Annotated in this window: 86 protein-coding genes, 1 tRNA gene and 5 riboswitches; of the genes, 67 read left to right on the top strand and 20 right to left on the bottom strand. The window is 36.3% G+C overall.

What is annotated here, in order from left to right; genetic code table 11:
• A partial coding sequence (locus tag G4D61_RS08215) for an IS3 family transposase (protein WP_163173683.1) occupies positions 1 to 109 on the top strand: 109 nt, incomplete at its 5' end.
• 72 nt (positions 110 to 181) lie between these two features.
• Here the strand turns inward: G4D61_RS08215 and hxlB are convergent.
• The gene (gene hxlB, locus G4D61_RS08210) at positions 182 to 739 is read right to left on the bottom strand and encodes a 6-phospho-3-hexuloisomerase (protein ID WP_163173681.1); all 558 of its coding nucleotides are present in this window, start codon (positions 737 to 739) and stop codon (positions 182 to 184) included.
• Positions 740 to 745: 6 nt separating this feature from the next.
• A complete protein-coding gene (hxlA, locus tag G4D61_RS08205) occupies positions 746 to 1,378 on the bottom strand; it encodes a 3-hexulose-6-phosphate synthase (protein WP_163173679.1) in 633 nt (210 codons plus the stop codon).
• 226 nt (positions 1,379 to 1,604) lie between these two features.
• Here hxlA and hxlR point away from each other — a divergent pair, with 226 nt between their 5' ends.
• Together hxlR and G4D61_RS08195 are read left to right on the top strand one after the other, a co-directional pair.
• Entirely contained in the window at positions 1,605 to 1,958 is a 354-nt protein-coding gene (gene hxlR, locus G4D61_RS08200) for a transcriptional activator HxlR (protein ID WP_163173677.1), read from the top strand.
• 385 nt (positions 1,959 to 2,343) lie between these two features.
• Positions 2,344 to 3,576 (top strand): MFS transporter, encoded by a 1,233-nt coding sequence (locus tag G4D61_RS08195; protein WP_035354570.1) that lies wholly within the window; start codon positions 2,344 to 2,346, stop codon positions 3,574 to 3,576.
• Here the strand turns inward: G4D61_RS08195 and G4D61_RS08190 are convergent.
• Together G4D61_RS08190 and G4D61_RS08185 are read right to left on the bottom strand one after the other, a co-directional pair.
• The gene (locus G4D61_RS08190; protein WP_163173675.1) at positions 3,573 to 3,962 is read right to left on the bottom strand and encodes an SLAP domain-containing protein; all 390 of its coding nucleotides are present in this window, start codon (positions 3,960 to 3,962) and stop codon (positions 3,573 to 3,575) included. The two genes, G4D61_RS08195 and G4D61_RS08190, sit on opposite strands and share 4 nt — an antisense overlap.
• 245 nt (positions 3,963 to 4,207) lie before the next feature.
• A complete protein-coding gene (locus G4D61_RS08185; protein WP_035354574.1) occupies positions 4,208 to 5,101 on the bottom strand; it encodes a LysR family transcriptional regulator in 894 nt (297 codons plus the stop codon).
• 279 nt (positions 5,102 to 5,380) lie between these two features.
• On the opposite strand from G4D61_RS08185, the gene G4D61_RS08180 reads away from it, so the two are divergent.
• From G4D61_RS08180 to G4D61_RS08135, 10 genes are all read left to right on the top strand, one after another.
• Positions 5,381 to 5,950, top strand: coding sequence for a non-oxidative hydroxyarylic acid decarboxylases subunit B (locus tag G4D61_RS08180; protein WP_163173673.1), 570 nt, complete (start codon positions 5,381 to 5,383; stop codon positions 5,948 to 5,950).
• A gap of 16 nt (positions 5,951 to 5,966) precedes the next feature.
• A complete protein-coding gene (locus G4D61_RS08175) occupies positions 5,967 to 7,388 on the top strand; it encodes a non-oxidative hydroxyarylic acid decarboxylases subunit C (RefSeq protein WP_163173671.1) in 1,422 nt (473 codons plus the stop codon).
• A gap of 11 nt (positions 7,389 to 7,399) precedes the next feature.
• Positions 7,400 to 7,630, top strand: a complete 231-nt coding sequence (locus G4D61_RS08170; RefSeq protein ID WP_025731321.1) for a non-oxidative hydroxyarylic acid decarboxylases subunit D — start codon at positions 7,400 to 7,402, stop codon at positions 7,628 to 7,630.
• 140 nt (positions 7,631 to 7,770) lie between these two features.
• Positions 7,771 to 8,751, top strand: a complete 981-nt coding sequence (locus tag G4D61_RS08165) for an FUSC family protein (protein ID WP_163173669.1) — start codon at positions 7,771 to 7,773, stop codon at positions 8,749 to 8,751.
• Positions 8,752 to 8,846: 95 nt separating this feature from the next.
• Positions 8,847 to 9,884 carry an XdhC family protein gene (locus G4D61_RS08160; RefSeq protein WP_235929347.1) on the top strand — a complete coding sequence of 346 codons (1,038 nt, stop codon included), beginning with the start codon at positions 8,847 to 8,849 and terminating at the stop codon, positions 9,882 to 9,884.
• The gene (locus G4D61_RS08155; RefSeq protein WP_163173665.1) at positions 9,835 to 10,461 is read left to right on the top strand and encodes a nucleotidyltransferase family protein; all 627 of its coding nucleotides are present in this window, start codon (positions 9,835 to 9,837) and stop codon (positions 10,459 to 10,461) included. The genes G4D61_RS08160 and G4D61_RS08155 overlap by 50 nt, the downstream gene beginning before the upstream one ends.
• Before the next feature lie 12 nt (positions 10,462 to 10,473).
• Positions 10,474 to 12,804 carry a xanthine dehydrogenase family protein molybdopterin-binding subunit gene (locus G4D61_RS08150; protein ID WP_163173663.1) on the top strand — a complete coding sequence of 777 codons (2,331 nt, stop codon included), beginning with the start codon at positions 10,474 to 10,476 and terminating at the stop codon, positions 12,802 to 12,804.
• Positions 12,791 to 13,624 (top strand): FAD binding domain-containing protein, encoded by an 834-nt coding sequence (locus G4D61_RS08145; protein WP_025731316.1) that lies wholly within the window; start codon positions 12,791 to 12,793, stop codon positions 13,622 to 13,624. Before G4D61_RS08150 ends, G4D61_RS08145 begins: the two co-directional genes overlap by 14 nt.
• 6 nt (positions 13,625 to 13,630) lie before the next feature.
• On the top strand, positions 13,631 to 14,098 hold the full coding sequence (locus G4D61_RS08140; protein ID WP_205603241.1) for a (2Fe-2S)-binding protein: 468 nt from the start codon (positions 13,631 to 13,633) through the stop codon (positions 14,096 to 14,098).
• An 856-nt stretch (positions 14,099 to 14,954) separates the two neighbouring features.
• Positions 14,955 to 16,289 (top strand): ATP-binding protein, encoded by a 1,335-nt coding sequence (locus G4D61_RS08135; RefSeq protein WP_163173661.1) that lies wholly within the window; start codon positions 14,955 to 14,957, stop codon positions 16,287 to 16,289.
• A 380-nt stretch (positions 16,290 to 16,669) separates the two neighbouring features.
• Here the strand turns inward: G4D61_RS08135 and G4D61_RS08130 are convergent, their stop codons facing one another.
• Entirely contained in the window at positions 16,670 to 17,809 is a 1,140-nt protein-coding gene (locus tag G4D61_RS08130) for an MGDG synthase family glycosyltransferase (protein WP_025731313.1), read from the bottom strand.
• 375 nt (positions 17,810 to 18,184) lie between these two features.
• Here G4D61_RS08130 and G4D61_RS08125 point away from each other — a divergent pair, with 375 nt between their 5' ends.
• From G4D61_RS08125 to G4D61_RS08115, 3 genes are all read left to right on the top strand, one after another.
• Entirely contained in the window at positions 18,185 to 19,573 is a 1,389-nt protein-coding gene (locus tag G4D61_RS08125; RefSeq protein ID WP_025731312.1) for an MFS transporter, read from the top strand.
• Between the two features lie 99 nt (positions 19,574 to 19,672).
• A riboswitch (SAM riboswitch) is annotated at positions 19,673 to 19,775 on the top strand.
• 71 nt (positions 19,776 to 19,846) lie between these two features.
• Positions 19,847 to 20,221 (top strand): hypothetical protein, encoded by a 375-nt coding sequence (locus G4D61_RS08120; protein WP_025731311.1) that lies wholly within the window; start codon positions 19,847 to 19,849, stop codon positions 20,219 to 20,221.
• Between the two features lie 150 nt (positions 20,222 to 20,371).
• Positions 20,372 to 20,584, top strand: coding sequence for a hypothetical protein (locus G4D61_RS08115; RefSeq protein WP_025731310.1), 213 nt, complete (start codon positions 20,372 to 20,374; stop codon positions 20,582 to 20,584).
• Between the two features lie 170 nt (positions 20,585 to 20,754).
• Here the strand turns inward: G4D61_RS08115 and G4D61_RS08110 are convergent, their stop codons facing one another.
• A complete protein-coding gene (locus tag G4D61_RS08110; RefSeq protein WP_163173659.1) occupies positions 20,755 to 21,831 on the bottom strand; it encodes a nitric oxide synthase oxygenase in 1,077 nt (358 codons plus the stop codon).
• A gap of 204 nt (positions 21,832 to 22,035) precedes the next feature.
• Between G4D61_RS08110 and G4D61_RS08105 the strand changes: the two genes are divergently transcribed.
• The 6 genes from G4D61_RS08105 to G4D61_RS08080 all read left to right on the top strand — a co-directional run bounded on the left by G4D61_RS08105 (position 22,036) and on the right by G4D61_RS08080 (position 26,878).
• Entirely contained in the window at positions 22,036 to 23,118 is a 1,083-nt protein-coding gene (locus tag G4D61_RS08105; RefSeq protein WP_163173657.1) for an iron-containing alcohol dehydrogenase family protein, read from the top strand.
• Positions 23,119 to 23,241: 123 nt separating this feature from the next.
• Positions 23,242 to 23,472 carry an excisionase family DNA-binding protein gene (locus G4D61_RS08100; RefSeq protein ID WP_025731307.1) on the top strand — a complete coding sequence of 77 codons (231 nt, stop codon included), beginning with the start codon at positions 23,242 to 23,244 and terminating at the stop codon, positions 23,470 to 23,472.
• A gap of 243 nt (positions 23,473 to 23,715) precedes the next feature.
• Positions 23,716 to 24,618, top strand: a complete 903-nt coding sequence (locus tag G4D61_RS08095; RefSeq protein ID WP_163173687.1) for a metal ABC transporter substrate-binding protein — start codon at positions 23,716 to 23,718, stop codon at positions 24,616 to 24,618.
• 31 nt (positions 24,619 to 24,649) lie between these two features.
• Positions 24,650 to 25,354, top strand: a complete 705-nt coding sequence (locus G4D61_RS08090; protein WP_371316494.1) for a metal ABC transporter ATP-binding protein — start codon at positions 24,650 to 24,652, stop codon at positions 25,352 to 25,354.
• The gene (locus tag G4D61_RS08085) at positions 25,288 to 26,121 is read left to right on the top strand and encodes a metal ABC transporter permease (RefSeq protein WP_025731304.1); all 834 of its coding nucleotides are present in this window, start codon (positions 25,288 to 25,290) and stop codon (positions 26,119 to 26,121) included. Before G4D61_RS08090 ends, G4D61_RS08085 begins: the two co-directional genes overlap by 67 nt.
• Before the next feature lie 88 nt (positions 26,122 to 26,209).
• Positions 26,210 to 26,878, top strand: coding sequence for an N-acetylmannosamine-6-phosphate 2-epimerase (locus G4D61_RS08080; RefSeq protein ID WP_025731303.1), 669 nt, complete (start codon positions 26,210 to 26,212; stop codon positions 26,876 to 26,878).
• A 251-nt stretch (positions 26,879 to 27,129) separates the two neighbouring features.
• On the opposite strand, the gene G4D61_RS08075 is transcribed toward G4D61_RS08080, so the two are convergent.
• Together G4D61_RS08075 and ppc are read right to left on the bottom strand one after the other, a co-directional pair.
• Positions 27,130 to 27,705 carry a nitroreductase family protein gene (locus G4D61_RS08075; protein ID WP_025731302.1) on the bottom strand — a complete coding sequence of 192 codons (576 nt, stop codon included), beginning with the start codon at positions 27,703 to 27,705 and terminating at the stop codon, positions 27,130 to 27,132.
• Between the two features lie 200 nt (positions 27,706 to 27,905).
• The gene (ppc, locus tag G4D61_RS08070) at positions 27,906 to 30,611 is read right to left on the bottom strand and encodes a phosphoenolpyruvate carboxylase (protein ID WP_051476306.1); all 2,706 of its coding nucleotides are present in this window, start codon (positions 30,609 to 30,611) and stop codon (positions 27,906 to 27,908) included.
• A gap of 1,262 nt (positions 30,612 to 31,873) precedes the next feature.
• Between ppc and G4D61_RS08065 the strand changes: the two genes are divergently transcribed.
• The 4 genes from G4D61_RS08065 (at position 31,874) to G4D61_RS08050 (ending at position 37,587) form a co-directional block, all read left to right on the top strand.
• Positions 31,874 to 32,839, top strand: coding sequence for a phosphoglycerate dehydrogenase (locus G4D61_RS08065; protein ID WP_025730676.1), 966 nt, complete (start codon positions 31,874 to 31,876; stop codon positions 32,837 to 32,839).
• 189 nt (positions 32,840 to 33,028) lie between these two features.
• Positions 33,029 to 34,582, top strand: coding sequence for a cadherin-like beta sandwich domain-containing protein (locus tag G4D61_RS08060; protein WP_025730674.1), 1,554 nt, complete (start codon positions 33,029 to 33,031; stop codon positions 34,580 to 34,582).
• Between the two features lie 419 nt (positions 34,583 to 35,001).
• Positions 35,002 to 36,621 (top strand): lactate permease LctP family transporter, encoded by a 1,620-nt coding sequence (locus G4D61_RS08055; RefSeq protein WP_163173655.1) that lies wholly within the window; start codon positions 35,002 to 35,004, stop codon positions 36,619 to 36,621.
• Positions 36,622 to 36,648: 27 nt separating this feature from the next.
• Entirely contained in the window at positions 36,649 to 37,587 is a 939-nt protein-coding gene (locus G4D61_RS08050; RefSeq protein WP_025730670.1) for an L-lactate dehydrogenase, read from the top strand.
• A gap of 310 nt (positions 37,588 to 37,897) precedes the next feature.
• Here G4D61_RS08050 and G4D61_RS08045 read toward each other — a convergent pair whose 3' ends face one another.
• A complete protein-coding gene (locus tag G4D61_RS08045) occupies positions 37,898 to 39,133 on the bottom strand; it encodes a 3D domain-containing protein (protein ID WP_025730669.1) in 1,236 nt (411 codons plus the stop codon).
• 253 nt (positions 39,134 to 39,386) lie between these two features.
• Between G4D61_RS08045 and G4D61_RS08040 the strand changes: the two genes are divergently transcribed.
• Positions 39,387 to 39,692, top strand: coding sequence for an MTH1187 family thiamine-binding protein (locus tag G4D61_RS08040; protein WP_025730668.1), 306 nt, complete (start codon positions 39,387 to 39,389; stop codon positions 39,690 to 39,692).
• Positions 39,693 to 39,944: 252 nt separating this feature from the next.
• Here G4D61_RS08040 and lipP1 read toward each other — a convergent pair whose 3' ends face one another.
• Positions 39,945 to 40,871 (bottom strand): LipP1 family hormone-sensitive lipase, encoded by a 927-nt coding sequence (gene lipP1, locus G4D61_RS08035; RefSeq protein WP_025730665.1) that lies wholly within the window; start codon positions 40,869 to 40,871, stop codon positions 39,945 to 39,947.
• Between the two features lie 554 nt (positions 40,872 to 41,425).
• Between lipP1 and G4D61_RS08030 the strand changes: the two genes are divergently transcribed.
• The 3 genes from G4D61_RS08030 (at position 41,426) to G4D61_RS08020 (ending at position 46,128) form a co-directional block, all read left to right on the top strand.
• Positions 41,426 to 43,246, top strand: a complete 1,821-nt coding sequence (locus G4D61_RS08030; protein WP_163173653.1) for a sigma 54-interacting transcriptional regulator — start codon at positions 41,426 to 41,428, stop codon at positions 43,244 to 43,246.
• Positions 43,247 to 43,394: 148 nt separating this feature from the next.
• Positions 43,395 to 44,588, top strand: a complete 1,194-nt coding sequence (locus G4D61_RS08025) for an iron-containing alcohol dehydrogenase (RefSeq protein WP_035354470.1) — start codon at positions 43,395 to 43,397, stop codon at positions 44,586 to 44,588.
• Positions 44,589 to 44,670: 82 nt separating this feature from the next.
• Entirely contained in the window at positions 44,671 to 46,128 is a 1,458-nt protein-coding gene (locus G4D61_RS08020; RefSeq protein WP_163173651.1) for a CoA-acylating methylmalonate-semialdehyde dehydrogenase, read from the top strand.
• A 443-nt stretch (positions 46,129 to 46,571) separates the two neighbouring features.
• On the opposite strand, the gene G4D61_RS08015 is transcribed toward G4D61_RS08020, so the two are convergent.
• A complete protein-coding gene (locus G4D61_RS08015; protein WP_035348997.1) occupies positions 46,572 to 47,627 on the bottom strand; it encodes a lactonase family protein in 1,056 nt (351 codons plus the stop codon).
• Between the two features lie 403 nt (positions 47,628 to 48,030).
• Between G4D61_RS08015 and G4D61_RS08010 the strand changes: the two genes are divergently transcribed.
• The 14 genes from G4D61_RS08010 (at position 48,031) to G4D61_RS07945 (ending at position 66,157) form a co-directional block, all read left to right on the top strand.
• Positions 48,031 to 50,748: a GTP-binding protein gene (locus G4D61_RS08010; protein ID WP_163173649.1), complete on the top strand. Its 2,718-nt coding sequence runs from the start codon at positions 48,031 to 48,033 to the stop codon at positions 50,746 to 50,748.
• A 176-nt stretch (positions 50,749 to 50,924) separates the two neighbouring features.
• Positions 50,925 to 53,771, top strand: a complete 2,847-nt coding sequence (locus G4D61_RS08005) for a sigma-54-dependent transcriptional regulator (RefSeq protein WP_025730653.1) — start codon at positions 50,925 to 50,927, stop codon at positions 53,769 to 53,771.
• A 472-nt stretch (positions 53,772 to 54,243) separates the two neighbouring features.
• Positions 54,244 to 54,738 (top strand): mannose/fructose/sorbose PTS transporter subunit IIB, encoded by a 495-nt coding sequence (locus G4D61_RS08000; protein ID WP_025730651.1) that lies wholly within the window; start codon positions 54,244 to 54,246, stop codon positions 54,736 to 54,738.
• Positions 54,739 to 54,741: 3 nt separating this feature from the next.
• A complete protein-coding gene (locus tag G4D61_RS18480) occupies positions 54,742 to 54,960 on the top strand; it encodes a DUF986 family protein (protein ID WP_081750062.1) in 219 nt (72 codons plus the stop codon).
• Positions 54,961 to 55,070: 110 nt separating this feature from the next.
• Positions 55,071 to 56,192, top strand: coding sequence for a citrate synthase (mmgD, locus tag G4D61_RS07990; RefSeq protein ID WP_035354463.1), 1,122 nt, complete (start codon positions 55,071 to 55,073; stop codon positions 56,190 to 56,192).
• A 27-nt stretch (positions 56,193 to 56,219) separates the two neighbouring features.
• Complete coding sequence (prpD, locus tag G4D61_RS07985) at positions 56,220 to 57,656, top strand: 2-methylcitrate dehydratase (protein ID WP_025730647.1); 1,437 nt, start codon at positions 56,220 to 56,222, stop codon at positions 57,654 to 57,656.
• A gap of 13 nt (positions 57,657 to 57,669) precedes the next feature.
• Positions 57,670 to 58,575 (top strand): methylisocitrate lyase, encoded by a 906-nt coding sequence (gene prpB / locus G4D61_RS07980; protein ID WP_025730645.1) that lies wholly within the window; start codon positions 57,670 to 57,672, stop codon positions 58,573 to 58,575.
• Positions 58,576 to 58,888: 313 nt separating this feature from the next.
• Positions 58,889 to 60,265 (top strand): aspartate aminotransferase family protein, encoded by a 1,377-nt coding sequence (locus tag G4D61_RS07975; RefSeq protein WP_025730643.1) that lies wholly within the window; start codon positions 58,889 to 58,891, stop codon positions 60,263 to 60,265.
• Positions 60,266 to 60,444: 179 nt separating this feature from the next.
• The gene (locus G4D61_RS07970) at positions 60,445 to 61,290 is read left to right on the top strand and encodes a MurR/RpiR family transcriptional regulator (protein ID WP_025730642.1); all 846 of its coding nucleotides are present in this window, start codon (positions 60,445 to 60,447) and stop codon (positions 61,288 to 61,290) included.
• A gap of 130 nt (positions 61,291 to 61,420) precedes the next feature.
• Positions 61,421 to 62,917 (top strand): amidase, encoded by a 1,497-nt coding sequence (locus G4D61_RS07965; RefSeq protein ID WP_163173646.1) that lies wholly within the window; start codon positions 61,421 to 61,423, stop codon positions 62,915 to 62,917.
• A 55-nt stretch (positions 62,918 to 62,972) separates the two neighbouring features.
• Positions 62,973 to 63,073, top strand: a riboswitch (TPP riboswitch).
• A 268-nt stretch (positions 63,074 to 63,341) separates the two neighbouring features.
• A complete protein-coding gene (locus G4D61_RS07960) occupies positions 63,342 to 63,644 on the top strand; it encodes an MTH1187 family thiamine-binding protein (protein ID WP_035348994.1) in 303 nt (100 codons plus the stop codon).
• Complete coding sequence (locus tag G4D61_RS07955; RefSeq protein ID WP_035348992.1) at positions 63,616 to 64,416, top strand: ABC transporter permease; 801 nt, start codon at positions 63,616 to 63,618, stop codon at positions 64,414 to 64,416. Before G4D61_RS07960 ends, G4D61_RS07955 begins: the two co-directional genes overlap by 29 nt.
• Positions 64,413 to 65,411 carry an ABC transporter substrate-binding protein gene (locus G4D61_RS07950; protein WP_163173644.1) on the top strand — a complete coding sequence of 333 codons (999 nt, stop codon included), beginning with the start codon at positions 64,413 to 64,415 and terminating at the stop codon, positions 65,409 to 65,411. Before G4D61_RS07955 ends, G4D61_RS07950 begins: the two co-directional genes overlap by 4 nt.
• A complete protein-coding gene (locus tag G4D61_RS07945; RefSeq protein WP_025730638.1) occupies positions 65,408 to 66,157 on the top strand; it encodes an ABC transporter ATP-binding protein in 750 nt (249 codons plus the stop codon). The genes G4D61_RS07950 and G4D61_RS07945 overlap by 4 nt, the downstream gene beginning before the upstream one ends.
• Positions 66,158 to 66,205: 48 nt before the next feature.
• On the opposite strand, the gene thrB is transcribed toward G4D61_RS07945, so the two are convergent.
• The 5 genes from thrB to lepB form a co-directional block, all read right to left on the bottom strand.
• A complete protein-coding gene (gene thrB / locus G4D61_RS07940) occupies positions 66,206 to 67,126 on the bottom strand; it encodes a homoserine kinase (protein WP_025730636.1) in 921 nt (306 codons plus the stop codon).
• Entirely contained in the window at positions 67,123 to 68,184 is a 1,062-nt protein-coding gene (gene thrC, locus G4D61_RS07935) for a threonine synthase (RefSeq protein WP_025730634.1), read from the bottom strand. The genes thrB and thrC overlap by 4 nt, the downstream gene beginning before the upstream one ends.
• Positions 68,184 to 69,482, bottom strand: a complete 1,299-nt coding sequence (locus G4D61_RS07930) for a homoserine dehydrogenase (RefSeq protein ID WP_025730632.1) — start codon at positions 69,480 to 69,482, stop codon at positions 68,184 to 68,186. Before G4D61_RS07930 ends, thrC begins: the two co-directional genes overlap by 1 nt.
• 189 nt (positions 69,483 to 69,671) lie before the next feature.
• Positions 69,672 to 70,451: an arginase family protein gene (locus G4D61_RS07925; protein WP_025730629.1), complete on the bottom strand. Its 780-nt coding sequence runs from the start codon at positions 70,449 to 70,451 to the stop codon at positions 69,672 to 69,674.
• Between the two features lie 228 nt (positions 70,452 to 70,679).
• Positions 70,680 to 71,249: a signal peptidase I gene (lepB, locus tag G4D61_RS07920; protein WP_025730627.1), complete on the bottom strand. Its 570-nt coding sequence runs from the start codon at positions 71,247 to 71,249 to the stop codon at positions 70,680 to 70,682.
• Between the two features lie 340 nt (positions 71,250 to 71,589).
• On the opposite strand from lepB, the gene G4D61_RS07915 reads away from it, so the two are divergent.
• From G4D61_RS07915 to G4D61_RS07845, 16 genes are all read left to right on the top strand, one after another.
• Positions 71,590 to 73,050, top strand: a complete 1,461-nt coding sequence (locus G4D61_RS07915) for an NAD(P)H-hydrate dehydratase (RefSeq protein WP_163173642.1) — start codon at positions 71,590 to 71,592, stop codon at positions 73,048 to 73,050.
• A 207-nt stretch (positions 73,051 to 73,257) separates the two neighbouring features.
• Positions 73,258 to 74,142 (top strand): UTP--glucose-1-phosphate uridylyltransferase GalU, encoded by an 885-nt coding sequence (gene galU / locus G4D61_RS07910; protein ID WP_025730199.1) that lies wholly within the window; start codon positions 73,258 to 73,260, stop codon positions 74,140 to 74,142.
• A gap of 541 nt (positions 74,143 to 74,683) precedes the next feature.
• Entirely contained in the window at positions 74,684 to 75,772 is a 1,089-nt protein-coding gene (locus tag G4D61_RS07905) for an AbrB family protein (protein ID WP_025730203.1), read from the top strand.
• 29 nt (positions 75,773 to 75,801) lie between these two features.
• Positions 75,802 to 76,083 (top strand): YhdT family protein, encoded by a 282-nt coding sequence (locus G4D61_RS07900; protein ID WP_155918498.1) that lies wholly within the window; start codon positions 75,802 to 75,804, stop codon positions 76,081 to 76,083.
• A complete protein-coding gene (gene panF, locus G4D61_RS07895; protein WP_163173640.1) occupies positions 76,083 to 77,519 on the top strand; it encodes a sodium/pantothenate symporter in 1,437 nt (478 codons plus the stop codon). The genes G4D61_RS07900 and panF overlap by 1 nt, the downstream gene beginning before the upstream one ends.
• Positions 77,520 to 77,586: 67 nt before the next feature.
• Positions 77,587 to 77,688, top strand: coding sequence for a hypothetical protein (locus tag G4D61_RS18660; RefSeq protein WP_496196986.1), 102 nt, complete (start codon positions 77,587 to 77,589; stop codon positions 77,686 to 77,688).
• Between the two features lie 1,384 nt (positions 77,689 to 79,072).
• Positions 79,073 to 79,145 (top strand) — tRNA-Lys (locus G4D61_RS07890).
• 170 nt (positions 79,146 to 79,315) lie between these two features.
• Positions 79,316 to 79,414, top strand: a riboswitch (TPP riboswitch).
• Positions 79,415 to 79,493: 79 nt separating this feature from the next.
• The gene (locus G4D61_RS07885; protein WP_052137861.1) at positions 79,494 to 80,102 is read left to right on the top strand and encodes a DUF561 domain-containing protein; all 609 of its coding nucleotides are present in this window, start codon (positions 79,494 to 79,496) and stop codon (positions 80,100 to 80,102) included.
• Positions 80,095 to 81,213, top strand: coding sequence for a glycine oxidase ThiO (thiO, locus tag G4D61_RS07880; protein ID WP_163173638.1), 1,119 nt, complete (start codon positions 80,095 to 80,097; stop codon positions 81,211 to 81,213). The genes G4D61_RS07885 and thiO overlap by 8 nt, the downstream gene beginning before the upstream one ends.
• Entirely contained in the window at positions 81,210 to 81,413 is a 204-nt protein-coding gene (gene thiS / locus G4D61_RS07875; RefSeq protein WP_025730213.1) for a sulfur carrier protein ThiS, read from the top strand. The genes thiO and thiS overlap by 4 nt, the downstream gene beginning before the upstream one ends.
• A gap of 3 nt (positions 81,414 to 81,416) precedes the next feature.
• Positions 81,417 to 82,181 (top strand): thiazole synthase, encoded by a 765-nt coding sequence (locus tag G4D61_RS07870; protein WP_035354439.1) that lies wholly within the window; start codon positions 81,417 to 81,419, stop codon positions 82,179 to 82,181.
• Positions 82,178 to 83,206, top strand: a complete 1,029-nt coding sequence (locus G4D61_RS07865) for a ThiF family adenylyltransferase (protein WP_035354438.1) — start codon at positions 82,178 to 82,180, stop codon at positions 83,204 to 83,206. Before G4D61_RS07870 ends, G4D61_RS07865 begins: the two co-directional genes overlap by 4 nt.
• A 395-nt stretch (positions 83,207 to 83,601) precedes the next feature.
• Entirely contained in the window at positions 83,602 to 84,540 is a 939-nt protein-coding gene (locus G4D61_RS07860) for a magnesium transporter CorA family protein (RefSeq protein ID WP_025730220.1), read from the top strand.
• A 106-nt stretch (positions 84,541 to 84,646) separates the two neighbouring features.
• Positions 84,647 to 86,944, top strand: a complete 2,298-nt coding sequence (helD, locus tag G4D61_RS07855; protein ID WP_081979065.1) for an RNA polymerase recycling motor HelD — start codon at positions 84,647 to 84,649, stop codon at positions 86,942 to 86,944.
• 89 nt (positions 86,945 to 87,033) lie between these two features.
• Positions 87,034 to 88,182: a DEAD/DEAH box helicase gene (locus G4D61_RS07850; RefSeq protein ID WP_035354435.1), complete on the top strand. Its 1,149-nt coding sequence runs from the start codon at positions 87,034 to 87,036 to the stop codon at positions 88,180 to 88,182.
• Between the two features lie 108 nt (positions 88,183 to 88,290).
• A riboswitch (SAM riboswitch) is annotated at positions 88,291 to 88,398 on the top strand.
• An 85-nt stretch (positions 88,399 to 88,483) separates the two neighbouring features.
• Positions 88,484 to 89,575, top strand: coding sequence for an iron-containing alcohol dehydrogenase family protein (locus G4D61_RS07845; protein WP_371316497.1), 1,092 nt, complete (start codon positions 88,484 to 88,486; stop codon positions 89,573 to 89,575).
• A 122-nt stretch (positions 89,576 to 89,697) separates the two neighbouring features.
• Here the strand turns inward: G4D61_RS07845 and G4D61_RS07840 are convergent, their stop codons facing one another.
• A complete protein-coding gene (locus G4D61_RS07840; protein ID WP_025730226.1) occupies positions 89,698 to 90,150 on the bottom strand; it encodes a C40 family peptidase in 453 nt (150 codons plus the stop codon).
• 214 nt (positions 90,151 to 90,364) lie between these two features.
• On the opposite strand from G4D61_RS07840, the gene map reads away from it, so the two are divergent.
• The gene (gene map, locus G4D61_RS07835) at positions 90,365 to 91,108 is read left to right on the top strand and encodes a type I methionyl aminopeptidase (protein ID WP_035354283.1); all 744 of its coding nucleotides are present in this window, start codon (positions 90,365 to 90,367) and stop codon (positions 91,106 to 91,108) included.
• Here map and G4D61_RS07830 read toward each other — a convergent pair.
• Positions 91,089 to 91,667: a biotin transporter BioY gene (locus tag G4D61_RS07830; protein WP_025730230.1), complete on the bottom strand. Its 579-nt coding sequence runs from the start codon at positions 91,665 to 91,667 to the stop codon at positions 91,089 to 91,091. The genes map and G4D61_RS07830 overlap by 20 nt on opposite strands.
• Before the next feature lie 160 nt (positions 91,668 to 91,827).
• Here G4D61_RS07830 and G4D61_RS07825 point away from each other — a divergent pair, with 160 nt between their 5' ends.
• Both G4D61_RS07825 and G4D61_RS07820 read left to right on the top strand, forming a co-directional pair.
• Positions 91,828 to 92,298: a low molecular weight protein-tyrosine-phosphatase gene (locus tag G4D61_RS07825; RefSeq protein ID WP_025730232.1), complete on the top strand. Its 471-nt coding sequence runs from the start codon at positions 91,828 to 91,830 to the stop codon at positions 92,296 to 92,298.
• Positions 92,299 to 92,455: 157 nt separating this feature from the next.
• Positions 92,456 to 93,349, top strand: coding sequence for an SDR family oxidoreductase (locus G4D61_RS07820; protein ID WP_052137853.1), 894 nt, complete (start codon positions 92,456 to 92,458; stop codon positions 93,347 to 93,349).
• A gap of 358 nt (positions 93,350 to 93,707) precedes the next feature.
• On the opposite strand, the gene G4D61_RS07815 is transcribed toward G4D61_RS07820, so the two are convergent.
• Positions 93,708 to 94,418 carry an AAC(3) family N-acetyltransferase gene (locus tag G4D61_RS07815; protein ID WP_035354286.1) on the bottom strand — a complete coding sequence of 237 codons (711 nt, stop codon included), beginning with the start codon at positions 94,416 to 94,418 and terminating at the stop codon, positions 93,708 to 93,710.
• A 216-nt stretch (positions 94,419 to 94,634) separates the two neighbouring features.
• Here G4D61_RS07815 and G4D61_RS07810 point away from each other — a divergent pair, with 216 nt between their 5' ends.
• From G4D61_RS07810 to G4D61_RS07795, 4 genes are all read left to right on the top strand, one after another.
• A complete protein-coding gene (locus G4D61_RS07810) occupies positions 94,635 to 95,963 on the top strand; it encodes a polysaccharide biosynthesis protein (protein ID WP_025730236.1) in 1,329 nt (442 codons plus the stop codon).
• 280 nt (positions 95,964 to 96,243) lie between these two features.
• Positions 96,244 to 96,353, top strand: a riboswitch (SAM riboswitch).
• A gap of 146 nt (positions 96,354 to 96,499) precedes the next feature.
• The gene (locus tag G4D61_RS07805) at positions 96,500 to 97,315 is read left to right on the top strand and encodes a MetQ/NlpA family ABC transporter substrate-binding protein (RefSeq protein WP_025730238.1); all 816 of its coding nucleotides are present in this window, start codon (positions 96,500 to 96,502) and stop codon (positions 97,313 to 97,315) included.
• 15 nt (positions 97,316 to 97,330) lie between these two features.
• Positions 97,331 to 98,347, top strand: a complete 1,017-nt coding sequence (locus G4D61_RS07800) for a methionine ABC transporter ATP-binding protein (RefSeq protein ID WP_025730240.1) — start codon at positions 97,331 to 97,333, stop codon at positions 98,345 to 98,347.
• Positions 98,344 to 99,006, top strand: a complete 663-nt coding sequence (locus G4D61_RS07795) for a methionine ABC transporter permease (RefSeq protein WP_025730242.1) — start codon at positions 98,344 to 98,346, stop codon at positions 99,004 to 99,006. The genes G4D61_RS07800 and G4D61_RS07795 overlap by 4 nt, the downstream gene beginning before the upstream one ends.
• Before the next feature lie 630 nt (positions 99,007 to 99,636).
• Here the strand turns inward: G4D61_RS07795 and G4D61_RS07790 are convergent.
• Positions 99,637 to 99,870 carry a hypothetical protein gene (locus tag G4D61_RS07790; RefSeq protein WP_025730244.1) on the bottom strand — a complete coding sequence of 78 codons (234 nt, stop codon included), beginning with the start codon at positions 99,868 to 99,870 and terminating at the stop codon, positions 99,637 to 99,639.
• Positions 99,871 to 100,261: the final 391 nt, after the last annotated feature.

Here is a 100,261-nt window from a genome sequence, read left to right as displayed (position 1 = left end):
TAAAGTAGAATTACAAAAATATATTAATTACTATAATACGAAACGGATCAAGGCAAAATTAAAAATGAGTCCGGTACAATACCGAACTCATTTTACACACGCTGCCTAATGAAATAACTGTGTCTAACTTTTAGGGGTCACTTCATTCATACTTGTAATCTTTCGGTTTTTTGTTAAACATTTATTCGAGATTGGCGTGTTTTCCATACATTTTATTGGAATCCAATTCTTTTCTCTCCATAAATCTTAAGATAACAGCATCATAAAACAGTAAGAGAGTTTGTTCAAAAAGAGAGCCCATTGGTTGAATGGTTTGAAAATCACCTTTTGTTTGATCTTTTGGAGAACCAGGTAATTTAATCGTAATGTCCGCCAATTGGCCAATTGATGAATCAGGGAAAATCGTGACAGCAGCAATTGTACCGCCGATTTGTTTTGCCTTTTCAGCCATTGAGACTAGACTCTTTGTCTCTCCAGATCCAGACCCAATGATGAACAGATCATCTTCCTCAAAACTTGGTGTAACAGTTTCACCAACAACATAGGCGGAAATTCCCATATGCATCATGCGCATTGCAAATGATCTTGCCATAAATCCAGAGCGACCTGCGCCGGCAACAAATATTTTCCTTGAAGATAAAATCTTATTAACGAGTTCTTCGGCTTCTTTATCGGATATGAGACTTACCGAATGTTTTAGCTCAGTGATAATCTCTTCTAAATACTGAGTGATGTGCATGGAATTTTAACCTTGTTTAATCATTTGTTGCATTTTAGCTGCAACATCTTTCTTATCTTCTTGTCCAGTAATACCGCCGCCGACAATAATTAAATCTGGCTCTGCTTTTAGTGCCTCTGGAAGTGTTTCTAATTTAATGCCACCTGCGATTGCTGTTTTTGCATTTTTTACAACGCTTTTGATTGTTTGTAAGTCGGCAAAGGAATTTTTTCCAACTGCCTGGAGATCATAACCTGTATGAACACAGATATAATCAACACCCATCGCATCTACTTCTTTCGCACGTGTGGCAAGGTCTTTTACTGCAATCATATCAACAAGGATTTTTTTGCCTTGTTTTTTTGCTTCTTCAACAGCCCCTTTAATGGACATGTCTTCAGCTTGGGCTAAAATTGTAATAATATCAGCACCAGCTTCTGAGGCTTTCATCACTTCATAGCCAGCAGCATCCATAATTTTTAAGTCAGCTAATACTTTTAAATTTGGAAATGCTTCCTTTACTTCTTTAACAGCCCGAAGTCCTTCATTAATGACAACAGGTGTTCCAATTTCAACAATATCAATATAGTCCTCTACTTCTTTTACTAACTCAATTGCTTCCGGGATATTTACTAAATCCAATGCTAATTGTAATTCCATCTATACGTCACTCCTTAAGTCTTAATCAATTTCACAAAAGTAATATAACCAATGCGCACAGAATTATTTCTCAGCCAAAATTGGGGATTAACTGTACAGGCATTAGTATACTGCGTATATTCCATCATCGAAAGTACGCACTTTTTTCTTACATAGTGTTAAAAAGTATACTATGTGTTTTCAAAGTGTTATATTAGGAACAACAAAAGTAGTGGAGGGTAATCATATGTCACGTATGCAAAACAAGACATTTAATTGTGAAAAGGAATTGACTCTTTTTGTTATTGGTGGGAAATGGAAAATGCTTATTTTGTGGTATTTAGGCAAAGAGGGAACAAAACGATTCGGCGAGTTAAAAGCACTAATACCGGGTATTACGCAAAGAATGCTTGTGAATCAATTACGTGAACTTGAAGAGGATTTAATCGTTCATCGTGAAGTTTATCCGGTCGTTCCTCCAAAAGTCGAATATTCTTTAACAGAATATGGCGAGAGTTTAATGCCAATTCTTGATGCGATGTATGAATGGGGGAAACATTATATAGAAAGTGTTGTAGAACCTCAGGAAAATATAAAGTAATAATTGTAAACATTTATAGTGACAAACGTTTCACACTCATTGTAGAAAGAAACATCGTTTCCATTCAATCCCCGAAAGGATAAAACAAGTTCGCTTTGGGAGTTGAAGTAAGAATGGATTAGTGAGGCTGTATATGTATAGCGGCCTTTTCTATTGAAACTTACTTTTTAACATGTTAATATAATATTCAAATACATATCCTTTAATTTGGTCCAGAGAGACTAAAAAGGGCGGCTACGATAAGTGCTTTATAGTTTGTTTATTATGCATATTATGCCCTTTTGTCTTTATGGCAAAAGGGCATTTTTATTTTAGATGCCCGTAAAGGAAGGTATGAAAGCTCTTTTAAATAAAGTCCAGTGAGGCTTGGAAGGAGATTTAAAACATGAATTATCGAAATAAAACAGTTGTGGCATCAGTTGCGGGATTAACATTAGAAGGCATGGACATTATGTTTATTTCTTTTGCTATGTCTATGATCATCGCTGAGTTTCATATCAACTTGGCAACAGGAGGGCTGATTTCCTCTATTACGAATATCGGAATGCTCGCAGGGGGAATTATTTTTGGCGTTTTAGCCGATAAATTTGGCAGAGTAAAAGTGTTTACATATTCTATTCTTTTATTTGCAATCGGCACTGCTTTAACAGGTTTGGCAACTAATATCGATCAAGTATATGTCTATCGATTAATTGCGGGTCTAGGCGCTGGCGGAGAGTATGGAATCGGCATGGCTCTTGTTTCTGAAGCATGGCCAAAGGATAAACAAGGAAGAGCATCGTCTTATGTTAGTGTTGGTGCACAATTTGGCGTAATCATTGCAGCGGTACTTAGCTCATTAATCTTGCCAACGTTTGGATGGAGAGGATTGTTCTTCATTGGAATCATTCCAGTAATTTTTGCCGTCATTGTTCGCAAAGGCTTAAAGGAGTCACCTGAATGGCTGAGTGCGCAAAAACAGCATAAGCTTGTCCAACAACAAGGGAGTTTAATTCAATTATTTCAAAATCCTAAAACGGCGGCGACGACCATTGCATTAGCGATTATGGCAACGGTCCAAATTGCAGGATACAACGGATTGATGATTTGGTTGCCATCAATGTTGCAGCAATCGCAAGGCTTATCTGTTTCAAGCTCGGCGCTCTGGACAATTAGTACAGCTGTAGGAATGATTTTAGGAATGCTGACATTTGGGCAATTTATGGATCGTTTAGGAACAAAACGGGCATTTGGGATATTTCTATTCGCTTCAGCAGCTGCTGTATTTTTATATTCATATGCAACTGGAAGTATTGGTGTTCTGTTAGGCGGTGCTGTTGTCGGATTTTTCTCAAATGGAATGTTTGCCGGCTATGGCGCATTAATTAGTAGTTACTATCCTATCCATATTCGTACGACTGCAACAAATATGATCTTCAATTTTGGCAGAGCGCTTGGAGGTTTTTCACCAGTTCTCGTCGGGTATATTTTACAGCACTATAATATGACGATTACAATGGCTTACTTGGCTATTTTGTACTGTATTTCTTTTATTGCTATGCTCACCCTTAAGAATAGGCAGTCTAGAAAGCAGCAGCCAGATGTACTTCCATTCGTTAATCATGAAAATGTTATTTAAAGTTTTTCGTACATGAATTGTAAATGGCCGTTCATTAAAGATGTTTCACAGATGATACTTTCCTTTGGAAAAATAAATGTCCATGGCATACTTGTAGTTGGTTCAATTCTGAGAGATGGGATTGTGAATATATGTTCAGCTATTATTGTAGTTCCTTCAACATAGCGTATAGGAGTTTCACAAAAAGAGAGTAGCTGTTGGCGGAAATTATGAATTAATACAGTAATCAATAGCTCCCCTTTATAGTTTTTAGCTTGCCATAATGTGGAGAAGTGAACAGGGTGCTCACTTATTGATTTAGTTTCTGAAAAAATTTCCTCGATTCTTTTGCGATCTTTAGCAGATAACGTTCGATCCCATGCTTTTTCAAATTGAAGATTTTGCATTATATTTGCACCACCATATTTTTATTAAGCTTATATTAACATATTGCTTTTGATTAGTTTGTCGGTGAAGGGAGTTCAGATAGTTCCATCTGGATTCCTTTTTTAATTATGTTTCTTTTAACGTACATACTGCCTGCTTCATTTCGTTTCCGCTTCAGGATGCTCGCTTTCCGCGGGCAGATGCTGAGCATCCTCGGCGCTACACGGCTGTGGGGTCTCAGCGATTCCGCATTTAACGGTAGTTTTTAATGCGCTGATTGTTTGTCCCTTAATTTTTTTATTAGTTCTTTTGCAGCTTTAGATAAATATTTATCCTTCAGCCAAACTACTGCAGGTTGGGTGTCCAAAAATGGATCGGAAAATTGCAGCACCTTTAATTTCTCCTCATAAACTTGATGAATTTCTGAACGAGGAATGATAGTGATGCCCATTCCTGTCGCGACAAGTGTTAAAATCGTTGAGATTTCTGGACAGTCCAGAACGATATTTGGATGCACATTATGTTGATGAAAGGCATTTATAATATGATCATACATGCCCTTACCGGAAATTCTCCTTCCTAGCAATAAATCATATTTGGAGGCCTCTTCGATACTAATAGTTGTCCCTGAAAATTTAGATTCCCATTGCCGTGGTACGACAACGACAAAAGGATCATCCTTCAAATGAATTGTCTCATAATTGGTTTCTTCAACAGGCAGAAGTAGGAGAGCGATATCAATCTTATTTTGCTGCAATAATTCTTCGAGATAATGAGTATCACCATGCCACATTTTTATATACACATCTGGAAATTCTTTATGAAAGCTACTTAAATGTTCTGCTAAATGAGAAATACAAATAGAAGAGGTCCCAATTGAAATGGTTCCTCTAATTCCTTCTTTTACTTCGGCAATTTCTCTTTTTGTTTCTTCAAGCCCTTGTAATAGATGTTTCGCTCTTTTGTAAAGGATTTTCCCCTCTTCTGTAACCTCCCACTTTTTTCCTTCTCTATGAACTAAAGTAACATCAAGTTCTTCTTCAAGAAGTTTTAATTGATGACTTAAAGGAGGTTGGGCCATGTGGAGGATTTTCGCAGCTTTTGTAATCTGTTTTTCTTCGATAATTGTGCAATAATACCGCAATTGTCTTATATCCATCAAATTCCACCATATAACCTTTCTAATAAACAAGCGTACATAAAATGAATGTTTCAATAGGAATATATACATGATAGCATAGGATTAGGATTAATAAGAAAAGGAAAACTTAAAAACTCTTTAGCAGAACGGTTCGGCTAAAGGAAAACTTATTATAACCATATATAGAATGTATGCTCTTTATATTTATTAGATATTTTTAGTATAAATGTTATAGGAGTATACTGATATTTGTAGGAAAAAAATAATGATGCCGTCTTTAAAGGAAGGGGGAAACAGATGAAAATAATCGTAGGCATAACGGGTGCAACTGGCGCAATATTTGGAGTTCGAATTTTACAGCTCCTTAAAGAAGCTGGGGTAGAGACACATTTAGTCATGTCTCCATGGGCTACAGCTACCATCCCTTTGGAAACGTCTTATACAGTTAAGGATGTAGAATGGTTTGCTGATTTTACATATTCTTATAAAGATCAAGCGGCCCGAATATCAAGCGGTTCCTTTAGAGTTGATGGGATGATCGTAGCACCATGCAGTATGAAAACTCTTGCTTCTATTCGAATAGGATTGGCTGATAATTTAATCACACGTTCTGCAGATGTAATGTTAAAAGAGAGAAAAAAACTCTTGCTGTTAGCTAGAGAGACTCCTTTAAATAACATTCATTTAGAGAACATGCTAGAATTATCACGCATGGGTGCTATCATCTTTCCGCCAATGCCCGCCTTCTATAATCTTCCCCAAACAATTGATGACTTAATTGATCATATTGCCTTTCGAACATTAGATCAATTCGATATTCATTTACCGGATGCTAAACGGTGGAATGGAATCAAAAATATAGAATAAGAAGGAGAACAAATTCATGGCCTATAAAGATTTTCGAGATTTTTTGAATACGCTTGAAAAAGAAGGACAGCTTCTAAAAATTACTGATGAAGTAAAGCCAGAACCAGATATCTCAGCGGCAACTCGTGCTGCGAGCAACTTAGGTGATCAAACACCTGCACTTATGTTTACAAATATTTACGGATATAATGATGCAAAAATTGCGATGAATGTGATGGGGTCTTGGCCAAACCATGCCTTAATGATGGGTATGCCAAAAAATACACCATTAAAGGTGCAGTTCTTTGAATTTGCTCGTCGTTATAGTACATTTCCAATGCCTGTTCAACGTGAAGAAACAGCTCCTTTTCACGAAGTAGAAATTACGGAGGATATCAATTTATTTGAAATCTTACCGTTATTCCGATTAAATCAAGGTGATGGCGGATTTTACATTGATAAAGCATGTGTCATTTCTCGTGATCTTGAAGACCCAGAAAATTTTGGAAAACAAAATGTTGGAATCTATCGAATGCAAGTAAAAGGAAAAGACCGTTTAGGAATACAGCCAGTTCCTCAGCATGATATTGCGATTCATTTACGCCAAGCTGAAGAACGTGGAGAAAACCTTCCTGTTGCTATTGCTTTAGGTTGTGAACCTGCAATCACAACTGCGGCAGCTACACCTCTTTTATATGATCAATCTGAGTATGAGATGGCAGGAGCAATCCAAGGGGAACCGTATCGAATTGTGAAAGCAAAAGATGCCGACTTAGATATACCATGGGGAGCAGAAGTAGTTCTTGAAGGTGAGATTCTTGCTGGAGAGCGTGAATTTGAAGGACCTTTTGGAGAATTCACAGGTCATTATTCTGGCGGCCGCAGTATGCCTGTTATAAAAATTAACCGTGTATATCATCGGAAAAATCCAATTTTTGAACATTTATATATTGGAATGCCTTGGACTGAAACAGATTATATGATCGGCGTTAATACTAGTGTTCCGCTTTACCAACAATTAAAAGAAGCATATCCAAACGAAATTGTTGCGGTTAATGCAATGTATACACATGGTCTTGTAGCGATTATTTCAACGAAGCGCCGTTACGGTGGGTTCGCAAAAGCTGTTGGTATGCGTGCGATGACGACTCCGCATGGTTTAGGTTACTGTAAGATGATCATTGTTGTAGATGAGGATGTTGATCCATTTAACTTGCCACAGGTGATGTGGGCACTTTCAACAAAACTGCATCCAAAACATGATGTCATTGTTATCCCTGATCTTTCAATCATGCCACTAGATCCTGGAGCTAATCCAGCGGGAATTACTCATAAATTAATTTTAGATGCTACAACACCATTAGCGCCTGAGACAAGAGGACATTATGATCAACCGCTTGATTCACCACCAGGGGTTGAAAAATGGGAAAAAATTATTCAACAATTATTACAAAAATAAGGAGTGTTAATATGCATACTTGCCCTCGTTGTGAATCTAAAAGAGCAGAAGTTGTAAGCAAATCCCCAGTGGAAGGGGCATGGGAAGTATATCTTTGCCCTGATTGTATTTTTACGTGGCGTTCATCAGAGCCTGAGAATATTACGAGCCCAGAAAAATATAATAAAGCTTTTAAAGTAAAACTAGAGGATATTCCTTTAGCAGCACATGTTCCTCCGATTCCAGAGAGGATTGTAAAATAATATAGTTGGACTTTAACCCCTATAGTGTAGATGATAAGCTACCCTATAGGGGTTTTTTATGTTTAAGGAGAAACGGCTGCAGTTCGGTATAAAAGGGGGAAATATATGTAAACTATTCTTATTAGTATTTAAGGGGATTGATGAAAATAAACATGATAAAATATAAGCCAATTTTTGAAAATAATTCATTAATGATTTGGAAAATGGTCATTGCCTCTTCATTATCTTGGGAAGTCGCTAAACTGTTAGGTTCACACCACCCATATTTAGCGCCATTAACAGTTATTTTATGTGTGAAATCAATGGTGGATCAAACAATTACATTTGCAAAAAATCGTTTTATTGGAACGGTTCTAGGGAGCTTGCTCATTATCCCTGTATATAAATATATTGATGTAAATGCTTTAACGATAGGACTTTTAATTTTAGTCAGCTGTTTCATTTCAAAGTGGTTAAGATTAGACAGTATTGTGATTGAACAAGTTGCATTAACAATATTACTTGTAGCTGTCCTAGAACAGCAAGCAGGTTCATACGTATTTGACCGCATCAGAGACACGCTCGTTGGAGCAATCTTTGCGATCGTAATCAATATTTATTTATTTCCGTCCACATATGTTAAAAGAATGGAGAAAATTTATGACAAGTACCAAGGCGAATTATCAACATTATTTTTGCACTGTTCTGACTGGATAAAAGGTGGATGTAATCCTGAAAATGGAAAACAGATGCAGCAACAGTTACAGCGGGTTTCTCAGAAATTATTACATATAAACGAAGATTCAAAGAAGATTTCAGCGGTATTTCACTATTTCCCTTTATGTATTAAAAAGGCAAAGATGCTAACGGAGTATGCTCAAAAAATGGATGCCCTCCGCAATGGATGCACTTATTTGCTAACGGTAACAGAGACATTTAAAGAATGGGGACGATCAGGAAAGCTGAATGAGAATGATAAAATCGCATGGTCAAAGCAAATGGAGATATTCAGTAAACATGTAGAAGATTTTCACGATCATTCAGCCAATTCATTGTATACAAATGTGGTGGAAGGACAGCAGAATCAATCATATTCCTTTATTCTTATTCAAGCAACGAAACGCTTTATGAACAGCAACTAAAAGTTTCGTTGTTCTTCCTTCTATTTTGCCACACTTATTGAATATACATATCTATAAGTTTGATTTGAAAGTGGTGAAATGGGATGGAGGATATATTGGAAATATTAGACCAACTCCCTTTCTCAAAGAAAAAAACTGTGTTAGCAACGATCATACATGTTGAAGGGTCAGCTTATAAAAGGGAAGGGTCCTGTATGTTAATTGCAGAGGACGGAACACAAATTGGAATGTTGAGCGCTGGATGCCTTGAAGAGGACGTCAGTTGGAGAGCAAAAGAAGTTTTAGAAAAGGACGAAGCAACAGTCATCACGTATGATCTGCGGGATGAAACAGATTTAGCTTGGGGACAGGGAAGTGGTTGTAATGGAATACTATCTATTTTATTACAGCCAGTGAATGAGCGAATAAATGAACAGCTCATGCGCATCAAAACTCTTTTAGATGAAGGAGAATCTATTTTACATATAAAACGGTTTAGCAAAGATTTTAAACTTATTTCTGAATGGTATTGTCCAACAAATGGAGAACCCTTTGGTGATGAAGCATTTATTTGGAATCCCCCTGAAAAGTTTCCAGAAAAAGATGGACTATTTTACACAGATGAGTTGAACCATCTTTATATTCATATATACAGACCAAGGCCGCGTCTTATTGTATTTGGGGCAGGTGAGGATGCAAAGCCATTGGTGAATATTGCAGCTGAAGTAGGTTTCTCAGTTACGGTATGTGATTGGCGTCCTGCATTATGCAATCAAATGAACTTTCCAAATGCTAAATGCTTTGAAATCGGATTTCCACATGAATTAGGCAACAAACTATCCTTTACAAACAATGATTTTGTCATTTTAATGACGCATCATTTTCAAAGAGATAAGGAACTATTGTCATTTCTAAAACAAAAAGATCTTAACTATTTAGGTGTTTTAGGTCCTAGAAAAAGAACTGCACGATTATTAGAAGAAAAGGAAGTTCCGGATTGTATTTTTTCTCCAGTTGGTATGAACATTCATGCCAGGGGAGCAGAAGAGATTGCGATCAGTATTGTCGCTGAAATGATTCAAGTACTGCGGGAAGGGGAAAAAAATGAAAGAAAACAGGATTATTGGAATTTATCTTGCCGCAGGTCAGAGTAAGCGAATGGGAAGGCATAAACTATCTCTTCCATTAGGTGATGGTTTTCTTGGCAGTATGGCGCTCAAGACGATTCTGCAAACAGAAGTGAATTATACAGCTATCGTTACAAATCCATTAGATGATCTTATCTGGATGTCACCTGCTTTAAGAGAGAATGGGCAATGCGGTGTTTTTCCGTGCCATGACTATATGAACGGGCAATCATCGTCTTTAAAATTAGGAATAAAAATAGCCTCTAAGTTACAGGCTGATGCAGCAGTGATTTTTCTTGCAGATCAACCGTTCATTTCTATAAAAATGATCAGCAAGCTTATTTCTTTATATAAAGGAAATGAACATATAGATGTCGTTTCTTCCTGTTTTAATGGGATATGGCGACCGCCAACTTTATTTTCTCAGAAACTATTTTTACAATTATTAAACATACAGGGGGATAAAGGAGCACGGGAAATATTGAAAGAGAGGAAAGAAAAAAATCGGTTAGCTGTAGAATTTCAAAGCTCAATGTTATTTCTTGATGTAGATAATGAGGAGGATTATTTACTAGCTCGTAACTTAGTAGAGCAATTATACTAAGGGGGGAAAAATGTGAACGTAATTGGAAAAGGCATTATTCGTAAGGATGCGGTTGATAAAGTAACAGGAGAGGCTAAATACGCCAATGATTTTTCTACAAATGGTATGCTTCATGCTGCGATCTTGATGAGCCCTTTAGCACATGCAAGAATTAAAGAGATAGATACAACTGAAGCGAAAAAAATCCCGGGTGTAAGAGCAATTATTGCTGGTGAGAGATTTCCATTAACAGGAGAGGAGATGCGGGACCGGCCTCCGATTGCTGTTGATAAAGTACGCCACCATGGGGAAGCAGTAGCCATTGTTATCGCAGATCATTTAGGAATCGCAAAACAAGCAACTAATATGATTAGAGTAAAATACGAGCCGCTTCCAGTTGTAAATTCCCCAACAGAAGCCTTCAAAAAACATGCCCCACTTGTACATGAAAACTTAGGAAACTATGAAAAAATTGCTGAAGTCTATCCATCTCCAGGAACAAATATTGCAAGCATACAAAAAATTCGTAAAGGGAATATGGAAGTAGGATGGAAAGATAGTGCTGTCACAGTAGAGGCAAGCTTTTCCTTAAAACCATCCGATCACACTGCGATGGAGACTCGTTGCTCAACAGCAGAAATTGAACGTGATGGCACGATTATCATTACGACAACATCTCAAGCACCTTATATGGTGAAAAAATTGATTAGTATGTATTTTAATGAAGATATTGGAAAAATCGTCGTTAAAACCCCGCTTGTAGGTGGTGGATATGGCGGGAAGGCGTCGGTTCATACAGAAATTCTTGCCTATCTTGCCTCAAAAGCTGTTGGAGGCAGGCCTGTTAAACTCGCTTATACTAGAGAAGAGGATATGCTGACAGCCCCGTGTCATATTGGCTTGGATGCGAAAGTGAAACTTGGATGTACAGAGGATGGTGTATTAAAAGTTGCAGAAATTACTTATTTATTTGATGGCGGAGCTTACGCAGATAAAGCAATAGATTTAAGTAGAGCGGCAGCAGTTGATTGCACCGGCCCTTATCATATAGAGAACATTTGGTGTAATTCTTATTGCATGTATACGAACCACCCTTATGCAAGCCCATATCGCGGATTTAGCCATTCAGAACTTTTGTTTGCATTTGAAAGAACAATGGATTTGCTAGCACAGAAACTGGAGATGGATCCTTTTGAATTGCGGTATAAAAATGCAATTCTTCCTGGACATATGACCCCTAGTCAAGTAGTCCTTAATCATAGTACCATTGGCAATTTACGGAAATGTATTGACCGCGTCAAAGAATTGGCAAATTGGAATGAAGGTCAGCTTATTGAAATTGATGAACGTTATATACGTGTAAAAGGTGTAAGTTGTGGCTGGAAAACATCAACGATTGATACAAATGCTAGTTCAGGTGTTGTTCTCACTTTTAATTCCGATGGCAGCGTAAATATTATCTCTGGAATTATTGAGATTGGAACCGGGACGAAAACAATTCTTGCACAAATGCTTGCAGAACGTTTGCAAATGGATGTGAACAAAGTCCATGTCCGTATGGATGTAGAAACCGATACAACACCTGAACATTGGAAAACGGTAGCAAGCCGCGGTACATTTATGGCGGGTAGAGCATTATTAGAGGCGGCTGACGATGTAGAAAGACAATTAAAAGATATAGCCTCCCGGGTATTGCGGTGTTCGCCTACAGTGTTGGCAGTTGCCAATTCTAGAGTATTTTTTAAAGATGATCCTAACATCGGGCTTCCTTTTAGTGCAATTGTACATGGTTATCAATATCCAAATGGAAATTCTATTGGCGGTCAAATCATTGGTAGCGGCAGTTATATTTTACAAGGACTGACCCATATTGATCGTGAAACGGGGGCAGGTAAACCGGGACCTGAATGGACAGTATGTGCTTCGGTTGTGGAAGTAGAATTTGATCGAAGGGATTACACCTATCGTATTGTTAGAGCGAGTACTGTTGTCGATATTGGTATGGTTTTAAATGAAAAAACAGCAAGAGGTCAAGTAACTGGAGCAATGAGTATGGGATTAGCTTTTGGAGGAAGGGAAACTTTTATTTTTGATAAATTAGGAAGAGTAATGAATCCTCAACTAAGAACGTACCGCCCTATCCATTATGGAGAAAATCCTGAGTATTTAGTTGATTTTATTACGACTCCTCAAGTAGATGCGCCCTATGGTGCACGAGGGGTGGGTGAACATGGAATATTAGGAATGCCTGCTGCGCTTGGAAATAGTTTATCGCTAGCTGCTGAAGTCTCTTTACATCAGCTTCCGCTTACTCCAGAGCTAATATGGCGGACGAAGGAGGCGCTAAAAAATGCTTCCTTATGATTTCGAGTATTTCAAGCCTGCATCTGTCCAAGAAGCGATTTCACTTTACCAGACATTAAAATTCGCAGGGAAAACTCCCAAATATTTTTCTGGAGGAACGGAAATTATTACACTTGGAAGAATCAATCTTGTATATACAGATGCTGTCATAGATTTAAAAGGAATCCCAGAATATACCGAAGTAAATACGAGTACCGAACAAACATTATTGGGAGCAGGGCTTTCACTCGTTCAACTGGAAGAATCTAATCCATTCCCACTATTATCAAAAACTGTTAGGGAAATTGCTGATCACACAGCAAGAACGAAAATTACACTGGGCGGCAATATATGCGCAGAAATTTATTATAGAGAAGCGGTTTTACCATTTTTGCTAGCGGATAGTGTAATGGTTATTGCAAATATAGATGGGATAAAAGTATCGCCTATTCATCAAGTTTTTCAAGAGAATTTGTTATTGCATGAAGGGGGCTTTCTGCTGCAAACGATCACAAAACAATCATTCATTGAGGCACCGCATATTAGTATTAAAAGACGCAGACAATGGAATACAGGATATCCCCTTATAACTGTGGCCGCCTTGAAGGTGGATCGGTATATAAGGGTGGCGATTAGTGGATTGGCCCCCTATCCATTTCGGGCATTTGAAATGGAAAAAGTTCTTAATAATCAACAATTAACAATGGAAGAAAAAGTAAATGAAGCCATTGAATATGTGCCATCTACAATTTTAAATGATACAGAAGGTTCCTCGGCTTATCGTATATTTGTTTTAAGAAATACATTGTTCGATATATTAGAAGAGTTAGGAAAGGAATGAAATATAATGCCGCTTATTTCTGTTATCTTACAAGTCAATGGCGAACAAAGAGAGGTAACGATAAGACCTGCAGACACTCTTCTTTATGTTTTGAGAGAAAAACTTGGTTTAACAGGTGCAAAGCCTGGCTGTTTAAATGGCGATTGTGGAGCTTGTACTGTAAATATTGATGGCTGGCCGATGAAATCTTGTTTGATGTTAGGAATAGAGGCAGTAGGTAAAGACGTTTTAACAATAGAGGGATTAACGAATACACCGATTCAGCAAGCCTTTGTTGAGAATTTTGCATTTCAGTGTGGATATTGTACACCTGGCTTTATTATGAATTGCCATTCCTTACTTCAAAAGCACCCAGAGGCTTCAGATGAGGTCATGAAAGAGTGGTTAGAATCAAATATATGTAGATGCACAAGCTATGAGGAAATAAAAGTAGCTATGAAAGCAGCATTAGAGACGAGAGAGCAGGCGGAATAAATCTTTTCAGTAAATTCTTATCTAATAAAATAATGCAATGCAAGGGTAACCATTGCGATTGCCACTAAATGTTTCAATAATATAGTAAACTTACACTGAAAAAAAGAGCGTATTGTATTTTACAAAGACTGTTTTTGTAAACTTTGTTATTGTTTTTACCAAAAAGGAGTTGATTTCCGCTCCAATTAGTTTTTTAATGAATCATTACATTACATTCTTTAAAAACAATTTTTACAAAAAATATCTATAAAACGATTGCTAAAGGAATTTAAAATGAGAGAGACGAGATCCGGTAGGAGTACAGCATTTGTACTTGGCATGGAGGCAACATACGGGTTTTTAACACCGCCTGACTCTGTGAAATTTGCCTCGTCCATCGTAGCGTTAATTCTTCTATATAGCGGCGTTTACAAGTATTGCAAAATACCTGTAAACTGCCGTTTTTCCATTTTTCTTTATCATTATGCTCATGATTGTCTTTCTTTATCATTTTTTGGTTGAAGAGAAGAAACAATTAGGAGCCGTACATGCACAAATCAGCTCCAGAAACATATGTAGAGGGGTTGTTCTTTAGTTACTATACTTTTGTCCCAGCTTTTTTCTAAACTGCTTATTACTTTTTTCTTTTAATTCTATTTTAACTATTAAAATAAATTATTTTAATAAAAAGTATTATATTTATATAGTGGGACATAAGAAATATTGTTTTTTGAAAATAAATGTATTAATGTAAACAATAGAATTGACTTGTGCAGTTTAAGCAATTATTATCTTTAATCTACGAATTGCTACTAGAAAGGAGAGCGTAGCATTATAAAAATTGTTGGAATATTGGAATGAAAAGGAGGGAGATTATTTGTTTGAACCAACAAGCATATTTGGACAAGTAATATTTAATTTGCTCATCGTTTTAACACCTATCTTTTTTTATCAATTAATTTTTTCAAAATTTAATAATAATAGGCTTACTCAAATTATTTCTGGAATTATATTTGGATGTGCTTCCATATTAAGTATGGCCTTCCCAGTAGTTTCAAGCAATTTTGGAAATGGATTTTTATGGGATTTGCGTTGGATCCCTTTTGTAATTTGTGTTCTTTACATGGGATATGTCCCAGGAGCAGTAAGCGCAATTCTTTTAGTAGCGTTTCGCTTTTTTTTAGGGGGAATGACTGCTTCTATTAATACATTATTTGATGCTATTATTCTTTTTATTTTGTTTTCAATTCTTAGAAAAAAATATCATCAGTTTAAAATGATAAATAAGTATTTGATGAATATCGTATTCTCGGTAATTACTTTTTCCGTTATTTGTATATCTTTGTGGATTTATTTTAGTTACTTACATAAATTAGCGTCTTTTTATAGTTTAGGATTTGATTTATTTTTTCAAATGGGTTTATCTTATTTAGTTGGAATAATGGTGTTTACATATTTTACAGAGAATATGATTAACCGAATTAAAATTATGGAACAGATACATAGGGCTGAAAAATTAAATATCGTTAGTGAATTAGCTGCATCTATTGCTCACGAAGTTAGAAATCCATTGACTGTCGTCCGCGGTTTTATTCAGCTTGCAAAAAATGAAGTTGACAACACCATTCAAGGTTATATGAATACAGCAATTCGTGAATTAGATCGAGCGGAAAAAATTATTTCTGACTATTTAAATTTTGCAAAGCCTAAATTGGATGTTAAGAAAGAAGAAGTGAATATAAGCTGTTCAATTAATGAAATGATCTTACTTATGCAATCATATGCTAATTTAAAAGGAATTCAATTAAATAATCATATCGATCAAAATTTATTTATTGAAGCTGACGATTTAAAGTTTAAGCAAGCGCTTTTAAATTTGATTAAAAATGCAATCGAAGCTACAGAACAAGGGCATGTTGATGTAGACGCAAGTTATTCAGAAAAAAAGGGGCATATTATTGTTAATGTTACCGACACAGGTATGGGGATGACAAAAGAACAGTTACAAAAATTAGGAAAGCCTTATTATACAACAAAGAGTGAGGGAACAGGCCTCGGTCTTATGGTAACTTTTCGTTTAATTGAAGCAATTGGTGGTACCTTAACTTTTGACAGTAAGTTGAATCAAGGAACGAAAGCAACGATATGTATAAAAGGATATAAAAAAGAAGCAACTAACATTCATTACATAGATAATGATAGCATTGCTTAAAAAATATCATCATTTCTATTATTGAAACGAGATAGTTAGAAACATATTTTAAATTACTTTCACTGCATTTCAAATCTAAAATTTTTAGAAAGTATTAATTTATATTTAGAAAAACGTAAAGTATTTCATATGAATATTACGGGATAATTCTGTTTTTTCATTAAAAGGAGTAGTTGATTTTCGCTCCAGGATGCTCGCTTTCCACGGGTGGAAGTTGAGCCTCTTCGACGCTGCACGCCTGCGGGGTCTCATCGATCGCGCTAATCCCGCAGTAGGCTCCTATCTACAGTAAATAGGATTTATTTAAAACGAGTAAATTATATAAAGATGAACGTAAAAAAATAAGGATGCCTCATGTTTTTGCGGCATCCTCTTTTTCATTAGTTATAAGAAAAACTTGCGGCAGCTTCATAAGAATGATCTTCATAATTAGCAATAAAGTTTAGTATATCCTCTGCTGCATTTGGGTTTATAAATTCCCTTTGACAATTGATAATACGATTTAGTTCTTCCCCGTCATTATCAAGTAATTTAGCGATTATCTGCTTAATTTCTTTTACATTTTTACATACTACGCCCAAATTAGATTTTTCAGCAAAGTAAGGATTATCTTCTTCTTGTCCAGGCAGTGCACCTGTAATAATCATTGGTGTATTGGTGGCAATTGCTTCGAACATCACATTAGGGCTGCCTCTAGTGAACGCAATATCGGAGGACAACATTAAATCCTGAATATTTTTTGTGAATCCATAAATTTCAACTTTGTCTCTATATTTACTTAATGACTGTTCTAATTTTTCTTTTAATTTTATATTTCTTCCAGCAACAATTTTTACATTACAATTAAAGTTTTCAAGTAAAATCTCAGCAATTTTATTCATATTTCCTACGCCTTCACCGCCGCTCATAATTAAGCACTTTAAAGGTGTATCTTTTTTATAATGAACTTTCGTATTTGCATGGTTCCTAAAAAATCGCGCACGAACCGGAAATCCTATTAACTTAACATTTTCAGGTGGAACACCGTAATTTAAACATTTCTCACGGGCCTCTGCTGTTGGGCTTATAATAAAATTAGCTCTTTTATCTGCCCAAAGAGGACTAATATTAACTAGGTCGGCAATTAATGTTATAAAAGGAATTTTAATATATCGCTCTTCTAAAATGTTTAAGATGGAGCCGTTGAAATTTGGATGAACAGATAAAATAAGATCAGGTTTTACTTCATCCAGTAATTTTAAAAAATTATCTTTTATCAATCCTTCAATAAACCTGTTGATTAACTTTGGGTTATCTGAAGATATGTTGTATACCATCTTCCATATATTTTCTGCTTTTCTAGTAATGGGACCATACAATTTTCCGATGCCAAGTAATGCTTGTCCTCCAAGGGAAAAGCCATCAACAACATGTATATTGACATCATGATCATTTTTGTTTTTTTCACATATAGCTTCTGTAATGCTTTTATGACCATGACCTGTATGATCGGAAGAAATGATTAGGATTTTTTTGCTCATTTTACCAAGCCTTTCTAAAAGACGTATATTATAATCATAACAAATAAATGAATCTACAGTAGATAATTATACTGAGAAATTTTTTATATTTTGCCACATTCATTTTATTCACTTATTTAAATTGTATGTTAAGGATACAATAAAAATAAGAAATATATTTTATTTCATTATACTTTCTTTTTCATGTTCTGTATTAGATAATATCATATTGATGAATTGTCAAAAACTTTTTTTATATATACATTGAAAAGTATATATAATTGGGTATATTAGGGAATTTTTTAGTACGTAATTATCTTAAAAAAAGTATTTCTAGCCCATTACAAGAAGTACGATATCTTTTAAAAAAAGAAGATGAAGGAGCCTTAAATATTTTTGGTACACTCTAAAGCGAAAGTAATATATACAATAATTGTCTTTATAGCACTTGCAGCTTTCGATAATATAATTATCGGTTTATTCCCGCCACTATTTCGCTATATAGCAAAAGATTTAGATGTTGGAATCGCGAAATTGGGAACTGTATCTGCAATTAATATTTTAGTAACTGCCCTTTCTTCCTTATATTGGGGATATTTATCTGGTAAACATAGGCGAAAAAATTTAATCATTATTGGAACACTTATATGGGTAGTATCTGTATTTTTAACAGCTGCAAGTCAAAATTTTATTCAGCTTTTATTATTTCAAATTTTAACAGGAGTCGGTCTAGGATGTATTGCTTCGATTGGCTTTAGTATTTTGACAGACTATATACCTCATCACAAACGTGGTTTAGTGTTAAGTCTCTGGGGTATGGCGCAAGGTTTAGGCGGCATTTTAGGATCGCTAATGGCATCTTTAACAGCGACTGGAACAAGCTGGCGATGGCCTTTTGAAATTGTAGGTTTTATCGGTCTTTTCCTTATTATTCTCTATTTTTTTGTCGAAGAACCGCCAAGGGGTCAATCAGATCCTGAGTTGAAAAAATTATTAAAGACCGGAAAAATATACAGCCATATAATAGAAGCCAAACATATACCTGCAATCCTCTTAAAAGGCAGCAATGTATGGTTGTTTTTACAAGCCTTTTTTATGAATATTTCAACTGGCAGTTTAATTTGGATTCCGACATTATTCATTTATAAAATTCAACAACAAGGTTATAGTTTAGCAACAGCGACAATTGCTTCAGGTTATCTTTATGCGATTTTTCAGCTTGGAGGCATGACCTCTGCATACTTTGGACATCTTGGCGATAAATTACAGGCAAAAACTTATAAAGGCAGGGCGTATATTACTTCTATCTTTGTATTATTGACAATGCCACTGTACATACTTATGTTTATTATTCCGATGAATGACTTATACTTGCCAAATAATCATCATGTCCTATCCATTTTATTTAGTTTGATTAAACAAATATTTACAAATCCGTGGATTGCATCATTGTTCATCTTATCGTTCTTTGCATCAGCAGCCCAATCAGCAAACACACCGAATTGGCTTGCGCTCATTACAGATGTCAATTTACCGGAACATCGGGGTACTGCATTCAGTGTAGCAAATCTTTCTAATAGTCTAGGAAGAACAATTGGAAATGTCGGAGTAGGATTGCTGCTTGGCATCATTTCATCACATGTTCATGAACCATACAGTTATATTGTGACGCTTTCATTGCTGCAAATGTTTTTTCTGCCATCGGCCATTAGTTATATATTAATGGCTAAAAAAAATGTCTCAGATATTAAAGCAGTAAAAGCAACGCTTCAAAAAAGATCGTAATGAATGCTGCTATTTTTAGTCGGTTATAAAAATTGGTAGGGAATCGTTGACAAGTCAGATTATTTTAATTATAATGAATAAAAAATAAAGAACGGAAATCTCTTATCAAGAGAGGCGGAGGGACTGGCCCTGTGAAGCCTCAGCAACCATAATCGGTATGGTGCTAATTCCAGCAGAGTTTTTTAGCTCTGGAAGATGAGGGGAGGATCTTTCTATAATGGAGGCCTCTTCCCTTGGGAGAGGTTTTTCGTTATAGAGAGGGGCATAATTTGTATGAATATTAATGTGGCACAAATTAAAGAAACGTGGGTAAATGATTATTTAGATTTATATTTATTTGCGAAAAATATTGGAGACATTAAGTGGCAACAAGAAATTTTAGAAATTCTTAAGTCAGCTGATCAAGAGATTGAAAAAGAAAAAGAAGTAATCCTTCATAAAGAGCTTTGGGATGAGTATGATCAAATTAATGAACAGCTTCTTTCTATTTATGAACAATTAAAAACGAATCCATATCGAACAGAATTACAAGATCGATTGTGGGAGCTTAAACTAAAGCGAGTTGAATTAAACCGACAAATTCAAGAAAGGGAACACTCGAAACAAATTCTTACGAAAAATAATGATATAAAAGCCAATGAGTACTAATTTATAGTACCCATTGGCTTTTATTTTAAAATAGAAATAATTGAGTTATAGAAAGGTATGTTGTATACTTAAAATATTATTATTTTTCAAATATATAAACTATGTAAAAAAGAGGGAATTATCAATAAAAATGATATGGAGGTAAGGATAATGGAAAATATGATGATGAATATGAATATGATGATGTCTATGGAAAAAATGATGTGTGAAATGAAATGTATGAAAATGATGATGGATAAAATGATGGGTATGAATATGGAAATGGATATGAGCATGATGATGTCTAAAATGCAGGATTGCGATGAAATGATGACTTCAATGATGGCAATGATGCGTGAAATGAAAGAAAAAAGTGTAAAATAATCGCTTTATGTACATAAGGCTGTCGACAAAATATTTGTCGGCAGTCCTTTTTATTGTAAATTTATGGTGGTTTTCCGAAGCTTTCTGCTTTATAGATGTTTTTGTTTAATAGAAGAGGTTCTATTTCTTTAATAAAATTATAAGCTGAAATCAAATTCAAAGTTAGTATGTTATGTTCTTTCATAAGGTAATTGCTGATAAAAATAATTAGGCTTATTCACTTTGTTATTGTAAGGCTTGTGAAAGATATGCGTTGTAGCTGGTGATACTGGGGGGATCAACCATACCCAATTTCCAGTTACTTCCCTTCCCATCTCTCGTTCCTTCTCCTCAAATTGTTTAAACTGATGGGCGGCTGTATGATGGTCAACGATACTTACTCCGTCTTCTTTAAAAGAATGAAGAACGGCGGTGTTTAGTTCAACGAGTGCGCGATCCTTCCAGAGACTCGCATTTGTTTTTCTATCTAGCCCCATTAAATCGGCTATTTTCGGAAGCATATTATATCTATTTTCGTCTGCTAAATTTCTTGCAGCAATCTCAGTTCCCATATACCAACCGTTAAAGGGAGCTGCCGAGTATGTTATTCCGCCAATCTCAAGCTTCATACTAGAAATAATCGGAACAGCGTACCATTTGAGATTCAAGTCTGCAAACCATTCATAATTAGGATGACGAAGTGGAACCTCAAGGATCATTTCTTCCGGTATTTCAAACCATTTAGGAGGATGATCATTAACTTGTATAACTAAAGGCAGAATATCAAATGGTCCACCTTTTCCTCGCCAGCCAAGCTTTTGACATACTTCTGTAAAAACAATAGAGTCAGGATCACCTATTACCCCGTGCTCAGTTTGATAACCAGCGTAACGAATAAGCTGATGATTCCAAATTCTAATTGATTGATTTCCGACCGTTGGTAAAAAGATTGTAATGGTTGGACGGATGCGGCCTTTATTTGTAGCAGTATTGATATGTTCAAGGAGCGCTTCGAATATTTGTGTCTCTGTTTGTAACTCTCTCTTATCGATCACCTTTAAATTTTTCCAAAATAGTCGTCCAATACAACGATTACTATTTCTCCAAGCTAATTTTGCGCCATAATCTAGTTCGTCATATGTCAGTTCATATTGACCATACTTTTCAATCTGTTCATTGATTTCAATTAGTCTTTTCTCTAATGCTTCATCATCTTTTTTCGTTTCGTAATAATATAACCGGATAAATTCTTCTGCATCTTTAAACAATGATGAATCCTCCTATACTTGCTTATCATTAGTTTAATCATAGTGGAATATTTATTGCGAATACAAGTTAATGTTCGTGACAAAAATATGACAAATTCATACTTGAAAAGTTGTTACAGGTATGAATAAATGGACAATATCGTGAAAACTATACAAAATTCCGACTAATCTGATAGAATGGTAAGTTAAAGGGAGGTTTTAGCAATGCGTTTAAGCCAAGTAGTTAGAAGTGGTCCAAATCAATACATATGTGAAGAGAATGCATTGAAATTTCTAGAGGAAAAGTTAGAAGATTTTAAAAATCCAGTGGTCATTACAGGTAAGAAATCTTGGAATGCTTTTTTAGAATTCGGCTCTGTACCAAGCCAGTGGCCGGTATTAACATATGATCATACAGCTAGTGATAAAAATATTGCTGAACTTGCTAAGAAAGCTGCACACGCCGATATGATCGTCGGGATTGGCGGGGGAAAAGTACTTGATACAGCGAAAGGAGTTGCAGAATTATTAAATATTGAAGTAACACTGGTTCCAACCCTTGCAGGAACATGTGCTGGATTTACGCCATTATCCGCCATCTATGATGAAAATGGGCAATTTAGTCATGTCGCCTATTATAAACGTTCGGCATATCTTACGCTAATTGATTTACGTATTATTTTACATTCACCGGTTGAATATTTGCTCGGAGGTATTGGCGATTCACTTGCAAAATGGTACGAATCGGAGGGAATCACACGCAATCAGCATTCACTTCCAGTTATGGTTAAATTAGGGCTGAGTTCTGCAAAAATAATTTACGAAGGAATTCTCCGATATAGTGAACAAGCAGTCAAAGATCATGCTGAAAAAAAGCTAAGCGCTGCTTTTAAAAATATCGTTGAAATTATTATAGGAGTAGCAGGAACTGTTGGAGGATTTGCGGGAGAATATGGCCGGATGGCAGGTGCTCACGCAATTCATAATGGCCTTTCCTTCTTACCTGAAACACACGATATTTTACACGGTTCAAAAGTTGCTTACGGCATTCTTGTTCAATTAGCAGCTTTGCAACAATTTGCTGAAATTAAGCAGCTGCTCCCGCTCTATAAAAAATTAGGTTTCCCTTATAATTTAAATACGCTACACGTAACCGGTGGAAGGGAAGAAGCGATCGCAAAAGTATCCGCCTACGCAGCCCGAAAAGAGGAATCATTTATTTTACTAGGAAACTTTACAAAAGATAATATAGCTTCTGCGATGAGGGCGGTTGAAGAATTAGCTGTACAGGAGGTTTCCATTCAATAAGGATACAATCCAACATTTGCATGTGCAAAAATAAAGCTAAATTGATATAATAATATTATTAAGCAAGGTATGCAAACAATGGCAGCATCCCTTGCTTTTTTATGAGTATAAGGGAGGAGCCATATGTATTTAACAGTAAAGGAAACAGCGGAGTACCTATCACTGCCAAAATCAATCGTTGAAAAATTGATTCAAGAGAAGCGTATTAGGGCTGTCTATGACGGTGAACAGTTTTTAATTAATAAAGATCAATTTCGTACATATTTCTCTCAACTTGAAAAATATAGAGCACTTGTAGAGGAATGGCTAAATGAACCTATCCCTGAAGACTTAGATGTAAAGGATGAAGATTAACTTATTTAACTGCCGCGATTATTTGACTTCTTTTATATAATTAGATAAAATACAAAGCGTTACCCTATAGAGTTTTTTATGCCTGTTAAATCGTAATGGGTATGATTTAATTAGAAGATTTATATGTTAATAAGGTTTATATTGTCTATTTATGTAGAATAAATCGTAACCATTTCGACTTGAAAAGAAAATAGATGGAGTGATCAATGGGTGAAGTATAAAGGCAGCTTTCGATTACTTATTATGCTTACAGTTATTTTCGTTACTTTGGCAGGTTGTAGTACTTCAACAAAATCGAAACTTGCTGATTCTAAACATAAACTGCAAGTTGTAACAACTTTTTATCCGATGTATGAGTTTACGAAAAATATTGCTGGTGATAAAGCGGATGTAAAGCTATTAATACCTTCAAATGTGGAACCGCATGATTGGGACCCTGCACCGAAAGATGTAGGGAAAATTCAAGATGCAGATGTATTTATATATAATAGTAAATATATGGAAACTTGGGTGCCGAATATACAAAAAACGATGAATCACGATGCGCCAATATTTGTGGCTGCCAGTAAAGGAATTTCCTTTAAAAAAGGTGTTGCAGAGGATGGAACACCTAATGAAGTAGCTATAGATCCTCATGTATGGTTAAGCCCGGTTTTGGCTCAAAAAGAAGTTCAAAATATTACTAAGTCATTAGTTAAAGCTGATCCTAAAAATAAAAAATACTATGAAAAACATAGTGCTCAGTATATGGCAAAGTTGAAAGAGCTAGATCATGAATATAGGACACAATTAAAACATGTGAAAAAACGTGAAATCATTACGCAGCATGCAGCATTTGGTTATCTTGCTGCAACATATGGCTTAAAGCAAGTACCAATTGCAGGTTTATCACCTGATCAAGAACCAAGTGCAGCAAGATTAGCAGAATTGAAATCATTCGCACAGGCTCATCACGTGAAAGTTATTTATTTTGAAGAATTAGCCTCTCCGAAAGTAGCGAAAACGTTAGCAAATGAAATTGGAGCAAAAACGGATGTGCTAAACACGTTAGAAGGCTTGAGCACAGCGGATCAAAAAAAGGGACTTAATTACATTACGGAAATGAAACAGAATTTAAAAAAACTAGTACAATCATTAAATGAATAAGAATGGGGTGAAGACTTTGAAACTCGTACAAATGGAAAAAGTTGTTTTCGGTTATGCACATACACCAACATTAAATGGGATTTCTTTAACGATTGACGATGGTGAATTTGTAGGAATTGAAGGACCAAATGGCGCATCAAAATCTACACTTCTGAAATTAATGTTAGGATTGTTAAAACCATGGTCAGGGAAAGTAACGATTAGTAAGAAAAACCATAATGGAAAACCATTAAGAGTGGGATATGTCCCGCAACAAATTGCTTCTTTTAATGCAGGATTCCCAAGTACTGTTATTGAACTTGTTCGTTCAGGCAGATTTGAAAGTAAGAAATGGTATCAAAAGATGACAGAGACGGATCATCTTTTAGTAAAAAATGCCTTAATGATGGTTGGGATGTGGGAGCATCGCAATAAAAAAATCGGCGATTTATCTGGAGGACAAAAACAGAAAATTTGTATTGCCCGTGCATTAGCAGCAGAAGCCGACTTACTAATATTAGATGAACCGACGATCGGAATGGATGTATCTAGCCGAAAAGAGTTTTACCAATTTTTACAACATCAAGTTAAGCAGCATCATAAAACTATTTTAATGGTTACACATCAGCATGATGAAATGGAAGAATACTTTGATAAAGTGATCCACTTGGAGGAAGGGGAAAAAGGAAGATGGAAATGTTTCACTTTGAATTCATGCAGCGAGCATTCATTGCTGGTGGACTCATTGCAATCATAGCACCAATATTTGGGGTCTATCTTGTATTGAGAAGACAGTCACTGATGGCAGATACCCTTTCACATATTTCATTGGCTGGAGTAGCCATTGGCTTTTTTATTCATTCAAATATTAGTATTGCTAGTATTATTGTCGTTATCATTGGCGCCGTAGCGATCGAATATATGAGAAGGTTTTATGCATCATATTCGGAAGTCTCAATTGCGATTTTAATGGCTGCAGGCTTATCTTTAGCACTTTTTTTGATGAGTTTAACAGAAGGTGGAATTTCAGCTAATATTGAGCAATATTTATTTGGTTCGATTGTAACAATCAGCCAGGAGCAAGTTTCTGTATTATTGATTGTTACGGTGTTGTCACTTCTTTTCTTTTTAATTTTTAGAAGATCTATGTATTTAATGACTTTTGATGAGGATACTGCATTTACGAGCGGTGTACGGACTAAAGCATTATCATTGTTTTTTAGTATTTTAACAGGCTTGGCAATCTCTGTTATGATTCCAACTATTGGTGTGTTATTAATCTCTGCTTTGCTTGTGTTGCCTGCAGCATTTGCGATTAAGTTCGCCAAAGGATTTATATATGTGATCATTACAGCAGTTATTGTCGCGTTTGTAAGTGTAAATGTTGGACTTGTTTCCTCATATCAATTAGGAACTCCGCCAGGTGCAACGATTACTTTATTTATGGTTATCGTTTTTTTAATTGGTTTTATCGTTCAAAAAGTTGCCCTTTCTTTAAAAAGATCACGGACACGTGTGGATTGATTCATTCATACGTGTCTTTTTTTATGTTATGATTATAATAGTTTAATATGAATGCGTTAACATGTTTCGGGGAAGTGGGGATTAAGGGATGTTACAAGCAATTAAAGGGAATCTCGTAGTTTCTTGTCAGGCATTAGAAAATGAACCATTGCATAGTCCTTTTATTATGGCTCATATGGCTAAGGCAGCTAGGGAAGGTGGAGCAGCTGGAATCCGTGCGAATGGATATGATGACATTGTAGCTATTCGAGCTGAAGTCAACCTGCCGATTATAGGTATTGTAAAAAGAGATTATCCAGATTCAGATGTCTATATTACACCGACGAGAAAGGAGGTTGATGAGCTTTTATTAGCAAAAGTAGAAATGATTGCGCTTGATGCAACAAATCGTAAACGTCCAAATCATGAAGATCTTGCTGGGCTGATTCAATACATACACCATCATGGCACTTTAGTAATGGCGGACATATCAACAGTTGAAGAAGGTATCGACGCTTGGAAGCTAGGGGTGGATTGCTTATCTACGACATTATCTGGTTATACGCCATATTCTTCCAAACAAACGGGTCCAGACTTTGAACTGTTACAGAAGTTAGTAAAACAGGCTTCCATTCCTGTTATTGCAGAAGGACATTTAAATACTCCTGCTGATGCAAAGAAAGCATTGGAACTTGGAGCACATTCAGTTGTTGTAGGTTCAGCTATTACACGCCCGCAACTTATTACAAAGGCATTTGTTGATGGTATGAGAACGTAACATACTATATCTAATAGAAAATAAGAGGCTGGGACAAAAGTATATTAACGAAAGAACCCCCAAATATTGCACACTAACTCCGCTCCGAAAATATGCTTCGCTTTTCACGGGCGGCTGGTGAGCCTTCTCGTGCTCATGACTGCGAGGTCTCATCTCCCGCAGGAATCCACGTCTATTTCCGGAGCTGATTTATGCAATATTCGTCTTTAGCTAACCACTTTTGAGTTTTGTCTCAGCCTCTTTATGGAAAGTTATTTAAGTGATTCCCCAAAAGCACCTTCAAATACAGATTCAGCTACAGGACGGCGAGGAGATGGAACTTCTCTGCTGCGTAGACTTTCTGGTAATGCGTCTTTGTCACCTTGATACCCGATCGCAACAAGGGCATTAATCGCATAGTCTTCTGGAATATTAAGTACTTCACGAGCTTTTTCAAAATCAAAGCCTGTCATAGGATGAGTAATTAATCCTTTACGTGTAGCTTCTAATGAAAGATAGCCCCAAGCTGCTCCAGCGTCAAAAGCATGTGAGCGGAATTCACCAGAGTCACTCGTTAATTTTGAAATAATAAGTGCAAAGGCTGGAACATCTTTACACCATGTTTGGTTAAATTCACCAATGAAGCTCATGAATTTTTCACGGTCTTCTGGAGTACGGGCAATAATAAAACGCCATGGCTGAAAGTTAAAAGCAGATGGAGCCCAGCGAGCTGCCTCAAATAAGCTAAGCAAAGTATTCTCTTTCACTTCTTTGCTAGAGAATGATCGAGGTGACCAACGTTCTAAATATACTGAATCGATTTCATAATCCGATTTTCGTACTGACATGTTATTCCTCCTATTCGTCTTTTCATTCGTCACTATTTTATCCGAGTTCAGTCAGTGTTACAAATAATTAATCTTAAATATTTGTACTTTCTAAAAACGTTTCACTTTGCTTCGAATAAAGAATAAGAAAAACCCCATCGAATAATGTCAATGAGGTTTTTCTACATGCTGAAACACTAGTTAGCAGTGGTTTTGATTAATCAGCCAGTATTGCGCAATCCTGCAGCAATTCCATTGATAGTTAGCAAGACTTCCGTTAATAAACTATCTGGTTTTTCTTCATTTGTTTCTTGTGCACGTAATTGTGAAATGAGATACACTTGGAATAAGTTTAGCGGATCAACATATGGATTACGTAAGCGAACAGATTCTTTAATGTTTGGAATATAATCTAATAGTTCTTTTTGACCTGATATTTTTAGTACTAGTTCTTTTGTGAGATTATATTCTTCTTTTATATTGTTATAAATTCTTTCTGCAATTGTTTTATCTTGAATCATTTCGGTATATTCTTTTGCAGTAGCAAGTTCTGCTTTAATTAACGCCATTTGTAAGTTGTTAATAGTTGCTTGGAAGAATGGCCAAGTTTGGTACATCTTTTGTAAAAGCTCAAGATTGCCTGTTTCTTCAATATATTTTGCGAGACCTGTTCCAGCTGCGTACCAAGCAGGAAGCAATTGTCTGCTTTGTGTCCAAGCGAATACCCAAGGGATTGCACGTAAATCTTCAAAACGGGCACTATTCTTACGGCTCATTGGTCTTGAACCGATATTTAAATCTCCAAGTTCGTTTAATGGAGTCGCTTGCTTGAAATAAGTTAAAAAGTCTTTATCATTGAAAACAAGATCTTGGTATTTCGCTAATGAGTATTCTGATATTTGATCCATTGCTTGGACTGCAATGTTATTTGGAATAACATCACGATCAGCGCGTGCTTTATGACGAGTAATGGCTGTCATCATTGTAGATGTTGCTTGTTCCAAACTTCGGTAAGCAATATCTTTTAATAAATAACGAGATGAAAGAACTTCACCTTGTTCAGTTATTTTGACACCATCACCTAATGTAACTGCTGGTTGAGACATCAAACTTGAATATAATGGACCACCGCCGCGACCGAGTGAGCCACCGCGACCATGGAAGAATTTTAGTTTCACTCCATATTTTGCAGCAATTTCATGGATTTCTTTTTGGGCTTTGTACAGCTGCCAGTTTGCAGTTAATGTACCACCATCCTTACTGCCATCAGAATATCCAAGCATGATCTCTTGTAAATTATTACGCACTTCTAGATGATTCCGATAAATTGGAATATCAAATAATTGTTTCATCATTTTTGGACCATTTTTTAAATCCTCAATTGTTTCAAGCAATGGACCAATATGAATCTCACTAAGGATTTGACCATTCGGATACACGCGATATAAACCTGCTTCTTTTGCTAGAACAAGTACTTCAAGAACATCACTAACAGACTCTGCCATACTGATAAGGTAAACTTCAATCGAGCGTTCACCAAATGTTTGATGGGCACGTTTAATCATCCGGAAAGTATTGATGATTTCCTGAGTTTCCGGGGTAAAAGTGTCATAAATCGAAATCATTGGTCTTGGATCATTTAATATTTTTAATAATGTACTTACTTTTTCGTCCTCAGACAGATTTTTATAATCTGCAGCGATATTTACGTTGTAAAGTACCTCAGCAATGGCCGATTCATGTTCGCCGCTATGATTTCGAATATCTAGTGAGGCTAAATGGAAACCAAAAAGCTCAACTTGTCTAATCACTTTGCGTAATAATTTAATAGGAAGTGAATCCGGATGATGTTGATTAATGCTTTCTCTAATCAAATAAAGATCTGCCAATAATTCTTGTACGGACTGATAGCCTTCACCGTTTTTCTCAATGTTTTCAAGTTTATGAAGCATGATCGTTAATTTTCTACGGTAAATTTCATCCTCTGTTTGCCATTTTCTGCCGTCGATTGTCTTTTCTTCTTTTTCTACAGAAGCAATTAAAGCTGTGCTTACATTCACTTTTTTTACAGAATGACTAAGCAACTCACGCAGTTTTGTAAGAGATTTTTGATACTTTTTCAATACTAAATTGCGTTGCATTTCTAACGTCTTCCATGTTGTTTCAGCTGTAACATTTGGATTTCCATCGCGATCTCCGCCAATCCAAGAACCGAAACGTAAAAAAGAAGGAACTTTATATCTTCGACCAAAAGATTCATATAAATAATCTTCTAAGTCTTCATGTATTCTTGGTAAAACATCAAACAGAACATTATTAAAATAGTAAAGACCGTTTTGAACCTCATTCAAAACAGTTGGTTTCTTTTCACGGATTTCTGATGTTTGCCACAGAATCGTGATTTCATTTAAAATCGTTTCTTCAATGACTTTCTTTTCATATCTAGTATTGGCGTAATCTAATGCCTTTAAAAGATCAGCAATTCTTTTGTGTATTTGCAGGATCGTACGTCTTGTTGCTTCTGTCGGGTGTGCTGTAATAATCAGCTCCAATGAAAGCGTTTCTAAAAGTTCGGGAATCATGTCAGCTGTAACCTTTTGTTTTACTAATTGTTCAATACCATCTTCAAGTGAACGAGGCTGTACGCTTTCTGATCCGCCTGATTGATATTCGCGGCGGCGCCTAATGCGATAATTTTGTTCAGCAATATTAAATAAATGTAAATAAGTAGAAAATGCACGAATCACTTCTTGTCTCAAAGGAGGATGCAGGGAAGTTATTTTTTGCTTTAATTGGTGATATGCTTCTTTATCATGCGTTTCTCTTATTTTATGAGCAAGTGTACGAATATCTTTAATCGTATTAAGCAGTTCTTCGCCTCCTTCGAAGAGAATAACCCGATCAAGTAATTCGCTTAAAAAGTTCATATCTTCTTGTAATACAAGATTACTAACTTTTTTATCATCTAGTTGATTCAAGATGTATGCTCCTTTCTAAAAGGAATTCGACTATGTAAGAATCGTTAACTATAATTATACTTCTAAACACTAAAAAGTCTAATATTTTTCAATATTAAAAAACGATTGATTCAATCACTTTTTACGATTAAGAATTATTTTGAAAATAAAATAATATTTTATTAATATAATTTATGAATCGAGGTGCTGATGTTTATAACATGTGCCTTTTAACTGTTGGCTTAGATTGTTAAGGAGAATAGCGCTATCTTATGTGAATCTGTTCGCCATATAATACATTAGTCTTTAAGGAGGACTGTTCGTTTTGTGATAGGAGATAATAAAACTTATTATTATCATTTTTCGGCATGCACAGAATTTTAAAGTACATATAAAAAGTGAGGAATTAATTTTTTGAAAATAATTATTGAAAAGAAAAATAGAATGTCTCTCGCGGCTTATAATTATGTATAACCTTCACATTAAATGTGAATTCGCTTTCTATATTAGGAAAATATTTTTTCTTTTAATGCCATTTAATAACGATAAACATATATATGGGAAAATAATGGGCTAATGGGATCCATTCATATGTCTAACAAAAATATTGTGAGGATTACCTACAAGTTTAATGATAAATGTTTATGACAGTTAGATAATAGATATATCTTGGTGCATTTCAAGATAAAGGGGATGATATATTGGAAAATTAGTTAAGTAACATGAAATTGTTTTATAAGTATAACAAGCATGGAAGGAATCTATGTGCATATTCGAATAGCCTGCTTTAATTTAGAAAGTAAATTACTTTTAGAGCAAACAACCATTACACGCTAAAATCATGAATGCAATTTCTGCGGTTACTATTTTCCAAGCGAGAAACCCCCGATAATTATTTCATTTGGACTTTGAAAAAGCTCTTTAGTCGCAGAAACCGAGAAGACAAAGTCGATCCTCGTCCGGTTACCTATAGATGCTGTTGGGACCGCTCCTCTGAATACATGCGAAAAGGAATGTCTATAAGTGTTTTGTAATAAGAACTCGGAAGGCATTTCTGTTTATCAAAATGATATCGAAACTTACTTACTACATTTAAACAAAGGAAATTTTCAATGTGAATGATTTTAATCAGGGCCCATCATATAGGTATGGGCTAGTGAACATTGTCACATAACGTTGTATGTACATTTCTACACAAAGACGATGGACACAAAATAATAGGAGGGAAAAAAATGAAGGTGTTTATTTCTTTAGGTCGTCCATTTTACGAAGCTTATCCTCAAATTATTGATGATATTAAAAATTTAGGAGTGGAAGTTTCTTATTTATTTGAAGATTTTACTGCAAATAAACAAGATTTAATAAAGCATATAAAAGATGCAGATATTTTAATTAATGGGGTTGATCAAATTGATCGTGAAATCATGGACGCAGCACCACGTTTAAAATATATTTTAAAATATGGAACGGGTGTGGATAATATCGATCTAGAGTACGCTTCGGAAAAGGGAATTATCGTGACAAATGCCCCTGGTCAAAATGCTGCTTCGGTTGCAGAATTTGCTGTCGGGCTGATTTTAGCAATTTCAAGAAGAATCCCGGAAGCACATGATTTAGTAAGAAACTATCAATGGAGATTTACGATGGGGAACGAGCTTTACGGAAAAAGGCTTGGAATTATCGGGTTTGGCAATATTGGGCAACAAATTGCGCAAAAAGTTTCGGGTTTTGACATGGAGGTTGTCGCTTTCGGTTCATACAAAGATGCAGATGCTGCAAAAAAATGGAATGTTACTTATGTCGATTTGGATGAATTAATGGAAACATCGGATTATATCGTTGTCAGCACATCGTTAAAGAAGTCTACTTATCATCTTTTGAACAATGAAAAACTACAAATGATGAAAAAGTCCGCCTACTTAATTAATATTGCTAGAGGAGATATTATTGATGAGGAAGCATTATTAAGCGTGTTGAAACGAGGGAACATTAAAGGAGCTGCATTGGACGTCTTTGCAAGCGAGCCGACAAATTCAGAATTAACTCAGCTCTCTAATGTTATACCAACTCCTCATATTGGTGGCGCAACTGAAGAATGCTTACGGAGAGTGGGGGAAATTACAGTAGAAAACATTGCGAGGTTTAAAAAAGGAGAACCACTTTCAAATATCGTTACAGCAAAGGAACTTATTAAATAAAAACCATCTATAAAAGGCTGGGACAAAAGTTTAGTAGCTAAAGAACCCCGAATATTGCGCTCCACCCCTGCTCCGGAAATATACTTCGCTTTCCGTGGGCGAGCCTCTTTTTAGTTAAAATTAAGAAAAAATTAAGCCTTTATTTCTATAATGAATAAAATCAATATAGGGGTAAAGGATGCGGTTAATATGCAATTTAATAAAGGAGTGAAGGTAGCGCTTGTTGCTTCAATCATAGGGGTAGGGTCTACGTCATTATTGCCTGGCTTGGCATATGGTGAAACGAATTCTTCGATTCCCCAAGGAGAACAGAACGTATCTAGTTCTACACAAAAGAATGAAATAGCTACTTTGACACAGATTGCAATCAGTGGTGCCACTCTGAATCAATCTTTTTCTCCAAATTTAAAAACTTATACAGCAATGGTCGCCAACGATGTAAAAGAAGTTCAATTGCTTTTAAAATCAGACGATCAGAATGCTGTCATCACAGTCAATGGGAAAAAGATAACAAGTGGTGTAGCTACAACTTTAACATTAACAACAGGAAAGAATGATTTTCTTATAAAGGTTGCAGATGGTACTGAAATAAATACGTACCATCTTACGATTAATAGACAGCAAAGTAATCAAAATGAGCTTCAAGCACTGACATTATCGAATGGAAAGCTATCACCGTCATTTCAATCAGCTATTACTTCTTATAATGTAATAGTGGAAAATGAAATAAAAGCCTTAACGGTTAACGCAAAAGCGAAGGACGAAGTAGCAAAAATTAAGGTGAACGACAAACAACTTACTTCGAAAGGTGCTTCTGTCAATATTCCAGTCGGCAACTCTAATATTGTCATTAAAGTTACAGCGGAAAATGGAGAGGTTAAAACATATACAATTCATGTTACAAGAGAGGCTGCGAAAAAAGAGAAGTCTGCTTCACAAACTACTGCAAAGACGGAGACAAAAAAGCAAACTTCTAAAAAAGATATACAAAAGGAAAAAAAGACACCTGCAACAAAGGTAACGACAGAAAAGCATTCATTTATAGCAGACAAAACACGCGCTGGAAAGAACAAGATGGAAGTAAAAACGATGAAACTTGCTAGCAGGAAAACAGCAGCACAATCTCAAACTCAATCTCCATCTCAGTTTTCAGCTAAAAAGATGAAATCAACGACGACAGCTACCGTTTCTTTTAATCAGCAAACACAAAGTGAACAAAGGACTGCTTTTTCAAATAGCAAAACTCAGGAGAAGGCAAGTACAGCAATTTTATCGGCACTGGCCACATCACATGGAACTTGGAATAAAGCTTTCCAGTCCGATGAATTTACGTATCATGTAAAGTTATCAAGCAATGTAAGTTCCGTAAAAATAAGTGCAACGCCCACTTATGCAGATGCTAGTATTTCAATTGAGGATAGCACCAACAATGACATAACATTTGGAGATCAGCAGTCAAAGAAAATCATTTCAGTAGTTGTTAAAAATGGTGATGATCAAAAGACGTATGTGCTAGTGTTTAACAAAACAATTAAAAGTAAAGATACAGATGATCATACAGAAAAAAATACAGAAACAGCTTCAAGTATAAAAAGCACTTCAGCCAGTGCGGCGACTGACACATCAACAATCAATAAAGATAATCATACAACAATTATTAAACATCAGCAGCAGAACCATTCATCATGGTTTGCTAAAATCGTGGACACTATCGGGAATTTCTTTAAATCATTATTCAATTAAACATTGTCTATTCAGCAGTGAAGGTCATCGACCATCACTGCTTTTTTATTATTAAAAACAGTATTAGAGTTATGGAGGAAAAAGACTGGAGAAGGGGGATGCAATAAATTATATTTGTGAATCTATTCACGTATAAAAAATATTAATGTAAGCGCAATCAATTTAAAAATGTTGATATGACAAGTAATTAGTGAATAATTTTCACAGTTTCGCCATATATTTTGTGAAATATTTCACAAATAGATGCTATAATTACTTATGTAAACAGAAGATATTAACAAAATATTAACAGAAAGGGATGATCGAAGCACTCGCAATTAGGTTATCCACAAGTGAAAAAAGTAATTTAAACTGGATGAAAGTTACATGATTGGCAAATAATATTCATGAAATGTACTGTTCAATTGGGGGACGAAGAAATGGCTATTTGGCATCAGATTTATAACCCGCTCGGGAATATTTGGTTATCTGCTCTTATTGCAGCAATTCCGATTCTATTTTTTATCATTGCTTTAACAATATTAAAATGGAAAGGATATATTGCAGGTATATCGAGTGTAATCGTTGCAGGTCTTGCTGCCATCATTGTATATAAAATGCCAGTAAGTTTAGCTGTATCAGCAGCAGGATTCGGTGTGCTGGCAGGGCTGTGGCCCGTTGCTTCTATTGTTCTAGCTGCTATCTATTTATATAAATTAACAGTTAAAACAGGGAAATTTGAGGTAATAAAGTCTAGTATTTCTTCTGTTACAGAAGATCAACGTTTGCAAGTTTTACTTGTTGCCTTTTCATTTGGAGCTTTTTTAGAAGGGGCTGCCGGATTTGGTGCACCAGTTGCTATTACTGCAGCCATTTTAGTCGGACTTGGATATAAACCATTGCGTGCTGCGGGTCTTTGCTTAATTGCTAACATAGCGGGCGGCGCATACGGAGCAATGGGGATTCCAGTAACAACACCTGCACTGTTGACAGGTCTTAACCCATTATCGGTTTCAAGGTATACAGCGCTAGTACTACCAGCTCTTTGTTTGATCATCGCCGTTCTGTTAATCTTTATGATTGATGGTTTCAAGGGAATTAAGCAAACGTGGCCAGCAATCATAGTTAGTGGAGGATCATTCGGATTAACTCAGGCGGCTGTACTATATTTTTTAGGCAGTGAACTAGCAGACATTTTTGCAGCGATTATAAGTCTTATTGCATTAATTCTATTTTTAAAAGTATGGAAGCCGAAGGAAATATATCGGGTTAATGGAAAAAGTGTAAAGAAAGCTGTATTTCAAAATCTTTCAATTGGAAAAATCATTTATGTATGGTTGCCATTCGTTTTCTTAACAGTAATTGTAACAATTTTCAATTTGTCATTTTTTAAAAATCTTATTGCAGTCGGTGGTCCATTAGAAAAACTGATTTTATATTTGCCGATTTCAACTTTGAACAATCTTGTCATTCGTGGGGTTCCAGTTGTAGCAAAGGCAAGTCCATATCCGGCAATCTTTAAACTGGACTTATTAACTTCAACAACTACAGCTATCGTTATTGCTATTATTCTTACAGTAATTGTTTTTCGAATTAATGCGAAAGTATTAAAGGAAACAGCGATAGAAACAGGGAAAGAATTATTAGTACCGATATTAACAATATGCAGCGTTTTAGCTTTTGCTTATATTTGTACTTATTCTGGAATGTCTTCAACACTTGGTCTTGCCTTTGCATCAACTGGGCATATATTCCCGCTGTTCTCGCCAATTTTAGGATGGATTGGAGTGTTCTTAACAGGTTCTGTTGTGAATAGTGGATCCTTATTTGCACCACTTCAATCTGTAACAGCGACGCAAATTGGGCTTCCTCCTGAAACAATGGTAGCTGTGAATGTAATGGGAGGAACAATGGCGAAAATGATTTCTCCACAATCCATTGCAGTTGCAGCAGCAGCTGTTGGACTTTCAGGTAAAGACCATGATTTATTTAATTTTACAATTAAGTACAGTCTTGCATTATTAGTATTGATTGGCATTGTAAGTTGGATTATTTTCTAAATTCATATTCGAAAGGGAGTTTTTTAAATGAAAAAAGTAAATCGTGTTGTTGTTATTGGAACAGGTGCAGTTGGAACAAGCTATTGTTATTCAATGATTAACCAAGGAGTAGCAGAAGAACTTGTATTAATTGATATTAACGAACCAAGAGCAGAAGGAGAAGCAATGGATTTGAACCACGGTGTACCATTTGCACCAACTCCAACAAAAGTTTGGAAAGGTTCTTATGAAGACTGCGGTGATGCCGATTTAATCGTGATTACTGCAGGTGCACCACAAAAACCAGGCGAAACAAGACTTGATCTTGTAGAAAAGAACGCAAAAATCTTTAAAGGTATGATTAAAAGCATCATGGACAGTGGCTTTAACGGGATTTTCCTTGTAGCAAGTAACCCAGTTGATATTTTAACATATGTTACTTGGAAAGAATCCGGATTACCAAAAGAACAAGTAATTGGTTCTGGTACAGTACTTGATTCCGCACGCTTACGCTATCAACTTAGCAGCCATTTTAATGTTGATCCAAGAAATGTCCATGCATCTATTATTGGGGAACACGGCGATACAGAATTACCTGTTTGGAGCCATGCAAAAATTGGTTTGAATGATATGGAAACAGTGATGAAAAAGGAAAATATTAATCAAGAAGATTTAGATCAAATTTTTGTTGATGTTAGAGATGCCGCATATCAAATTATTGAACGTAAAGGAGCAACATATTACGGAATCGGCATGTCACTCTGCCGAATCACTAAAGCAATTTTGAATAATGAAAACAGTGTTCTTCCAGTGTCAGCTCTCCTTGAAGGTCAATACGGTCATGAAAATGTGTATGTTGGTGTTCCTGCTGTTGTTAACCGTCAAGGAATTCGGGAAATCATTGAAATTAAATTAAGCGATAGAGAAAAAGAACAATTTGACCACTCTGTAAAAGTATTAAAAGAAACAATGAAACCAGTTTTGTAAAATAGATTGATTAAAAAACGGGGCTGCCTTTTAGTAGTCCCGTTTCTTCAACTAAAGGAGAATTGGTATTTACATGAGAGAGGCAGGCTGAAATAGGGAATAAGACCGAAAAAGTAGAGGTAAAAACGAAAAAACGAGTTTAAACTGAAATCAAAGAGGAACAGCGTAAATAAAGAGAAATTGGACTACCATAAAGGAGAGAGAAATAATAGAGATTAAACTCAACTGAAAACCTTTGTGGAAATATAAAAAATCTCCTAGGAGTCCAATAAAAAAAGATCGTTGAGGATTGCTCAACGATCTTTTTTGACTAATTTAAAATAATTACTTTTACAGTACGTCTTCCCCAAGAAATACAAGATTTTTTGTCTGGCATTAGAAGGTCGATTTTATGTCCGCGGATGGCACCGCCAGTATCTCCAGCGATTGCAACTCCGTATCCTTCTACCCAAACTTTACTGCCTAGTGGAATAACAGAAGGATCGACAGCGATTAGCTTCATGTTACGATTCTTTTTAATGTTATATCCAGAAGCCGTAATATCTAATGATGTATCTTCATGGCTGTAAGCTGTAGCGGAAACGTAAAATTCTTTTCCTGAATGATTGTTATTGCTTGTATTCGAGTTTGAACTTGTGCTTGAGTTTGTGTTTGCACTTGCGTTTGAAGTAGAATTTGTTTGTTTTGCTGATGTTTCCTGCGAAGTTTTTGCTTCAGCAACAACTTGTTGTTCTTCTTTTTGTTGTTCTTCTTTAGCTTTTGCAGCTGCTTTTAATTTTTCCTCTCTAGCTTTCGCAGCAGCTTGTTCTTTTTTCAATTCTTCTTCCATTGTGCTAATCTTTGTTTCTATATTTGATTTATTTTCTTTTGCTTTTGAAATATCATTTTTAATATTATTATATTTTGTATTAAGTGATGCTAACGCTTTTTCCTTTTCTTGCAAATCTGATTGAAGCTTTGCTTGGCTCGCTTCTAAATTTTGCTGATCTGCTTCTAAGATATTTTCTTGACGAGTAATTTCCTTTTTATCATTTTCAATCTTAGCAAGATCAGATTTTTGCTGTTCTAAAAGATTACTGTCAGCTTTTAGAAGTGTCGTAACGGCACTAATTCGATCAATTAAGTCACCAAAACTTTCAGCATTAAGAATCGTTTCAATAGCAAAACTGTATTGATTGTTTTTTTGCATTGCAACGAGACGCTTTTTAATTAAATCTTCGCGGGCTGAAACTTGATCCTCGAGATTAACAATTTCATCCTTTTTCTTTTCAATAATTTGATTTGTTGCATCTATTTTATCTTCTAATGTTGCAATTTGTGATTTATTCTGTTCAATAGATGATTGTATTGAATCCCAATCTTTTTGTATTTTCTCCATTTCATCATTCACAGATTGTGCTTCTTTTTCCTTTTGGTGAATGACATTTTGATTATCTTCTAGTTGTTTTTGCAAGGATTCTTGGTTTGTTTCTGCATAGGCTGCGATTTGCGACATAAATAATGTAGCGATAAAAGCTATTACAACAATTCGCCTAACTAATTGCATAAGACAACTCCCTTCTTCGTCTACTATGTTATAACATAAAATAGTAGGGTGAAAAATTACAAACATATTAAATTCATATTACGAGAAATAAAAGTAGATATTAAATACGGGTGAGAAACCTATTAAAATAGCATGATATTTGCTATAGAAAATCTTCATTTTTTAGAAGAAATTGATAGATTTTTGAATGTATTTTTTAATGTTGTATGATAGAAAATGTAGTGAAACTAAATTTGATCGGAGGGAAAAGTGGATGGCTATAGTCGATATTACGATTTATCCAGTAGGGACTGAAACAACGAGTGTCAGTCAATATGTTGCGGAAATTGAAAAAGTGTTGGAACAGGAATCAGATCGTGTAAAGTTTCAATTAACACCAATGAGTACGTTGATTGAGGGAGAACTTAAAGATTTATTTGAAATTGTGCAAAAATTGCATGAGGTGCCATTCCAACATGGCATTAAAAGGGTGGAAACAAATATTCGCATTGACGACCGCCGAGATAAACCATTAACAATGGCGGGGAAAATTGATTCGGTCAAAGCGAAGATGAAATAAAAAAGGAAATGTTAGGAGGCTGGGATAACCTCAAAAGTGGTTAGCTAAAGACGAGCATTGCACGAATCAGCTCCGAAAATACGTATACTCCTGCGGGAGGATAGGATCACCAGTTGCCCACGGAAAGTGAAGTATATTTCCGGGACGGTAGGAGCGCAATATTCGGGTTGTCTTTAGTTAATATACTTTTGTCCAAGCCTCTTGACTTTTTACACAAGCCCTCACCATCGCAATAATGCAACAAGGGCTGTTCTAGGAATAAAAAGCTTGTTTTAGCTGCTCGCTACAATATATCAATGCTTCTCTCGCCTTAGGTACAAACGTATACATATTAGCAAAACCGTGAATAAGGGTGTCATAGTTGCGATATTGCACATCAACACCGAATGATCTTAAACGTTCTGCATAAGCTTTTCCAACATCCCGTAATGGATCGAATTGTGCGGTAACAACAAGTGCTTTTGGCAAGCCAGCAAGGCTTTTTGCTAAAATTGGTGAGGCGTAAGGATTATATTGGTCTTGTTCCGTTCTATAATAATGATCTCTAAACCAACGCATAAAATCCGTAGTCAATAAATAGCCTTGCCCATTTTCAATCATAGATTGCGGTATCTCTTCATAGCCTGTTGATGGGTAAATCAGTAGTTGGTAGCACAGAGACGGAGATTTCCTTTCTTTGGCCATGAGACAGGCGACAGCAGCTAAATTTCCGCCAGCACTATCTCCACCTACAGCAATCCGTTCAACATCAATATTCAGCTCTTTTGTATGGGAAGCAACCCAATGTAAGCTATCATACGCATCCCAAACAGCTGCAGGGAATTTATGCTCAGGTGCTAAACGATAGTCGACGGAAATGACCATACAAGAAGCATAGTTAGTAAAAAATCTGCAAATTGAATCGTGAGTATTCAGCGATCCAAATACCCAACCGCCTCCATGATAAAAAACGAGTGTAGGAAATGGACCTTGCCCATTAGGCGTGTATATCCTAATAGGGATATTCCTGTCTTCCAATGAGATCAGTCGGTTTTCAACTTGTGCAACCTCTTCTCCAGTTTCAGAGACTTGAAGTTCTTGACTTTTCCTCATTTGCTCGGGTGTTACTTGGTCGATTGGCGGTAAAGTAAGGGCATTTAATTGATCAAGATATTGTTGAATAACTGGCTCTACTGGCATACTTCTGAACCCCCTTCATTTTTAAAGTGTTTTTGTATACGTTATTGTTTCTCATTAAACCGTCATAAAGTTATTGAAGCGGAAGGTGCGAGACCTCTGCGAGAAAAGCGAGAATCCCGGGGAGGAAATCAAACCTCTAGTTTTATGAAAAAATAACAGTCCTAAAAAAAATATTTACTTACTAATAGAAGCTCCCCCATTGTTTATAAGCGCGAATAGTGCGGAAGGATTTAGTGGAACAGTAAGACCCTGCAGGCGTGAAGCGCCGAGGAGTCTCAGCATTCGCCTGCGGAAAGCAAGTATGCTGGAGCGGAAATTTACTCTTTAAGAGAGAGCCTGGTTTCACAATAGTATATATGGCAAAACCTTTTTTATGTAAAAACTATTCGCACAACCTCCATTAGATTCCCCCATTTTCGTAATTGAATACTTCAATAAAAGTAATTTTCAGAAATAAACATACACTTTATAAAAAGGCATTTATCCAATCGTAGCGAATGTTTTTAACAAGTATGGATTTTTCGCATTGTAACAATTCGAAAGGGGAAATGGTTATGTCTATAAAAGATATAATCCAACAGGAAAATCAGGAGTTTTATACAGCTGAATTTCTGCAAGTGAAAAATTGGATGACACCCAATCCATATTGCATCCGACTCGGTCAAACATTACGTGCAGCTGGTGAAATGATGGAGCAACTTAAAATTGATAGCTTGCCTGTTATAGATGACAATGATCAGCTGATTGGGCTATTAACTTTAAAAAAACTGTTTTCCTATTTTTTACATGGCAAAGAAAATGTCAAACTGATTCATTGCATAAAACGAAATGTTAAGGCTGTTCGTCCAACTGATTCAATCTTAAGTACCGCACCATTACCGTATGAACAGTTACTTGTTGTAGATGAATGTAAGAAAGTAGTTGGTATTTTATCGTTAAGAGATATGATGGATGCCTATTGTAAACTCGTTCATAGACTGCAGCAAAAGGAAAATACAGCAGATGTATTACGAGCCATTTTAGAAAGTGCGTATGAAGGCATTGCGGTAGTCGATCAATATGGTGTTTTGTTAGAGTTTAATGAAGCATACAGCCGTTTTACTGGTATACAGCGAGCAGATGCTATTGGACGTCATGTTGCCGAAGTGATCGATAATACCCACTTGCATATTACGGTAAAAACAGGAATTCCGGAGCGAGGAGTTATTCAGAATATTCAAGGGCAAGACATGGTTGTTCATCGAATTCCAATTTGGAATGAAGGGAAGGTCACGGGAGCAATTGGAATGCTTATTTTTGAAGGGGTGTCGGAAGTATATAAAATTTATGAAACGTTACATAAGGGGCATGTGAGGGGGAAAAAGAGGCAGTCATTTTCTCTAAAACAAGAAGATAGTCGAATGACACTGGACCAAATTATCGGAGTAAGCGAGGAAATTTCCAAAGTAAAGCGTATAGCGCGTAAGGCAGCAAGAACAACAGCGACAGTATTAATTACAGGGGAAAGTGGAACAGGAAAGGAAATGTTTGCTAAAAGCATTCATCACTTAAGTCCGCATTCTAGTGGCCCATTTATAAGTGTGAATTGTGGAGCAATTCCAGAGCCCTTATTTGAATCTGAACTGTTTGGCTATGAAGAAGGCGCTTTTACTGGTGCTAAAAGGGGCGGTAAGCAAGGAAAACTTGAGTTAGCTCATAACGGAACGATACTTTTAGATGAAATTGGAGAAATGCCGCTTGTCATGCAAACGAAATTGCTTCGAGTTCTGCAAGAAAAAGAAGCTGAAAGAGTAGGCGGTGTTCAAAAATATCGAGTGAACGTCAGGATTATTGCCGCAACGAATCGCGATTTAAGAGAGATGATGAATGAGGGACTGTTTAGGGAGGATCTTTACTACCGGTTAAATGTGATTCAACTGCATGTTCCTCCTTTGCGGAAGCGAAGAAAAGACATTCCTATTTTATTATCCTATTACTTGAAAAAATTATGCGAAAAATACCAACTTCAGGAAAAACACGTTACTTCAGCAGCTGTTTCTTCATTTATTCGCCACGACTGGAAAGGTAATATACGAGAAATGATTAATACAATTGAACAATTAGTTACGCTTGTTGAAGGGAATATCATTGATGTACATCATTTACCTGAGATGATGAAGGAAAAAAGTACGGCGTTAGTGACTAATAACGATTTAAAGGATACGCAAGCAATTTCAGTGATACAGGAAGCTAAAAATATTGGAAAGCAGAAGGAAAAAGAAATGATTATTAAGGTATTGAAAGAAGCCGGAGGAAGCAAAAAGAAAGCAGCGGAGATGTTAGGGATTCATCGAACAACACTTTACCAAAAATTAAAAAAATATAATATTCGATAGGAGAAATTGTGTTGTGATGTCACTACATAATTTCTACAAAATGTAGCGGCGGTACAACACAAATAAATAAGTTGTGGCGATAAAATGGATGTTTCCACGTGGCACGTATCTTGCATTCTTACATTGTAAAGAAAGGAGAAGATGCCAAATGGATACTAGTGCCATATTTAGAACACCACAAACGATTTTATACGGACATAACTCTTTTGAAAAAGTGGGAAACGAAGCTGCTTTAAGAGGAAAACATGCATTAATTATTAGCGACAAGATAATGGAACAGCTTGGAAATATTGATCGGTGCAAACAATTTCTTCAGGAAAACGGAGTAAAGAGCAGTATATATTTAGGGGTAACGTCAGAACCGACAGATCAATATGTAGAGGAAGCTTTAGATTGTTTTAAAAAAGAACAGTGTGATCTTATCATCGCGCTTGGCGGCGGAAGTTGTATTGATACTGGAAAGGCTACTGCGGTTTTAGCTGTAAATGGAGGTTATATTGGCGAATATATGGGTGGGGGAAAAATAGCTAAACATGCTCCGGTTCCTCATATTGCGATTCCAACAACGGCGGGAACTGGCTCAGAGGTTACAGATGTGACAGTCATTACAAATACAGGCAACGATGTCAAAATGATGATTAAGCAGCCGGCATTCATGCCTGCAGTTGCTATCGTTGACCCCGAGTTAACCATTTCTTCTCCACAACATGTTACGGCGGCAACAGGAGTAGATGCATTATGTCATGCAATTGAAGCATATATTTCAAAACGAGCCCATCCGATGACGGATACGATGGCATTATCTGCAATGAAATTAATTGTGAATCATCTAGAAAGCGCATATAGAAATGGAACGGATTTAGAAGCACGTAAAGCAATGTCTTTAGGGTCTATGCAAGCAGGAATGGCATTTACGAATGCTTCAGTTTGTTTAGTTCACGGAATGTCTAGACCGATTGGTGCATTATTCCATGTTCCCCATGGATATTCAAATGCGATGCTGCTGCCTGCAGTTTTGGAGTTTAGTAAGGTGGCATGTATCGAGCGGCTGGCAGATTTAGGCAGAATCTTTATTCAGGAAAGTCGGGATATTACGAATACTGAAGCTGCACATATTGCGGTAGAATCCGTTAAAAAGCTTTGCCAAACATTAAAGATTCCTAATCTAAAAAACTGGGGTATCGATGAGAAAGCTTTCAATCTATCAGTTAATAAAATGGTAAAGGATGCCATCAACAGCGGCAGCCCAGCAAATAATCCAAAGGTTCCAACTGAAAGAGAGCTAGAAGAACTTTATTATATTTGCTATGATTACCAATTTTCTTCTAGACAAGAAGTATAGCGGCCAATTTAGAGCCGATGTTTACTGCTATTCCGTTTTTTATAGGTGTTTTTATCAATGAAAATTGGAGAGGAGATTTAACATGGCAACAACAATAACAACTACTTTAAAAAATTATATTAATGGTGTGTGGGTAGAAGCAAAAACGGAAAAATATCAAGGTGTTCCAAATCCGGCAACAGGTGAGGAGCTAGCACAGGTTCCTATTTCTTCAAGGGAAGATGTAGATGCTGCTGTTCAAGCTGCCAAAGAAGCCTTTAAAATATGGAGTAAAACCCCTGTCCCAAAACGGGCACGAATTTTATTCAAATATCAGCAATTATTAGTAAATAATTGGAGTGAACTAGCTAAATTAGTGACGTTAGAGAACGGAAAAAGTTTTAAAGAAGCCTATGGAGAGGTTCAACGTGGGATAGAATGTGTTGAATTTGCTGCAGGTGCACCTTCCTTGATGATGGGAAAGCAACTTCCAGATATTGCGACAAATATGGAATCAGGTATGTATCGCTATCCAGTTGGGGTAGTTGGAGGAATCACACCATTCAATTTCCCAATGATGGTTCCTTGCTGGATGTTTCCTCTGGCAATTGCGTGTGGAAATACATTTGTATTAAAGCCGTCTGAACGAACTCCTTTATTAGCAAATAGGCTAGCAGAACTTTTTAAAGAAGCAGGATTGCCTGATGGTGTATTTAATATTGTTCATGGTGCCCATGATGTTGTGAACAGCCTTCTTGAACATAGAGATGTACCAGCAATCTCATTTGTCGGATCTCAGCCTGTTGCTGAATATGTTTATAAAACAGCAACGGCTAACGGTAAACGCGTGCAAGCATTAGCAGGTGCTAAAAACCATACAATCGTTATGCCAAGTGCAGACTTAGATGCTACTGTAAAAGAAATTATCGGAGCTGCTTATGGCTCAGCAGGGGAAAGATGTATGGCATGTTCTGTCGTTGTGGCGGTCGATGATGTGGCAGAACCACTCATAAAAAAATTAGTTGATGCGGCTGATCACATTAAAATCGGAAATGGTCTTGAAGAAGATGTATTTCTAGGACCCGTTATTCGCCAAGAACATAAAGAAAGAACAGCGAAGTATATTGAGAGCGGTGAACAAGAAGGGGCCATTTTAATCCGTGATGGTCGTGAAGATGAAGTATATCATGAAAATGGCTATTTTATCGGCCCTACAATTTTTGATAAAGTCACACCTTCTATGAAAATTTGGAAAGACGAAATTTTTGCACCCGTTTTATCTATTATAAGAGTGAAAAGTTTAGAAGAGGCAATTTCTTTGACAAATCAATCTGATTTTGGAAACGGAGCTTGTCTATTTACAAAAGATGGAAGCGATGTTCGTTATTTCAGAGAAAACATCGAAGCAGGCATGTTAGGTGTAAATATCGGCGTTCCAGCGCCAATGGCATTTTTTCCATTTTCAGGTTGGAAAAATTCCTTTTATGGAGATTTACACGCAAACGGAACAGATGGGGTAGAATTCTATACAAAACGGAAAATGGTCACAGCTAGATGGTAAAATGTTGCTTCATCATTTTTTTCAGTAAAGGCATTGGTTTCTCAATGCCTTTTTCTTTAGTGTAAGAATATGCTAAATAGAAGTAGTTCGCTTAACTTTCGTATAGAATTTGATTGGAGCGGAAGGTGCGAGACTCCTGCGGGATTATCGGAATTGAAGTGACCCCGGCCGAGAAGGCTCACCAGCCGCCCGCGGAAAGCGAGCAATCTGGAGTGGAAAACAACTTCCCCTTTTAACGAAAAAGCATTAAAGTTTTCTAAAAACAGTCTTTGCATAAAAAAAGCCGGCACAAGGCCGGTATGATAAAAAGGAGGTTTGACTAGACTTTGGGGGAATCTAGTCTATTTATGGTTTGCTGCAATTCCTTGCCGCTATATATAGCATAAAAAAAGAAAACTAAATTTGTATGAAAGAAACATTATAATGTCATGAGAATTAGGCGGTTAAATACCAATAAATTTTACACAAACTGGTTCTGGAACAGCTATATTTGATTGTAATAGCGTTAGCTTTCCACTTTTTGCATCACGAGCATATAAAACAAGATTATTGGAATTTTGATTTGAAGCGACAAGAAAATTTTCGGTTGGATCTAAAACAAAATCTCGTGGCCACGCACCTTCTGTTGATGTATGTTCGACAAAAGTGAGTTCGCCTGAATCTTGATTAATACTAAATAACGCAATGCTGTCATGACCACGGTTCGCTGCGTATAGAAAACGGCCATCTGATGAAAGATGAATAGCACTTCCTTGATTATTATCATTAAAGCTTTCAGGAATTGTTAATATGTATTGTAGATCTTTAAACGAACCTGTTGATTCATCAAATTGTAAAGCAATGACTTCATTACTTAGTTCTGTCATTAAATAAGCAAAATTGCGATTTGGATGGAAAGCAAGATGTCTAGGACCGCTGCCAGGTCTTACTTTTAGCTCGTTTACTCTATTCAATTGATCATCTTTCAGTTCATATGTTGTTAAAGTATCTGTCCCTAAATCAACAGCACAAATATATTTTTCGTCAGGAGTAAAGCCTGCAAAATGAACATGTGGCTTTTCCTGTCTTTCTTTAATTAGTCCAGATCCGGTATGCTCAATAATAGCTACTGCCGGTTGTACACTTCCGTCTTTTTTTGTAAGATAAGACTCAACTGTACCTTTATGGTAGTTAGCGGTTACAACAATTTGCTTGTTTTGGTCAACACTTACATGGCATGGGGAAGCTCCAGGAGTGACTTGTCTGTTTAGTTCATGTAGTGAACCTGTTCCAGCATCAAGTGAAAAAGCTGCTACACCGCCTTTATCACCTTCTTTTACAACAGCGTAAAGGTTTTGTTGATCACTGCTCACCGTAACATATGTTGGATTGTCCAATGTTGCTGCAAGCTTGACGTCACAAAGTCTTTTTTTCTCTGTATCCAATGTAAAGCTATAAATTCCTTTACTTTCAGCTTTTGTATACGTACCGACAAAACCGGTCAATTTAGAATGACTCATTTATATACACTCCTTCCAAAATTGTAATATGAATATTATATCATAGAAAAAATATAAATATTTATAGGAAAATCAGCATAAAAATGATAGTTAAATCCATCAATCTGACCATTTCTTAAAAAGTTAGATAGGTTACAATTAACATACAAGTCTATAGCAGCTAAAGGCATGTGGAACAAGGGTTTCACATGAATAGGTGAAAAGCAATTCTCTAACAACATTGCTTGTTTAACAGAGTCTATAATATAAAAAATGTCATACATATGTACAATTGAAAAATGTTTGTAAACATTTTTTGTTACAATATTAGATATTAAAAAATATACTCCTCATAACGAATCATATAATATGTATATAACCGTAAAATGATTTTGTCAGGGAATTTTATGGATGGAGGAAAAAAATGAGACAAGAGGAACGATTAGTAAAAAAGGAATTTTATGAATCAATTATAAGCGAGAATGAAACACGTCACCCTATTGAAGTGCTTGGAGAAATGTTCGCAGAAGAAAGTAAGCAAGATGTGCCCGAACTGACGTCCATTCGTTTCGCACAAGGTGAAGTCTATTATCATTACAAAGACTTTGAAGCTGCCATAATGAAGTGGGAAAATGTCCATAATGAAATGGAACCTTGGGCGCAAAAAAATATTGGTGATGCTTATTTAGAATTGGGATTCCACTCTATGGCCGAGGAAATTTATAAAGCAATTGCGACGGACTCTACTGTCTTAAATACGGAAGTCTCTTTACAATTAATTTCTTTATACATTGAAGAAAATAATCATGAAGCAACTGTTGATATGATAAAGAAAACGGTACAGATGAACCCGGACTATCCTAATGTAACAAAAATTGCCCGGGCTTATTTTGAAGAGCATCAAGATTGGATGAATGCTATTGAGCTTGCTGTCAATGAGGCAATCCGTACAGAGTCATTATATTGGTTCGAAATCTTGAAAGATTATGTTGAAAAGAATATTACAACATTTATTTCTCCATCATATTTTAATGAAGCATTGGCTACTTTGTATAAAGTAGATCAATTGTATTTTGAAAAATTAATTGTAGCATTATGGAAAAGCTATCAAACAGAGGCTAACTATTTGCAATGGGTTCGTGAATTTAATGAGTTATTTATAAATATTGAAGTACAATCTTTTGAAAAATGGAGAAATCTTTCTGAAGTCTATCAAGAAACCTATTTTTCTTTCATTAACGGAAACTACTTCATTAAAGACTTAACATCACTAGTCCCATTATTGTTAACAAATTGGCTAAAGATTGCACATGATGATCATATGTTATTTGCAGCATCAAGCATTCTTTCATGGAATGATCTTTTCCCAGCATCCATTCGAACTGAGACGATTCATGCTGCTGAGAGTTTACTAGCCAAAGCTGATAAAACAATGGATCAATTAGAGTATTTGCTAGCATTATTTGATTCCATTATGAAATGGGCAAAATCTCATCAATTAGAGGTTAGCTCTAAGTTGCAATGGTTCGTTCGTGAACTCATTGATTTTGATACACAACATATATTAGTAACTGGATTTGATGGAAGAGGGAAAACGACGTTTGTCCAATCATTTTTGTCTGATGTTCTTCCAAACAGACTTTCCAATCATATCGTCGTTGCCAAGGATGATGAAAAATCAGAGCTTAAAGTCATTTCAAATCATAAAATCAATACTTTTGCACCATCTGAGGATAAGGTGGTAACAGAGGAAGCGATTATTGAATGGAAGAGCCCAAGTCCTTTTCTAAAGGAACATTCCATTGCTCTTATTGATACTCCAGCATTAAATGGACCAAAAAGAAGTGCGGTTTTTGATGCTCTCTATTTAGCGGATACATTATTGTTTATGTTAGACGTGAATGAACCTTTTTCAGAAAATGAAATAAGTGCGCTTTTACAATTGAAAGAACAAGTACCAAATACACCGTTTCATTTTGTGTTAAGTAAAATGGATACGATTTATAGTCAGCAAAAGGCTGCTAGCTTAATAGAAGAGACGGAAAATAAGATGAGAGTCTATTTTCCAAATGCGAAGCTGTCTCTATTCTCCGCCAATTATTCAAGTAAAGAAAAATTCGATGAGTTTTCTAAGTTGACTGACCAGCCTAATGATGAATTTACATCATTACGTGCTGAAAGGCTTGTTTATTATGTTAGAGAAAGTATCACATATCTGTTGCAGCAAAGGCTTAAAATTGAAAATGATCTAGTTGATGCTATCCATCAAAATGAGGATTTACTCGCAAAATTAAATGGAGCCATTAATCAGCTTGGAGATGTGAAGAATGAACAGATTTATTTAATCAAAAATGCGTACCAAACCATTATTGAAAAAGTAAGACAAAAAATGCTGAAAAATATTCCATTTCAATTACAACAGAGCTCCGACTTTATTACTGAAAATAGTGATTTTCGCAAGATTCATCTAGAGTTGAATGAAGAAATGAACAAACGCGTGCGTCATTATATACAATCGACAATACTGCCTGATTTTTACGAAAAAATGTCTCAATGGATTGAAGAAGCTGAAGGTGAGTTCCACCAATCGCAAATTTATTTAAATGAATTGGCTGGAAGCTTTAATCAGATATATGGGGAAGAAATATTAAATCTTTCCTGCGATTTCCAAGTTATCGACGATTGGCGCCGGGATTCAGATCGGTTTACGAATAGTGTCCAACTAGAATCTGTTAATATTTTACTTCGCCATACACCATCGCAAGTAATTATGAAAAGTACGAATAAATTGTTAGGAGCTTTTTCACAAAATAAAGCGATGTTAAGTAACAGATACAAGAAATTTGTTGAAACAGAAGATTATCGCGAGGTAGCCGAATTGATTACAAATAAGCTGCTGCTTCCATTTGAACTATTTGAACAAAGTTTAGAAAGAGATATTAATCTCTTCTTTAAAAATCCTGAAACTGTATTAAACAAAGCAGTAACTGATACAGAAAATATCATTTCAGAAAACAGAGAAAATCTTGAACAAATGAAGGAAAATCCTGAACTGTATCAAGATCCATTAAAACTGTTTAAGCTAAAACTGCGCCAGTACGAATGGATGATGATGGCATCCGACATTCGTGAATATGCATAATTAACAATCTGACACGAGAGTAATAAAAGACAGTTTCATGGGAGCTGCCAATAAATTACTCTTGTGTCAGATTTTATTATGCCTTTCTCACATATTAATACATAAAAATGATGTAACATTTAATACTTTCGTGATACTATAAAGATACAGATAATCGATAAAAATGGGGGGGTTCCATGAAGCGTATCGATAAAATATATGCATATTTAGTGGAAAAAACAGAAAACAAAACGATTGATGACTTTATCCAGATGGAAGGAATTACTGCCTCGGAAATTGCAGAAGATTTAGGAATATTAAGGAATAATGTAAGTGCAGAATTAACGAAATTACTGCGTCAGCATAAAATTATTAAGATTAAAGGTCGTCCAGTCCATTTTCTCGTGAGAAATCGAATCGAAGAATTGCTTCAATGCGAATTACCAGAGGACAAGCAAGAGTATGAAAGTATTGATGAAGTATTAAGCTACGGAAAAAAGAAAACGGTTCCGCGAGAGGGAAATATTGAGGAGGAACCAAGCCCGTTCGATGACTTAATCGGATCTAAAACAAGTCTGCGTATTCAAGTTGAACAAGCAAAAGCAGCAATTTTATATCCCCCGCACGGTCTACATACATTGATTGTTGGACAAACAGGGGTAGGTAAATCATTGTTTGCCAATATGATGTTCAACTATGCAAAACAAGCTGCACCATTTATGAAATCTGCACCGTTTATTGTCTTTAACTGTGCGGACTACTCAAATAATCCACAGCTGTTGCTATCCCATGTTTTTGGTCATACAAAAGGTGCATTTACTGGGGCTGATAGCGATAAGAAAGGACTGGTTGAAAAAGCGGATGGCGGTATTTTATTTCTTGATGAAATTCATCGCTTGCCTCCAGAAGGCCAAGAAATGATTTTTTATTTTATGGATACAGGTACGTATAGCAGACTTGGGGAGACAGAGAGAAAACATACGGCGAACGTCCTGATTATTGGGGCAACTACAGAAGATCCAGAATCGTCATTATTGAAAACGTTTATCCGTCGTATACCGATTTTAATTCGTATGCCATCATTTGAAGAGCGTCCTTCTAAAGATAAAATTGAAATTATGAAGTTTTTATTGGCGACCGAAGCAAATCGTGTCCAAAAGCCAATTAAAATTGATGCAGAGGCAATGAAGGCATTAATCGGAAATACTTCATATGGAAATATAGGACAATTAAAATCTAATATTCAGCTTGTTTGTGCAAATGGTTTCCTTCATTGCTTAAATGAGGATTTGATTACAATTGATTTTAAGAATCTCCCTTCTGAGATTAAAAATGGATTTTTCTATTTGAGTAGGAAAAGCCAGGAAATGCAAGAATTGTCGAAACTGCTTGGTTCAGATTTAACCATTTATCCGGAAGGAGAAAATAAAGCGCTGTTTGAGGAAGATCCATATGAACCAGATTTCAACTTATATAATATTATTGGGGATAAAGTTTCGTTTATGATGGATCAGGATGTTTCTGATGAGGATATTAACCGTTTTCTAAAACTTGATATCGATATTCACTTAAATAAGTTTTACAGCAAATTTTCAAGTAACGCTTTAACCCGAGAGAAAATTTTAAAGATTGTTAGTGAAGATATTTTATTTTTCACTGAAGAGGTTCAAGATATTGTCGAAAAAAATTTACGGCAAAAAGTATCAGAACGCTTTTTATTGGCATTTAGCTTACATCTAACTTCATTTTTAAAAAGGGTAAAAAGTAAGCAAAAAGCGAGCTATACGAATATTGAAAATGTTATATATGATCGTCCTAAAGAGTATCAAGTTGCAATGGATATTTGTAAAATGATCGAAGAACGTTTTAATACACATGTGCCTATTAAAGAAGCGATGTATTTAACAATATTACTGACATCATTATTAGAAGAACCACAAGCGGAGCATGTTGCGGTACTTGTGGCAGCCCATGGAAGTAGTACTGCTAGCAGTATGGTTAGTGTTGTAAAAAGCTTACTTGGAGAAGGAAATGTAGATAGCATTGATATGCCGCTTGACCTTAGTCCGAAGTATATTTTAGATGAAATGAAAAAACGTGTGAAAGAAATTGATATGGGGAAAGGTGTATTATTACTTGTTGATATGGGATCGCTGACAGGATTTGGGGATGTGATCACTGAGGAAACGGGTATTCCAACAAAAACAATTGACATGGTGACAACTGCACTTGTCATTGAAGCGATACGCAAGGCAACAATCATGGAAATGGATTTAGAGGATATATACGAATCTTTAAAAGACTTTAGAGGATATGGGCATTATACAGCTGTTAAGACGGTGAATGATGCATCAAGTAAGCCACCTGCGATTTTAACCATTTGTTCAACGGGAGAAGGAACTGCAGAAAAGTTAAAACAAATGATTGAGCAAATTCTGCAAAATATTAGTAGGACAGATGTAAATGTGATTCCGTTACCAATTAATGAAATAGATGATCGAAAAGAGATGCTTATAGAGGAGTATGAGATTTTACTAGCTGTCGGGATTGCCAATCCAAAAATACAAGTACCATTCATACCGCTAGAATCATTATTTATGGCAGATGGAGAAGAAAGAATTGTTACTTTGATACAAAATCAACAATTGTTGCCAAGTAATCCAAGATCACCTGTCATGGTTAAAGAAATGAGTGAAGAAAGTTTAAATGAATTCCTTACTTATTTAAATCCAAAGAAAATCATTCGATCGATTATGAATTTTGTCGAACATTTGGAAAAGATTGAAGGGAAAACATTTAATAATACAACCAAAATAAATTTAAATGTTCATATCGGCTGTGCTCTAGAACGAGCTGTATTACATGATAGTCTAGTTTATGACACAGATGTGTGTGAAGAAAAAATCATTAAAAAAGAAGCGTATAAAGAAGCAGCCGCAATATTTCAAAAAAGCTTTAGAATAACATTGGCAGATGATGAACTGTACTATTTAGTTGATATGGTTGAAAATGCAATTGAAAAACAATCAACTTATACATCGTAAAAAACAGCAATATCAATTTTCGGCAAGAAAAGCTGTTCTTGCCGATTTTTTTGTAATTTAGTAAGAATCTCTTATTAAAATACAAGTAATTGATTCATAAAAAACAGATTCATATCTTATGAAACTATCACTTTATTATAAAATGATACAAAAAGTTGGCACATTTCTTGCATTAATATATAGCAAGAAAGTCAAAGGAGGTAAGAAAGTAATTATAGCAATTATCGTTCAGCAAGAAAATGTTAGCTAAATTAACTTTTTATATGGTGAAAATACCGATACATTAGTTGATTAGTTTTTCTAAAACAATTACCGAGGTCGACACAACAGACGGCGTCTTATTTAGGGTCGATCTTTTGGAGGTCCTTTTAGTGCGTTGAGTCGAAAGGTCGATATTATGACGGGGTAAATATTCCTATTGGAGACGTATTAGCTAGTTTAGTGACAAAGGAGTTAGAGGAGAAATTATAAGATGATTATTGCATTAGCACGTATTGATGACCGTTTAATTCATGGGCAAATAGCAACAGTATGGACAAGGGAAACGAGAGTAAGCCACATTATTGTCGTAAGTGATGAAGTGGCAAAAGATACCGTTCGTAAAACGTTACTCACACAAGTAGCACCTCCAGGGGTAAAGGCAAGTGTTGTTGATGTTGCAAAGGCAATTCAAGTATATAACAATCCTGAATACGCCAATGATCGTGTCATGCTTTTATTTACAAATTCAACCGATGTGCTACGATTAGTTGAAGGTGGAGTAAATATTAAATCTGTGAATATTGGCGGTATGGCATATAAAGATGGCAAAACAATGATTACAAATGCTGTATCTGTTGATGATAAAGATATTTCGGCTTTCCATGTTCTAAATAGCCGTGGTATTGAATTAGAAATCCGTAAAGTTGCGGCAGATAACAAAATAGCATTAATGCCTCTAATAGAAGAACTTGAAAGTGTTAAATAATCTATGTTACATAAGTATATTAATGATGATTTTATTGAAAGTATGAATTTGTTTGAAGATGGGTTGCTTGTTATTCAAACTGATAGACGCAGAAAGTTACTACAAGTGACAAGTTTGGATAATTTGGAGCACTTATCCAAGTTTATACTGCACATTCATTTTATCCATTCATTACAGACGGAGCCCACTTTATGCAGTGGGTTTTTCTTTTACTACAATTGAAATTTTTTTAATATTATGATATGTTTGTTGATGGAAGCAATGAAATGTTGAACCAATTTTCTACACAAAAATTAAAACGCTTACAAAAAGTGTCGAATGGGGGATGAAATATGGTGAATACGAATCAATTTATTCCAGGTCTCGAAGGCGTAATTGCAAGTGAAACGAAGATTTCCTTTTTAGACACCGTGAATAGTGAGATTGTAATTAAAGGTTACGACTTACTTGCACTATCGAAGACAAAAGGATATTTGGACATTGTCCATCTATTATTAGAAGGAACGATTCCGAATGAAGCGGAAAAACAACATTTAGAAGAGACTTTGAAACAAGAGTATGATGTGCCAGATGAAATTATTCAGGTATTATCGCTGCTTCCTAAAACAGCACATCCAATGGATGCATTGCGTACGGGAGTATCGTTCCTTGCCAGCTTCGATACAGAATTATTGAATCGCGAGCATTCGACAAACTTAAAAAGGGCCTATCAATTATTGGGAAAGATTCCAAACATCGTTGCTAACAGCTACCATATCCTACACAGCGAAGAGCCAGTACAACCTCTCCAAGACTTATCCTACAGTGCAAACTTTTTATACATGATTACCGGAAAAAAACCGACAGAATTAGAAGAGAAAATTTTTGATCGTTCATTAGTCTTATATAGCGAACATGAACTGCCGAATTCTACCTTTACAGCAAGAGTGATTGCTTCCACACTATCTGATTTATATGGTGCATTAACAGGAGCAGTTGCGTCATTAAAAGGTCATCTCCATGGCGGAGCAAATGAGGCTGTAATGGAAATGCTTCAAGATGCACAAACTGTCGAAGGCTTTAAGCATTTATTACACGATAAATTAAGTAAAAAAGAAAAAATCATGGGCTTTGGCCATAGGGTGTATATGAAAAAAATGGATCCTCGTGCAGCAATGATGAAGGAAGCATTAAAAGAATTAAGTGCGGTTAACGGGGATGATCTGCTCTTGCAAATGTGTGAAGCCGGAGAACAAATTATGAGAGAGGAAAAAGGCTTGTTCCCAAATTTAGACTATTATGCGGCGCCTGTTTATTGGAAACTTGGTATTCCGATCCCGCTATATACACCAATCTTCTTTAGCTCAAGAACGGTTGGTTTATGTGCGCATGTGATGGAGCAGCATGAAAATAATCGGATATTCCGACCACGTGTGCTTTATACTGGTGCCCGAAACTTACGTGTCGAAGATTGAATGAACGAGAGGAGAAAAAATATGGCAATGATAACGTCAACTGATGCAAAAAATCGAGATACATTGTTAGAAGAAATTGCTGATTATGTACTAGAAAAAGAGATTACAAGCTCTGAAGCATTTGAAACTGCATATTACGATTTATTAGACACACTTGGCTGCGGCATTCTAGCTTTACAATTTCCTGAATGCACAAAATTACTGGGCCCCGTTGTTCCAGGAACAGTTGTCCCAAATGGTACTCGCGTTCCGGGTACGTCCTATATTCTTGATCCAATACGAGGTGCCTTTAATATTGGCTGTATCATTCGCTGGCTTGATTATAACGATACTTGGCTGGCTGCAGAATGGGGACATCCGTCCGATAATCTTGGCGGCATATTAGCAGTAGCGGATTACGTCAGTCAAACACGTCTTCATCATGGGAAAGAACCGTTGAAAATTCGCGATATCCTTGAAGCGATGATTAAGGCGCATGAAATTCAAGGTATACTTGCATTAGAAAATAGTTTAAATCGCGTTGGATTAGATCATGTTTTATTTGTCAAAGTAGCAACAGCAGCTGTTGCAACGAAAATGCTTGGGGGTGGTAGAGAGGAAATTATGAATGCTGTTTCCCATGCATGGATTGACAATTCTAGTTTAAGAACATACCGCCATGCACCAAATACAGGTTCACGTAAATCTTGGGCAGCAGGTGATGCCACAAGCCGTGGTGTGCAGCTTGCCTTTATCGCTATGAAAGGAGAAATGGGATATAGAACACCCCTTTCTGCTCCTGGATGGGGATTTCAAGATGTCCTGTTTAATGGCAAAGAATTAAAGATTTCAAGATCCTTTGATTCATATGTAATGGAAAATGTGCTTTTCAAAGTTTCTTACCCAGCAGAGTTTCATGCACAGACAGCAGCTGAATGCGCTGTTGTTTTACATCCACAAGTCATCAACCGTATTGACGAAATTCAAGAGATTACCATTACAACTCATGAGTCTGCCATTCGGATTATTGATAAAACAGGACCTCTACATAATCCTGCTGACCGGGATCATTGTATTCAGTACGTAACAGCAATCGGTCTTTTAAAAGGAGATATTACTGCTGAGGATTATGAAGATGCCGTTGCTGCCGATCCGCGCATTGATATGCTCAGAGAAAAAATGAAAGTTGTTGAAAATAAACAGTATAGTGTTGATTATCTAGATCCAAACAAACGCTCAATTGCTAACGCTGTTCAAGTTCATTTTCAGGACGGTACGAGTACGGAGCAAATTGAGTGCGAATATCCTTTAGGTCATCGTTTTCGGAGAGAAGAAGCCATTCCAAAATTGCTTAATAAGTTTACAAGCAATCTTAAGACTCATTTCTCTCAATATCAATGTGACCATATATTAAAGGTCTGTTTACAAAAAGAGAAACTTACAAACATAAACGTGAATGAATTTGTAGAATTATTTGTAAAGTAAGGGAGGAAGGATAATGGTTTGGATTGTGGAGCAAACAGCATCACAAGAATCTCTGGCAAAGCATTTTCGCGCATTAATAGAAGCACCTGAGATTTTACAAATCCCTGGCGCACATGATTCGATGGCCGCATTAGTTGCGAAAAAGGCTGGTTTTCAGGCTCTTTACTTATCAGGTGCTGCCTATACTGCTAGTAAAGGATTACCAGATTTAGGGGTGATTACTTCAACGGAAATGGCAGAGCGTGCAAATGAACTTGTACGCGCGACAAATTTACCTGTATTGGTTGATATTGATACTGGCTTTGGGGGCGTATTAAATGTGGCCAGAACAGCGGTTGAAATGGTTGAGGCAAAAGTTTCCTCTGTCCAAATTGAGGATCAAAAATTACCAAAAAAATGCGGCCACTTAAATGGTAAGCAGCTCGTCACAACAGAAGAAATGGTTGAAAAAATTAAAGTTATAAAGGAAGTAGCCCCAACACTTGTAATTGTAGCCCGTACAGACGCGCGTGCTGTTGAAGGATTACCACAGGCATTAGAACGGGCGAAAGCGTATGTGAAGGCGGGTGCTGATGCTATTTTCCCTGAAGCTTTGCAATCAGAAGAAGAGTTCCGGATGTTTGCTGAAAGCATCGATGCTCCTTTACTTGCAAATATGACTGAGTTTGGAAAGACCCCCTACTATAAGGCAGAGGAATTTGCGAAAATGGGTTTCCAGATGGTCATTTATCCAGTCACTTCACTTCGCGTTGCAGCAAAAGCATATGAACGTGTATTTGAACTTATTAAACAAGAAGGTACACAAAAAGCTGCTTTACAAGATATGCAAACGAGAAAGGAATTATATGAAACCATTTCATATGATGATTTCGAAGAACTCGATCAGTCAATTGCGAAAACAATTTTGCCAACTGAATGATAAATTGGGAACCTGGATGTATGCATCCAGGTTTTTTGTAGTTAAAGTAAGTTCTTACAGAATTCCACTTTATTTTTAGAAAATTTTCATTTAAAATGAAATTAGAAATTCATTTTTTGTGTATTATGAAATTAATAATTCGTATAGTGGAGAATAGATGGAATATATCATTGTTGCTTGAAAGCATAGACGGTAAAAAGAAAGTTATAAAAATTAGAGCAAAAATCTCTTCTGTATGAAATATATATTTCATATTATAAATTAAAAAGAAATAATAATTTTGAATACATATTAGAAAATGGAGGCCCTTTTTATGACAGTTGAAAGAAATGTTTTATTATCTGGCAATATGCAAAAATCAGCGGAGTTATTTGCGAAAGCATGTAAAGTAATTCCTGGGGGTGTAACAGCGCATATTAAGTATTTTGATCCCCATCCAATTATGATGGAAAAAGGAAATGGCAGTAAGCTTTACGATGTAGATGGGAATGAATATATTGATTATTTATTATGCTATGGGGCCCTTATTTTAGGACATGGACACCGTCAAGTATTTGAAGCTGTGACGAAACAGATGGTCGAGTCTGGTACGACAATTTTTGGTACACCGCATAAACTGGAAACAACAATGGCTGAGAAATTAATAGAATTATATCCTGGCATTGAAATGGTTCGTTATACAAATTCTGGTTTAGAAGCAACACTGCTAGCCATTCGGACAGCTGTTGCATACACAGGCAAACAAAAAATTGCGAAATTCGAAGGACATTATCATGGCGGATATGATCAAGTATTAGTAAGTGTTAATCCTGATATAGATAAAGCAGGAGAATCGTCAGCTCCTAAAGCAGTAGGAGAATCAAGAGGGCTCCCAGACTACTATCTTGAAAATACGATTGTTCTTCCATTCAATGATTTAACTGCAACAGAGAAAATTTTACGAGATCATGCCCATGAATTAGCAGGTGTTATTTTAGAGCCCATTCAAGGAGGATTTATTCCGGCTGATCAAGACTTTATGACTGGTCTTCGTAAAGTGACAGAGGAGCTGAATATTGTATTAATTTTCGATGAGGTAAAGACTGGTTTTAGACTATCCATTGGTGGGGCACAAGAAGTTTATGGGGTTAAGCCAGATATTACCGCTTTAGGAAAAGTACTTGGTGGTGGATTCCCGGTAGGAGCTATTGGCGGTAAAAAAGAAATCCTCATGATTAGTTCCGCCAGAGGGGGAAGGGATATTTTAACAGTTGGAGCATCGAATAGTGGAAAACAAGCTCCTTTATATCATAGCGGCACATATAATGGTCATCCGACAATACTTGCAGCAGGTTTAGCTACAATTCATGTATTAGAGCAAATGGGAACGATGGATACACTATTTGCAAATACTCAGTTATTAAGAAAGCAATTAGAAGAAGTTTATAAATTTCATGGATTACCTATGCAAACGATTGGAATGGGGAGTATTTTTAATATTATTTTAAGTGAGGGAGAGGTTAAAAACTATCGTGATATGAGAAAGGTGAACACAAATTTACGAAAACAAATTGATTATGAATTACTGAGGTTAGGTATTTACACTAAGCCTCTCAACCGCTATTCTATGTCTGTTGTCCATACTAAAGAAGATATAGAACGGACAGCTGCGGCTCATGATGAAGCAATTAAAAGAGTTAAAAATAAGTGAGGTAGTAGAGCGATTTCAATATATTTAATACGAAATAATATAAATATATAAATTCTGTATTTTTTCACACCGTTCGATTTTTCGGACGGTATTTTTCGTTTATAATTGTAAATACATATTGAATCGAAGCTAGTTAGTGTTCCTAAAAGGCGGATTAAATAAGGAGATTGTTAAGGCAAATGGAAAATATTTATAAACATATTGCGGAACAGATGTCCAGTATGAGCAAATCAAATTTGAAAATAGCGAAATATATTTTAGAAAATCCTAATACGGTTCCTTTTTTAACTGCTGATAAGTTAGCTAAAATGACAGGAGTCAGCCATGCGACTGTTGTGCGCTTCGCAACCTTTTTAGGTTGTACTGGATACCCAGAGCTCCAACAGCATATGCAAAACTCTGCTCAACAACAGTTAACGACAACTGAGAGATTAAAAATATCTAAGGAAGTATACGACGATCAAGATCAAGGGGTATATGATATCTTTTTAGATGATATCGCAAATATTAAATCCACTTTAGAAAGATTAGACATGCAGGCTTTTAGGCGTGCAGTACAAAGTCTCTTACAGGCTAAAAAAGTGTATGTGGTTGCAAATAGAAGTGCTACCGCTTTAGGAGTGTTCCTACAATATTATTTGCAATTTCTATTAGAGAAAGTTGAACTTATCCATTCGATAGAGACTGTTTCAGAACGTCTATATAATATGAATGAAGATGATGTTGTAATTGGAATTAGCTTTGCAAGATACACGAAAAGCACGATACAAGTATTTTCATATGCAAAGGAAAGAAATGCAACGACCATTGCAATCACAGATAACTTATTATCGCCTCTTATTCCTTATGCAGACATCCCATTAACGGCATCCAGTCAAATGCCAACATTTATTGATTCATTCGTAGCCCCGCTTAGTCTTATTAATGCTTTGATTATATCGGTAGGCAAAGAAAAGGAAGAAACATTTCAGGATAAATTGGAGTCACTTGAGGAAGTATGGCGGAAATTTGATATATTTTATTAATCTCTTATCAAGAAGATTTCTGTTTTTAAATAGCTGTTGTTCACTTTAGCATTCATGAACTGATTGGGGTGAAAATAACCACTCCTTTTTGGTGAAGCGTTACAAAGTATATAAAGTGGGGGATACAGAAATGGATGAAATTTCATATTTATCCTATGATGCAGTTGGATTGGCTCAACTATTAAAGAAGAAGGAAATTTCAGCGCAGGAGGTCGTTGAAGTTGCATTTCAACGATTAGAAAAAGTAAATAAACAGTTGAATGCTGTCATACGCACCCGGAAAGAAAAGGTTCTAGACGAAATACAGTCATTAAATGTTATGGAACAACCGTTTGCAGGGGTGCCAATTCTATTAAAAGATATTTCACAAGCTATTAAAGGCGAACCGATGACGAATGGTTCAAAACTTTTTATGAAAAATCGTGCTGCCAAAGATTCCAACTTTGTGGCAACATTAAGAAAAACAGGATTCCTATTCCTTGGACATACGAATGTACCTGAATTTGGATTAAAAAATATTACCGAGCCTGAAATATATGGTGCTGCAAAAAATCCGTGGAATGAATGCTATTCTCCAGGTGGGTCAAGCGGTGGTGCTGCAGCGAGTGTTGCAGCAGGAATTGTTCCATTAGCAGGGGGCAATGATGGTGGCGGATCCATTCGTATACCAGCGTCTTTTACAAGTTTAGTAGGATTGAAGCCAACAAGAGGAAGAACACCTGTCGGACCTGGGGTGGGAAGACAGTGGCAAGGTGCGTCAATTGATTTTATCCTTTCAAGGACAGTTCGGGATAGCGCTGCATTACTGGACTATTTGCAGACGATTCAGCCTGAAGCAGCTTTTCAAACACCTTTATATAATGGGAGTTTCTTCAATGATGTTCAACATCATGATAAACAACGATTTCGTATTGCTTTTTCAACGAAATCTCCCGTCGGTACGCCAGTTAGTGAAGAGGCAAAAGCAGCTGTTTATCAAACTGTTAAATGGTTAGAAGCAGAAGGGCATATCGTTGAGGAAAAGGAAAACGGAGTAAACGGTGTACGTTTGATGGAAAATTATTACTTGATGAATGCTGGGGAAATGGCTGCAATGTTTTTATCTTTAGAAAAAATGCTAGGCAGATCACTTACATATGATGATATGGAAATTGTTTCGTGGGTATTATATAAAGCGGGAGAGAGAGTATCCGCTGCAGAATTTGCATTAAGCATTGAAGAATGGGATATAGCTGCGATGCAGATGGCAAGCTTCCACCAAACCTATGATTTATTTTTAACATCAACAACGGCTTTCCCGGCGCCAAAGATTGGTGAGCTGATGCAAACAGAGCAGGATATTGAAAAATTAATGAATATCGAGAAATTGTCATCATTGGAACAGCAACAATTAATATATGACATGTTTGAACCAAGTCTAACATTTACACCATTTACACAATTAGCGAATTTGACAGGACAACCGGCCATAAGTGTCCCTGTGCACAAAACGAAAAATGGATTGCCGTTAGGCGTCCAGTTCATTGCACCGAAAGGAAGAGAGAACTGGCTGCTCAATCTTGCACATGATATTGAGCAAAGCGATCTATGGATTGGAATGCAAGGAAATCCATACTTTGATAAGTAGTAATTTAAATATACAAAGATTGGTTTAGACTATTTTTAATGATACAATAGAAGTAGTTAAATAGCAGGGGAGCTTAAGGCTGAGAGGATGTATTCAATCATCGACCCTTAACCTGATCTGGGTAATGCCAGCGTAGGGAGTTCGTCAAAGTATCAATGTAATAAAACGATGATGAAGGGCTTCTCTGCGTTGCAGGGAAGTCTTTTTTATCCCCTTGTTTGTATATTGTTCATTAGGCTGTTTTCATAAATTTGTTGCTTTTCATCAAAGCATTTATCAAACTGATTGGAGTGGAAGGGGTGTGATCCATGAGGAAAGCGAGCCCCTGGAGCACATATCAACTGTTCCTTTCTAAGTAAACAAATTTATGTAAAAGCAACAATCTTTTAGAAAAGAGGCCTTTTATTAAAAGGGAGGGAACTATATGACAAAGTCTCAACAAGTAACTGTATCTTTTTCAGTCGTACCTCATGTGACATCAGATGATTTATACGGAGTGGTTGATAAGGCGATTGAAGTTGTACAAAAGTCTGGAGTCCGATATGAAGTAGGAGCAATGGAAACGACAATGGAAGGTGATCTTGATGAACTTCTAAGCATTATTAAACAGGCTCAAGATGCGTGCACTGAAGCGGGGGCAATTGAAGTAATAACGACTGTGAAAATTCATTACCGTCCAACTACTGGAGTAACCATTGATGAAAAAATCGCAAAGTATCGTGAGTAATATGGAGAAGAAAAAGTCATTCCATTTTTTAATCACCATTAGTTGGCTCCTATTGTTACTGGTCATTTGGCAAGGGATTGTTGTCGGATTTCATGTAAGTGATTGGATATTGCCCAAGCCTACAAGTATCGCACAGCAATTATATGATATGAAAGATATATTATGGCCAAATATATGGCAAACTTTACAAGAAGTATTGTTAGGTTTATGTCTATCAATTTTGCTTGGAGCGGCAGTTGCGATCATTATGGACGTCGTTCCGATTTTCCATGTCCTAATCCGTCCATTACTTGTCATTTCTCAAACAGTACCGATTGTTGCAATTGCACCGCTGCTCATCGTTTGGTTTGGATTTGGTTTACTTCCAAAAATGCTTGTTGTCATCTTAATCTGTTTTTTTCCGATTACATTAAACATATTGGAAGGCTTTCAAACAGTTGATCCAAATCTATTGAAACTATTTAAAACAATGCATGCGAAAAAGTGGCAACTCTATCAAAAAGTAAAATTCCCTGCAGTGCTTCCTTATTTTTTTTCAGGACTTAAAATTGCTGTTACCTACAGTGTAATGGGGGCTATTATTGGTGAATGGCTAGGGGCAAGTGAAGGATTAGGAGTTATGTTAACGAGGGCAACAAAATCATTCTTAACATCGCAATTATTTGCGATTGCGGCAATTATTGTCGGCTTAACTTTTATTTTATATACAATTGTAGAATTATTACAAAGATTAGTGGCGCCATGGATATACAGAAAGGGAGAGAAGAAATGAAGAAATTGATGCTTGTTTTTGCTGCACTTATGCTTGTCGTTGTGTCAGGTTGTTCTGGCAATCAACAATCAAGTAATAAACAAAAGAAACTACAAAAAGTAACAGTCGTACTGGATTGGTATCCTAATACGAATCATACAGGTCTCTATGTTGCAAAAACGAAGAATTATTTTAAACAACAAGGGTTAGATGTGAAAATTATCCAACCGGGAAGCAATGTGACAGCTGAGCAAATGGTTGCTTCAGGTAAAGCTGACTTTGGTGTAAGTTACCAAGAAAATGTAACAACCGCTCGTGTTGAAGGTATGCCAATTGTTTCAATTGCAGCCGTTATTCAGCATAATACATCTGGCTTTGCCTCTTTAAAAAAAGATCATATTACATCACCTAAAGATTTTGAAGGAAAACGTTATGGAGGCTGGGGAGCGCCATCTGAAGCGGCCGTTATTAAATCTGTGATGGAAAAAGACCATGCTGATTATAGTAAAGTGAAAAACATTGTTCTTGGTGAAACGGACTTTTTTAAATCAATTGGTCGTGATGCTGATTTTGAATGGATTTACTATGGCTGGGATGGAGTAGAGGCTGAGCGTCAAGGTAAAAAATTAAATATCATTATGGTAAAAGATTTAGACCCTGCTCTTGATTATTACAGTCCAGTTCTCATTACAAGTGAAAAGCATGCAACAAAAGATCAAACATTAGTGAAAAAATTTATGAAGGCAACATCTGAGGGATATCAATTTGCAATTAAACATCCTGATCAAGCAGCAAATATCTTTATTAAAGATGTACCAGACAGCAACAAAGGGTTGGTACGTGCGAGTCAAAAATGGTTAAGCTCTAAGTATCAAGATGATGCAAAAGAGTGGGGGGTACAAAGGGAAGAAGTATGGAGCAGATATATGAACTTCCTATATGAACATAAAGTAATCAAGAAAAAAATCGATGTTCAATCTGCTTACACGAACAAGTTTCTTCCAAGTGAAAAATGAAGCAATTAGATATTCAAGGAATTTCAAAATCGTTTCATCAAAAAGTCGTATTAGCTAACATAAATGCATCCATCCGGCCAGGTGAATTTGTCTCTTTTGTCGGGCCAAGTGGCTGCGGGAAAAGCACTTTATTAAATATTATTGCTAATATTGAAAGTGCAAATGATGGAGAAGTACTTTTTGGAGGGAAGAATATTGCTGACCAAGATGTCATTAGCTTTATGCCCCAACAAGATTTGCTTCTCCCGTGGCGAACAGCACTTCAAAATATTGTCCTTCCGCTTGAACTGAATGGAGTAGGTAAAAAGGAACGTTATAAAACTGGAGCTGAAGTACTGCGACAATTTGGATTGGATGAATACATGCATCATTACCCTTCATCATTGTCAGGCGGAATGAGGCAGCGCATTAGTTTTTTAAGAACATATTTATGTAATAAACCGCTTATGCTGCTTGATGAACCGTTTGGAAAACTAGATGCTTTTACAAAAATGGAGGTTCATCGCTGGCTGTTGAACTCGTGGGAGAAAGGCAACCAAACAATTATCATGGTTACGCACGATTTAGATGAAGCCATTTTATTATCTGATCGCGTATTCGTCATGTCAAAGCAGCCGTCTACGATTGTCCATGAATTATCAGTCAATCTACCGCGGCCAAGAAAACTTAATATGCTAGCTTCATCCGAGATGAAAATGGATAAAGAAGAGCTACTGCGTATACTATCTTCTTATCTAACAAAATAAAGGGACGGAGATCCATCTTAAAAGAGATGTGATCTCTGTCCCTAATTGTTAACTTTTTAAAGCTTTATATGAAGCATCATATTCTACTACTACACCATTGCGGTTCATTTTAAGGATTTCTATTTGAAATTGTGGATAAATTGCTCTTAGATGTTTTGCAATTCGTTCTCCGTCTCCATATGGGACTAAAGAAATGATGGTTGGTCCTGCACCGCTAATAACTGTTCCAAAAGCTCCAAGCGTTTTTGCTGCTTCTCTTACTTCGTGAAAGTGTGGAATGAGCTCAGAACGATATGGTTCATGAAAAATATCCTGTTCCATCATTTTTCCGGCAAGTTCATACTGCCCGCAAAGCAGCGCTGCAATTAGTACATTGCTCGTTGCACTGCCCCGAACGGCATCTTGGCGTGAATACGATGAAGGAAGAACTTTCCGAGCATCGTCTGTTTTTAACTCAATATTTGGTATGAAGACGAGAAAATCAACCATTAAATCATAAAAGGGAACAACCTCAAAACCATTCTCCTTATTTTTTGTTGCTATAATAAGACCTCCAAATAATGATGCTGCAACATTATCTGGATGTCCCTCTATATTTGATGCAAAATATAATTTTTCTTGATCTGTTAACGATAACTGTCCGACTTGATTCGCAAGTTCAATTCCTGCAACAACTGCGGATGCACTGCTTCCAAGCCCGCGGGCCAACGGGATTTCACTGTCGACAACAACCCTGCAAGGGGGAAGGCTTTTATGATAATGATCTGCTACTTGCTTGGCAATTTGTAATATAAAATGGTCATCATTGTCTGGAAGCGGTGGAAGCAAAGTGGAAATTTGCTCAAATTTCCACTCGTGATGTTCGTATACTTTTAAAGTTAGAAAACGATTAAGGGAAATACCGACTGAATCAAAACCTGGTCCAAGATTTGCTGTGCTGGCAGGTACTTGAATAACCAATTTGTTCATACGAGAACCACGCTTGAAATATAATCTGCAACCACATCTTCCTTATTAGGAAGAACGACAGGTTGAGCACTTACTTGTGATATTGCAGTTTGAGGATCCTTTAAGCCATTTCCTGTTAAGACAGAAACGACCTTGCTGCCTTTTTTAATTTGACCATTTTTCACCTGTTTAAGCACGCCTGCGATTGAAGCACATGAACCTGGTTCAGCAAATATCCCTTCATTTCTTGCTAATAATTGAAAAGCTTCCAAAATTTCCTGATCTGTTACAGAGTCAATAGTACCGTTTGATTCGTCTCTAGCAGCAACAGCGAGCTTCCAACTTGCCGGATTACCGATGCGGATGGCCGTCGCAACTGTTTCAGGATTTTCAATGACCCGATCTTGAACAATTGCTGCAGCGCCTTCTGCTTCAAAGCCATGCATTTCTGGAAGACCTGTTTGAAATTTTTGATGAAATTCTTTAAACCCTTTCCAATAAGCACTAATATTTCCGGCATTTCCTACAGGAATAGCTAAAACATCAGGGGCTGCTCCAAGCTGATCACAAATTTCAAATGCGGCTGTTTTTTGACCTTCTAGACGATAAGGATTGACTGAATTTACAAGTGTCACAGGTGTTGTTTCGCTTACTTTACGTACAATTTTTAAAGCTTCGTCGAAGTTTCCTTCAATTTCAACGATTTCTGCTCCATACATCATTGCTTGTGCTAGTTTACCGAGAGCAATTTTTCCGCTTGGAATAACAATGATTGCTCTAATCCCAGCTTTTGCTGCATATGCTGCTGCGGAAGCGGAAGTATTTCCCGTTGACGCACAAATAATTGATTTGCTTCCTTCTTCAATTGCCTTGGCTACAGCCATAACCATGCCGCGGTCTTTAAATGACCCTGTTGGATTAGCGCCTTCTAATTTACCGTACAGTTCAATTCCTAATTTTTCGGATAATCGTTCAAATGGAACTAAAGGTGTATTCCCTTCATGTAATGTTAAGAAAGGGGTTTTCTCCGTAATTGGTAAGAATGCTTCATATTGTTTTATAAGTCCTGGCCAGTTCATTATTTATTCTCTCCTTCAACTCGATAATAGCTATTTACTTGTTTAACGACAGGCATTTCATTTAATTTCAATAACGCTTGTTGGAAACGGTCAAGAGATACTTGGTGTGTGACGATAATAATTTCCGCTAATTCATCTCGTTTATCAGGTGTTTGGATGATGCGTTTAAAGCTAATGTCTAATTCACTGAAAGCGGTTGTAAGCTGTGAAAACGCACCTACTTGATCTTTTAAATGGAGACGAATATAATACTGACCGAATCTTTGATCCAATGATTTTAGCTTTCTCTTAAATCGCGGCTTTGATAGATTACGTCCGTTTATACCAAGTTGCATATTTTTGATAGCAGCAATTACATCACTTACTACTGCTGTTGCGGTTGGCAAGCTGCCGGCTCCAGGACCATAAAACATTGTCTCACCAATTGCTTCGCCATTTACATATACTGCATTGAATTCGTCTTTAACAGCTGCAAGGGGGTGGCTTTTTGCAATGAAAGTAGGCTGTACACTCACTTCGATGCGCTCATCTTGGCATTGGGCCATACCGATTAATTTCATTGTATAACCTAGCGTTTTTCCGTAATTTAAATCTTCTGATGATAGATTTGTAATTCCTTCTACTTCAACGTCATTAAGACTGACATCGGTAAGAAATGCAAGTCTTGCAAGAATAGCCATTTTTCTTGCTGCGTCTAATCCTGCTACATCAGAAGTGGGATCAGCCTCAGCAAAACCAAGTTCCTGAGCTGTTTTTAACGCTTCTTCATAGGAAACGCCTTCGTCCATCATTTTCGTCAAAATATAATTTGTTGTTCCGTTAACAATTCCCATTAGTTTCTGAATTCGATCAGCTACTAAGCCATCCGTAAGGCCCCTTAAAATTGGAATTCCGCCGCCTACACTAGCTTCATATAATAGGTCACATTGATTCTTCCAAGCGATTTCTTGAAGTTCTGGGCCATATAGTGCTATTAAATCTTTATTGGCTGTGACAACATGCTTTCTATTCTGTAACGCTTCTAAAATATATTGACGGGCTTCGTCAATGCCTCCCATTACTTCAACAATTACATCAATATCTGGGTCATTTAGTACGTCTTCTGGATTAGTTGTAATAGAGGTGGGATCAATTTGAACATCACGATCTTTTTCAACATTGCGAATCAAAACTTTTTTTACTTTTATTTGGCATCCCAGTTGGTGCACAAGTTCCTCCTGATGCTGTTCGATCAGTTTCACGACACCTGTGCCAACTGTCCCTAATCCTAATAAGCCAATTGATAAATCTTGTTTCATTCGATCACACCTCATTTTTGTATTTTACAGAAAAACATTTGTATTTGTATGGTAGACATTATAACAATCTTTACGACTGTAAACAAGACTATTTTTTTAAAAAGTTCAAAATATTTATTGAAAACGATTTCCTTAAAGCCATTCATATGAACGTCAAGCCGCCAGTGATTAACAGCTTGACGTTTCATATCATGCTCCAATGATATGGTGCGGATAATCGTGTAAACATGTTTGAATAATTTCAGTATTTGTTGCTTCATTTTTATGAAGCATTTTTTGAGATTGAGGAAGAATATAATCAAGCGGAGAAATAGATGGTTCACCGCAAATATCAAGTCCATGCACGGTTTTCCCTCGGATTAATTCCTTTATATAGTTTAGTAATGTTGCTTTATCCATCATCCCTTGGTCCCAATTTGTTTCCGCATCATGATGGTTGAGAACGTCTTTATCAATACTAATATAAATATCGTCTGTATGAATCGTAGATAAGATTAGTTTAGTAGAATAATCTTGACAATGATTGAACGGGAATATACTGATCAGTTCAGATGATTGAATAGATTCTTTAATAGTAGTAGGACCGATAATAACCACTTTTTGCAGCATTGGAATATTGTGAAGTGCGTACGAAACCCATGTACCACAAGAAAGCATGACAGCATCATGATTTATATCGAGGTCAGGATGGTTATCAAATAAAACGAGAGAGAAGGGCTTTGTTAATTCTTGAAGTAGTAAGTAACTTACATAGTGATAGTTACCATTCCCGAGAAAGGTAATCCCTTTATATTTTCGCTGTTTTAAACGCGATTTTATTAGGGCTAATGATTTCTCCTCGCAATATAGATTGACGTGAAGCAATTTTTTGAGATTAATTGTTTCGTGAGGGAATTGATAAAGTTTTTGTTGCTGATCATAAATATCATCAAATTGTAAAATCGTTATACCCTTATTTAATAACCCCATCATCATTCATCTCCTATTTGGTATTCGAATTGGTTATCATAAGGTATGTTATAGGCAAAATATTCCTAATTCTCTACATGTTTGTATTTTAACATACTTGAAATGAAAGGGCATGTCTTTCGCATCGTTTCTATTAGCCATCTTAGTGTTGGAAACTGAATAACAATCCAATAAAAAAGGGCCAAGAACTAACGGTAACACCGTTTGTCATGACCCTTAAGTTATACTCTATTTAATGAATTTAAAATCTGAAAGAGGCCAGAATAATACATTCGCCTTCCCGATGATTTTATCCATCGGTACTACTCCGATCATTCGGCTGTCTCGACTGTTTCGTCTATTATCTCCGAGTACAAAAACCGTTCCTTTAGGTACTGTATCTCGGCCAATTACATCTTTTAGCTTGAAGTTTTCTGTGAGAAGTGTGTTATTACCGTATTGTTCTTTGTACATTTTTTTATAAGGCGCTAAATACGGTTCTTTATAAGCTTTTCCATTTATATATAATGTGTCGTTCTTATATTCAATACGGTCGCCAGGTAATCCTATCACCCTTTTTACGTAATTATCTGTTTTTGTCGCGTGGAACACAATAATATCAAATCTTTTAGGCTTGCTAATTTTGTTAAGAATTAACCTATCTTGGTTATGGAGGGTAGGCATCATAGATTGTCCATTCACAACAACAGGCTCAAATAAAAAGCTACGAATTACAACTGCTAAAACTACTGCAATAAGTAATGCCTTCGTCCATTCCCATATTTCATTTTTCTTTTTACTTTTCTTTTTATTTTCCATCGTAACATCCCTAATCGTATATTTTTTTTATCACATCATATCACAATTTTATAGAGAACATTTAAACGTTGCAACTCATTAAAATATTTTTCGATAATTATAAATTTTTTATAATTTATAATTACAGAAACCTAATGAGCTAATTCTAATGCTTGATTTTTGAAAAATAGCGTTAAAATAAAGATAAGCAGTATGGAAAGAAATAAACCAACCAATGTTCATATCTCTTGTTTGCCTCTTAAGTTTTTCCATGTTCTGTCTTTTTATTACATACGAACAAAGCAGGGCAAAAACGATGAAACAGCGCGAGTTGTTGTTTAAAAAGATTAGGAGGGATCGGATGCACATTTACACTAGCAGTCAAATTAAAAAAGCTGACCAATTGGCTGAAAGTCTTGGAATGGAAGGTTTCGCATTAATGGAGAATGCTGGAGGCGGCTTGTATCGTTCTATTTCTCCGTTACTATTAAAGCGAGATGTTATAGCGGTTTTAGCTGGCAGAGGGAATAATGGCGGTGACGGGGTTGTACTTGCCCGTTATTTACAAATGAACGGCTATCAAGTTCATCTTATGTTTCCAATGGGTGAACCAAAAACAAAGGAAGCTGTTCAGCATTTGCAATATTACAAGTCATGCGGATTTGAGGTTATCCCTTTTAATCAAGCTGCCAATTATAATTGGATTATTGATGGATTGCTCGGGGTTGGCGTTAGATTGCCATTGAAAAGGGAATTAAAACATGTAATTGAGTGGATAAACAGTCAAGAAGCAACAGTCATTTCTATTGATGTACCAACAGGTGTCGACAGTGATACAGGAGAGACAGATCTCCAAGTAGTTCAAGCTGACTATACTTTTTCATTGCATGGATTTAAACCCTCTTGCTTTTTGTATCCGGCTGTTTCTCATTTTGGAGTGACAAAAGTTATTGATATTGGGTTGCCACATACGGGACGATGGAAAGTTTGGAACAGGGACGATGTAGTACAAACATTGCCGAAGCGTAGAGCTAATGCACATAAAGGAACCTTTGGAACAGGATTGCTCATAGCAGGTAGTGATGACATGCCAGGCAGTGCTGTCCTTTCTGCAATTGGTGCACTGCGATTTGGAATTGGTAAACTATCTGTATTAACAACAAAAGAGGCGAAACAGATCATTGCGAGTATTGTACCTGAGGCAACTTTCCTTATAAGGGATTTAGCGAAGCAAGAATTGATTGCTGATATTGATCCGTTTTCATGTATTGCAATTGGACCGGGTTTGCCTCAGGATGACGTTTTGGAACAACTCATTCATGAGATTCTAACTAAAGAAATTCCGGTTATATTAGATGCAGGTGCTTTACGTAAAAGAGAGTATCCATACCGTAAAAATCCAATTATCTTGACGCCACATCCGGGGGAATTTGTAAGAATGACAGGTATAGCTACAAAACAGCTCGAATCAAAACGAATTGAACTGGCCTCCAAATACGCGGTAGAACATCATGTAATTGTTGTGTTAAAAGGTCAATATACGGTGATCGCATTTCCAGACGGCAGCGGTCTTATAAATGTAACAGGCAATGAAAGTTTAGCGAAAGGAGGGAGCGGGGACACTTTAACAGGCATGCTTTTAGCGAGTCTTAGTATCCATCAAGATGTAAAAGCAGCTGTAGCAAATGCAGTTTATATTCATGGTTTATGTGCTGATAAATGGATTGAGGATAACGGTTCTTCCACTTTGGTTGCACACGAGTATGCAAATTTATTGCCAATCGTTATGCATCAAATAGAAAAGGAGATGAATAATAATTGATATAATTGTGCATAAACATAATCTATACAAGTTCTTAATTTATTTTTAATGGAATAATATTAAAATTGACGACAGGGAAAAGACTCGAATTAGAAAGGGGTTATAGTGTAATAGGGAAGTGATGGAATTATTATTGGCTAGGATAGCGATATGTTTAGTTGCAGTATTGAGGACAAATAACAAATTAATTATATAGAGGTGTATTACGTGAGCAAAATAAAAAAAGCAATTATCCCAGCTGCTGGATTAGGTACGAGGTTTTTGCCAGCAACGAAAGCAATGCCGAAAGAAATGCTTCCAATAGTCGATAAGCCAACAATTCAATATATTGTAGAGGAAGCAGTAAATTCTGGTATTGAAGATATTATCATTGTTACTGGTAAAGGAAAAAGAGCGATTGAAGATCATTTTGATAATGCATTTGAACTGGAACATAATTTAATTTCAAAAGAAAAGTATGATTTACTTGAGAAGGTTCGTCAGCCAGCACAAGTTGATATTCATTATATTCGTCAAAAAGAACCAAAAGGTCTCGGTCATGCAATATGGTGTGCTCGTAATTTTATCGGGAATGAACCTTTTGCAGTATTGTTAGGTGACGATATTATTGAGGGAGAATCTCCGTGTCTAAAACAGATGATTGATGTTTTTAACGAGGTTCAGTCGAGTGTCATTGCCGTTATGGAAGTTCCCAAAGAAGAAACGGACCGTTATGGGATTATCGATCCATTAGAGCAGAATGGAAGACTATATGATGTTCGAGGCTTTGTAGAGAAACCGAAAATTGAATATGCCCCTTCAAATGTCGCGATTATCGGTCGATACATTTTAACACCTGAAATTTTTCAGTTTTTAGAATTGCAACAAGTAGGTGCAGGCGGAGAAATACAATTGACAGATGCAATTTCTAAATTAAATGAAATCCAAAAAGTATTTGCATATGCATATGAAGGTGTTCGCTATGATGTCGGTGAAAAATTAGGTTTTATTAAATCAACGATTGAGATGGCATTATCCCGCGAGGATTTAAGAAGTGAAATGATCAAATACCTCCAAGAAGTAAGTAGTAGAATGCGAAAATCTCTTATTTAAATAGGATATGAATGAAGAAATCCATTATTTTAATATAAATAGTGGATTTTGTTTGTTTAGAAGGGGGATTTATAAAAAATTCTTTAAGATGAGTATGCTGTACTGATCTTTTACAGCAATAGAAAGGAGTTGCTTCAGCGTATTAGCAGAAGACTCGTTTTAAAGTATAAACAAGGGTTGAAAATCATTTTAAAAAAGGCTAGGACAAACCTCAAAAGTAGTTAGCTGAAGAGGAATATTGCACAAATCAGCTTCAGAAATATACGTAGACTCCTGAGGGAGGCTCACCAGCCGCCCGCGGAAAGCAAAAGATAATTCCGGAGCGAGTTGGAGTGCGATATTCGGGTTTCTTTAGTTAATATATTCTTGTCCTAGACTCTTTTTTTGTTAAGCAAGTCCTAGTTATTATTTGCAATAATTACCGATAGCAAGCTGATGCAATAGATTATTGGATTGAAATTATTGATTACAAGATTTAACATTATAGTCGGACTTTATTGTAACTACTGCACTATGATTTTTTTATTGAAAGAGGGGTTAGATGGGAATAAACTTTGAACATACTGCAATTAGGTGGATTATTACACTTATTTATGCTCTTATAGGAGGATATTTGTTTTCGCTAGTGCATTTGCCTATTCCGTGGTTACTAGGCTCTTTAGCTGCAGTAATGATCGGCTCCAAAGTCGGGAAAGTGCAGCTATACTGGCCTGTCGAGCTGCGAAATACTGGCTTGGTTATTGTTGGATATACAATTGGGCTCTCTTTTACAAAAGAAGCTATTATTGAAATTTTTTACCAGCTGCCATTTATGTTGCTGATTACACTATTGTTGCTTGGCATGGGTGCAGTGTTTGCTTTAATTGTCTCTAAAGCAACAGGGGTTGACTATCCAACGATTTTAACGGGAAGTATTCCAGGCGGCTTATCACAAATGGTGACATTAGCAGAAGAAATCAAAGGAATTGATTTAACGGTTGTAACATTTATTCAAGTTACCCGCTTATTACTTATTGTATTTTGCATTCCTTTGCTCGTTTTAAGTCCATTACTGAATCAAGGGCAAGTTGGAGAAGCAGTGAAACAGACAGCGGCAAGCTGGGGTCCGCTATTTCCCAATATTTTTATCTTTACGATTGTGTGCATTATTTTTGCCTTTTTAGGTAAAAAAGTTAAGCTCCCGACACCATTTATGCTCGGACCAATCATTGCTACGACCATTTTATGTTTGTCTGGTCTTCATGGAAGCAGCCTGCCTCCGATTTTATTAGATATTTCACAAATTTTAGTTGGGACTTATATTGGTTTAATGATGAAACCGGAAAAATTACAAAATAAAGTAAAAATTACTTTCCTGGCTATTTTAACAGGACTCGGTTTAATTGCTACTTCATTTTTATTATGTTTTATTCTTGTGAAACTATTTGGAGCAAGCGTAGTTACAAGTTTTCTCAGTGTCGCGCCTGGGGGTATGGATCAAATGGGATTGCTTGCACATGAAGTTGATGCCGATATTTCTGTGGTTTCTTCTTATCAGATGTTTCGGATTTTCTTCATTTTAGTTGCCGTTCCACCTTTCTTAAAATGGTTGTTTAAAAGAAAGTTTATAAAAACAAAAGCGAATGAGTAAAAGTGCTACGAAAGAAGGAAGGAAAATATATGATTAAAAAGCCTGATGAGCTAGATGATCAAAGATTTAAAATTGCCCATCGCGAAGCACTTATCGGAGTCGTCCTTGTGATTATTAATTTTATCTGGTGGTATGGCTTTGCTTATGGGTTTGGTTCAAAACCTGTAAAGGATTATAAATACATATTAGGTATGCCTGCGTGGTTTTTTTATAGCTGTATTCTCGGTTACATTGTAATCGTGATCTGTACCATTATTTGTGTAAAATTCTTTTTTAAAGATATACCGTTTGATGACGAGGGGGATAAATAATGAATTGGTTTGTGATTACCCCGCTTATTGTATTTTTAATTATAATTTTTATTGTTGGCTTTTGGGCCAATAAGTTTGTGCTAAAGTCTAATTCCTTCGTACAAGAATATTTCCTTGGTGAGCGTCAACTCGGCGGTTTTATTTTAGCGATGACGATGGTAGCTACATACGGAAGCGCAAGTAGTTTTATTGGCGGACCTGGGATTGCTTATACAGAAGGCTTGGGCTGGGTACTGCTTGCTTCGGCACAGCTTGCTACAGGTTATTTCGTTTTAATGGTATTAGGGAAAAAATTTGCGATTATTTCTAGAAAATACAATGCAGTTACACTCATTGATTTTTTGAGGGAAAGATATCAGAGTAAAATTGTTGTTGTGTTATCAGCGCTTAGCATCATTATCTTTCTTTTTTCATCGATGACTGCGCAATGGATTGGCGGCGCGAGATTAATAGAATCCCTAACAGGGCTATCCTATACGACAGCATTAATCATTTTTGCGATATCGGTAACAGTTTTTGTTATTGTCGGTGGATTTCGGGCTGTTGCAGTTACAGATGCAGTGCAGGGAGTTGTCATGTTTGTCGGAACATTAATTCTTTTAATCGCCACTATTAAGGCTGGCGGTGGTATGAGCAAGATTATGGCAGATCTTGCTGCTGAAAATCCTAATTTGGTAAGTCCATTTGGTGCTCATCATGAATTAACTCCCGCCTATGTATCTTCTTTCTGGATTTTAGTCGGGGTCGGTGTTGTTGGACTGCCGCAAATTACTGTTCGGGCTATGTCCTACAAAAATTCCAAAGCCATGCATCGAGCGATTATTATCGGTACGATCGTCGTCGGCTTTATTATGATCGGAATGCACTTGATTGGAGTTATTGCAAGACCTGTATTGCCAGGTGTCAAAGTACCTGATACAGTTATGCCTTTACTATCGATGAAAGTATTACCGCCGTTTATGGCAGGTGTTGTGCTAGCGGCCCCAATGGCTGCGATTATGTCTACTGTAGATGCCCTATTAATTTTAGTAAGTTCTGCACTTGTGAAAGATATTTATTTGAATTATGTAAAACCAAATGCAAACACGAATCATATTAAAACAGTTAGCTATTCTGTTACAGCAATTATCGGCGTAATCGTAGTCATATTATTTTTAAGTCCGCCAAATTTAATTGTTTGGTTAAACTTATTTTCCTTTGGCGGGTTAGAGTCTGTGTTTATTTGGCCAATTATTTTTGGCTTGTATTGGAAAAAAGGCAATAAGTATGGTGCCATCACTTCTATGATTCTCGGCATGGCTTCCTATATTTTTATCGATCGCTTTTATCCAAATCCGTTTGGTATCCATACAGTTGTATTACCAATCGTCATTTCATGCCTTGCCTTTATAATCATAAGCTTTTGTACACAGCGTGTAGAAAAAAGGGGTCTTTAAATACAAAGGCTACCTATGAAAAATAATTTTATCAGTTCATTAATAATAAATTGACTAAAAGAAGAAAATACATCTGGACATTCCTAAAGCTTTGCGAAATTTGAATATTCAACTTGGCGATATCGTTTTAGCCAACGTTAAAAATCAAGGTAGCTGGAAAACGATATAAACTCGTTGACAAAGTGATAGAGAGAGCCCAAAAAACAGCCAATTGTTGATTAAGAAACAAAGATCCCCTGATAAAGCAAATTTAAGGTTCCTTGTTTCTCTATATGATGGATAATTAATGTCAGGATGCTTCAGTTGATAAAAAAGTGAAATATCTAAAAATTATATTAACAGGGCAAAAAGGCCCCCGTTCAGGGCCTTTTTGCTGCACTTCATTAAAATGAATCTTTAACACTTATAAGTGGACATTATTACTATTTTTTCTTCCGAATATCTATATTTAAGATATCCCTTTTTAAAATATCTCTCCCCTTTAATTTAGTATAATATTAATAAATTGAAAATTCATTCTAATAGAAAGGGGAAGATTTAAAATTAAAGCATTTTCGACATTTATAACATCTATATCATTAATAATATTAATACTAAGTGGATGCACTACCCATCAACAAAAGACCACCAATAAAACCAATCAAAAGCCGAGGAATTCATATTAAAAGTAAAGATCATCAATAATGCAACCGATCAAAATAGGTTTTGTTGGGTATAAACAGATATGGATCGGAAAACTCTAAAACTGCTGTTCTTCCGTCAGCATCCACTCGAATTGTGAACCAAAAGTTTAATATTCGTGTCACAGATGGAATCAAATATGAATTTAGAGTATGACCTACGAATATGACTCGTGCGGATTATAAAAAAATTTGCAGCAAAAAGATAAGCTAGTAAAAAAATTAAATGATGATACTTATAAAGATAAAAGCGTTACATTTGTTGCTTCAAAGAAAAAACCCGTGTTAACAATTACAATAAACAAAAACGATCTAAATTAAGTGTTTTATCATTTGTGTTCTCATTTTTAATCAAATACGGTTTAGGAAAAGTTCGAATTTATATGTAGGAACTTCAAAAAAATAAAAAGCAGCGTGATTCATTCATGCTGCTTTCCCTTACTGCAAAGTTCTTTCAAATCTTGAAGAACTTTATCACTAAAACAAGGTGAAACCCTGCATAGCTTTTGCATAGAAAACTTTTATATTTTTGATATCGCTCTAACATCAGGCTCTGCCTAATCTACCACCTTGGTGATAGCATGTTTGCCTTATGCTCTTTTGCAGTTAGGAGTACAATCAATATCTCTCTATTATTAAGGATGCTATTGTAAATAGAAGATTGCGCAATTGACGATATAGAGTTAAGGTATATGCCAGCAGAGTACTGTCCGAAAAACTTATGTTTTGAAGCTTCCATTTAAAGTGACTATTATCTTTGCGATATGCCTAGTTATACTAGGTAATAGCTTAATACCGCAATGATACTAATTTTTAAAATAAGAATATTTGATTTTTATTTAAGATAGTAGTAATATATGTATTGTAGTTAACGGGGTATTAGCTCAGTTGGTAGAGCAGCTGACTCTTAATCAGCGGGTCGGGGGTTCGAATCCCTCATGCCCCATTATATAAATAATGAAGCAGCAAGGATTTGTTTCCCGTGCTGCTTTTTTTATTGACATATGTAAAGTCTAGAAATCTTAAAAAATGGGAACTTTCTTTTGAATGCTGAATTTGTAGTTGTTGACCAACTGTTTCTAACTGTGATAACATTGAAAATAATTAAATAGTCTGTTTTTCCACTAGGGGAGCAATTTGCTGAGAAAGGTGTATACCTGACCCTTATGACCTGATATGGCTAATACCAGCGTAGGGAAGTGGATCGGTTTTTTTGGTGCATTTATAAAGCCGTCCTTTTTCGCGTAATGCTGGAAAGGACGGCTTTTTATTTTATTCTCAAAGGAGAATGGACGTGGAAATACATATTATTAGCGGTAATAGGCGGGAAGGTTATGAGCGGCAATTTGAGCAATTGGCGGGATGCCAGCATATGTTTGATGTTCTTCACCTTCGCGATAAAAGCCTTTCTAAAGAGGACATGTTTTTATGGGCGTCACAAGCTTTAGAGATGGGGATTCATCCGAAAAAAATTATGATCAACCATTTTCCTGATGTTGCTGACAGTTTACATGTGAAAGGTGTGCAGCTAGGGTACGGATCTTCATCTATATTAGAAGTGAAGGAGAACTTTCCTTCCTTGCTAGTCGGTGCTTCTGTTCATTCGTATACAGAGGCGAAAATGAAGGAGAGATTAAAGGCTGATTTTCTGATATTAGGACATATTTTTGAAACCCCTTCCCACCCGAATATTCCACCAATAGGAATTTCTACGCTAAAGAAGGTAAAAGAGACGGTTTCAATTCCTGTTATTGCTATCGGAGGCGTTACAGTAAAGACATTGCCAATGCTATTGAAAGCCGAAGTAGATGGAGTTGCAATACGCTCAACTGTTTGGAAGGCAAAACATATAGAAAAGGTGCTTGCAATGCTGCACGAAAAAGGGGATGACATGTATGTATGATGTGATTATTGTAGGAGCAGGTGTTATTGGCAGTTCCATAGCTTACTATTTAACTGAACAAGGTGCATCTGTTTTAATTATTGAAAAAGATCAGCCAGCTAAAGGAGCATCAGGAGCTGCGGGAGGAATGTTAGGAGCACAAGCTGAAATCCATACGGCAGGCCCATTTTATGAAATGGCACAAAAGAGTAGGGAGATGTTTCCTGAGCTTGCGTGTAAGTTAAGAGAGAAAAGTGGAATAGATATTGGTCTTGTGCAAAAAGGATTGCTTCAAGTTGCCATTACAGATGAGCAAACTTCTGAGTTAGAAACATTAATGACTTTTCATCAAAGCCAAGGTCAACAGGCTATATTACTAAATGGAAAGGATTTGTTTGACAAGGAACCGCATTTAGGAGAAGACATTAAAGCAGGCTTATATTTGCCAAACGATCATCAAATTGTTGCCCCGAATTTAGCAAAAGCTTTTCTTTATAGTGCAACGGCTAATGGGGCAACGCTTTTAACGGATACTGAAGTAGTTTCAATTATCAAAGAAAATGGAAAAGCATGCGGGGTAAAGGCGGAAGCGCAGTCTTATTTTGCAAAGTCAGTTGTAATTGCCTCAAGCATACAGACACCTCGACTTTTGCAACCATTTGGTTTCAATGCAGAAGTTTACCCAGTGAAGGGAGAATGTATTTCATTGCGTTTCTCTCAGTTGCCTATTCAAACAACGATTATGGGGAAAGGGTGTTATATTGTTCCGAAAAGAGGAAAACGGCTTGTTATTGGGGCGACGACAAAGCCGCATGACTATACGAAAAATGTTACAGCTGGGGGAATTACAAGCTTGTTAACTGAAGCTATGAAACTAGTACCTGCAGTAGACGACGGTAGTATTGAACATGTGTGGGCTGGACATCGTCCGCAAACTGTTGATGGTCTCCCTTATGTTGGAAAGCTCGAGCGCGTTGAGGAGCTATACGTAGCGTGCGGACATTATCGCAACGGAATTTTGTTAAGCCCTATTACAGGAAAATGGATGGCAGAGATGATATTGAATCATGAAAAGCATCCTTTGCTTGCACACTTTTCTCCGCAAAGGCATGAAAAGGAGGTGAATGTATGACCATTACAATTAATGGTGAACAGGTAACGATCGATTCTAATGTTATGACGATAAAAGAATTATTAGAGCATTTCCAACTGTTACAGCGCGGGCCAATTGTTGAGCATAATGGTCAAGTGCTAAAGCAAGAACAGTGGAATACACAAAAGATTGCTGAAAAGGACACACTGGAGATTGTACAATTTGTTGGGGGTGGATGATAGATGTGGAAAATTGCAAATAAGCAATTTGAATCAAGATTATTGTTAGGAACAGGTAAATTTACAAATTTTGACGTCCAAAAGGAAGCTGTCCAAGTATCAGGAACAGAGATTTTAACATTTGCAGTGCGGAGAATGAATATTTTTGAACCAAGCCAGCCGAATTTTCTAGAAAAATTAGAGGCTTCTGCGTACACATTGCTGCCAAATACAGCTGGAGCAAAAAATGCTGAGGAAGCAGTCCGCATTGCACGCCTAGCAAAAGCAAGCGGGCTGTGCGATATGATTAAAGTAGAAGTGATTGGCGATGAAAGGACATTACTTCCTGATCCAGTTGAAACATTAAAAGCTACAGAAATGCTTCTAAGTGAAGGTTTTATCGTCCTTCCTTATACGTCAGATGATGTTGTTTTAGCGAAAAAATTAGAAGAACTTGGGGCTCATGCCATTATGCCAGGGGCATCTCCAATTGGTTCTGGCCAGGGGATTGTAAATCCTCTTAATCTAAGTTTTATTATTGAGCAATCAAGCATTCCAGTTATTGTCGATGCGGGTATCGGCAGTGCTAAAGATGCGGCATTTGCAATGGAGCTTGGTGCAGATGCTGTATTGCTGAATAGCGCAGTTTCTGGCGCTAAAGATCCTGTAAAAATGGCAGAAGCAATGCGATATGGCATTCAAGCGGGGCGGTTATCATATGAAGCAGGCAGAATTGAAAGAAAAAATTATGGCATTGCCTCTAGTCCGTTAGAGGGTTCCATTGTATGACGGTAGAGGAGCGCTATAGCAAGCAAATCCTCTTTGATCGTATTGGGGAGTCTGGTCAACAGAAAATAAGTACAAAAACAGTAACAGTTGTAGGCCTCGGTGCTCTTGGCTCCAGTTCTGCTGAAATGCTTGCAAGAGCTGGTGTAGGGCGAATGAACTTAGTGGATAGAGATTATGTAGAACTAACAAACTTGCACCGTCAACAGCTATTTACTGAAAAGGATGTAATTAATAAGACACCAAAAGCTGTAGCTGCCCAAAAACGATTACAAGAGATTAATTCAAGTGTAGAAATAAAGTCATATATTCAGGATGCTGGGGCAAACGAATTGGAACAGCTTGCTAAAGAGAGCGATTTGCTAATTGATGCAACAGATAATTTTGAAACAAGATTTATGATGAATGATGCAGCGGTTAAATACAATATTCCACTGATTTATGGGGCATGCGTTGGAGCGTATGGAGTTACATATACGGTCATTCCTGGGAAAACGCCGTGTTTAAACTGTTTAGCAAAATATATATCGTTAGAAGCTATGCCGACATGTGATACTGTAGGAGTCATTATGCCTGTCGTAACTCAGGTGACGAGCCATCAAGTAATAGAGGCATTAAAAATTTTAACTGAACAAACAGAAGCTTGCCGGAATAGACTATTATCTTTTGACCTTTGGAAAAATCAAACTTCGAGTATCGATCCTTCTGTTTTGCATGATATACATTGCCCTTCATGCGGAAGTGATCGTACTTATCCATATTTGCAACAGGAAAATATCGCAAAAACAACTGTGCTTTGCGGTCGTGATACTGTGCAAATCCGGCCTGGAAAAAGGTGGAGACCTGATTTTAAGCAATTGTCAGATCGTTTTAAAACGTTACCTGGTAAAACAATGACGAATGATTTTTTATTGGCCTACGAGGATGGAAACATTCGGTTTGTACTATTTCAAGATGGACGAGCATTGATTCATGGAACAAAAAATGTTATTGAAGCAAAAAACATTTATCATCGCTATTTAAGTTGAAGTAAAAAGAGCAATTCTTGATAATTTTTCTTTGGAATTGCTCTTTTTGTGATTGTTTATATTTTATTTAGGGTAAAAGAAAATAAGGCCTTTCTTTTAAAAAACTTTAAGCAGCAAGTCTGTGATCGATAAATTTTAAAAGCAATCGTCACAATAGAGCATACTTATGAATATTTTATTGTGCTATAATGTAATAGTTGTTAAAATATAATGGCGAATGCACATTAACAGAAAAAGGAGATGATAACTTATGGATCCAGACGCACATTCGAGGTCGATTATGTTACAAAAGCAAGAGGGAGTCTTCATACTGACCTCAGTCTATTCTTTAGGTTATCAATCTCAAGAGAGCAAAGTATGCATGTTCTTCCTCTAGAAAATGGGGAGGTGGCTGCATGTTAAATATGTATTTAACCGACGAAAGCGGCAAACTAAAAGAAACGGATGTATTGGCAAAAGGCTGCTGGATTAACTTGGTGAATCCAACAGAAGAAGAAATTAATCAAATTGTAGAAGCAACAAATATTCCGATTGACTTTGTGAAAGATCCACTGGATGTTGATGAACGTTCACGGATTGAAAAAGAAGACGATGATATTCTGATTATCGTCGGTATACCAGTTAAAGTTCAGGAGGATATGGAGTCTGCAATTTATGATACAATTCCATTGGGCATCATTATAACGCCTTTCTATTTTATTACAGTATGTCTTCAAGACAATCCGATTATTGGTAAATTTATTCATCACCGTGTTCGCGGCTTTTATTCGTTTATGAAGACGCGATTCACTTTACAAATTCTATATGAAATTGCAAGCTATTATTTAAATTATTTAAAATATATTGATCGAAAAACAAGCTTAATTGAACGTGAGCTTCATGAATCTATGCGAAATAAGGAACTCTTTGAACTGTTAAGCTTAGAAAAAACACTTGTTTATTTTACAACTTCATTGAAGGCAAATAAAATTGTCATGGAAAAGATGACAAGACAACATTTTTTGAAAATTTATGAAGATGATGTCGATCTTCTTGAAGATGTCATGATTGAAGTGAAACAGGCGATTGAAATGTGTGAGGTGCACAGCAATATTTTAAGTGGCATGATGGATGCCTATGCTTCAGTCATTTCAAATAATGTGAATGGTGTAATGAAATTTTTAACAACTTGTACGATTATTTTGTCATTACCTACGATGGTCGCAAGCTTTTTTGGAATGAATGTACCAATTCCATATCAACATACAGCACATGCCTTCGTTATTCCGCTCGCAATCGCAGTTGTTCTATCAGTCGTAACAGCCTATATCTTTTGGAAGAAGAAGTATTTTTGAAAAATAAAACGGAGGGATTATTTCGAAATCACCCATTTCGAAATAATCCCTTTTTTAAAAGGGGCCTGACCCCTTTCATGCTTTAGCATGAAAAAGGAGGAGAGCAGTGTTGTCAGAAGAAATAGGGCATCCCAATTTTAACGAAGAAGCTGAGAGATTAGCGTTTACAAAAAAGTACATCGATATTGTTATTCAAGCATCTGAGTCAGATGAGGCATCCTTCAAAGAAAATTTGCGTGAGCAGTTAGAGGGAATGGAATTAAATGATAGTAGTTTAAGCTATATGAGTATGCTTACGAATGCCAATTTACTAAGAAGAACGATTGATGAAGTGAAGAAGTTAAAAAAATTCGCGAACAAGCCTTATTTTGCTCGTATTGATTTTTTGCGAAATGAGACAAATCAAGAAGAAAGATTGTATATTGGGAAGCTTTCCCTGTTCGATAAGGAAACACAGCAACCAATTGTTGTTGATTGGCGTTCCCCGGTGGCGAATTTATATTATGATGGTCGTTTAGGTGATGTTTCTTATGAAGCAGAAGGCGAACAATATGATGGATTTTTATCATTAAAACGTCAATACATAATTGAAGATGGCGATTTGAAAGAAATTCGCGATATAGATTTAACAACAAATGATGAACTCCTCCAGTTATCCCTCTCAGAAAGCTCAAATAATCGTTTATCAGAAATTGTCGCGACAATACAAGAAGAACAAAATGAAATTATCCGTGCAGATTTAAATCGTCCGATTATTGTACAAGGAGCAGCCGGAAGCGGTAAGACAACGATTGCTCTTCATAGACTGTCTTATTTTATTTATACGTATGCTGAACATTTCCGCCCTGAGCAGTTAATGATTTTAGCGCCAAACCGCCTATTTATTGACTATATTTCTGAGGTACTCCCAGAATTAGGAGTAGAAAATATTTTACAAACGACTTTTATCGATTATGTAAAAGCATGTATTAAAAAAAATATCAAAATGACACATCCTGAAGATAAGTTAATCTCCTTCATCCATCATGAACTAGAGAATCCAGAACGTGCGAAAATGATTTCGGAGTTCAAAGGCTCTCTACAATTTCGAGACATCCTAGACAATTATTTACAAGATATTTTAAAAACATTGCTGCCAAAAGAAGATTTTTATGTTGCCCATTTTAAACTTTATTCGGCTAAAAAATTACGTTATTTAATGGTTCATGAATATAAGTATCTTCCGTATTATCAAAGAATCGATAAAATTAAACGTGTATTGCAAAATCATGTTAGATTTAAGAAGAAAGCAATGATTGAAAAAATCACTTCTTTTTATGATCAAAAATTAGATAAAGGCCTTGCTCACAAAGGTGATCCCGAAAAAAGAAAGCAATATATTTCTAAAGTGTTAGATAAAAAACAAGAAGGATTAGCCCAAATTCAGAAACAATTACGTACAGCTGTCACTTCTTATATAAAGCAATTGCCAAAACACGATGTTTTTTACTATTATCATCAGCTTGTTACGAATGAAGCATTATTTACCCGCTATGCAAAGGGAGTTATAAAGGATGAAGATATTCATTTCTTCTGTCAGTATCAGCAACATTTATACGAGAAAAAAACGTATGAACTCGAAGACTTAGCGGCACTATTATACATGCAGGGGAAAATTTTCGGGATTGATAAAGAGCTTCGTGTTAAAAATGTTGTGATAGATGAAGCGCAAGATTATAGCTATTTTCAATTAGAAGCTTTAAAAACAGTACTTGAGACAGATATGTTTACAATTGTGGGCGATTTGGCACAAGGCATCCATTCTTACCGTGGGATTAAAGATTGGCATATCGTTCAGGAGCAAATTTTTACAAGAGCAAGCTTTAAAACATTACAAAAGAGTTATCGGACAACAATAGAGATTATGCAGTTAGCCAATCAAGTACAGCAACTATTAAACATGAATCTTCCAGTTGTTGAACCTGTCGTACGCCACAGTCCAAAACCAAGCTTTTTTATGACCAATACAAAAAAGAATGATATTCAAACCATTTCAAAAATGATTGCTGCCTTCTATAAAGAAGGTATGAAGACTGTTGCAGTTATTGGGAAGACGAATAAAGAATGCAAGAAGATCGCTAAGCTCTTTCAACAATATTCAGATATTCATGTTCAACTATTAAAAGAAAATGAAGAAATTAATAGTAACAATGTAGTTGTTGTCAGTTCCCATCTCGCAAAAGGTTTGGAATTTGACGCTGTTATTTTATATGCAATTGATGAAGTTTACCAAATGGAGGAGCTGGATATTAAATTATTATATGTTTCTATGACGAGGCCGCTTCACAGGCTCATACTTTTTGGTCCAAACCTTTCAGCCTTCTTGTTAGATAAAATTGATCCACAATATATCCACATTACATAAAGTTAAGGCGCATTGTCATTTGGCCATTTTTTAGTGTATGATTACTTGAAGACAAAGAAATTTGTAAGTTATGACGTTAGGAGATCAATATGACGGAGTTAAATACAGTTTTACCAGCATTAAAGCCATTTTTACAAACGGCATGGCAAAAGTCCGGGTTTGAACAGCTATCATCTGTGCAGGAAAGAACATTTTCAAAGATTTTGGAAGGAAAAGATGTCATAGTAGAATCGCCAACAGGGACCGGGAAAACACTTGCTTATTTGTTACCATTGCTTCAACAAATCAATGTTGAGGTAAAACAAATTCAGGCAGTGATTTTAGCACCATCAAAAGAGCTCGCTATGCAAATCTTAACAGAAATTCAAGCATGGGCAGCAAGCAGCGGAATTCAAAGTGCCTCATTTATTGGCGGGGCAAATGTAAAACGACAAGTAGAAAAATTGAAAAAGCACCCGCAAATTGTTGTCGGAACCCCTGGCCGCATGCTTGAATTAATTAAGCAGAAGAAAATGAAAATGCATGAAGTAAAGACCATTGTTCTAGACGAAGGAGATCAGCTTCTTCTGCCTGAACATAGCGATACAGTTTTTCAAATTATAAAAACGACGAAGAGAGAACGGCAGCTGTTATTATTTTCAGCAACATTAAATGAAGCGACTATTCAAAAAGCACGAGAAATAATGAATGAGCCTGAATTGGTTTTGATTAAGGAAGAGAAGGCATTAGAACCTGTAGAACATATTTATTTTGTCAGTGATGCCCGTGATAAAATTGAAGTCTTGCGGAAACTTTCGCGCATCGAGGGGATTCACGCACTTGTATTTTTAAATGGACGCTGGGATTTATCAGTGCTTGTGGAAAAATTAAAGTATAAAGGAATCTCTGTTAGTGCTTTATATCGTGATTTAAATAAGGCCGAGCGTGAAAAGGCAATTCGTTTGTTCCAAAATGGTGAGGTGTCATTATTATTAGCGACAGATGTTGCAGCACGCGGCTTGCACATTCCTAATATTACTCATGTCGTTCACTTTGATTTGGCGGATTCAATTTCCCAATATATTCATCGCTCAGGGAGAACAGGGCGTCTTGGCACACATAATGGTAAGGTTGTGTCGATTGTTACACCAAGGGAAGAAAGCCAATTGAAAAAATATGCTAGAGAAAGAAAACTTGAACTAAAGAAAAAACAATTTGTTAGAGGAAATATTGTAGATGTTGAGAAAAGCAATCGGTAATATACCGATTGCTTTTCTGCACTACAGCACAAAAGGGGTCAGGCACCTTGACAGAATATAGAATTATTTGTATTATTTGATAGTAATTGAAATTAATAATTTAATAATAACTTATCTCGAGTGACTGAGGGATCAGGCCCTATGACGTCCGGCAACCTCCAAATTTGGAACGGTGCCACTTCCTGCAGAATGTTCTGTTATTCTGAAAGATAAGTCGGCTATAATGAATCAATGACGCTTCTTTCAGTTTGAAAGAGGCGTTTCTTTGTATTTAATAATAAAAGAAAGAAGGATGAGGATCTTGGAAAAAGAATTAATTGTCAGAGCAGCCCCTCAATACTATCAATGCCAGGAGGGAGTTCTTAATCAGCTAGAACCATTATTGAAAGAAAGGGGTATCGTAAAAACTTTAATGATTCATGGTGAAAAATCATTGGAGGCGGCTAAAGATTATTTGCCTTCGTTCAATGAGACATTTGTTCATGATGAATTATATAGCGGCGAATGTTCATTGTCAGAGATCGAACGTTTAACAAATGTTATTAAGCAATCAAGTTTCGAAGCTGTTATTGGGATCGGTGGCGGTAAAGTATTAGATTTGACAAAGGCCGTAGGTGATGAAGCTAAAGTTCCGACAATCCTAATTCCGACATTAGCATCAAATTGTGCACCATGGACACCATTAACAGTTTATTATAATGATGAAGGACAATTTTTATATTATAAATATCATAAAACCAATACGAATATTGTATTGGTGGAGCCAAGAATTATATTAGATTCGCCACTTCAATATTTTACTGCGGGTATAGCAGATACATTAGCGAAATGGTATGAAGCAGACGTAATTATTAGAAAGCTAGAAGAGATTCCGCTTTCAGTAGAGATTGCTTATTATGCAGCTAAAACTTGCAAAGATGTTTTAATACAGAACAGTATAAAAGCAGTGGAAGACTTAAAGCGTGGAGAATTGTCATATGAGCTAGTGAAAGTAATTGAAACGGTTTTTATGGCTGGTGGTATGGTTGGCGGTTTTGGGGACGAATATGGTCGAGTATCTGGTGCCCATGCAATTCACAACGGTCTAACTCAAGTACCGGATACACACCATTTATTGCATGGAGAGAAAGTGGCGTATGGGATTCTCGTGCAGCTTGCTCTAGAAGAAAATTGGGATGAAATTAAACATTTATTGAATTTCTATAAAGCGTTAGGACTTCCATATAATCTTGCTGCTCTCCATTTAAGTTTAGCAGATAGTTCCAAATTACAGAAAGTGATTGAGGCTGCTGTTAAACCGGAAGAGACGATTCATTTAATTGGGGAGAATGTTTCAGCTGAAAAGCTATTAAATGCAATTAAACGTTTGGAAGAATTTACAGTATTAGTTTAAAGAAGTGTAGACGCACCCTATCGAATCTATTATTCGATGAGGGGTTGTTGCTTCGAAAGGAATATTAATAAATTAAAAGGAACTGTCCGATAAAAGACAGCTCCTTTATTATTAAATAAGGGCTAGTTGATCCTTCTTGCCCCTATATATTTCTTTTTCCAATAAACATTATTAAGACTATCAATTTTGACGCCTTGTGAAACTGAATGGATCACCTTATTATGCCCTATGTATATAGCTACGTGTGACGCTGTTTTCTTATATGAAGAAGATGTGTGGAAGAAAACTAAATCACCTGTTTTTAATTTAGATTTGCTAATATGTTTCCCCTTTTTATACATAGCTGCGGCTGTTCTAGGTAGATTTTTTCCCACTTTTTTAAAGGTATATCCTACAAAGCCTGAACAATCAAAGCCCTTTGGCGTCGTTCCGCCCCACCTATAAGGAGTACCAATATAGTGCTTTGCTGTATTTACAACTTTAGTAGGAGAGTACGCAGCCTCAACTGGGTTTGTTGGCAATAAAGATCCAACACTAATAAGAAGAATAATACATATAGAAATAAGATGTTTCATACTTGCACCCCGATCTTTGAATCTAGTAACATAAATATAGCAGAAAATCGTCGGAATTTTGTTTACATAGAGGTTAAATAAAATTACAAAAATATTACATGTTAGACAAAAAATACATAGATTTCGACAAATTTCAAAAGCAAGTTTGGTGATAAGCTTGTTTATATATATAATAAACACATATATAAATATGGGTTGAAAGGATCGATTTGCAATGATCGTAAAAACAGAGCAAGATATAGAAGGACTAAAGAAAATAGGAAAGCTCGTAGCTGCTATCCGTGATGAATTAAAGGAAAAAGCAATACCGGGAATCACGACGAAAGAATTAGATGAGCTTGCGGGAAAGAGATTCAAGGAACATGGGGCTATTTCTGGTCCTAAAGGTGAGTATAATTTTCCAGGATATACTTGTATTAGTGTTAATGATGAGGTTGCTCACGGAATTCCAAGTGATAAAGTTTTACATGAAGGGGATTTAGTGAATGTCGACGTCTCTGGTTCGTTAAATGGGTACTATGCAGATACAGGAATTTCCTTTGTAGTTGGAAAGGGGGATCCGATGCTAACAGAGCTTTGCCAATGTGCGGAAAGAGCATTTGAAAAGGGACTTGCGAAAATCAAGGCGGGCACAAAACAAAATCAAATTGGGAGAGCTGTAGAAAAAGAAGTGTATAGTAGCGGATTTAATGTACTGCTAAATCTGACGGGACACGGAGTTGGAAAGGCACTTCATGAGAATCCTGAATACATTTTAAATTATTATGATCCGACAGATACAGCACTATTAAAAGACGGTATGGTCATTGCTTTTGAGCCTTTTGTTTCTACAGGTGCGGAAGAAGTAGAAGAAATGGATGATGGCTGGACATTTAAAACACCTGATGGAAGCTTAGTAGCACAAGTTGAACATACCGTCATTGTTACGAAAAATAAGCCTATTGTTTTAACGCGATAGCAGGGGTAACGCGTCTTATTCTATGGGCGATAAAACCTGCTAATATCGATAATATAATATCTTTTGGTAACGGAATAACCATCCATAGCCAAACAAGGCGATAGCTAAAAGCATCTGGGGCTTGCGCCCATAATTTATAAGCTGCATACATCCAGTTTGTTCCGATAATATAATTTAATACAAGGCCGATAATGGCTGCTAATATATAGGAAACAAAACTTTGATTTTTTTCAATCATTTTTCCGATGACATAGGCAATTAAAATATAGCTTAAAATAAAGCCAAATGTTGGGCTCAAAACGGTGCGAATTCCACTACCAAATTGTGCGAAAACGGGAGCACCTACTAAACCGATGAATGCATAAGCAATCATTGAAATAGTACCAAGTCTGCTCCCAAGCATGGCACCTGATAAAAGTGCAAAAAAAGTTTGTAAAGTAATTGGGACACCGCCTATAACCATAAAAGGTACGATGGAAGTGATATTTGCACCAATGGCCATTAAAGCAACAAAAATCCCGGCGTAGCATATTTCGATAGTGCGTAATTTACGATTCATTTAGGTTCCTCCTATCTTTTTTGAGCATGTTTAAGATCAATTTTTTATTGTTGATTGCAATGAATATTAAAATATGTACTCTATTCTAGAATAAAAAAGAGATATCTTTATGTCAACTTAATTTTGAAATAAGTTGACATAAATAAGAGGGGAGTAAGACATGATTAACGTTTTATTTGTATGTCTAGGGAATATTTGCCGATCGCCAATGGCAGAGGCTGTTTTTCGCCATATGGTTGAAAACGAAGGATTATCAGAGGCGATTAAGGTTGATTCTGCAGGGACAGGCAGATGGCATGTTGGGGAGCGGCCGCACCACGGAACACTGACCATTTTAGAAAAATATCATATTCGTACGAATGGCTTAATAGCACGCCAACTTGCTGCTAATGATCTCGAAAACTATGACTATATCATTGTGATGGATGAACAAAATCTTCATGATGTAAGGACACTCGCAACTGACAAAACAAGCTCGAAGATTGTCCGCTTGCTGGATTTAGTTGATGATAATGAAATGAGTAATGTTCCAGATCCGTACTATACAGGCAATTTCGAGGAAGTGTATAAGCTTGTCTATTCTGGTTGCCATGCCCTATTAGAGAAAATTAAAAAAGAACATAGTTTTTAAAGTAATGATTGGATTACGATACACCTCTACTAGGTTAATCACCATTTTTCCTTTTTCGAATAGACTAAATGGAAAACTTAGCCTAGTAAAAGAGGTGATCTTTTTGTATTGGCAACAACAACCATCAAATTACTATCCATATCTCCCACCACAGCCTATTTATAATGAGCCACAGCTTCAACGGGCGCCAAAACGGAAAACGTCCTTCCCGCCGCAACATCAGTCTAAGCAACCAGGTATTGAAAAGTTAATGCATCCTCGGCCAGTTATTGAAGACTTATCCTACAAAGGTTCAGGAAAATTAAATAATAAGGTTGCGATTGTATCAGGGGGAGATAGCGGAATTGGTGCAGCAACGGCTATTGCCTTCGCTAAAGAAGGTGCTGATGTCGTCATACCATATTATTCTGATTATGAGAATGAAGATGCCGAACGTACAAGACAAAGAATTGAAGATTTAGGGCAAAGATGTCTATTGATCGTTGGTGATTTAAAAGAACCTAGCCATTGTCGCAAAGTAGTTAAGGAAACGATTGATACTTTTGGAAAACTTGATATTCTCGTTAATAATAATGCCATGCAGTTTGTGCAGAAGAGCTTGTTGGATATTACAAACGAGCAGTGGGATTTGACTTTTAAAAATAATATTTATAGCTTTTTTTATATGACGAAGGCAGCACTTCCATATTTAAAACAGGGGAGTTCTATAATTAATACTGCTTCGATTGTTGCTTTTAGAGGAAATAAAGATTTAATTGATTATTCCGCTACAAAAGGAGCAATTGTTGCTTTTACGCGTTCATTATCTGCAAATTTAGTGAGCAAAGGTATAAGAGTAAATGCTGTGGCGCCAGGACCGATATGGACACCTTTAATTCCTTCAAGTTTTAGTGCTAAGCAAGTAGAAACATTTGGATTAGATGCGCCAATGAAACGTGCTGGCCAGCCTTATGAATTGGCTCCGGCCTATGTCTATCTCGCTTCTAGTGATTCAAGTTATGTGACCGGGCAAATCATTCATGTTAATGGTGGATCGATTGTTGGTTCATAAGTAACAGACAGTGTAAGTGTACTTATATAGGATTTATGTGAAGCAATGGTTGATTGGAGCAGAAGGATGTGAGACCTCTGTGAAAAAAGCGAGCATCAGCCTTTATGAGACTGGGACAAAAGTATATTAACTAAAGAAAATCAGAATATTGCGATCTAATGCCGCTCCGGAAATATACTTCGCTTTGCACTGTGGGGTCTCACCGATGCCTATTCTCCCACAGGAGTCTACGTCTATTTCCGGAGCTGATTTGTGCAATGTTCGTCTTTAGCTAACCACTTTTGAGTTTTGTCTCAGCCTCTTATATATGTATCATTTAAAGCGGAAGCAACCAGTTCACTTCCGCTCATCTATTTTTTCATATATGCTCATCTAAATATTGGGTAGTAAAATCAATTAATGATCGTTGTTTTATTAATTTAGAAGGAGCAGCGCCAATAAGGCCATTTTGAACAGTATATGTTTTTTCATATGTTTTTCCAATTTTGTTAAATATATCCGCATGGTCTTCGAGCGTTTTAAACTCCCCCCAAGTTCTTTTCCCATCTTGAAGTAATGCACAATGCTGCGTTACTTCTTTCTTAGATTTTGAGAGAAACTCTGCTAAATGCATGGATGTGTTTCGACTATAGTCAACTCCTAACAGTAAAATATACCCATTTAATTCATAGATTCGTGCAAGTGGAGACTGGTCTCCAAATGGATAATGAAGTGCATGGTTGTTAGTGATAAAGGAAGCATGCTTACCCCAAGCTGAAAATGAAACAGCTGGGTGATTGCTTCGCTTCGTTCCAGGAAATTTTCGAAATGCCTCTGCAATTCTCCCCATTCCATATGTTGGCGTTATGTTTGGATCAAACGCAGGCATCGCTTGACGAATAGTCTCCCACCATTCTTCAGGAACAGGGGGATTTTCCCATGTAGCAGGATCAGAGTTGTTGGTTGTTTGTGCTGGCATGATGATCGTTCCTTTAGGTGAAATGACTTCCATTAATGCTTGAACCACTGCAATTTCTTGTCCGCATACCCAGCCAATTGAACTGAGCGAGGAGTGCACAATGATCGTCATCCCAGGTTCTAAACCTAGTGAATGAAAATCTTCTTTTAATTTTTTTTTGTTACTAATATTTTTTTCTTATTGATCACATTTTGTTCACTCATTATTAGTTCTCCACTTATGTTTTCGTAGGAAATATCTTTGATTAAGTATTTTCCAGAATAATATTCTACAGACTTGTCTCATATCCTTTATTATGAACAAGTTTTCGTGATAAGGGGAGACAGCATGGGTATTTTTTTCAAAAGTGTATGTTTGCTTATGGGAGTAGCATTTTTAGGTGAGTGTATAGAATTTTTAACGAATATGGTATTAGCAAAAGAACTGGGAGAGCACGGCATGGGCTTATATATGTCTATTTTGCCAATAATTGTTTTAGTAATCGTGATTGCTAGTATGGAACTGCCAGTTTCAATATCTAAATTTATTGCTGAAAAGGATGAAAAATATCATCAAAGCATGCTGCAGCACGTTATTCGTCTTACAGTTCTATTTACAATCTTTTTTATGGCGTTCTGTGTAGTATTACTTCCGTTTATTCCTATTTTTAAACACTATCATCCTTTTATAAGAGGGTTAGTCATTATTTTAATTCCCATTATTGCTTTTTCTTCAATTGCAAGGGGATATTTTATGGGCATTCAGCAAATGGGGAAAATCGCAACAGCAAACTTTCTTCGAAAAATTGTTCAACTCCTTTTACTCGTTTTCCTTTATCAATGGTTCCATTTTAGTTTAGAAGTTTCTATTCTAGTCGCCCTATGTACAATTGTCGGCAGTGATTTTATTGTTCTTCTCTATTTACTTCATATGTTTGTTTTGCAAATGAAATTTATTAGTAAAAAGGAACGTGCTTATGTCAGTGGACAATCTGTGCGCAAAAATCTTCTAGCTGTTTCTTTACCAACAACAAGTATGCGTGTATTTCTCTCAATTACGAATGCTATAGAACCCTTTTTAATTAAGGCAGCAGTTGTAAAATCTGGAATGACGGAGACGATGGCTAATGAACACTTTGGACTGATGGCTGGCGTTGCATTTACAATTGGCTTTTTTCCTGCTTTTATTGCCCATTCCTTATCAACCGTATTAATCCCAACAGTTTCTGAAGCTTATTCCAAACAAGATGGTTTAAAACTACAAAAGCTATTGCAAAAAGTTATGCTTGTAACTTTTTTATATGGTGTTCCAGCTGTCATCTGCATATATGTTTTTGCCGAACCGCTCACAAATTTGTTTTTCCATTCAATGGTTGCTGCTATTTACTTACAACTACTTTGGCCATATTTTTTATTCCACTTTTTTGTGATTCCAATGCAGGCCTTTTTAATTGGGCTTGGACTTATCCGCGATGCTTTTGCCCATTTTATTTGGTCGACAATCGTTACTTATTTGATGATGTATTTTCTTGGTACGAACCCTGAATATCAAATGGCTGGAATCATTATCGCAATGAATACTGGTGCGCTATTGTTGATGTTAATGCATTATTTAACCATATGTAAAAAAATTGAAATTTCCCTCGTATTGCGGAATTCTGTAAAACATACTTTTTAAAACTGCTGAATAATATTGTTATTAATTTCTATATGGTTACGAGAGTACCATTTTTTAGTAGGTGTGGTCCTTGTTATGAGTTGAAACTTAGCTATCAAACGAAAAAGGGCCATGCTGCTGCTCTTCTTACGTAGAGATAGGGCTACTGTGATTTCTAAACTGTGAAGCTTTTTTGGTGGATGGTGTTTCTATATGTCTGAAAAATTTTATTTAATTATATATTGCAAAAAACGACAATGTGATATATATTTTACATATATTGAAAATAATTGGAATTTAAATCTTATCAAGAGTGGTGGAGGGACAGGCCCTATGAAGCCCAGCAACCAAACCTTATAGAAGGTTCAGGTGCTAATTCCTACAAAACCGATTGGTTTTGAAAGATAAGAGAAGTAGTGCTTATAAACCGCTTCTCTATGGAGAAGCGGTTTTTTGATTAGCATAAAGGATGATTAGGGGAAATTCATCTGAATAAGAGAAAGCTAGTCTAAAAAAGGCAGATTATTTTTGAAATATGATAAAAGGGAGAGGCTAGTATGAAAAAATCATTCAAATTTTTATCGGTAGCAATTGCAATTATTCTGTTATTTGCTCTATCAGCATGTGGAAAGAACGATAAAACATTAAGCACGAAGGAAATAACTGTTGGGGTAACAGGAGGCCCTCACGAACAAATTATGCGGGAAGTAGCAAAATTGGCCAAAAAAGATGGACTTACTATTAAGTTAAAGGTCTTTAATGATTACAACACCCCAAACACGGCATTAAGTGAAGGCAGTCTTGATGCAAATAGCTATCAAACATTAACATTTTTGAACACACAGAAAAAAGACAAGGGATATAAAATTACGCAAGTATTCAAAACGGTTGTATTCCCAATGGGGGTTTACTCGGATAAAATTAAAAATCTTAAAGATTTGAAAAAAGGTGATTCGATTGCCGTACCAAATGACCCAGCTAACGAATTACGTGCATTAAAATTATTCGAACGGGCCGGTGTGATCAAGCTGAAAAAAGGCATCGGTGAATACGCAACGAAAAAGGACATTGTTGAAAATAAATTAAACTTAAAAGTTGAGGAATTGAACGCAGAGTCTCTACCATCACAGCTTGATGAAGTAACGGCCGCTGCTATTAATACGAACTTTGCTATGGGGGCTGGTCTCACAATTAATAAAGATGCAATTTATCATGAACCAATTAAAAATAACCCATATCCAAACTATTTTGTTGTTAGAACAAGTAACAAAAATGACGAAGTAGTTAAGAAAATTGAAAAATATTACCATTCAGATACGATTAAGAAATATATTAAAAAGCAATTTGGGGGTTCAGTTGTACCTGCTTGGTAAGGAGGTTCCTAAAGGATGATCAGCCTAGAACATGTATCAAAGACCTTTCAACAAGGAAAGAAAAAAGTAGAAGCATTGAAGGATGTTTCAATTGAGATTCAAAAAGGTGAAATATTCGGTGTCATTGGATTCAGTGGCGCTGGCAAAAGTACATTGATTCGTTGTGTAAATTTACTAGAAAGACCTAGCAGTGGAAGAGTTTTAATTGATGGTGTCGATATTTTGAATCTAAAGAAGAAGGAGTTACAAACTGTCCGAAGAAAAATTGGAATGGTATTCCAACATTATAATTTATTAAAAACTGCGACAGTTTACAAAAATATTGCAATTCCTCTTCGATTAGAAGGAGTTCCAGCGCCTGAAATAGATCGCCGAGTAAAAAAATACTTAAAGATTGTTGGTTTAGAGGATAAAGCAAAATCGTATCCAAGTGAATTATCTGGCGGTCAAAGGCAACGTGTTGCGATCGCGCGTGCTTTGGCACATGAACCAGAGGTGCTTTTAAGTGATGAAGCAACAAGTGCACTTGATCCAACAACGACTGAGCAAATTTTGGATCTATTATTGAAAATTAATAAAGAGCTTGGGATCACTATTTTTCTCATTACCCATGAGCTTGATGTCATTCAAAAAATTTGTGACCGTGTTGCTGTGATGGAAGCTGGGGCCATTGTTGAACAGGGACGGGTAGTAGATGTATTTTCAAAACCACAGCATCCAAGGACAAGAAGCTTTGTGAGAAATAAAGCTGTTTTCCAAGTACCTGAACATATACGGGAAGAACTTGAGAAAACAGGCAGACTTGTTGCACTAACATTTTTGGGAGAATCATCAAAAGATCCATTTTTAGCAGCAATTACGAGAAAATTTGATATTTTACCAAGTATTCTTGCAGGTGGTATAGACGATTTAAAAGATCAATCAATCGGGAACCTACTTGTTCATCTTAAAGGCGACCCTAATGAGACATTGAAGGCAATTGCCTACTTGCAAGCAGAAAATATTATTGTTGAAGAGGTGAACCGGCTATGAGTTCATTTCTAAATGAATGGGGAGACACGATTTGGCAAGCATTTCTTGATACCCTTAAGATGACCTCAATTTCATTAATTGTTGCGATTATTATTGGACTTCCGCTTGGGATTTTACTCGTATTAACAAGGAAGGGCGGAGAGGCTGAAAATAAAGTTGTATTCATGATCTTAAATACAGTAATTAATGTAATTAGATCTATTCCATTTATTATTTTGCTATTTTTTATTTTGCCGTTCACAAAGCTTGTGATGGGGACGACAATCGGTGTCCAAGGTGTAATTGTACCTTTAGTTGTATATACAGCTCCATATATTGCTAGGTTAATGGAATCTGCCTTACTTGAGGTCGATAAAGGGGTTGTAGAGGCATATCAATCAATGGGAATTTCAACTTCTAAGATCATTTGGTACGTGATTGTTCGTGAAGCAAGAGCCTCCATCGTTTTAGGATTAACAATTGCGACAATTGGTCTAATTGGTGCGACAGCGATGGCTGGACTGGTCGGTGCTGGAGGACTTGGGGATATTGCATATCAATTCGGACACTTAAGATTCCAGCCAGATGTAATGTATACCACAATTATTATACTGATTATTATGGTTCAAGGCATTCAATCAATTGGTAATATAGTATCTCGCAAACTACGCAAAGATTAAATGAAGAGAAAACTTGGCTTGTAGATTATTTTTATAAACAATCTACAGGCCTTTTTTGATTAAGGCATCTTCTAAAAGACGATCGTTTTCAATGAGAGATTATGACTGAACCGGTTCAATAAGAAGTGAATAAGAGCGGAAGGTGTGTTGCGGAAAAAGAGAAATAGGCGAAACACCGGAAACGTGCAGCGCCGAAGAGGCTCAGCATCCGCCCGCTGAAAGCGAGCATCCTAAAGCGGAAATCCACTCCTTTCCTGTTAAAAAACAACAAAGCATACGAAAATAGTTTTGTAGAAAAAATGGCTTTAAAAAATATCAATAAAAATAAAAAAATGGATCTTGAAAAAAAGCTCCATGAAGACTTTAGATATAATGATAAATAGATGAAATCCTCCAATTTCATCCTAGTGTTTGTCCTATTCAGTAGTGTGATGTTGGTTAATCTAATCATCCCTTAGATCTATCTTATAATGGCAGTTTAGAAGTTTGTTAAATTACATAGCTTCCATTGCTTGTCTTGTAATTCTCTTACCTAATGAAATCATGGCTTTTTTCAATCATCCATTTTTATAGACTTAAATATTAAAATTTATTTATATATGCTTCCTTAACAATTAAATGTGGTCCCATTCATTTTTTGATCATATTTTTGCTGCCACTATATAATCCGGTTGCCGATAGACCAAGCATTAGCCCAACAATAATCCCCTCTTTTATTGAATCTGAAACATAGACGATTCCAAATATAAGTCCAAGGATAACAGAAAGAATTGGAGAATATTTATTAGGTAGGCCAAACATTTTAAATAGCTCAACAATCCCAATAATTAATGGAATGATGGCTACATTGTAAATTTCAAGCATTGATTATCACCTCACTTTATACCATCATATTTTTACAATTATTAAAAGAAACGGCATTATGGCATTGTGCAGTGACAGTTGTAGAGCGAAATTTTAAGGTGCTTAAGATTTTCTCAGCAATTAACGTTGCTTTAATCAATGTTTACAGGGACGTTTGACATAAGGATTAGGTGGGGAATTGACGTTTAGTGTATAGCGACAGTCTTTGTTCTATGCTGGATAGAGATGGTTCAGCAAAGCTTGCTTTCTCATTAATATTTATTTTATAAAGAACACCCCCATCGAATAAAATCGAGGCCACTGAAAATCTTACGTTTTTATATAAATTGATTTAGCAAAGGCAGAAAAAAGGCAGTTTGTTGTTCTAGTTCAGACAACAAACTGCCTTTTT

Source organism: Heyndrickxia ginsengihumi, assembly GCF_011008565.1.
Taxonomy (GTDB): Bacteria; Bacillota; Bacilli; order Bacillales; family Bacillaceae_C; genus Weizmannia; species Weizmannia ginsengihumi.
This window is presented reverse-complemented; position numbering and strand designations above follow the sequence as displayed.

Bases quoted from the DNA above. Each gene is read 5' to 3' on its own strand.
- G4D61_RS08100 (WP_025731307.1), top strand. From the start codon at position 23,242: ATGTATTTAACAGTAAAGGAAACAGCGGAGTACCTATCACTGCCAAAA.
- G4D61_RS08175 (WP_163173671.1), top strand. From the start codon at position 5,967: ATGGCCTATAAAGATTTTCGAGATTTTTTGAATACGCTTGAAAAAGAA.
- G4D61_RS07870 (WP_035354439.1), top strand. From the start codon at position 81,417: ATGTGGAAAATTGCAAATAAGCAATTTGAATCAAGATTATTGTTAGGA.
- G4D61_RS08055 (WP_163173655.1), top strand. From the start codon at position 35,002: ATGGCTATTTGGCATCAGATTTATAACCCGCTCGGGAATATTTGGTTA.
- map (WP_035354283.1), top strand. From the start codon at position 90,365: ATGATCGTAAAAACAGAGCAAGATATAGAAGGACTAAAGAAAATAGGA.
- prpB (WP_025730645.1), top strand. From the start codon at position 57,670: ATGGTTTGGATTGTGGAGCAAACAGCATCACAAGAATCTCTGGCAAAG.
- G4D61_RS08130 (WP_025731313.1), bottom strand. From the start codon at position 17,809: ATGAGCAAAAAAATCCTAATCATTTCTTCCGATCATACAGGTCATGGT.
- G4D61_RS07795 (WP_025730242.1), top strand. From the start codon at position 98,344: ATGAGTTCATTTCTAAATGAATGGGGAGACACGATTTGGCAAGCATTT.
- G4D61_RS07950 (WP_163173644.1), top strand. From the start codon at position 64,413: ATGAAGAAATTGATGCTTGTTTTTGCTGCACTTATGCTTGTCGTTGTG.
- G4D61_RS08190 (WP_163173675.1), bottom strand. From the start codon at position 3,962: ATGCAAAATCTTCAATTTGAAAAAGCATGGGATCGAACGTTATCTGCT.
- G4D61_RS07830 (WP_025730230.1), bottom strand. From the start codon at position 91,667: ATGAATCGTAAATTACGCACTATCGAAATATGCTACGCCGGGATTTTT.
- G4D61_RS07925 (WP_025730629.1), bottom strand. From the start codon at position 70,451: ATGGGGTTATTAAATAAGGGTATAACGATTTTACAATTTGATGATATT.
- G4D61_RS07900 (WP_155918498.1), top strand. From the start codon at position 75,802: ATGATTAAAAAGCCTGATGAGCTAGATGATCAAAGATTTAAAATTGCC.
- G4D61_RS08095 (WP_163173687.1), top strand. From the start codon at position 23,716: ATGCTTACAGTTATTTTCGTTACTTTGGCAGGTTGTAGTACTTCAACA.
- G4D61_RS08165 (WP_163173669.1), top strand. From the start codon at position 7,771: ATGAAAATAAACATGATAAAATATAAGCCAATTTTTGAAAATAATTCA.
- G4D61_RS08155 (WP_163173665.1), top strand. From the start codon at position 9,835: ATGAAAGAAAACAGGATTATTGGAATTTATCTTGCCGCAGGTCAGAGT.
- G4D61_RS08120 (WP_025731311.1), top strand. From the start codon at position 19,847: ATGAATATTAATGTGGCACAAATTAAAGAAACGTGGGTAAATGATTAT.
- G4D61_RS07965 (WP_163173646.1), top strand. From the start codon at position 61,421: ATGGATGAAATTTCATATTTATCCTATGATGCAGTTGGATTGGCTCAA.
- thiO (WP_163173638.1), top strand. From the start codon at position 80,095: ATGTATGATGTGATTATTGTAGGAGCAGGTGTTATTGGCAGTTCCATA.
- thrB (WP_025730636.1), bottom strand. From the start codon at position 67,126: ATGAACAAATTGGTTATTCAAGTACCTGCCAGCACAGCAAATCTTGGA.
- thiS (WP_025730213.1), top strand. From the start codon at position 81,210: ATGACCATTACAATTAATGGTGAACAGGTAACGATCGATTCTAATGTT.
- hxlB (WP_163173681.1), bottom strand. From the start codon at position 739: ATGCACATCACTCAGTATTTAGAAGAGATTATCACTGAGCTAAAACAT.
- G4D61_RS08170 (WP_025731321.1), top strand. From the start codon at position 7,400: ATGCATACTTGCCCTCGTTGTGAATCTAAAAGAGCAGAAGTTGTAAGC.
- G4D61_RS07825 (WP_025730232.1), top strand. From the start codon at position 91,828: ATGATTAACGTTTTATTTGTATGTCTAGGGAATATTTGCCGATCGCCA.
- G4D61_RS07800 (WP_025730240.1), top strand. From the start codon at position 97,331: ATGATCAGCCTAGAACATGTATCAAAGACCTTTCAACAAGGAAAGAAA.
- G4D61_RS08085 (WP_025731304.1), top strand. From the start codon at position 25,288: ATGGAAATGTTTCACTTTGAATTCATGCAGCGAGCATTCATTGCTGGT.
- G4D61_RS08145 (WP_025731316.1), top strand. From the start codon at position 12,791: ATGCTTCCTTATGATTTCGAGTATTTCAAGCCTGCATCTGTCCAAGAA.
- G4D61_RS07790 (WP_025730244.1), bottom strand. From the start codon at position 99,870: ATGCTTGAAATTTACAATGTAGCCATCATTCCATTAATTATTGGGATT.
- panF (WP_163173640.1), top strand. From the start codon at position 76,083: ATGAATTGGTTTGTGATTACCCCGCTTATTGTATTTTTAATTATAATT.
- G4D61_RS07905 (WP_025730203.1), top strand. From the start codon at position 74,684: ATGGGAATAAACTTTGAACATACTGCAATTAGGTGGATTATTACACTT.
- lepB (WP_025730627.1), bottom strand. From the start codon at position 71,249: ATGGAAAATAAAAAGAAAAGTAAAAAGAAAAATGAAATATGGGAATGG.
- thrC (WP_025730634.1), bottom strand. From the start codon at position 68,184: ATGAACTGGCCAGGACTTATAAAACAATATGAAGCATTCTTACCAATT.
- G4D61_RS08030 (WP_163173653.1), top strand. From the start codon at position 41,426: ATGTCTATAAAAGATATAATCCAACAGGAAAATCAGGAGTTTTATACA.
- G4D61_RS07930 (WP_025730632.1), bottom strand. From the start codon at position 69,482: ATGAAACAAGATTTATCAATTGGCTTATTAGGATTAGGGACAGTTGGC.
- G4D61_RS08000 (WP_025730651.1), top strand. From the start codon at position 54,244: ATGATTATTGCATTAGCACGTATTGATGACCGTTTAATTCATGGGCAA.
- G4D61_RS08195 (WP_035354570.1), top strand. From the start codon at position 2,344: ATGAATTATCGAAATAAAACAGTTGTGGCATCAGTTGCGGGATTAACA.
- hxlR (WP_163173677.1), top strand. From the start codon at position 1,605: ATGTCACGTATGCAAAACAAGACATTTAATTGTGAAAAGGAATTGACT.
- G4D61_RS08025 (WP_035354470.1), top strand. From the start codon at position 43,395: ATGGATACTAGTGCCATATTTAGAACACCACAAACGATTTTATACGGA.
- G4D61_RS08075 (WP_025731302.1), bottom strand. From the start codon at position 27,705: ATGTCAGTACGAAAATCGGATTATGAAATCGATTCAGTATATTTAGAA.
- G4D61_RS08015 (WP_035348997.1), bottom strand. From the start codon at position 47,627: ATGAGTCATTCTAAATTGACCGGTTTTGTCGGTACGTATACAAAAGCT.
- G4D61_RS07810 (WP_025730236.1), top strand. From the start codon at position 94,635: ATGGGTATTTTTTTCAAAAGTGTATGTTTGCTTATGGGAGTAGCATTT.
- G4D61_RS08090 (WP_371316494.1), top strand. From the start codon at position 24,650: ATGGAAAAAGTTGTTTTCGGTTATGCACATACACCAACATTAAATGGG.
- G4D61_RS07815 (WP_035354286.1), bottom strand. From the start codon at position 94,418: ATGACGATCATTGTGCACTCCTCGCTCAGTTCAATTGGCTGGGTATGC.
- G4D61_RS07860 (WP_025730220.1), top strand. From the start codon at position 83,602: ATGTTAAATATGTATTTAACCGACGAAAGCGGCAAACTAAAAGAAACG.
- G4D61_RS08185 (WP_035354574.1), bottom strand. From the start codon at position 5,101: ATGGATATAAGACAATTGCGGTATTATTGCACAATTATCGAAGAAAAA.
- G4D61_RS07915 (WP_163173642.1), top strand. From the start codon at position 71,590: ATGCACATTTACACTAGCAGTCAAATTAAAAAAGCTGACCAATTGGCT.
- mmgD (WP_035354463.1), top strand. From the start codon at position 55,071: ATGGTGAATACGAATCAATTTATTCCAGGTCTCGAAGGCGTAATTGCA.
- G4D61_RS08065 (WP_025730676.1), top strand. From the start codon at position 31,874: ATGAAGGTGTTTATTTCTTTAGGTCGTCCATTTTACGAAGCTTATCCT.
- G4D61_RS07945 (WP_025730638.1), top strand. From the start codon at position 65,408: ATGAAGCAATTAGATATTCAAGGAATTTCAAAATCGTTTCATCAAAAA.
- hxlA (WP_163173679.1), bottom strand. From the start codon at position 1,378: ATGGAATTACAATTAGCATTGGATTTAGTAAATATCCCGGAAGCAATT.
- G4D61_RS07975 (WP_025730643.1), top strand. From the start codon at position 58,889: ATGACAGTTGAAAGAAATGTTTTATTATCTGGCAATATGCAAAAATCA.
- G4D61_RS08020 (WP_163173651.1), top strand. From the start codon at position 44,671: ATGGCAACAACAATAACAACTACTTTAAAAAATTATATTAATGGTGTG.
- prpD (WP_025730647.1), top strand. From the start codon at position 56,220: ATGATAACGTCAACTGATGCAAAAAATCGAGATACATTGTTAGAAGAA.
- G4D61_RS07865 (WP_035354438.1), top strand. From the start codon at position 82,178: ATGACGGTAGAGGAGCGCTATAGCAAGCAAATCCTCTTTGATCGTATT.
- G4D61_RS08050 (WP_025730670.1), top strand. From the start codon at position 36,649: ATGAAAAAAGTAAATCGTGTTGTTGTTATTGGAACAGGTGCAGTTGGA.
- G4D61_RS08010 (WP_163173649.1), top strand. From the start codon at position 48,031: ATGAGACAAGAGGAACGATTAGTAAAAAAGGAATTTTATGAATCAATT.
- G4D61_RS08045 (WP_025730669.1), bottom strand. From the start codon at position 39,133: ATGCAATTAGTTAGGCGAATTGTTGTAATAGCTTTTATCGCTACATTA.
- G4D61_RS08060 (WP_025730674.1), top strand. From the start codon at position 33,029: ATGCAATTTAATAAAGGAGTGAAGGTAGCGCTTGTTGCTTCAATCATA.
- G4D61_RS07805 (WP_025730238.1), top strand. From the start codon at position 96,500: ATGAAAAAATCATTCAAATTTTTATCGGTAGCAATTGCAATTATTCTG.
- G4D61_RS08040 (WP_025730668.1), top strand. From the start codon at position 39,387: ATGGCTATAGTCGATATTACGATTTATCCAGTAGGGACTGAAACAACG.
- G4D61_RS07960 (WP_035348994.1), top strand. From the start codon at position 63,342: ATGACAAAGTCTCAACAAGTAACTGTATCTTTTTCAGTCGTACCTCAT.
- G4D61_RS07850 (WP_035354435.1), top strand. From the start codon at position 87,034: ATGACGGAGTTAAATACAGTTTTACCAGCATTAAAGCCATTTTTACAA.
- G4D61_RS08180 (WP_163173673.1), top strand. From the start codon at position 5,381: ATGAAAATAATCGTAGGCATAACGGGTGCAACTGGCGCAATATTTGGA.
- G4D61_RS08115 (WP_025731310.1), top strand. From the start codon at position 20,372: ATGGAAAATATGATGATGAATATGAATATGATGATGTCTATGGAAAAA.
- G4D61_RS08080 (WP_025731303.1), top strand. From the start codon at position 26,210: ATGTTACAAGCAATTAAAGGGAATCTCGTAGTTTCTTGTCAGGCATTA.
- G4D61_RS08105 (WP_163173657.1), top strand. From the start codon at position 22,036: ATGCGTTTAAGCCAAGTAGTTAGAAGTGGTCCAAATCAATACATATGT.
- ppc (WP_051476306.1), bottom strand. From the start codon at position 30,611: ATGAACTTTTTAAGCGAATTACTTGATCGGGTTATTCTCTTCGAAGGA.
- G4D61_RS08140 (WP_205603241.1), top strand. From the start codon at position 13,631: ATGCCGCTTATTTCTGTTATCTTACAAGTCAATGGCGAACAAAGAGAG.
- G4D61_RS07970 (WP_025730642.1), top strand. From the start codon at position 60,445: ATGGAAAATATTTATAAACATATTGCGGAACAGATGTCCAGTATGAGC.
- G4D61_RS08005 (WP_025730653.1), top strand. From the start codon at position 50,925: ATGAAGCGTATCGATAAAATATATGCATATTTAGTGGAAAAAACAGAA.
- G4D61_RS07840 (WP_025730226.1), bottom strand. From the start codon at position 90,150: ATGAAACATCTTATTTCTATATGTATTATTCTTCTTATTAGTGTTGGA.
- G4D61_RS18480 (WP_081750062.1), top strand. From the start codon at position 54,742: ATGTTACATAAGTATATTAATGATGATTTTATTGAAAGTATGAATTTG.
- G4D61_RS07955 (WP_035348992.1), top strand. From the start codon at position 63,616: ATGAAAAAATCGCAAAGTATCGTGAGTAATATGGAGAAGAAAAAGTCA.
- lipP1 (WP_025730665.1), bottom strand. From the start codon at position 40,871: ATGCCAGTAGAGCCAGTTATTCAACAATATCTTGATCAATTAAATGCC.